Origin of the sequence: Micromonospora endolithica (assembly GCF_003626595.1) — a bacterium.
GTDB classification, from domain to species: Bacteria; Actinomycetota; Actinomycetes; order Mycobacteriales; family Micromonosporaceae; genus Micromonospora; species Micromonospora endolithica.
Window position 1 is genome coordinate 630,185 of sequence record NZ_RBAK01000001.1, and the last position, 115,343, is coordinate 745,527.

Consider the following 115,343-nt stretch of genomic DNA (forward strand, 5'->3'; position numbering starts at 1 on the left):
TCCCCTGACCGGTCCTTAGACCCGCACCCATCCAAAACGTGAGACAGTTTCGGCCCCACCGACAGCGGCCTTGACCAGCATGCGGTCAGTCCACCGCCGACGCGGGCGCCGACCACAGCGCCCCACCGCCGCCATCGTCGGTGGCCATCCACCAACGGTCACCCACCGCAACCATCGTCACGTCCCGATCCGGCCCCGCCGGCACCGCCGCCGGCAGCGCCACCTCCCGCCACGACCCACCCCGGTCGCCGGACACCCACAGCCGGTGCTGCCGCCCGTCGGAGACCGCCGCCAGCAACCGGCCCCCCGCACCGGCCAACCCGGCAACCGTCGGCACACCCTCCCCCGGCCGACCGAAACCACCCCCGGCGACCCACCCGCCCGACTCCTCCCGCCACGCGCCGAACGTCCGCCCGCGCAGCCCCACCGCCACCGCACCGCCCTCGACGGCCACGACCCGCTGCAACTCCTCGTACTCGGTCGTGCCCGGCAGCGTCGTCCGCCGCCAGGTCCGCCCGTCCGCGGACACCCAGGCCACCGGATCCCGGTCGATCCGCCCCTTGGCCAGCACCCCGCCCACCGCCAGCCAACCCCCGACCGTGCCGGTGCCGTCGAACGCCCAGGTCACCCCGCGCCCGTCCGAGGCCAACTCCGGCGCGCCCTCCAGCAGCGCGAACTCCGCCGCGTCCGGCGACACCCAGGCCGCCGCCCCGCTGGACCGGTTGCCCACGATCAACCACCCGCCCGGCCCGCCGGACATCCGGGACACGTTCACCGCCGTCGGGCCGCCGTACGTCTCGAACGACGCCGACACCTCCACCAGCGCGCCGTCCGCGCGCTGCCGCCAGGTGCTCACCCGGGGATAGCCGTGCGCGCCGCCGACCTTCGCGCCCACCATCGCCGGCACACCCTCGCGGCAGCCCACCGACAACAGGACGTTCTGCCGGCCGTAGAACGACTCCGCCACCACCGACAGCGACGACCACGCCGAACCGTCGGCACTCACCCAGGCCGCCGGCCGGGTGGCGCCCGCCGCGTCGGCGACACCGCCCACCACGAACCACCGGCCGGCGCACGCCACCGCGTCGCGCAGCAGCACCCGACCCTTCGGACCCGGCGGGTCGGGCAGCGTCAGCCGCTGCCAGGCCACCTCGGCCGGCGCGGGAACGTCACCGTCGACCCGGGGCGCGGAATCACAGCCGGACAGCAGCACGGCGGCCACGCCGAGCACCGCCCACCACCACCGCCTGCGCATGGATCCGATGCTATCGATCGGCGGGCCGCGGCGGTGACCCTCGGACGCGTACGACTCAGGTGGCCGGCCGGGCCACCTCGCCGCCGGCGGTCTCCGCGAGGATCCGCTCGGCGACCTCCTTCATGGTCATCCGGTGGTCCATCGCGGTGCGCTGGATCCACTTGAAGGCCTGCGGCTCGGTCATCCCGTAGGTCGTCATCAGCGCGCCCTTGGCGCGCTCCACCGTCTTGCGGATCTCCAGCCGGTCGGTCAGGCCGGCGACCTCCGCCTCCAGGGCGGAGATCTCCGAGTAGCGGGACAGCGCGATCTCCACCGCCGGGACCAGGTCGCTCTTCTGGAAGGGCTTCACCAGGTACGCCATCGCGCCGGCCGCCCGCGCCCGCTCCACCAGGTCACGCTGGCTGAACGCGGTCAGGATGATCACCGGGGCGATCCGCGCGCCGGCGATCCGCTCGGCGGCGGCCAACCCGTCCATGATCGGCATCTTGATGTCGAGGATGACCAGGTCCGGCTTGAGGTCCTCGGCCAGCCGGACGGCGGTCTCGCCGTCACCGGCCTCGCCGACGACCTCGTAACCCTCCTCGACCAGCATCTCGGCGAGGTCCAGCCGGATGAGCGCCTCGTCCTCGGCGATCAGTACGCGCCTGCGCTCGGCATCCGTCTGCGTCTCGGTCACGAGCCACTCCCACCAGTCTGTGCCCGACACCCGACCGGCCGGGTGCCACGACCCATAGCGTAGTAGGTAACCTGTTCATGCCGAGAGACCGAAGCCCCTGTAGTCCAATGGCAGAGACGATGCACTCAAACTGCATACAGTGTGGGTTCGAATCCCACCGGGGGCACCGAAGATGTCATACGTGTGTTCGAAGATGCTCGTGTGCATCCACCCGAGATCCGCGCGCAAGCTTTGGAGATCTTCCTGGCCGGCGCCACAGTGGCCGATACGGCCCGCGCTGTCGGGGTCTCCTATCCGACAGTACGACACTGGTGCAAGATTCGAGCCGAACCGAAGCTGGCGAGCACCGCACTGCGCTGCTTCCGATGCCGGCGGGACGCCGGCATCGGAAGCCACGCCCACTATGCCTACCTACTAGGCCTCTACCTGGGCGACGGCCATCTGACCACCTCTTCCCGGGTTCCGGTGCTCCGGATCTCGTGCAGCAATGCATGGCCCGGCCTGGTCAGCGCCTGTGACGACGCGATGCGGGCCGTACTGGCCCGTAACGTGCAACGGGTCCAGCAACCTGGCTGCGTCAGCGTCCAGAGCAGCGGCACCCACTGGCCGTGTCTGTTCCCGCAGCACGGGCCGGGAAAGAAGCACGAGCGGTCCATCGTCCTCGCCGACTGGCAGCGCGAGATCGTCGAGCGACACCCCGGTCATTTCCTGCGCGGCCTGTTCCACTCCGACGGCTGCCGGTTCAGCAACCGGGTCACCACCCGCGGCAAGGAGTACGTCTACCCCCGCTACATGTTCAGCAACGAGTCGGCCGACATCATGGCCCTGTGCAGGTGGGCGCTGGACCTGCTCGACATCGCCTGGCGGATGAACCGCCGCAACTGCCTGTCGGTGGCCCGCCGGGACGCGGTCGCCGCCCTCGACCGTCACGTCGGCCCGAAGTCCTGACGGCGGCACGCTCCCGGCCGGCCTCCGTCCGTCCGACCCGGCGAAGATCCCCTCGACTTCAGTGAAGTCGGGCTGACAGACCGACCCGGACACCCCGACATCAGTGAAGCCGAGTCGATCAGTGAACCGGCGGGGCGGTCGGGCCGTCCCGGGGGCCTTCAGGCGAGTCCGGCGAGCGCCTGCTTTAGGTCGGCGCGCAGGTCCTCCGGGTCCTCCAGCCCCACCGACAGGCGGAGCAGTCCGGCGGCCGGCTTCACCTCGCCCCGCACCGGCCGGTGGGTGAGCGACGCCGGGTGCTGGATGAGGGTGTCGACGCCGCCGAGGGAGACCGCGTGGGTGATCAGCCGGCAGCCGTCGGCGACGGTCGCCGCGGCGGGCGCGCCGCCGCGTACCTCGAAGGCGAGCAGGCTGCCCGGGCCGGAGAGCTGGCGGCCGACCAGCCCGGCCGGGTCGTGCAGCGACGGGTGGTGCACGCGCGCGACGGCCGGGTGGGTGGCGAGCCAGGCGGCGAGTTTCTCCGCGCCGGCCTGTTGGGCGCGGACCCGCAACGGGAGGGTTTGCAGGCCGCGGTGCAGCAGGTACCCGCCGAGCGGGTGCAGGACGGCGCCGGTGAGGGCGCGGACCTGGCGCAGCCGGGCGGCCCAGTCGGTGTCGCAGGCGACGACGCCGGCCAGGACGTCGCCGTGCCCGCCGATGCTCTTGGTGGCGCTGTGCAGGACGAGGGCGGCGCCGTGTCGGGCGGGTCGCTGGAGGACCGGGGTGGCGACGGTGTTGTCGACCAGCAGGGGCACGTCGCCGGCGGCGCGGGCGAGGGCGGCGATGTCGACCAGGTCGAGGGTGGGGTTGGCCGGGGTCTCGGCGACGACCAGAGCGGTGTCGGGGCCGACGGCGGTGGCGACCTCGTCGGGGCGGGCCCAGGTGACGGTGGTGCCGAGCAGGCCGGTGGCGAGCACGTGGTCGGTACCGCCGTAGAGGGGGCGGACGGCGACGACGTGTCGTTTCCCGTCGCGGGTGGCGGCGAGCAGGGTGGCGGTGAGGGCGGCCATCCCGCTGGCGAAGGCGACCGCTTCGGCGGTTTCCTCCAGGGCGGCCAGGGCGGTTTCGAAGCGGGCCACGGTGGGGTTCCAGAGCCGCTGGTAGACGGCGCCGCCGTCGGCCGGGAGGGTGCCTCCGGTGGCCAGGGTCTCGTAGGCGGCGCCGCCGGCGTCGACCGAGGGCAGCGGGTTGGTGGTGGAGAGGTCGATCGGCGGTACGTGGACGCCGAGGGCGGCGAGGTCGTCGCGGCCGGCGTGCACGGCTCGGGTGTCCACGGTCGTCATGCCGGAAGGATCGAACATCCGGTCGTCAGCAGGCAACAGATCAGAAGGAGATTCTGTTAAGGCCCTAGATCAGGTGGATTGTTCGGTGCAGGATGATCGCATGCCCCTCGCAGCGAATGATGTGCGGCCGTACGCGGCCCTGGACGACACCGACCGCGCGATCCTGGCCGAGTTGACCGCCGACGGTCGGCTACCGAACAACGCGCTCGCCGAACGGGTGGGGGTGGCGCCGTCGACGTGCCTGACGCGTACCCGGGCGCTGCGCGACTGCGGGGCGATCCGCGGGTTCCACGCCGAGGTGGATCCGGCGGCGTTGGGCCTGCCGTTGCAGGCGCTGGTGTCGGTGCGGTTGACCGCGCACGCGCGGGCGGCGGTGGACGCGTTCCGGGCCCGGTCGGTGCGCCTGCCGGGGGTGGTGTCGGTGTTCCATGTGGCGGGCGCGGAGGACTACGTGCTGCATGTGCGGGCGGCGTCGTCGGCGGCGCTGCGGGACTGGGTGCTGGACCACCTGGCGGTCGACCCGGCGGTGCAGCACACCCAGACCAGCCTGATCTTCGAGCAGGCCCGGGGCGTGGGCTGAGCGGCGGCTCCGGCGTGGGATGCGGCACGATCCGGAACAAACCCGGCGCGCGGTGGGTTGGTGTCCCATGTGATCGACGTACCCCTGTCTGTTCTTGACCTTGCGCCGGTGGCGGCCGGCGCCTCCGCCGGCGACGCCCTCCGGCACACCACCGAGCTGGCCCGGCGCACCGAGGAGCTGGGCTATCACCGGTTCTGGGTGGCCGAACACCACAACATGCCGGCGATCGCCTCGTCCGCGCCGGCGGTGCTGCTCGCGCACCTGGCCGCCAACACCGGCACCATCCGGTTGGGTTCCGGTGGCGTGATGCTGCCCAATCACGCCCCGCTGGTGGTGGCCGAGCAGTTCGGCACCCTGGAGGCGCTGCATCCGGGCCGCATCGACCTGGGCATCGGGCGGGCGCCCGGCACCGACCAGGTGACCGCGTTGGCGCTGCGCCGGACGATGGAGGGGTTGTCCGCGGAGGGGTTCCCCCGGGAGTTGGCGGACCTGATGAACTACTTCAGCGGTGACCAGCCGGGGCCGATCACGGCGACGCCCGGCCGGGGTCAGCAGCCGGCGGTATGGCTGCTCGGGTCCAGCGGTTTCAGTGCCCAGCTGGCCGGCCTGCTGGGGTTGCCGTTCTCGTTCGCGCACCACTTCAGCGCGCAGCACACGCTGCCCGCGCTGGCGCTGTACCGGCAGAGCTTCCGGCCGTCCCGGTGGCTGGAGAAGCCGTACGCGATGGTCGCGGTGAACGCGGTGTGCGCGGACACCGACGAGCGGGCCGAGTGGCTGGCCGGGCCGGCCGGGTTGTCGTTCCTGCGGCTGCGTTCGGGGCGTCCGGAGCCGTTGGCCACGCCGGAGGAGGCGGCGGCGTACCCGTACACCGACGTGGAGCGCGAGTTCATGGCGCAGCGCCGGGAGGGGCAGGCGACCGGGTCGCCGGAGACCGTCGCCCGGCAGCTCGGTGACCTGCTGGCCCGGACCGGGGCGGACGAGCTGATGCTCACCACGCTGGTGTACGACATCGGCGACCGGGTGCGCTCGTTCGAGCTGATCGCCGAGAAGGTGGCCGGTGGCCTGCGCCGGAAGGTCTGAAACACGATCTTCATGTCGGCGTCACCCGGCCGACCCGGATGGCGCATAGTTTTGTGTCCGGTGGTGGTACGGCATTCCCGGTCGGGACGGGTCGGGGATGCCGCGGTGTGGCGCACCGGGCCGGAGCTGAGCGGATTCCGCGGCTGCGGCCCGGTGCCTCACCGTAGGCGGTCCCGACGGGGAGCGCCAGGGTCGCCGCTCAGCGGAGGTGGATCCTCGGGGTGGGCGGGGCGGCCATGCCGTCGCCGATGAAGAACCCGGGGTGCGGGGGCTGGTTGTAGGCGGTGTTCTGCCAGGCGATGGCCACCCGATACTGCGGGTCGTGCATCAGGGTGTGGATCCGGGTGCTGGTCGGCGTCGGGGTGCTGTAGATCCGTAGGGCCCGGCTGTCGCTGGTGCGCCAGACGACCTCCTCCCGCCAGTCACCGAGGAGGTCCGCCGACAGTGCCGGGGTGGACTTGGTGCCGTTGTTGGCGGCCACGCCGCTGCCGGTGAGCAGCCGGGTGTCGCCGCCGGTGCCGTACTTGTCGATCCGGGTGGCGTCGAGCAGTTCGCGCACCGGGTCGCCGTCCCACCAGATGAGGAAGTTGGTGGACGACGGCTTGCGGCCGACGTTCTGCCCCCGCGTGTTGAGCAGGCCGGACACCGCCGACGACCAGGACTCGGCGCCGGGGCTGCCGGCCCAGATGTCGCCGGAGACGCCGCGGCCGTTGTCGCCGCCGGTCGCGGTGGACCAGAGGACCTGACCGGTGCGGGCGTCGGCGAACCAGGAGCTGGGCTTGCTGCCGTCCTCGCTGACCTTGAAGTACTCCAGGCCGGGGCGGGACGGGTCGAGGTCGCCGACGTGCCCGGCGTCGCCGTGGCCGTGGCCGGTGGACCAGAGCAGCCGGCCGTTGTCGTCGATGGTGGCCGCGCCGTACACGATCTCCTGCCGGCCGTCGGCGTCGACGTCGGCGACGGACAGGCTGTGGTTGCCCTGGCCGGCGGCGGCGGAGTTGCCGGAGGCGTTCGAGTCGAACGTCCACCGCCGGGTGAGGGTGCCGTCGCGGAAGTCCCAGGCGGCGATGACGGCCCGGGTGTAGTAGCCCCGGGCCATGATCAGCGAGGGTCGTTCGCCGTCCAGGTACGCGGTGCCGGCGAGGAACCGGTCGACCCGGTTGCCGTAGTTGTCGCCCCAGGAGGACACGGTGCCGCGCGGCGGGTCGTAGTTGACGGTGGACAGGGCGGCGCCGGTACGACCGTCGAACATGGTCAGGAACTCGGGTCCGGCCAGGACGTACCCGGAGGAGTTACGGTGGTCGGCGGAGGAGTTGCCGATCACCTGTCCGGTGCCGGACCGGGTGCCGTCGGCGGTCTTCATGGCCACCTCGGCGTCCCCGTCGCCGTCGTAGTCGTACACCTGGAACTGGGTGTAGTGCGCGCCGGCACGGATGTTGCGGCCCAGGTCGATCCGCCACAGCCGGGTGCCGGTCAGGGTGTACGCGTCGACGTACACGTTGCCGGTGTAGCCGCTCTGCGAGTTGTCCTTGGCGTTGGACGGGTCCCACTTGACGACGAACTCGTAGCGTCCGTCGCCGTCGAGGTCGCCGACGCTGGCGTCGTTGGCGGAGTAGGAGTACGACTCCCCGCCCGGCGTGCTGCCGCCGGCCGGCACCTGCAACGGCACGTCGAGGTAGCCGGCCGGGAACTGTGCCGCCGACGCGGAGGCCGGCTGTTCCGCGCCGTTCACCACGGCCCGCACGGTGTACGCGGCACCGGCCGGCGCGCCACCGTCGAGGTAGTTGGTGGCACCGGTGATCGGGCTGGCGTTGACCCGGGTGGCGCCCCGGTAGAGGTTGAAGGAGACGCCGCTGACCTCGGTGCCGAGCAGCCGCCACGAGACCAGGTTGTCGCTGCCGGACCGGACGCTCACCAGGCCCCGGTCGAGATCCTCCATCTGCACCCCTCCGCTGGTCGGCGGCGGCGTGGTGGGTGGCGGGGTGGTCGGTGGGGCGGTGGTGGGCGGCGGGGTCGTCGGCGGGGTGGTGGTGGGTGGCGCGGTCGTCGGCGGGGTGGTCGGCGCGCCGGTGCAGGTGGTGCCGTTGAGGGCGAAGGTGGCGGGCGCCGGGTTGCTGCCGCCGGTCCAGGACCCGTTGAAGCCGAACGTGGTGCTGCCGTTGGTGGGGATCGCGGCGTTGTAACCGGCGTCGCGCGCGTTCACCTGCGCGCCGGACTGGGTGACGGTCGCGTTCCACGCCTGGGTGACCTGCTGGCCGCCGGTGAAGGTCCAGGTCAGGGTCCAGCCGGCGACCGGGTCGCCGAGGTTGGTGACGGTGACGTTGGCGCCGAAGCCGCCCTGCCACTGGCTGCTGACCTGGTAGTCGACGCGGCAGCCGGCGGCGGCAGCCGAGGCGGCGACGGTGGCGACCGTGCCGGCGGTGAGGGTCGCCGCCGTCGCTGCGGCGAGCAGCGCGAGGCGACGGGGGGAGACGTGCATGGGTGTCCTCCGCGGGAGGTGGACGCGCGGCGACCCGGCGACCGGCCTGCCCGGGCCGGCGGAGGGAAGGCGCCGCGCTGGCGGCGTTGGTGGTCCGACGCGCGTGGTCAGCGTCGGCGAAGCGGCTCCGCGCACCTCGGATGCTAAGGCAAGCGCTTTCTCGCCACAATGCGCACCGGCCGCGCGGCCCCCTCACCCCTTGCCTCCGGAACCATTTGTTGATCGACTCGTGGGCGTGGCCGAGCACATGACACCCGAGGAGTTCCGCCGCGCCGGCTATGCCGTGGTGGACTGGATCGCGGACTACTGGACGACGCTCGGGCAGCGCCCGGTGACGTCGGCGGAGCCGCCCGGCGCGCTCGCCGCCGAGCTGCCCGACGGTCCGACCGCGCACGGCGAGCCGGTCGACGCGGTCCTGGCCGACCTGGACCGGCTGGTCGCGCCCCGGCTGACCCACTGGCAGCACCCGGGCTTCTTCGGCTACTTCCCGGCGAACACCTCCGGCCCCAGCGTGCTGGGCGACCTGGTCAGTTCCGGCCTCGGCGTGCAGGGCATGCTCTGGGCCACCGGCCCGGCCTGCACCGAACTGGAGACGGCGATGCTGGACTGGCTCGCCGACCTGATGGACCTGCCGGAACGGTTCCGCTCCACCGGCGCCGGCGGCGGCGTCATCCAGGACTCCGCCTCCTCGGCGACCCTGGTGGCCACCCTCGCGGCGTTGCACCGGGCCGGCGACGGGCGCTGGCGGGCGGCCGGCGTCGACCGCCGGTACCGGGCCTACACCTCCACCCACGGGCACTCCTCGATCGAGAAGGCCGCGCGGATCGCCGGCCTGGGCGGCGACGGCGTACGTCAGGTCGAGGTGGACCCGGCCACGCAGGCGCTGCGGCCGGAGGCGCTGCGCGCCGCCATCGAGGCCGACCGCGCCGCCGGAGACGTGCCGGCGATCGTCGTGGCGACCATCGGCACCACCTCCACCACCGCCGTCGACCCGCTGCCGGAGATCGGGCGGATCTGCGCGGAGTACGGGATCTGGCTGCACGTCGACGCCGCGTACGCCGGGTCCGCCGCGGTCTGCCCCGAGTTGCGCTGGTCGCACGCCGGGCTGGAGTACGCCGACTCGTACTGCTTCGACCCGCACAAGTGGCTGCTCACCGGCTTCGACTGCGACGCGTTCTGGGTGGCCGACTCCGGCGAGCTGATCGAGGCGCTGACGGTGCTGCCGGAGTACCTGCGCAACACCGCCACCGAGTCCGGCGCGGTGATCGACTACCGGGACTGGCAGGTGCCGCTGGGCCGCCGCTTCCGCGCGCTGAAGCTCTGGTTCGTGCTGCGCTGGTACGGCGTCGAGGGGCTGCGCGCACACATCCGCTCGGGCGTGGCGCTGGCCGCGCGGTTCGCCGACCGGGTACGCGCCGACGACCGCTTCGAGCTGGCCGCGCCGCACCCGTTCTCGCTGGTCTGCTTCCGGCTACTCGGCGACGACGCGGCCAACGCGGAGCTGCTCGCCCGGGTGAACGCCACCGGCCGGGTGCACCTGACCCACACCCGGGTCGACGGCCGGTACACCCTGCGACTCGCGGTCGGCTCTCCGCACACCACCGCCGCGCACGTCGACGAGGCGTGGGACCTGCTCGCCGGCACCGCCGCCCGGTAGCGCGCGGGTCACGGCCTCCCGGCCGGAGCGCCGGCCGGCACCGCCACGGTGGAACCCGTGGCGGTCGCGTCGGCCGCGGTCGCGTCGCCGACGGTCGCGTCGAGGGCCGTCGCGGCGAGGGCGCGGGACCGGCGGGCCCGGCGCAGGGCACGGACGGCGAAGGTCAGGGCGACGATCCAACCGATGGCCAGCAGCGCGTACACGACCGGCCGGGCGGCGCCACCGACCTCGGCGGAGCGCATCAGGGTGCGGGCGTTGGTCAGCACGATGACGCCGCCGATCGCGGCGCCGAGCAGTTGGGCGGGGACGATCCGGACCAGCCAGGCGGCCACCGGGGCGGCGATCAGGCCACCGATGAGCAGGGCGGCCACCATGGGCAGCAGGAAGCCCTCCGAGCCGAGACCGATGAGGAAACCCACGCTGGCGGCACCGGCCACCACGAACTCGGCGGTGTCCACCGAGCCGATCACGCGGCGCGGCTCCATCCGGCCGCTGACCAGCAGCGCCGGGGTGGCCACCGGGCCCCATCCCCCGCCGCCGGTGGCGTCGACGAAGCCGGCGACCAGGCCGAGCGGGCCGAGGAACCGCCCGCGCAGCCGGCCGCCGCGCCGGTCGGTGCGCAGCGGGCGGGAGAAGCGCACCAGCAGGTACGCCCCGAGGGTGAACAGGATGCCGGCCATCCAGGGTGCCGCGGACTCGGTGGAGATCGAGCTGAGGAACGTGGCCCCGGCGAAGGCGCCGAGCGCCCCGGGGATCGCGATGCGTCCGACCACCCGCCAGTCGACGTTGCCGAACCGCCAGTGCGCCACCCCGGCGGCGAGCGTGGTGCCCACCTCGGCCAGGTGGACCGATGCCGACGCGGCGGCCGGGGCGACTCCGACGAGCAGGAGCAGGGTGGACGACGTCAGCCCGTACGCCATGCCGAGCGCGCCGTCGACCAGCTGGGCGGCCAGGCCGACCAGTGCGAGTACCAAGAGCTTGCGCACGGCGCCTCCCGACTTTTCGGCATCTCCTATCGACTTGGTCGACAATGCGGGATACGGACGCCCCGGGTCAAGCCCCCGTTCGGTCAGTGAGACGACACCACAAGCCCGGTCCACGTCGATCCAGCCGACGCGCGCGGCGCGGAGGCGGGGGTAGGGATCAGGTCCAGGCGCGGGGGTCGGCGGCCAGCTCGGTGATCCGGTCGGGCAGCGTGCCCGTCGCCACGTCGGCGACGGTGACCAGTTCGAGGATCTCCCGTTCGCTGGCCCGCAGCGCGATCCAGACATCCTGCAGGGCCCGGGCCGCCCCGTGGTAGCCGAGCTGCTCCGGGCGCTGCCCGCGCACGTGGGCGAGCGGCCCGTCGATCACCCGGATCACCTCGGCGAGGGAGATCTCGTCCGCCGGCCGGGCCAGCCAGTAGCCACCCTCGGGGCCACGCTGGGCGTGCACGACGCCGCCACGGCGCAGTTGCAGCAGGATGCTCTCCAGGAACTTCGGCGGGATCTCCTGCGCCCGGGCGATCTGTTCGGCGGTCACCGGGCGGCTACGACCGGGCGCGGCGCCACCGGTCACCGAGGCCAGCTCGGCGACCGCTCGGAGGGCGTAGTCGACCCGGGCGGAGAGGCGCATGCCGCACAGGTTAGCCCCCGGTGGCCCCCGGCCGGACGATCACCCCTCGGCCGATCGGGCACGGGTGACGTGCGGGCGGTCAGGCGCCGACGCGGCGCAGCAGGCCCTCCTGGACGGCGCTGGCGATCTGCCGCCCGTCCTCGGTGAACATGCGACCACTGGCCAGGCCCCGCGCGCCCGACGCGGAGGGGCTCCAGCAGTCGTAGAGGAACCACTCGTCGGCCCGGAACGACCGGTGGAACCACAGGGCGTGGTCCAGGCTCGCACCGACCACCCCACCGGGTCCCCAGACCTCGCCGTGCACCGAGAGCACCGAGTCCAGCAGGGTCAGGTCGGAGGCGTACGCCAGGGCGCAGGCGTGCAGCAGCGGATCGTCGGGCAGCTTGCCGTCGATGCGCATCCAGACCCGCTGGTGCGGGTCGGCGGGGCGGTCGCCGGGGCGGACCCAGCCCGGCTCGCCCACGTAGCGGACGTCGATCGGGCGCGGGATCTGCCCCCACATGCCCAGCCGCTCCGGGTAGCGGGCCAGCCGCTCGGACATCGTCGGCACGTCGTCCGGCCCGGGCACGTCCGGCGGTGTCGGCGAGTGGTGGTCCAGGCCCTCCTCGGGGCGCTGGAAGGACGCCGACATGAAGAAGATCGGCTTGTCGTGCTGGAGCGCCACCGCCCGGCGGACCGAGAAGGAACGGCCGTCGCGGATGTTCTCCACCTCGTAGGCGATCGGTTCGGCCGGGTCACCGGCACGCACGAAGTAGCCGTGCAGGGAGTGCACCACGCGCTCCGGGTCGACGGTGCGGCCGGCGGCGACCAGGGCCTGTCCGGCGACCTGGCCGCCGTACACCCGCTGCGGGCCGACCGGCGGGCTGATGCCCCGGAAGGACATCTCCCCGGTCGGGGTCAGGTCGAGGACCTCCAGCAGCTGGTCGACCGCGGCCTGGCCCGTCGCGACCCGGCCGCCGTTCACTGCTGGGCCCGGGCGGCGGCCGCGTCGACCAGGGATCCGAGCTGGTGTACGCGCAGCGTGTTGGTGGAGCCGGGAGTGCCGGGCGGGCTGCCGGCCACGATCACCACGTAGTCGCCGGGGTTGGCGTGGTGCAGGCCGAGCAGCGCCTCGTCGACCTGCCGGAACATGTCGTCGGTGTGCTGCACGAACGGCATCAGGAAGGTCTCCACGCCCCAGGAGAGCGCGAGCTGGCTGCGCACCTCCGGCACCGGGGTGAAGGCCAGCAGCGGCAGGTCGCAGTGCAGCCGGGACAGCCGCTTGACGGTGTCGCCGGTCTGCGAGAAGGCGACCAGCGCCTTGGCGCCGATGGCACGGGCGATCGAGGAGGCGGCGACGGTCAGCGCGCCGCCGTGGGTGCGCGGGTCGTGCTGGAGCCGGGGCACCCCGATCGAACCGGACTCGGTGGTGGTGATGATCTTGGCCATGGTGCTGACCGTGAGCACCGGGTACTTGCCGACGCTGGTCTCGCCGGAGAGCATCACCGCGTCCGCGCCGTCGAGCACGGCGTTGGCGACGTCGGAGGCCTCGGCGCGGGTCGGCCGCGAGTTCTCGATCATCGAGTCGAGCATCTGGGTGGCCACGATGACCGGCTTGGCGTTCTCCCGGCACAGCTGCACGGCCCGCTTCTGCACCAGCGGCACCTGGTCCAGCGGAAGCTCCACGCCGAGGTCGCCGCGGGCGACCATGATCCCGTCGAAGGCGAGCACGATCGCCTCCAGGTGGTCCACCGCCTCGGGCTTCTCGACCTTGGCCAGCACCGGGCGGACCACGCCCTCCTCGGCCATGATCGAGTGGACGAGCTTGATGTCCTCGGCGGAGCGGACGAACGACAGCGCGACCAGGTCGACGCCGAGGCCGAGGGCGAACCGCAGGTCCTCGGCGTCCTTGTCGGACATCGCGGGGACGCTGACCGCCACGTTCGGCAGCGACACGCCCTTGTTGTTGGAGACCGGCCCGCCCTCGGTGACCAGGGCACGGATGTCGTTGCCGGTGACGTCGGTGACCTCCACGGCGACCCGACCGTCGTCGATCAGCAGGCGGTCGCCGGGCTTCACCTCCTGCGGCAGCTTGCGGTAGGTGCAGGAGACCCGGTCCCGGGTGCCGAGGACCTCGTCGCCGGTGATCACCACCGAGTCGCCGGTACGCCACTCGTGCGGACCGTCGGCGAACCGGCCGAGGCGGATCTTCGGACCCTGGAGGTCGGCCAGGACGGCCACCGGCCGACCGGCCGCCTCGGAAGCCTCGCGGACGAGCCGGTAGACGGACTCGTGGTCGGCGTGGTCGCCGTGACTGAAGTTGAGCCTCGCCACGTTCATGCCGGCCTCGACGAGGCCCCGGATGCGCTCCGGGGACGAGGTGGCGGGGCCGAGAGTGCAGACGATCTTCGCGCGGCGTGTCACGCCCATCAGGCTAGTCTCTCCTTCGGGCCGGACTGCGGGCCGACCCCTCGCGGACTGCGAACGATTGTCCAACGACACGCGCGAGCGCGTGACCGGCGGCGACGAATCCGCACGGGAACGTTGTGTCGGCGGGCATCGGCGACCGCGCGCCGGGAATCGTACCGTCCGGTGTCACCCGCCTCCCTCGGCCCGGTGTGCACGCCGGGTGGACGGCCGGTGAAATCCGCCGGGTCGGGTCAGGTCTGCCGCTGGGCGAGCGGGAACTCCAGCGAGCCGGCCGGGCAGAGGAACGTCATCACGTCGACCCGGTAGAGGCCGGCCTGCACCGCCGGGTCGGCCTCCATCACGCTGCGCACGTCGTCCACGGAGCCGGTCCGGGCCAGGCCGAACCCGAGCGGCGGGTCCGGCTCCCGGGCCGGGCCGTCCACCGCGCCGGAGATCAGGATGATCCCCCGCCGCTGGAGGGCCTGCATGTGCGCGATGTGCTCGGCCTGGAGCCGCTGGACGGTCTCCGCCGGCAGCGCCCGTCCGGACGCGCCGGGATAGAGCACGATGCACTCGTACGTGTCGAGCGCGAAGTCGACCTGCGGCAGTCCCGACATGGACGCTCCCTCCCGGCGGTTCGCGTCGCCGGGCGTCCGACCCTCGGGTGGACGCCGACCGGGCCGGGTGCTGGCCGGTGGCGAGCGGCACGGGCACAGCGTCGCACGGCCGGGGACCCCGGCACGGCCGCTCCGGCCAAGTCCGCCCGGCCGGGCGAGGTGGGACCGGCCGCCCGGCACGGGCCGGGAGCGCGGTCGGTCACGCGAGGTGCGCGCTGGTACTTTCCCCTCTGATGGCAATCGCGCGGTGCCGAGCGGAGGGCCCGAGGTGACCGACTCTCCGTCTCCGGCCACGCCGGCGGACGACGTCTGGCCCGGGCTGCTGGCCGCCGGTGGCGAGACCGGCGCGCGGATCGCCGCCCGCGACTGGTCGGGCACCCCGCTGGGTCCGCTGTCCCGGTGGCCGCAGAGTCTGCGTACGGCGGTGACGCTCTGCCTGCACTCCCCCGCGCCGATGCTGCTGTGGTGGGGCGCGCAGCGGGTGGTGCTGCACAACGACGCGTACCGTCCGTTGCTCGACGGCGCCGACGTCCTCGGCCGCCCCGGCGCGCAGGCGTGGCCGCAGCGGTGGGACGTCCTCGGTCCGCTTCTCGACGGCGTGCTGGCCGGGCGACCGGCCACCTGGACACCGGAGCAACCGGCCGGTCCCGGTGCGCCGGTCACCCTCGCGTACGGCCCGGTGGTGGACGAGTCGGGCCGGCCGGGCGGGGTGCTCACCACGGTGGTGCCGGGCGACCGGACCGACCGCACCGGCGGGTCGAGGGTCGTGGCGCCCGGCGAGCGGGCGGTCGGGCGCGCCGCCCAGGCCGAGCTGCGGCTGTTCCAGGCGCTGGTGGAACGCTCCGGCGACTTCATCGCGGTCGCCACCCCGGACGGCCGGGCGGTCTACCTGAACCCGGCCGGCCGGGAGCTGATCGGCCTGGCCGACGGCGCCTCGGTGGCGGACCTGCGGCTGGTCGACGGGGACTCGCCGCGGGTGCGCGACGTGTGGCGCCAGGAGCTGATCCCGGCGGCGTTGCGCGACGGGCAGCACCGGGCGGAGAGCCGCCTGGTCCGGCTGGACACCGGGGCACGGTTCGACGTCGACCACCAGACGTTCACCGTGTCGACGGGGGACGGGCCGGACTCCACCGCGTTCGTCGCCACGGTGGCGCGGGACGTCAGCGACCGGAAGCGGGCGCTTCGGCAGGCGGAGGCCCTGTCCCGGCTGGCCGGTGGGCTGAGCACGGCGCGGGACCGGACGGCGATCGTCGCGGCGGTGCTGCGTACCGTCCCGGCGGTCTTCGACGGCGCGACCGTGCGGATGGCCACCGCCGCGCCCGGCGGGCCGGCCCTGCGGGTCTGCGCCGGGACCGACACGACCGACCTGGACCTGGCCGCCGACCTGCCGCTGGCGCGGGCGGTACGGGAGAACCGGGTGGTCCGCGACGGCACCGCGGTGTGCGTGCCGCTGCGGTACGGCGACGGCGCGGCGTTCGGGGCGCTGGAGGTACGCCGGACGGAACCGGTGGCCGACTCCGACCACCCGCAGAGCCTGCTGGACGCGGTCGCCGGGCTGTGCGGCCAGGCGTTGCAGCGGGCCGAGCTGGTCGACTCGACGCAGGCGATGGCCGATTTCGCCGCCCGGCTGAGCGTGACCCGTTCGACGGCCGAGGCGATCGAGGTGATCCTCACCGCGGCGCCGATCGCGGTCGGCGCGGTGCTGCCCGGGCTGGCGATGCGGGAGGAGGGGCGGCGGGTGCGGCTGTGGTACGCCGGGGTGCCGTCCAGCCTCTCGGCCACCTTCCGCGACCTGACCATCGACGATCCACGGCCGATCGCCACCGCGCTGCGCACCGGCGAGCGGATCGTGCTCACCGACCGGGCGGAGTTCGCCCGGCGGTTCCCCGGCCTGCCCGACCCGGTCGGCGCACACGGGCTGGTGACCACGGTCGCGCTGCCGCTGCTGGACGCGCGGCGTCGGCCGATCGCCGCGCTGGGCTTCGGGTGGCGTCGGGAACGACCACTGCGGGCGGGCGACCTGGCGTTGCTGGACACGGTCGCCGACCTCTGTGAGCAGACCCTGGAGCGGGTCCGGCTGGCCGCCGCAGAGCACAACCTGGTGACCCGGCTGGCCGGGCGGCTGCGTACCTCGAACCGGACCACCCCGGCCGGGCTGCGGGTGGCCACCCGGTACACCCCGGCGATGAGCGGGTTGCACCTGGGCGGCGACTGGCACGACCTGGTCGATCTCGACGGTGACGGGCTGGCCGTGGTGGTCGGCGACGTGGTGGGACACCGGGTCGAGGCGGCCGCCGACATGGCCCAACTCCGCACGATGATCAACACGCTGATCCGGCTCGGCGTGCCGCTGGGTGAGGTGTTCCCCCGGCTGACCGACCTGCTCGGGGTGGGCTTCCTGGGCACCTGCCTGGCGATGACGGTGGACCCGGTGGCCGGACGGGTGCGGGTGGCCCGGGTCGGTCACCCGCACCCGGTGCTGGTGCGCCCCGGCCAGCCGCCACGGCGGGTGGACACCGCCTCGGCCCTGCCGCTGGGTCTGGTCCGCGAGGCGGTGCCGGTCACCACCCTGCCGTTCGGGCCGGGTGACCTGCTGGTGGCCTACACCGACGGGCTCGTCGAGCGGCGCAACCGGGCGTACGACGAGGGGGTGGCCGCGCTGCACGCGGTGGTCGACGCCTACCGGGACGCGCCGGTGGAGGCGATCGCCGACGCGGTGATGGCGGAGCTGGCCGGCTCCGAGGACGACCAGGCCCTGGTGGTCATCCGGCACGTGGGCTGATCGGCAGCCGGGCGTCGGGGGGTCGGGGTCACCCGCCGACGCCCGGGCCGCCGTGGTCAGGCCGAGTTGCCCCGGACCACCACGCCGTTGTGCCGGACGCCGCCGCGGTCCAACTGCGGCGGGTTGCGGTCGTTGCCGAAGAACTGGTTCCAGGAGATCTCCAGGTCGGTCAGCACCGAGTTGCTGTTGGCGTAGACGGAGATGCCGCTGTGGTGGCTGACCTGGTTGTCGAGGATCTTCACGCCGGTGAGCGTGTTCATCTCGATGCCGTGGGCGTCGCCGTTGACGCAGACGCCGCACGACGAGTTGGTGATCACGTTCTTGTAGAGGGTCAGCCAGCTCGCCCCCGGCGCGACGACGATCTGGCCGCCGTCGCAGATCCGGCCGCCGCAGGCGTAGATGCCGGCCCGGTGGTTGCGCTCGAAGTGGTTGTTCGCCACGCCGTTGTCCCAGTACCCGCCGGAGCCGCTGACCTGGAGCCAGAGCGCGTTGACGCGGATGTTGCGGAAGGTGTTCCACTCGATGCGGACGTGCCGGTTGTGCCGCACCGGCTCGTCGTAGCCCAGGTGCAGGCCCATCTCGCCGGCGTTCTCGATGGTGGAGCCCCACCAGTTGAGGTGCCAGGTGCCGAGCACCACGGCGGCGTCCGCCCGCGTGTTGCGGATGTGCACCCGGTCGAAGGTGACGTGCTGGCTGCTGCCGTTCTCGCCGAAGACGAACACCGGCGCACCACACCCGTCGGTGCAGCGGAAGGACTCGCTGCCGTCGAACGAGCCGGACAGGTTCAGGTTCTCCACCACCACGTGGTGCGAGTGGTAGATGCTGATGATCGAGGTGCTCTGCCGCCCCTGGTAGTGGAAGCCCACCCCGCCGCCGGCGCCACTGATCCGCTTGCCGGTCACACCGCTGATCGCGTAGCCACCGGCGTGACCGTCGGGCACCTGGATCATCGCGGTGATGACGATCTGGTCGTGGGCGTTGGCGTTCAGGCCGGCCACGCACTGCCCGTAGGCGCCGAGGTCACCGGCGTAGCAGACGCGGGCGTTCGCGCTGGCGGGCGCCGCGGCCAGGCCGCCGGCCACGACCGCCAGGGCGAGCGCGGAGAGTACGCCCAGCGCGCGCCGCGCCAGGGTCGTCCGTGCAGACATGTGCCACCTCCGTCGACACGGGCTCCGGCGCCGATGCCGGAGTCGCATAGACGCTTTACAATATTGCGCTTCCTGACAACCGGACAGGGGTGTCGCCACCGATCCGACACCCGCCGGATGTGGCCCGCCCACACGTCCGCACGACGTGTCGGCGCGCACATCTCCCCCGGGAAGTGGTCACCGCCGCGATCACCGGGAAAGGGACACCCATGGTGGCTAGATTGGCCCCTGAGGACGATCGACAGGAATGGGGACACCAGGCGATGGCAGTTGACGCCGGCAAGCAGCCCGCGAAGGCCTCCGGCACGTACCGGATCGGCGGCGACCTCCAGGTCGACCGGCTCGGCTACGGGGCCATGCAGATCACCGGCTCCGGGGTGTGGGGTGACCCCAAGGACCCGGCCGAGGCGGTCCGGGTGCTGCGCCGGGCGGTCGAGCTGGGGGTGACCTTCATCGACACCGCCGACTCGTACGGGCCGTTCGTCAGCGAGCTGCTGATCCGGGAGGCCCTGCACCCGTACGCCGACGACCTGGTCATCGCCACCAAGGCCGGGCTGACCCGCTCCGGTCCGGGCGACTGGCGGCCGGTGGGCCGCCCCGAATACCTGCGCCAGCAGTGTGAGCTGAGCCTTCGCCACCTCGGCCTGGAGACCATCGGGCTGTACCAGCTGCACCGGATCGACCCGAAGGTGCCGCTGGAGGACCAGCTCGGCGAGTTGGCGTTGCTGAAGCAGGAGGGCAAGATCCGGCACATCGGCCTGTCCGAGGTGACCGTGGAGCAGATCGAGGCGGCCCGGAAGATCACCCCGATCGTCTCCGTGCAGAACCTCTACAACCTGGCCGACCGCGGCGCCGAGGACGTCGTCGCGCACTGCGAGCGCAACGACCTCGCGTTCATCCCGTGGTTCCCGATCGCCACCGGCAACCTGGCCCGGCCGGGCGGTCCGCTGGACGCGATCAGCACCGAGCACGGCGCGACGCCCGCGCAGCTCGCCCTGGCGTGGCTGTTGCGCCGGTCGCCGGTGATGCTGCCGATCCCGGGTACGTCGTCGGTCGCGCACCTGGAGGAGAACGTCGCCGCCGCCGAGGTCGAGCTGACCGACTCGGAGTACGAGACGCTGTCCCAGACGACCTGATCGTCGTTCCGACACGGGTGGCCGGCACCACGAGGGTGCCGGCCACCGGTGGGTGTGGTGGCGGGTCCGGTCAGATGGCGAAGCAGTTCGGCCGGATGGCGGCGTCGGCGAGCGCCTGCCGGATCACGCTGTAGGTGGTGCCGTCGAGCACCAGCCCCAGGTGACCGACGATCCGCAGCGGGCACGCCGACTGGATCAGCACGTTGGTGGCCCCGTCGGCCAGCGACGCGTTGCCCACCGGCCGGACCAGCTCGTCCTGGAGGGTGCGCACGGCGGTGTACCGCACCGAACCCGGGGTGTCGTCGCCGGAGTTGAGATCGGCCAGGAAGGCCGAGCCGATCGTCATCTGCTGGCAGGCGACGATGCCCGCGCAGCTGCCCAGGCCGAGGAACGTGACGATGTTGGCCACGTAGGTGCCGTACTGCGGGGAGCCGAGACTGACGTACCGGCCGACGGCGCCGGTGCCGCCGAGCCGCTTGAGGTAGTACCGGGACACCAGGCCGCCCTCGGAGTGCGCGACCACGTCCACCGTCGAGCCGCCGGCGGCGGCGCGCACCTGGCCGACGTACGTGGCGAACGCGCGGGCGGAGGTCGGGATGTCGCCGAGGCCGAGGTTGGGCAGCTGGTAGATCCACACCCGGTAGCCGTCGGCGCGCAGCCGGGCGGCCAGCGGCTCGTAGACGGTGGCGATGCCGCTGAGCCCGCCGACCACGATGACCGGACGTCCGGCGGCGGCCTGCACGGTGCCGGCCTGCGCCGCGTCGGCCGGGCTGGCGCCGGACCGTGTGACGGCGGCCTGGGTGGCGGCGTTCTGCCTGGTCGCGGCGGCCAGCGCGGTGGCCGCCCGCTCGGTGGCGGTCCGCACGGCGGCGGCCGGGGGTTCGGCGGGTGCGGGTGCCGCGACGGCGGCCGAGGGGACGAGCAGGGTGGCGAGGGCCGCGAGGGTGGCGGCGAGGACGGGACCGATCTTTCGGAGCAGCATGGCTGCACCTCCCATGGAGGAACCCGGGGTTTCCGGGCGGGGCGGGGGTGTGGCCGATCGATCGTGGGAATGATGATGCCCGTCACAATCTGGAAACGTCAATGTAAAGTTACGCGTGAGTAACGCCAGGTTCCGCCGAGCGGTCCGGGCGTCGTGGACCGCCCCTCGCACGACGAACGCCGCGCGCGCCCGGTGGCGGGCACGCGCGGCGTCGGTGGTCGCCGGATCAGTCGGCGGGCTTCGCCGGCTCCGGCTCGGCCTGGCCGTTCTTGACGTACGTCGGGTGCAGGTGCACCGGCTTCGCCTCGGCGCGCTTGCGGCGGGCCCGCAGGTTGAGGAACTCCACGAAGACCGAGAAGGCGATCGGGCCGTACACGTAGCCCTTCGGGATGTGCTGGTCGAGGCCCTCGGCGATCAGGCTGGCTCCGATGAGCAGCAGGAACGACAGCGCCAGCATCTTGACCGTCGGGTGCTGGTTGACGAACGCGCTGATCGCACCGGCCGAGAGCAGCATGATGACCATCGCGACCACGACCGCCGCCACCATGATGAACAGCTGGTCGACCATGCCCACCGCGGTGATGACCGAGTCCAGCGAGAAGACGATGTCGAGGACGAGGATCTGGGCGATCACCGATCCGAACGAGGAGACCTTGCCCGACTTGGCGTGCTCCTCCCCCTCCAGGTGCTCGTGGATCTCATAGGTCGCCTTGCCGAGCAGGAACAGACCACCCAACAGCAGGATCAGGTCCCGTCCGGAGATTTCCTGACCGAGGACCGTGAACAGCGGCGCGGTCAACCCGATCACCCAGGACAGCGACGCCAGCAGGATCAGGCGGGTCACCAGGGCGAGCGAGAGCCCGATGGTGCGGGCCCGGGCCTGCTGGTGCTCGGGCAGACGCCCGGCCAGGATCGAGATGAACACGATGTTGTCGATGCCCAGCACGACTTCCAGCAGGAGCAGGGTCGCGAACGCGATCCACAACTCGGGACTGGCCAGAAACTCCATCTCACCCCTCGACTCTCGCGAAACCGCCGCCGGGTCGGCACCCGGAGCGTCGGCGGTCGACTCATGGGGGCACATCCTGCCCGGTCCCGCACCGTAGCTAACGTCGGCGGGGTGACTCTGCCGTGCCGGTGGGTGGCATGCTGTGGTCCGTGACCGCACCCCGGGACGAACCGCTCCGGGTGATGCCGTGGTGGCTGGTCCTGATCGGGCTGCTGCTGGCCGGCGCACTCGGCTGGTGGGTACTGGACTGGCTGCTCGGTGAGGCCGACCGGGCCGCCCAGCCGGACACCCGGGCTACCCTGCGCATCGACGCCATCCGCACCGGGCTGACCGTGGTCGCCGGCACCGGCGGCGGGCTGGCGCTGCTGCTCGCCGCCCGCCGGCAGTGGATCAGCGAACGGGCCCAGCGCCACCAGGAGGCCGTCGCCGCCCACGACCAGGCCCACCGGGAACGCGTCCAGGCGCACACCGAGGCGGTCGCCGAGGCCGGCCAGCGGCACCAGGAACGGCAGGCCACCGCCGCCGAGCACGACGCCGCCGAGCGCCGGCTGACCGAGCTGTACACCCGGGCCGTGGAGCTGCTCGGCAATGACAACGCCGCGGTGCGCCTGGGCGGCCTGCACGCCCTGGAGCGGCTGGGGCAGGACAACCCGGCGCAGCGTACGACGATCGGGGCGGTGCTCTGCGCGTACCTGCGGATGACGCCGCCGGAGGACGACGCGCGCGAGTCGGAGGTGCGCCGCACCGCGCAGCGGGTGCTGACCCGGCACCTGCGCGCGGACGGCGACCAGTGGTGGCCCGAGGTGACCCTGGACCTGACCGGGGCCCGGCTGGACGGCTTCGACGCCGGCGGCTGCACCCTGGTCGACGCCGACCTGACCGGCGCGGTCTGCACCGGTGTCACCCGCCTGACCGGCGCGACCGTACGCGGGACGCTGTCGCTGCGGGCGACCTTCGACGAGCTGCTCCTGGACGGCCTGGCCGGCGACGGCGAGGTCGTGCTCGACGGCGCCCGGACCGCCCACACCAGCCTCGACGGCGCGGACCTGGGCGGCGCGGTGTCCTGCCGCGGCGCCACCTTCGGCCGGCTGACCGGTCGGGGCGCGACGTTCCACCAGTCGGTCGCCTTCGACGCGGCCCGGGTCGAGGACAGTGCCACCTTCCGCGCGGCGACCTTCCTCGGCGGGCTGTCGATGGAGCACGTGGTGTTCGCGGGGTACGCCGGCTTCCGGCAGGCCCGCTTCGTCGACCTGGCGCTGTTCCGCTTCACCGAGTTCGGCGACATGGCGAAGTTCGAGCAGGCCCGGTTCGAGGGCGCGGCGAGCTTCGGGCGGGCCCGGTTCGGCGGACCGGTGCGGTTCGAGGGTGCGACGTTCCGCCGTACGCCGCTGGTCGACCAGGCCCGGGCCACGACATCGGCGCCGCACACCTGGCCCGACGGGGTGCGTCCGGCGCGGCTCGACGACGACTGGCTGCTGCTGACCGACCCGTGACGGTCGTGGCCTCACACCACGTCGGACACCCGGGTCAGGTTGGTCCGGTGCCATTCTCCGTCGCCCAGGGGACGGGACAGCAGCTGGATGTTGCCGTTCGCCGCCGTGTAGGCGATGTGCCGCTGGCCGTCGCTCAGCCACACCGACAGCAGGGTGCGACCCACCGGCGGCATGCCGTCGACCTGCACCTGGCGGACCTGCCAGGTGTCGCCGTCACCGTGCAGCTCCCACAGCCCGCCGGTGAAGTCGGCGAAGGCGACCAGCCAGGTGTCCCCGGCCGGGTCGTCGGGCAGTCGCTGCACGGCGGTCGCGCTGCACTCGGGCAGGCCGAGTTCCCCGGTCAGCGATCGGGTGTGCCAGGCGCCGTCGTCGCCGACGAAGTACATCCGGATGTCCTGCCGGTGGTCGATGCCGAACACCCGGTGCCGTTCCCCGGCCCGGTGCTCGCCCCACAACGGCATCATGGTCAGCGGCAGCGGGTTCTCCGCCTGGGTGGCCTCGGTGAGCGAGACCTGCCCCCAGCCGTCCGGGCCCTCCCACAGCATCCGCAGGTGCTCCCCGGCGTCCCGGTACACGATCACGTCGAGGCCGGTGACCCCGTCGACGTACGCGAACGGGCTGCCGTCGGGGGCGGCGGCGCCCGGCACCGACACGTCCTCCCAGACCCAGCCCTGGCCGGGCGCCTGGGACAGCCGCACCACCCGGCCGTCCGGGGTGCCGTGGACGACCCGCTGGATCTCGCCGTTGCGGTACGCGTGCGGGCTGTACCGGACGGCGGGCGCGCCACCGCTCTCGGTGGCCAGGTCGGCCCACCACCACTGGCCCTGGTCGTGCCAGATCTGGTGCGCCCGGTCGCCGGCGCCCGCGTAGACGTACGACGGGATGCCGTCGTGGGCGAAGAACGCCGACGCGGCGGTACCCCGGCTCATCCGCGGCGCTCCCACGTCGGCGGTGAGTCTGCGCCACGTCCAGCCGTCGTCCTGTGGCTGGTGCACCACGAGGTGTCGCTCGCAGTCGGAGTAGGCCACGTGGTTGACGCCCGGAAGCACCTCCAGGCCGACGCCGTCGGTGAACGGCAGCCGCCCGTACATGGCGAAGAAGCCGTTGCGGTCGTCGGACTTGGGCACCCGGTACCAGCTCGCGTTGCGGTGCATGACATTGCCGCTCTTGCCGTGGTCGAGGCCGAACGCGTGGCCGATCTCGTGGGTGGCGACGTGCCGGAAGTCGGGGCCGTGGCGATCGACCTCGAAGTACCCGGGCGCGTCCCAGTCGATCTTCCGGTTGAAGATGATCGGGAGTTGGCCACCCTCCTTCGGCCAGCCGGGCGCGGCGCCCCACTTGGCCACCGCGTAGACCGTCCGGAACCAGCCGGTGTCGTGGAAGACCGGGTCGTCGCCGACGGAGAAGACGATGTCCGCCGCGGCCGGGTCGGCGACCGGGGTGAACTCGAACGGTCCGTGGAAGTTCTCGCCGAGCACCGCCCGCCACTCGTCGAACGACACCTTGATCAGTTCGTGCTTCAACCCGTCGGTGAAGTCGTCCCGCGCGAACGGCATGTCCATCGCGCCGAGGTGGTACGTCAGGTTGGTGTGCTTGAAGTGCTTGCCCACCAGGACGAACTCCGCCGTGGTCGACCGGTCCGGATTGCCGCAGCCGGGCGCGGTCAGGTGCGCGGCGGTGACGGCGTCGGGCCGCCCGGTCACCGGCAACCCGTGGAACGTCTGGTAGGCCCGCAGCGCCGTACCCAGCCCGGCCGAGGTGTCGAAGCCCGCCTCGGTGAGCAGCGTGGCGACCGCATCCAGGGGCAGGTTGGCGACGTGCGGGCGGATCAGCGAGACCGTCCCGTCCTTGACGTCACCCACGTACGCCGTGCCGTCGGCGGTGACGGCCACCGCGTACGGGGCGTGACCGATGGCGAGGGGCTCCAGGGTCTTCGGCGCGTACGGATTGGTCGTGTCCAGGAACTGGACACCCTTGTCGGTCGCCAGCCAGGCCCGGGACAGTCCGGGGACGGCCGCCAGGTCGCGGACGCCGGCCGCGCTGGGCACCGCGCCGAGTCGCTGGCCGGTGGCCGGGTCGTGCACGCCCGCGAGCGGGTGCACCGTGCCGCCGCCGAGCGCGCCGACGTAGACCATGCCGTCGTGGGCGACGGCCAGCGAACCCGGTTGCAGGTGCGCCGGCTCGATCGGCGCCACGGTCAGCGTCCCGTCCGGGCGGAGCACGGCCAGCGCGTCGTCGGCCGGCACCAGGCCCTTGACGTACAGCGTCGCGTACACGGTGCCGTCGGGCGCCACCGCGAGGCGGATCGGCGACGACGGCAGCGGCACGAAGCGCCGCTTCGTCGGGTCCGCCAGGTCGATCACGTGCAGCCGCTTGTGTGCCCAGTCGGCCGTGTACAGCAGGTCGGCCACCGGGTCCACGGCGATCGCGATCAGCCCGAAGCCGATCGGGATGTCGGTCACCGTCCCGGTGCCCAGGTCGCAGCGGGAGACGCTGTAGCTCTGCACGCCACGATTCATCACGTACGCCTGGTTGCGGCCGGGGTGCCAGGCGACCGCGCGCGGCTCGTGACCGACCGGCAGCGACGGCCGGACCGGGGCGAGGGTACGCGGGTCGAGCAGATGGAGCCGACCCGCGCCGGAGGCCGGATAGTGGGCGACGAGCAGCGCCGTGCCGGTGTCCGTGATGGCGTGCACCGAACCGGGATCCTCGGCCGTGCCCAGGCCGACCTGGAGCTGTGGTGCTGGCGTGGGCGCCGTCATGACCGTCTCCCTTCGCTCCGCGCGGAGTCCCTTCGTGACAGACGGTAGGACAGCATCGGTGACCTGCGAATTCTTCGTCGTTGATCCGGCAGTGCGGGTCCGGGGTCGGGTGACATCCTCTTGACATGCATCGATGTGAGCGCTAACACTACTTGCGGGTCCAAGTAACACCGCCGCAACGCCGTGGTAACGCGTGCGGTGCCCGGTCCCCCCGCGCCGGCTCCCCACCCGCGGCGCACCGACTGCCTCGCCCGCTGACCGTTCCCAGTCCAGGAGGACGTCGTGACCCTCACCTTGCGGCGGCTGGCGCTGACCAGCCTGATCAGCGTGTTGCTGCTGGCCGTGATGGCGGTCCCCGGTCGGCCGGCGGCCGCGGCCGATCCGTACACCGGCTATCTGATGGCCCACTTCACCGGCGAGTCCGCCACCGGCCAGCAGATCCACCTCGCCCACAGCACCGACGGCCTGCGCTGGACGGATCTGCACAACGGTGCTCCCGTGCTGCGCACCACCGTCGGCACCGGCGGCGTACGGGATCCCGCCGTGGTCCGGTCCCCGGCCGGCGACCGCTACTGGATCGTGGCCACCGATCTGTGCATCGGGTGCGGCCAGAACTGGGACGCAGCCATCAACAACGGTAGTCGCAGCCTCGTCGTCTGGGAGTCCACCGACCTGGTCAACTGGTCGGCGCCGTGGCTGCTCGACGTCGCCGGTGGCATCCCCGGCGGACGCAACGCCTGGGCGCCGGAGGTCGTCTGGAACCCGGCGACCAACGACTACGTCCTCTACTGGGCCACGAACGTGCCGCAGAACGGTGTGACCAAGCACCGCATCTACGCCGCACGGACCACCAACTTCCGCAGCATCACCACGCCGCAGCCCTACATCGTGCGTCCCGGCACCCAGGAGATCATCGACACCCAGATCGTCGAACTGCCGCCCGGGGTCGGCAACTACCGATACGTCCGGGCCTCCCGCGACGGCCAGATCACCATCGAGGGCAGCAACACGATCCTCGGGACCTGGACGCCGCTGGGCAACCTGTCCGGGATCGGGCTGACCGGCGCGCAGGTCGAAGGTCCGATGTGGATGAGGTTCAACGACCGCCCCGAGTGGACGCTGTATCTCGACCAGTACGCGTCCGGACGTGGCTACCTGCCGGTGCTGACCAGCAACCCGTCGGACACCGCGACCTACCGGGTGCCGGCCGCCGGTTCGTACCAGCTGGGCGCCACCCGCAAGCGCCACGGCGCGATCCTCAACCTGACCGCCGCCGAGCAGTCCCGCGTGCTGGCCCGGTGGGGCAACAGCACACCGGTCAGCCGGCTCCAGTCGTACAACTTCGCCGACCGGTACGTGCGGCACGCCGACTACGACGCCCGGATCGACGCGAACGTCAGCCCGCTCGCGGACTCGCAGTGGCGCATCGTGCCCGGCCTGGCCGGTGACAGCGGGGGCAACGTGTCACTGGAGTCGGTGAACTACCCCGGCCACTTCCTGCGCCACTACAACTACGACTTCGTGCTGGCGGAGAACGACAACAGCGCCACCTTCCGGGCCGACGCGACATTCACCCGGGTGCCCGGTCTGGCCGACGCCTCGGCGGTGTCGTTCCGGTCCTACAACTTCCCCGACCGCTACCTGCGCCACTACGACTACCTGCTGCGGCTCGACCCGATCACCTCCGCCACCGGCCGCGCCGACGCCACCTTCCGGATCACCGGCTGAACCGCGCCCGTACCGATGTTGACGATCACATTGGAGCGCTACTCATGGTGTTTTCCGCCCGCATACGGAGATCCGTCGTCCTGCTGGGGCTCGTCGCCGCGCTCGTCGCCGCGCCGGCGATCTCCCGGCCGGCGGCGGCCCAACTCATCACCGTCAACAACCCGGTCATCTCGCAACGCGCCGACACCGCCATCTACAAGCACACCGACGGCTACTACTACATGACGGCCTCCGTGCCGGACTACAAGCGGGTCGAGGTGCGCCGGTCGACCACCCTGCAGGGACTCGGCTCCGCCGCGACGAGCAACGCGTTCGTCGCACCGTCGAGCGGCCCGCTGTCCGGATGGATCTGGGCACCGGACATCCGCTTCCACGACGGCGCCTGGTACATGTACTTCTCGGCGTCACCCGGCGAGGCGGTGTTCAACCAGCGGTTGTACTGGATCCGCAACACCTGCGCGAACCCGATGACCTGCTCGTGGAGCGCCCCGCAGCGCTTCGACACCGGGTGGGACTCCTTCCAGCTGGACCCGGCCTCCTTCGTCAACCGCGGAGTCCGCTACTTCGTGTGGGCTCAGGACAGCCCGTCGACGAACTACAACAGCCACCTGTACATCGCCCGGATGAACGGACCGACCGGCATCACCGGACCCACGGTGGAGATCGCCCGCCCGACGCACGGCTGGGAGATGGAGGGCGTGGCCGGCGTGGTGGAGGGACCGTCGCCGTTGGTGAAGAACGGTCGGGTGTACATCGCCTACTCGGCGTCCGCGACGGACTCCCGGTACAAGTTGGGGCTGCTCTCCTCCTGGGACGACGCCGACCTGCTGAACACCGCCTCCTGGTACAAGCACCCCGCCCCGGTCTTCCAGACCGCCAACGGCGTCTACGGACCCGGCCACGGCAGCTTCACCGTGGCGGAGGACGGTCAGACGGACCTGCTCGTCTACCATGCCCGCGACTACGCCACCCCCCGCCCGGACGCGTTGACCGACCCCAACCGGCACACCCGCATCCAGCAGCTCTACTGGCGGGAGAACGGTGACCCCTTCTTCGGCCAGCCGATCGCGAACACCGTCACGAACCCGGGGATCCGCGGCCGGCACAGCAACCGGTGCGTCGACAACTACGAGTTCAACCCCACTCCCGGTGCCCTCGTACGGCTCTGGGACTGCAACGGCAACGCGGCGCAGCAGTGGGAGTTCACCTACCGGGCCGGCAGCTACTACGAGATCCGCAACCGCAACACCGGAACCTGCCTGGACGACCTCAACGCCAACACCGCCCCCAACGCGGACGTCGGCCTGTACCCGTGCAACGGCTCGACCGCCCAGCGCTGGACCATCCAGGACCGGGGCAACGGCTGGTTCTCGCTGCGCAACGTGGCCGGCGACATGTGTCTGGACAACTACAACTGGGACCCGGCCAACGGTGCCCGCCTCTCGCTCTACCCGTGCAACGGCCTGGCCGCGCAACTCTGGCGCCGGGGCTAGTTCGCCCCGCGGACCGACCCGTGACGGTCGTACGACGTCGATCGGCGACTCACTGTCAACCCCCGCAGACACTGTCAGGTGTCACTGTCTTCCGCAGACTTGACCCGGCAGATCACCAGGCCACCTTCCCTGGCACGCCCCTTGCGGAGGGAGAACCCCTTTCTTGCACTTCTCACCACGCCGGCTGCGCGCAGCCCGCGCACCGGTCGCGAGCGCCGTCGCCGGCCTGCTGGCCGTGCTCCTGCTTCTGACGGTCGCCGCCTGGGGGCGCCGCGGGCCGAGGCGGTCACGGAGCCCGGCGCCGACGGCTCGACGATCTGCACCCGCCAGCTCGACTACCGCGGACTCCAGATCGAGTGGACCTTTGATTCCGGTCGACGCCAAGCACGTGTTCCAGCCGGCTCCCGCGCTGGGCACGGGCAAGATCCAGAAGACCATCCTGGGTGGCTGCCCGCACCCCAACGAGGCCGGACACACCGACCTGGCGAAGGAGTCGCGGAAGGCGCTGGGCTGAACGCGACGGCGGGGCCCTGGTTTACGGAGGGCCCCCGCCCTGCGGTCCGCCGGACGTGGCTTCCGGGATGCGGACCAGCCCGAACGTCTCCTGGTACGGCAGCCCGACGTGCTTGCGGTCGATGTCTACCCTGGCCCGGTGACCTTCCTGACGGTCGTCCTGGCAGTCGCCGGGTTCTTCGGATTCGCGATGCTGGTGCTGGCGCCGGTGCTGCTCGCCCTGGCCGTGTCGGACGGCCGCCAGCGCCGATGGGTCCGCCGGCACGCCGTGTCGCCCTGTGCCGCGCTACGCCCCGGCACCGGCCTGCCCCGCCGGTTCGCCGTATACGGCGAGACCGTGCCGGGCCCCGACGGACCGGTCGTCGCGCCGCTGTCCGGCGTCGAGGCGGTGTGGTTCCAGACGATCGTGTACTCCGACGACAGCGTCGGCGACCCGGGCCTCACCCGGACGGTCATCCTGCATGAACAGTCGGCCGGCGACCCCTTCGGGGTGGCCGACGGCACCGGCACGGTCGCCGTGACGGCGGACATCCTCCAGGCGTCCCGCGCCGACCCGCGCCCGTCGGTGTGGGCGCGCACCCGACTACCGGTGGCGGACGCCGGTCCCACGCCGGTACGGACCGTCGTCAACGAGGAGACCACGAGCCACCGCCGCAACGGCCGGTGGCTCCAGCAGCTCATCGATCGGGGAGCCGTCCGGCCGGACGCGGCGAGGCGCGTGGACCGGGTGCGGGTCGTCGAGCAGGTCGTGCCGCCCGGCGTCCCGCTGCACGTGATCGGTCAGCCCGTAATCCTCGACGGCGGGATCGCCGCGCTCACGCTGCCCCGAACCGGCCGCTACCTCGTGCTGAGCCGGGAGCCGTCGGCGACCGAGCGGGAACTCGCCGGCGGTCGCACCTACGGCACGGGGTGCGCGATCTGGGCCGCGGTGGCCGGCGCGGCCTGTTTCGCCGTGGTCTGGGGTATCAGCTTCGCGCTGGCCAGGTGACGGCAGCGGGGCACCGGAAGCCGGCAGGGACCGGTCGCCGCACCAGGGCATGGGGCCGTTCGGCGGTGCCGCAGCCGCGCCGTGACCTCAGGCTAGGACCCGACAACCTCGTCGGCGCGCTTGCGCAGCCGCTTCGCCAGGCTCGTCCCGGCCAGGTTGTAGCCCAGCGTGAACATGTCCGCCTGCCCGGACTGCGCCCGCACCTGGTCGGCCTGACCGCGCAGCTCAGCGGCGAACCGCTGCCGCCAGTGCAACTCGGCCGGCGTGATCCCGACCGCCGCCAACACCTCGGCCCGGCCGCGGCGCAGCTCGTGAGTCTCGGCTTCGAGCGCGGTCAGGCGCTCGTAGGCGTCGTCGAGGCCGTCGAGTTCCGGCCGGAGCGCGTCCAGCGCCGCCGCCGCGATCGGCCCTGATCCGGTACGCAGCCCGCTGTACGACCACCAACGCAGCAGCTCGCCCTCGATCAACCGCAACCAGTACGACTGCCGGTCCGGGGGCAGCTGGGACAGTGCTGCTCCCAGACCCTGGCGGGCCAGGGTCTGCGGCGGCTCCTCCTCCTCCTCGGGCGGGACTGCGGTGGCACCCGTGCCTGGTCCCGGTCGATGCGGCCCCGGATCGGTGGCCGCGAGGTGGGCCGCACGGCTCTCCAGGTTGCCGAGGAAGGCGTTACGGCCGGCGCGGAAACCCATGGCGTACATCTGCGGGGCGGTGTCCGGTCCTGCCCGCAGCTCGGCAGCCTCAAGGGCCAGCGCCCGGGCCACGGTGGTCCCGGGCGGTGGGAGCGCGACCGCGGCGAGGTCGCCGCCAGGTTGCCCGAGGCGGTCCCGTTCCTCCTCCAGCCGCGCGATCTCCCGGCGGGCGTCATCGAGCGCGAGGAGAGCTGGCATCAGGTCCAGGATTTCGCGCGCCATCGCCCGTGGCGTGTCCGGGTGCGCGGTCGGCATCAGACGCGCCAGCACGTCGGCGACCACGCCCTTGCGCACATCGGTCTGATCGAAGCCCACGACTGCAGTCTTCCACAATCGACACTCACACCGGTTCACGAGCAGTACGGATGCGGGAGCTGCGTCCGGGCCCGCCCGCGTCAGGCGCGCGCCGCGAGGGCGGCCGCGAGCCGGTCGAGGAACGCGCGGATGCTCTCCTCGGTGTGCGGCACCCGCATCTCGTCGTTGAGTGGCCCCTCGTACCGCAACGCCTGGGTGAGCGCATCCCGGACCTCGGCCGGCCGACCCGGGTAGAGCCCGCGCACGACGTGGTCGGCGACCCGGGTGACGGTCCCGTCGTCCAGCACCCGGTCGAACTGGATGCCGTAGAGGATGCCGTTGACACGGCCCTTCCACCGGTACGTGCCCATGCCTCGCTGGCCCTCCAGAAGTACGGCGTCCGAACCCGGATCGTCCTCCGCTGCCGGCGTCCGGGCGGACGGTGCCGGTGCCGGATCACGGCCGGTGCCGGTGATCCCGGCCGCCTGTTCGTGCGCCCGGTCGAGGATCGCCTCGGCCTCCCGCCGGGCGGCGCTCACCATCTCCTCGGCTTCGCGTCGCGCCTCGTCACGGTGGTCGTTGGCCTGTTCCTCGGCGAGCCTGAGGATCTGCTCCACCCGGGTGCCCAGTCCGCTGAGTCTCGGCGCCTGCCGGTCGCGTCGCCGTCGCTGCGCGACGACCGCCGGTCCGGTGCCGCTCGCGGAGTCGCCGGCCGCCTCGTCATCCTCCAGGTCGTCCCCGACGAGATCGGATTCGGCCGAGCCGATCAGGGAGAGACCGACACCGAGCACGGCGACGACGACGCCGGACCAGACGGCGGCCGGGCCGAGCGACGGACCGACCGCGACGCCGACGCCCAGCCCGAAGAGGACGGCAGCCGTCCCAGTCCGCTTTGGCATGACTCCTCCTCGACCGCGCTGGCCGCGTTCGTCCACGCCGGACGCGATCGACAGTAGCGCCGCTTCGTCGAGCACGTCCGCCGAGAACGAGCCCGCATCTGCAGCGGACGCCAGCATCGCTGGGGCCGCCCCCGAACCCAAGCCCCCTGATGCTCAGACCCGGTCAACGTTCATGGACCGCACATTTGGTCGCGTCTGACTTCCTGGCTCCCGGCGCCTCGGTGATGGCGGCGAACTCCCGCAGCGCCATCTCCAGATCCTCCACGGTCTCCTGGGCGATCACCTCCGGAGTTGGCGTCCTCGGCCCCTGGGCCAACAGAAACGTCAACTGCTCGACGTTGTCGATGGTGGAGACGCCATCGTCGCGCAGCACTGGGGGTGTGGTGGGTCCCGGATACTGTCGGGCCGCGTCTCGGGGGACGGTCAGGTCCGCTGTTTCACCGCATGCCGCTCCGAGCGGCGACCTAGGGAGTATCGATCGATGTTCGCCACGAATCGCCGGGCACCCCGGAGGGTGCGCTTTACGGCCCTGTCCATGGCACCGCTGCTCGCCGCCGGGCTGCTCACCGCGGCCGCGCCCGCGGCGCAGGCCGCCACTCTGGATGTGAACTACGCGTACGTGTACGCCGACAAGCCGTCCGAGCCGGTGGGCGTCTGGTACAGGCCACGTGAATCCCGCAACCACAACACGTCGGGATTGCCGAACAGCGTCCGCCGCGAGGGCGTCGGCGACTACTGGGTTCACCTGCCGGGTCTGGGTGATTCGGAGGCGAACCGTGGAGTCGCCCATGTCACGGCGTACGGCGACACGGCGTCGCACTGCTTGGTCGCGTACACGCACCAATCCCGGATCGTGGATCCGAAGACCGGCGAAATCCTCTCAACGGCCGTCGACCTGCGGGTGCGCTGTTTCGACACCTCCGGTGCTCGCCTCGACTCGGAGTTCACCGCGAGCTGGACGAGGGCGGCGGGGTGGGGTGGAGGACTCAGCGACTTCGCCTACCTGACGTCCAGCGACGATCACCAGAGCCATGAGCCGCCGGCAAACCAGCAGTTCAACTCGATGGGCTACACCAACAAGGTCAACTATCTGGGTACCGGTCGCTACAAGGTCGACTTGAGCGGCATGGGCAACAAAGGGCTCGACCCCAAGGCCGAGAAGGGCCACGTCCAGGTGACGGCCTACTTTGAGGAATCTCATCGGTGCAAGGTCGCGTACTTCCACACGTTCTCCGAGTCCACCCAGGTCGAGGTGAACTGCTACAACGCCGACGGTGTCCTGAGCGACTCCCGCTTCACCGTCACCTACGCCCGTGACGCCAACCTGGTGTGGAATCCCTGGGGCGCCTACACCTGGATTCAGGGCGGCGAGGTGCACCCGGACGAGCAGTGGACGTACCCCGACGACAGCCCCGGCACGACGGTGACGCGTGGCGTCGGGTCGGAGGAGGGCCGGTACTGGGTGAGCACGCCCATGAACGGCTTCATGGACAAAGGCAATGTCCATGTGACGGCAGAGGGGCCCGGCGCGCACCACTGCAAGGTGGCCGAGTGGAATCCGGACAAGGGCATCCGAGTGCGCTGCTTCACCGGCACCGGCGAGCCGGTCCGCAATCCCTTCCTCGTCTCGTTCGCGCTCTGAACAGCCGGCCGAGGGGTGAATCGTGCTGGCGACTCGGACGCCTCCCCCTCGGCCAGGACTCCGTCTCGGCCGCGAGGGACGGGCCGACCACAGCACCCGCGCCCAGCCCGGCGGAGGAGCGTGCGGTCTTGGCCGGCTTTCGCATGGTTTTTCCGGGTAGCGTTAGCCGTGCTCAGGCACCACGGCGGACGCGATCGACAGTAGCGCCGCACCGTCGAGCATCTCCGGCTCGACCAGCACGTTCACTCCCACCCCAGGCTCCACCAGCCAGAACGCCTGCGCATTGTCGTGCAGACCTGCGACCTCGCCGTGCACGAAGTCGTTCAGTAGCCAACCCTCAGGGGCACCCTCGTGGTACCCGGCGAGGAAGTCGCGCAGTGCCGCGAGGTCGGCGAGCCGCTCACCCCGGAGCACGTGAACCCGCAGGTCGACCCGGTAGCCGTCGGGAACCTGCCGCTCCCAGACCCGCGTCGCGAAACGCACCTCCTCCCATTCGCTGGCGAAGTCCGACACCTCCGCCCCGACGCCGTCGGGGAGGTAGCCGATCCGGAACCCGTCCAGCACGCCACCATCGGCGGTCATCCGGCCGCCTCGATCGCCGCCTCCACCTTGTCCAGATAGTTGAACCACCACTCGCCGCTCTCAGGACTCGCACTCGTCGCCAATAAGTTGGCCGCCACGATGAACGGCAGAACGACAGCACCCTCCCTACCAAGGGCTGCGGAGAGTGGTCGCCGCTCCGTAAGGGCGGCCAGGAAGCTGGCGGTCTCGCCTTGTCGCAGACCGATCCACGACTCTTGATCGGCAATGTCTTGGGCCAGTGCCTCCGCATCTGCCGCCGACGGCACTCCATCATGAATCTCAAAGAGAACGAATGCTGCTACCGCCGCGGCAAGCTCCACGCCAGCTTGTAGTTGCGCCCGATCTGAGAAAGCAGCCAAGGCGTCCTCGAAGCGTCCGGCGTCGCGATTGACCGCCGCGTCTAGAGCGCTGCGCACCAACGGCTCGACCCCGTCATCGATCTTCATCATCCATCCTCCGATCGCGGTGGTGCTCTTTCCATGCCTTGAAGGCCCCAGTCGCGCCCGCAACTCCCAGCACGGTACCCACGATGGTCTTGGGCAGAGCCGGCAGAAACTCCTGAAATGTCGCGTAACCAGCGGCGAACGCCGAGGTCCACCATCCGATGGCCGCTGAGCTGACGCGTTCCCGCTGCTCGACCGGAGGGTTTGCGTAATCGCGACGTTCACTGCGCCTACGCCGCGGTGCGGGCGGCACAGATGAACGCAATGCGGGTGGCTGGTGGGTTGTGCTACCACCACCCGAGGTCAGTTTCCCAGCGCACGGACCTTGGCGATCGTCTCCTGGACGTGCTGCTTCGCGGGCTCACCACCTTGTGCGGCCTGTGCCAGTGCCTGCCGGTAAGAGTCGATCATGCCGACCAGCGGGCCGGCCGCGACGCCCTGCAACGCGCCCGCGACGAGCGATCGCGCTTCGGCCGCGTCCTGCGCGGCGGCAGCCGTCTTGGCCTTCGCCTCGTCCAGCTTCTGCGACGCCGCCGCCAGTCTGGCGATCATCTCCGCTGCGCTCACGTGCCCTCCCCAAGGTCACCCGCACACTGTGGCCACGCCCCCGCACGGGCGGTAACCACACAGGAGAGTACGAGATCACCGCACCGGACGCGACCACCCCGACGACCACGATCCCCACAGCCGGACCTCCGCCGCTACCGGATAGATCTTGGTACGCGAGCCCCCGCGGAGGGCAGTTGCCGGACCCAGCCTCCAGATCTTGGACAGTTACCGTCAGCGCGGAACGGTAAGTGTCCAAGATCTGTGGTGAAGGAGGACTCGCGAGACATCTCACCGACTGAACTTGGCCGCGAACACCGAGGAAGTCGTGCCAAGAGCCGCATGCCGGCCCGACATCGTGTGACGCTTGAAGGGCGGGCCGGAGAGGCCGAAGGCTGCCGAGATCTGCGATCCGCGCGGGTCAGCGCTCGGCGACAAACACGCCGAGCCCGTGGACGCCCTGCACCCATCCTTGGGTCTGCAGGACGAGAATCGCCTGACGCACCACTGTCGTCGAGACGCCGTGCTGATCCTTGAGCTGCATGGTCGACGGCAGCTTGTCGCCCGGCCGGAGCTTGCCGGACTCGATTTGCTCCCGGATGTGGTCCGCGAGCTGTTCCCACTTCGGCTTGACGGGCATGTGTACTCCCAGGTCTGCCCCGCCATTCGATCACGCACGACTACTCGTGACAAGTAGGGTGATGCGACCCTTGCTTTCTGTGACTACATGTGTAAAGTTCGACCTGGCCGGCTCCCAGGTCTGCAAACCGGAGTTGGTCTGCCCACCGCACAGAGCGCCCGGTCGGTCGATCCCCCCGGTCGGCCGGGCGTGCCGTGGCCTGCCCGCACGCAGGTCACGACGCAGCCTCCGCACGTTGACCGACGGACGGGAGACGACCACGTGCCCCACGAATCCGACGACCATCAGCAGCCGCAGCCGACCGTAGGGAGCCACATGCTGGCGTCCACCGAGGACATGCGGGACGCCGATGACATCCTGTTCGCTCATCCGCCCCGGACGGTGACGCGCTGGCGATGTGGGTGCGGCGAGGACTACCCCTGTCCCGAGGTGCGTTTCGCCCAACTGGTGAAGCGGGCCACCGTGCGGTCCGAACGGTGAACCCGAGGGCCACCGGCGAGATCGTCGACGAGCTGCGCGAGGCGTGGCTGGCGACGATCGCCGCCGCCGACCGGGCCGGCGCGCACCTGCACGGCTCGGGGCCGCCGGGCCGGCGACTGCCGTGGCAGGACGCGGTAGCCGAGTGCTGGCGGGCGCTGGGCGAGGTCTACGCGGGGTTGAGCACGGCCGGTGACGGCGGGTCGGCGGGCGCGGTGGTGGTCGGGTTGCGGGCGGCACGCGCCGACGCGGATCGGGCCGCCGCGCTCGCCAGCCGGGTCCGGCGGCGCGTGAACGCTGCCGAGGACCGGCTCCGGCGTACCCGGGATGCGACGGACGCGGCCCGGCGGCTCGCGGCGGCGGCGGACCGGCTGGACCTGGTCGACGCCCGGCTGGCGGTCGGCGGACGCCGGATCGACCGGTCGATCGCGACCCTGGCCGGCGGGTTCGTGCAGACCACCGCACCGCCCGAGCGGGAAACCGGTGATCGGACCGCGACGCGGGTCACGACACGAACCGGCACCACGCCGACCGGCGAGATCGCCCGTGGCTGCCGCACGGCGAGCCGGCTGGTGGCCCGGCGGCGCGGACGAGGACGTACCGAGACGACGAGGGAGCGACGATGGTGACCGACCCGCACGCCGCGCTGCGCGGCCTGTTGACCGGCCGGCTGCGCGGGCACGAGCGGCGGATGCGCCGGTTCGCCGAGCCGGACTGGCGGCGCTACGCGGACCTGCTCGCCGGGGCGCTGCTGGTGGCGGTACGGCGACGGTTCGCCGCCGGGCAGGAGCGGGCGCCGGTGATCCGGTTCGTGGCGTCCGCCCGGGAACGGTACGACGTCACCGGGCACGACGTGGATCCCGCGCTGGCCGAGGCGCTGGTCTGGGCCGCGCTCGGCGAACGCGCGCCGGTGCCGGAGAGCGCGCCGGCCGTGGTGGCCCGTACCGTGCTGCTGCTCGGGCTGCTGGAGGACGAGGGGCTCTCCCCCGCCGAGCTGGACGAGGTCCTCGCCGCCGCCACCCGGGCCGCCGAGACGACGGCGGCAGCGGCAGCGCGGGCCGCCGAGACGACAGCGGCCGGGCCAGCGCAGACCGTAGACCGGACGACGGCGGCAGGCTCAGCGCAGCGAGCGGAACACCAGCACGTAGCCGCAGTACGCCAGCGGGACCATCGCGAAGCAGATCAGGATGCCGAGGTGGACGAAGCGCGGCGGGGTACCGGCGACGACCGCCGGCCGGCCCCACCGCCCGAGGATCAACCAGGCGGCGATCAGCGACACGGCGGGCAGTCCGGCGCACATCCACGCGTAAAGGGTGAACTGGTCGACCGCCCCCACTCCGGAGGCGACGACGAGGACCAGCATCAGCGCGATCCCGACCAGGGCGCAGCCGAGGTAGACGGCGACCGCCCGCGCCATCGCTGACCACGCCGGCAGCAGCGCCGGCCGCTGGGCCAGCAGGTCGGCGTGCTGTCCGTGCCGGTCGGCCTCGTCGGCGTAGCGCCGCGCCAACTCCAGCGCGGTGTCCACGTCGGGCTCCGCCGGGCGCTGGCCCGGTACCCCGGCCGCCGTCGGCAGCGCCAACCCCGACCCAACCCCCGGGGAGTACGCCCCGACCCCCGGCCGCCCCGGCGCGGCGGCTGCGCCGCCGGTCGTCCCCTCCCCCGTTCCGGGTCCGGTCGACGTCCCCACCATTCCGGGCTGGTACGTCACCCCGGGCGGCCCGGGCGGGCTGAACCCGCCGGACGCACCCGACACCGGAGCCGCCGGCGGCCAAGCCGGCGGGCCGGACACCGGAGCCGACGGCGGGCCCGGTGGTGGCGGCGGTGCCGCCCCGTCGGGCAGCGCGGACGGCGGAAGGCCGATGGCCCGGCCGAGCTGGTCGAGGCGGCGTCCCTGGGCGGTGAGCCGGTGCTGGAGGGAGTCGGCGGCGGCGTGCCGGTCACGGCGGCGTTCGGCCTCGGCGGCGGCGCCCCGCTCGCCGGCCCGGCGCTGGTCGGCGAGGTGCCGGGCCAGCGCGGCGTACTCGGAGAACGTGGACACCGCTCAGCCTTCCCCGTCGTCGTCGTGCCCGTCGCGGGCGAACGGCACGATCAGCCGGGTGCGGTGGTCGTGCCGGTCGACCAGCAGCGCCCGGTCCGGCCGGGGCGTGTACGCCAGGTCGTGCACGCCCAGGTGCAACCCAAGATCGGCACCGGGTACGTTCAGCGCGACCAGGCAGGCGACGTCGTCGCGGTTCTGCGTACCGCCGAGGTCGTCGCCGAGCCGGCGCAGCCCGCGCCACCACCCGAGCAGGTGCACACCGTGCGCGGGCCCGGCCCGCAGCAGGGCCCGCAGGTCGTCGTGGCCGGAGCGGAAGGTCTGCGGGTCGGCCGCCCCGAGCACCCCGCCGGCGGCGTCCACGCCGAACACCACCAGCCACGTCCGGCCGGTCGACCCGGACACCGGCCCCGCCGAGGCGGCACCGGCGGTCGACGGCGACGCGGAGCGGGCGGCCAGTTCGGCGATCCGCTCGCGCAGGCCGGTCGCGTCGAGCCGCTCGACCGGGTGCCCGGCGGCGGCCAGCGCGGCGGCGGTGTCCTCGGCGGCCGGGTCACCGGCGGCGACCAGCGGGGCGAGCAGGAACCGGGCGGTGCCGGGGGCGTGCTGCCGGGCCAGGCTGAGGGTCGCCGCGCGGAGCACCTCGGCACCGCTGGCGGAGGTGCCGACCACCGCGAGGTGCCGGCCGGGACTGCTGTCCATCAGGAACAGCGCGGAGGTGCCGTCCACGTCGACGGTCCGCCCGACCAGGGCCAGCGGCCGGCGGCCACCGGGGCGCAGGCCGGCGTACGTGGCGTCGTCCTCGACCCGCGCCGTCTCGTACCCCTTGAAGACCGACGGTGGACGCGCGCCCGGCGGCCGGGCCTGCCACAGTTCGTGGCGCAGCGCGGCCAGCTCACCGGCGGCGGCGTGCGCGTCGGGGAACCGCACCACGGTGTCGGCGCCGACCGCCCCGGCGGCGGTGTTCAACACCGCGGAGCCGACCGGCAGGGTGCCGGCCACGGTGTTCAGCGGGTCGAGCACCCCGCCGCCGCCGGGCAGGGCGACCCGCAGCGCGAACTGCCCGAAGATGGCGTCGGCGCGGCCGTACAGCGCCTCGATGCCGGTCATGCTCTGGCTGGCCAGGACCAGGTGTACGCCGTACGAGCGGCCCTTGCGGGCCAGTTCCTCCAGCAGGTCGACCGACTGCCGGGCCAGCGCGTCGTTGCCGGCGAGCAGCACGTGGAACTCGTCGATCACCGTCACGATCCGGGGCAGCGGTGTGTCCCGGGGCAGGTCGGCGAGCTTGGTGACGCCGTGCCGCTTGAGCGCGGTGGCCCGCCGTTGTAGTTCCCGGCGCAGCTCGCGGAGCACCGCGACGCCGTACTCCCGGTCGGACTCGATGCCGACCGCGCGGGCGTGCGGCAGCCAGGACGGGTCCCGGCCGGTGGGCACGAACTCGGTGAAGCTCACGCCCTCCTTGAAGTCGAGCAGGTAGAGCTGCAACTCCGCCGGCGAGTAGCGGGCGGCCAGCCCGTAGAGGACGTCCAGCAGGAAGACGGTCTTGCCGGCGCCGGTACGCCCGCCGACGAGCCAGTGCGGGGTGACGTCGTCGAAGGCGACGGTGACCGGCTCCCGGCCGGCCCGGCCGACCACGGTGCGCAGGCCGGTGACGGACGACTCGGCCCAGCGCCGTGCCGGCAGCAGGTCGGCGAACCCGACCGCCTGGCCCTGCCGGGTGGCCGCGCCGAGGTGGGTGCCGAGGGCGGCCACCGAGGCGGCCGGCGGGTCACCGTCGAGCAGCACCGGGGCGGCGAGGCCGGTGCCGTCGGAGCTGAACGGCGCGCCGGGCGGGTCGCCGACGTGCGCGTACCGCTCGGAGAGCCGGACCTGCGTGGTGCCGCCCAGTGGCGGCGGCGGGTCCGCCGACGCGGCCGGTGGGTGCCCGGCGAGCAGGACGCAGACGGCGGCGTCCGGCCCGGCGTGGGTGAGCGCGGCGAGCCGGGCCGCGGCCCTCGGTGACGGCGCGGAGGTCGCCACGACCAGCAGCAGGTCCTGGTCGTCGCGGCCGGCGTGCCGGGCTGCCCGGGCGTGCGTCTCGGCGGCGTCCAGCAGCGCGGACACCTCGTCCTCGGTGGTGGCCGGCGGGTCGAGCACGCCGGCGTCGACCAGCGGCCGCAGCGGACCGAAGGTGGCGCCGAGCGCGGCGGTGTCCAGCCCGGCGACCCGCACGCCGCCCGGCGGCGCGGTGGCCACCAGCCGCAGGACGACCGCGCGGAGCAGCCCGGCCACCCGGGTGTCCCGGGCGTCGGCGTCGACGGCGAGGTGGCAGCCACCACCGAGCGGTACGAGGACGGGGAAGCCACCGTCCGGGGTGGACGCCTCGCCGACGCGTACCGGCACCGGGGTGCGGGCGACCGGGGTCGCGCCGGGCGGCGGCGCGGCCAGGGCGGCGCCCAGCCGGGCCAGCCGACCCACCACGTCGGCGGCACCGTCGGACGCGGCCGGGGTCGGGGCCACGCCGAGCGTGCGGCGGGCGGTGTCGAGGTGGGTACGTGCCGCCCGGTGAGCCGCCACCGCCTGCCCGTACGCCGACGCGAGCCTGCCCACTCTGCGCGCTCCTGTCCGCCTCGCCCCGCCTGGTCCCGGGAAACCCTAGCGGACCCCGTCGACCGCCGGACAGTCCGAAACGGACCGGGTGTGCGTCAACGGGTCGTGGCGACGGCGACGCAGGTGGCCGGTTCGGGCCGGTCGGCGGTGCCGCAGTGGTACACCTCGACCGGATCGGTCGCCACGTCGGGCACCCGCTCGACGCGCAGCAGCGCCAGCCGCTTGTCCACCGGCTCGCCGGAGTCCGGCGGGTAGCGGATCAGGCCGGCGACACCGGGGTAGCCCTGGCCGGCGTTCTGGCGGAGCACCTCGGCGTGCACACCGACCGGGTTGACCGAGTTCGGTTCCCACCGCTGGCGCGGGCCGGCGTGGTGCAGCCGGGCGGCCAGGCTCTCCAACGCCCGGACCACCATCATCGACGCGTCGTAGGCGAGGCTGACCCGCTCGCCCACCGGGTGCGGGCGGTCCGGCCGGCAGCGGGGCGGGTCCAGCAGGTTGTCGGCCTGGATCCAGGTGAGGAAGCTGGCCCGGGCCTCGTCCCGCCGCGCCTCGGCGGCGCGCAGCGCGGCACAGGTGCCGAGTGCCGCCTTGGACACGTAGGTGACCGGCACGTTGCCCGGTGCGGCGGCCCGCAGCCCGGGGTTGGCCATGTATCGGTTGACCGAGTCGTCGGCGACCAGGTGTTTCGGCGGGTTGTCGCCGCACTCGCGCAGGGCCCGCAGGAACCCGTCGAACTCCGACCAGCGTCCGGCGTAGAAGAGCAGCCCGCCGAAGCCGCACTCGGCGGTCAGCCGCCGGCCGGTGTGCCACTCCTCCAGGCGGGTGATCCGGGTCCCGAACCGTTGTCTGAGCCCGTCGACGAGCGTGCCGACGTAAAGGTCCTCGGTCAGCGAGCTGTCCTCGCCGGTGGTCCAGTAGACGTGCGCCTCGCCCACCTTCAGCACCTGCCGGGCGTACGACTCGACCATCGCCACCTGGTCGGTGTTCGGCGCGGACACCTGGAGGTAGAGCCGCGAGTTGGCGTCGATCCGGTCGGCCGACAGGGTGGGCGCGAGCACCGGCAGCCCGACCCGGTTGAGTTCGCGCAGTGCCCGCGCGGTGCTGAGCCGGCTCTCCACCAGGCCGACCACGCCGAGCACGGTCGGATCGTCGCGGGCCAGGTCGGCGAGCATCGCCACGGCCCGGTCGGCGTGCCGCATCTGCCGCCCGCCGTTGGCGACCACGATCCGCAGCAGCGCGGCGCCGTCCGCGCCGGCCGACTCCTGGAGCAGCGCGTACTGCGCGGTGGCCATCCCCTCCAGTTCCTCCCGCTCGGACACGTAGGACTCCTCGTCGGCCCGGGTCCGGTTGCCGGTGAGGGTGCCGAGGTAGACCAGGGTCAGGTAGGGCCCGCGGTGGTCGCTGCGCTCCCACACCTCCTCGGCGGCGCGGTTCTGGGCGAAGATCCGCTCCTGTACGGTGCGCAGCGCCTCCTGCCCCGGGTCGTTGTTGAAGATCTGCGTGGCGCGGTCGCTGTAGCCGACGCACTCCCCCTCGACGACCTGTACCGACACCCGGCCGCCGGTAGGTGAGGGGTGGCAGCCCGGCGCCCAGCGGCTGCCCGCCCAGGCGCCGCCGGCGACGACGAGCGTCAGGGCCACCGCCGCCGGCAGGAACCGGCGCGACCACCACGGCGGCTCCGGCGCGCTGAACGGGCGCAGGCCGCCGCGCGGCGGGGGCCCGGTCTCGGCGGCGTCGGGTCGCAGCACGACCAACCAGGCCGCCGCGCGCCGCAGCCGGCGCATCTCCGCCAGGGCCTCCGACCATTCCTGGTACGCCTCGTCGGCGTCGGCGAGCGGGTGCGGCACGGGAAGTTCCGGCGGGGGTACGTCCGCGGCGGCGACGACGAGCAGCGGGTCGTTGCGGCCGGTCTCGGTGCGTACGTCGCCGAGCAGGCGGACCAGCACGTGCCCGAGACTGCCGGGGGCCACGTTGTCCAGCAGCAGCACCGGGTAGGCGGTGCGCCGCCAGTCCGACGGTCGCCACGGTCGTCGCCGGTACGCCTGCCGCAGGTCCTCCAGGAACGCGTGCAGCAGCAGCTTGGCGACCTGGTCGGGTTGCTCGCCGTCCCGCCAGCCGGCGGTCAGCCGCTCGGCGAAGCCGAGGAAGGTGACCGACTGCCGGGGCGCGAGGTACTGCTGACGCATGAACCACCGGTAGTGCCGACCGATCCCCGGTACCCGCCCGGAGACGGCCACCCGGAACACCACCCCGGGCACCGCGCGGCGGACCAGCCAGAGCACCACCTGGGACAGGATCGACACCGCGTCCCCACCGGCGGGGACGGCGTCGGTCGCCCCGCGCGGTCCCCGCCGGTCGCGCAGCCGGCGGACCAGCGCCGACCGGCCGTCGTCGGCGCTGAGGCCCAGGCTCTGGTGCATCAGCCAGTCGGCGAGCGGGTAGTGCACGAACCGTAGCCGCGCCGAGCCGAACGCCTCCAGCGACAGCTGCCGGTGCAGGTCCCGCAGCAGGGCGGGCACGTCGGTGCCGGGCGGCTGCGCGGCGACGTCCAGCACGGCGTGCGGCACCCGGCGACGCTGTCCCTGCCCGAGGAAGCGGCGCAGCAGCGCCATCAGGTCGGTGCCCGTGGCCGGCTCGGGGCCGCCGTCGGGACTTGCGCCGGCGCCGGTCTCCGGGTGCCCGGCGGGAACCGCCACCGGCGCCGCGGCGGGAACCGCCACCGGTGCCGCGGCGGGTTCGCCCGCCGGGACCGGGGCGGGACGGACCAGCCAGAGCAGCGGTAGTCGCCGGTCGCCCCGGCGCGGGCGGCGCAGCAGCCGGGTCAACAGGGCGAGGAGTTCGGTGCCGCCCACCGGAACCCGCTCGCGCTGCGACGGCCGCGGTCGGGATGTGGTGACGTCCCGCATGAACACCCCCGGTCCGGTGGCGCGGTGTACGCGTACGACTCCTCCCAGTGTGCCCTGCGTCGGCAAGGACGGTCGGCGGTCCTTTTCGGACCACCGACCGTCGCTGCGGTGCGGGACGGGTCAGCCGGTGACCGCGTTCAGCGCCGGCAGGTAGCCGTAGCGGTAGCCGGCGGAGTTCGGGTGGTAGGCCTCGATGATCCCGGAGACGTCGCGGATCCACGGGCTGCTGGCGCAGACGCCGTGCCCGGCGAAGGTAGGACGGGTGTCGGCGAAGGTGGCGCCGGCCGCGGCGGCCCGGGCGGAGATGACGGTGGCCAGCACGTCGGCGGCCTCGTTGAGGATGGTGCGCTTGTAGGTGCTCATCGCCAGCAGGCCGCAGTAGTTCGTCTCGAACAGTCGCGGGTAGCCGAGCACGATCAGCCGGGCGTTGGGTGCGCGGTTGCGGATCGCGGCGTACGTGGCGTCGAGGCGGCCCGGCAGCGTGCTGGTGGCGAAGGCCTTCGACTCGTTGACCGCGTTGGTGCAACTGCTGGTGCTGCCGAACCGGCAACTGGTGATCACGTCGGCGAAGCCGGCGTCGTTGCCACCGATCGTGATGGTGACCAGGGTGGTGCTCGTGCTCAGCGAGTTGACCTGGCTGTTGATGACGTCGCTGGTGACGGCGCCGCCGCAGGCGGGAAACTTGAAGCTGGCCACCGCGTTGGCCGCGGCCCACAACGGGGCGTACGACTTCTGGCTGCGCAGGCACCCGGAGAGGTCGTACGGGCCGGCACCCACCCCGGAGGAGTAGGAGTCGCCGAGCGCGACGTAGTTGACGGCGGCGGCCTGTGCGGTGGCTGCCTGCGCGGTGGCGGGCACGAGCACGGCGCCGACGGCGGCGGCGGTGAGGACGGCGACCAGCGCGCGGAGGGCGCGGGCCAGCGGGCGGTGGGGCATGGGGGACCTCCACGGGACAGGGGTGGTGGGGCCCGATGACCGCGCGCGTGGCCAGGGGTTACAACGGTTGTTACTAGTCGGTAATGCTATCGAAACATGTAGATGGAGGGAAGGGGCACGCAGCCGCTGGACCTCCGGAGCACTGGTCGGCCGGAGCCCTTTCGAGCTGATGTCGTGGATGCATCAGCGGTCCCAGCCCGCTCGCGGTGACCGGGCCGCTCGGGCCGCTCGCAGTGACCGGGCCGCTCGCGCCGCTCGCAGTGACCGGGCCGCTCGGGCCGCTCGCAGTGACCGGGCCGCTCGCGGCGACCGGGCCGCCGGCGCCAACGGAAGGTCCCACTCTCCGGCGGCGCGGCGCGGCGCGATCCATCCACGACATCAGCTCGAAAGCGCCGTCATAACCACCTGCCGGCCCCACCGCCCGGCCCCACCGCCGTCCCACGGCCGGCCCACCGCCGTCCCACCGCCGTCCCACGGCCGGCCCACCGCCGTCCCACCGCCGTCCCACGGCCGGCCCCGCGGCCGCCCACGGCCGGCCCGCCCGCCGGTCCACCACTGGCCCGCCCGCCCGTTCACCATCGGCCCACCACCGGCTACGGGCCGGCCCACCACCGGCCTACGGGCCGGTCCACGGCCGACCCACCCGTCAGCGCGCGCCCGACCCACCCGTCAGCGCACCGCCCGATCCACCCGGTCGGGCACCGCCCGACCCACCCGTCAGCGCACGGCCGGCCCACCGGGCCGGTCCACCCGCCGGAGCCCGCTGTCGGCGCACCGGCCGGAGTCACCCGCCGGGCCCACCGGCCGGCCCACGCCGGACCCGGACCGGGTCAGGCGGGTGGCGGAAGGGGGCCGGCGGAGGGGGTCAGCGGGCGGCGAGCGGTTGGGCGGCCGGGCTCACCGGGGCGGGAAGCTGCCCCAGCCCACCCAGGTAGGTGTGGATGGCGGCGGCGGCGGCCCGGCCCTCGGCGATGGCCCAGACGATCAGCGACGCGCCCCGGTGCATGTCACCGGCGACGAACACCCCGTCGGCGTCGGTCTGCCAGTCCGGCCGTGCGTCCACCGCGCCGCGCCGGTTGCGGGGCACCCCGAACTGGTCGAGCAGCGGCTGTTCCTCGGTGCCCTCGAAGCCGATCGCCAGCAGCACCAGGTCGGCCGGCAGGTCCCGCTCGGAGCCGGGCAGCGCGGTGACGATCCGGCGACCGTCCTTCTTCTCCACCGTCACCTCGGCGATCCGGACCGCCCGGACCTGACCGTGACCGTCGTCCACGAACTCCTGCACGGCGACGGCGAACACCCGCTGGCCGCCCTCCTCGTGGGCCGGGTAGTTGCGCAGCACCCACGGCCAGGTCGGCCACGGGTCGCGGGCCTCGTCGCGGGCGTGCGGCGGCTCCGGGTACAGGTCCAACTGGTGTACGCCGGCAGCGCCCTGCCGGTGGGCCACGCCGAGGCAGTCCGCCCCGGTGTCGCCACCGCCGATGATGACGATGTGCTTGCCGGCGGCGTCGATCGGCGTACCGTCGGGCAGCACCGCGAGCGCCGGCCGGCCCTCGCCCGCCGCGGCCACCACCCGGTTCGCGGCGACCAGGTGGTCCATCGCCTGGTGCACCCCGCGCAGGTGCCGTCCCGGGGTCTGCGGGGTGTCCCGGCCCTGCAACGCGCCGCAGGCGAGCAGCACCGCGTCGTGCTCGGCGCGCAACTGCTCGGCGGTGACGTCGACGCCCACGTTCACGCCGGTCCGGAAGCGCACCCCCTCGGCGGAGAGCTGCGCCAACCGCTGGTCGATGTGTCGCTTCTCCAGCTTGAAGTCGGGAATGCCGTACCGGAGCAGGCCGCCGATCGCGTCGTCGCGCTCGTACACCGTCACGGCGTGACCGGCGCGGACCAGTTGTTGCGCGGCGGCGAGCCCGGCGGGCCCGGAACCGACCACGGCCACCGACCGCCCGGACGGCGTCGCCACCTGGCGGGGTCGCAGCCCGCTGCGGGCCGCCGCGTCGGCGATCTCCACCTCGACCTGCTTGATGGTGACCGGCGCGCCGCCGGAGATGCCCAGTACGCAGGCCGCCTCGCACGGCGCCGGGCAGAGCCGGCCGGTGAACTCGGGGAAGTTGTTGGTCGCGTGCAGCGACTCCACCGCGGCGTCCCACTTGCCGGTGCGGACCAGGTCGTTCCAGTCCGGGATGCGGTTGCCCAGCGGGCAGCCGTCGTGGCAGAACGGGATGCCGCAGTCCATGCACCGGGTGGCCTGCTCGCGCACGAGGTTCTCGCCGGCGGGCGGGTAGACCTCGCGCCAGTCGCTGATCCGCACCGGGACCGGGCGACGGTCGGGCAGCCGCCGGTCGTAGCGCAGGAAACCGTTGGGGTCAGGCACGAGCCACCTCCTGTGCGGCCGCCCGCGGGGCGGGCGGCTGCGGCACCGGCGACGGTGCCGGCGCGGCCAGTTCAGTCATCACCGCGTCGTCCACGTCACGGCCGGCGGCTTCGGCGGCCCGCATGATCTCCAGCACCCGGCGGTAGTCCCGGGGCACCACGGCGGTGAACTCCTCCACCGCCTCCGGCCAGCGCTTGAGCAGCGACTCGGCCACCGCCGAGTCGGTCTCGGCGAAGTGCCGCTGCACCAGCTCGTGCAGCAGCGACCGTTCCTCCTCGCCCAGCGGGGCCAGGTCGACCAACTCGGTGTTGACCCGGCGGCGGTCCAGGTGCCAGACGAAGGCGGTGCCGCCGGACATGCCGGCCGCGAAGTTGCGCCCGGTCCCGCCGAGCACCACCACCGTGCCGCCGGTCATGTACTCGCAGCCGTGGTCGCCGACGCCTTCGACGACCGCCACCGCGCCGGAGTTGCGCACCGCGAACCGCTCCCCCACCCGGCCGCGCAGGAACACCTCACCGGCGGTGGCGCCGTACAGGATGGTGTTGCCGGCGATGATCTGGTCCTCGGCCCGCTCCCCCGGCGCCGCGTCGCCGTCCAGGAAGGGCGCGGCGTCGTGCGGGCGGACGACCAGCCGCCCACCGGAGAGGCCCTTGCCGACGTAGTCGTTGGCGTCGCCGTGCAGGCGCAGGGTGACCCCGCGCGGCAGGAACGCGCCGAACGACTGGCCGGCCGTGCCGCGCAGGTCGAACTCCACGGTGTCGGTGGGCAGGCCGCTGCCGCCGAAGCGGCGGGTGACCTCACCACCGAGCATCGCGCCGACGCTGCGGTGCTCGTTGCGCACCGCGACCTCGACCCGGACCGGGGTGCCGTCGGCCAGCGCGGGCGCGGCGAGCGCGATCAACTCGTTGTCCAGCGCCAGCTCCAGGCCATGGTCCTGGGCGCGTACGCCCCGGCGGGCGGCACCGGCCGGGATCTCCGGCTGGTGCAGGACCGGGCCCAGGTCGAGACCGCCGGCCTTCCAGTGCGTGACGGCCGGGGTGAGGTCGAGCAGTTCGGTCTGCCCGATCGCCTCCTCGATCGAGCGCAGGCCCAGCTCGGCCAGGTAGCCGCGGACTTCCTCGGCGAGGAAGAGGAAGAAGTTCTCCACGAACTCCGGTCGGCCGGTGAAGCGCTCGCGCAGCACCGGGTTCTGGGTGGCGATGCCGACCGGACAGGTGTCCAGGTGACAGACGCGCATCATCACGCAGCCCTCGACGATGAGCGGCGCGGTGGCGAAGCCGAACTCCTCGGCGCCGAGCAGCGCCGCGACCAGCACGTCCCGGCCGGTCTTGAGCTGCCCGTCGACCTGCACGGTGACCCGGTCGCGCAGCTTGTTGAGCAGGAGCGTCTGCTGCGCCTCGGCCAGGCCCAGCTCCCACGGGGTGCCGGCGTGCTTGAGCGAGTTGAGGGGGGACGCGCCGGTGCCGCCGTCGTGGCCGGAGATGAGGATGACGTCGGCCTTGAGCTTCGCCACACCGGCGGCCACGGTGCCCACGCCGACCTCGCTGACCAGCTTGACGTGCACCCGGGCGGCCGGGTTGACGCACTTCAGGTCGTGCACCAGCTGCGCGAGGTCCTCGATGGAGTAGATGTCGTGGTGCGGCGGCGGCGAGATCAGGCCGACGCCCGGGGTGGCGTGCCGGGTCCGGGCGATCCACGGCCAGACCTTGTTGCCGGGCAGCTGGCCGCCCTCGCCCGGTTTCGCGCCCTGGGCCATCTTGATCTGGATGTCGTCGGCGTTGACCAGGTATTCGCTGGTCACCCCGAACCGGCCGCTGGCGATCTGCTTGACCGCGGAGCGGCGGGCCGGGTCGTGCAGCCGCTCGACGTCCTCGCCGCCCTCGCCGGTGTTGGACTTGCCGCCGAGGCGGTTCATCGCGATCGCCAGGGTCTCGTGCGCCTCGGCCGAGATCGACCCGTACGACATGGCGCCGGTGGCGAACCGCTTGACGATCTCGGTGGCCGGCTCGACCTCCTCGATCGGCACCGGCGGTCGCACGCCGGTGCGCAGGGTGAACAGGCCGCGCAGCGAACCGGCCTTCGCGGCCAGCTCGTCGACCTTCGCGGTGTACTGCCGGAAGACGTCGTACTGGCGGCTGCGGGTGGCGTGCTGGAGCAGGAAGACCGTCTCCGGGTTGAACAGGTGCAGCTCGCCCTCGCGGCGCCACTGGTATTCGCCGCCGACCTCCAGCCGGTCGGACGCCTCGGTGCCGGGGACCGGCCAGGCGCGGGCGTGCCGGGCCGCGACCTCGGCGTGGATCTCGTGCAGCCCGATGCCGCTGATCTTGCTCGGGGTGCCCCGGAAGTAGCGGTCGACCAGGCGGGTGTCCAGGCCGACCGCCTCGAAGACCTGCGCGCCGCAGTACGAGGACACCGTCGAGATGCCCATCTTGGACATGATCTTCAGGACGCCCTTGCCGAGGCCCTTGACGTAGTTGCGAACCGCCTTGGTGGCGTCGGTGCCGACCAGCGCACCGGTGGCGATCATGTCCTCGACCGACTCGAAGGCCAGGTAGGGGTTGACCGCCGCGGCGCCGTAGCCGATGAGCACGGCGGCGTGGTGCACCTCGCGGCAGTCGCCGGACTCGACGATCAGCGCCACCTGGGTCCGCGTCTGCTCGCGTACCAGGTGCTGGTGCACGGCCGCGGTGAGCAGCAGCGACGGGATCGGGGCGAGGTCGGCGTTGGAGTCCCGGTCGGAGAGCACCAGGATGCGGACGCCGTCCTCGATCGCCTCGGAGACGTGCCGGCAGATCTCGGTCAACCGGGCCTTGATGCCCGTACCGCCCTCCCGGATCCGGTAGAGCCCGGACACCCGGACCGCCTTGAAGCCGGGCAGGTCGCCGTCCTCGTCGATGGAGAGGATCTTGGCCAGCTCGTCGTTGTCGATCACCGGGTACGGCAGGACGATCTGCCGGCAGCTCGCCGGGCCCGGGTCGAGCAGGTTGCCCTCCGCGCCGATGGTCGACGCCAGGCTGGTCACCAGCTCCTCCCGGATGGCGTCCAGCGGTGGGTTGGTGACCTGGGCGAACAGTTGGTGGAAGTAGTCGTAGAGCAGCCTCGGCCGGGTCGACAGCGGCGAGATCGGGGTGTCGGTGCCCATCGAGCCGAGTGGCTCGGCCCCGGACCGCGCCATCGGCGCGAGCAGGATCTTCAGCTCCTCCTCGGTGTAGCCGAAGGTCTGCTGGCGGCGGCGTACCGAGTCGTGGGTGTAGACGGTGTGCTCGCGCGGCGGCAGCTCGTCCAGCTCGATCAGGCCGGCGTGCAGCCAGTCGTCGTACGGCAGCGCGGCGGCCAGCTCGGTCTTGATCTCGTCGTCCTGCACGATCCGGCCGGCGACGGTGTCGACCAGGAACATCTTGCCGGGCTGGAGGCGGCCCTTGGCGATCACCCGGGCCGGGTCGAGGTCGAGCACGCCCGCCTCGCTGCCCAGCACCACCAGGCCGTCGTCGGTACGCCACCAGCGGCCCGGCCGCAGGCCGTTGCGGTCGAGCACCGCGCCGACGATCTCGCCGTCGGTGAACGCCACCGACGCCGGCCCGTCCCACGGCTCCATCAGGCTGGCGTGGAAGCGGTAGAACGCCCGCTTGTCGCCGCGCATGTCCGGGTCGTTCTCCCACGCCTCGGGGATCATCATCAGCACCGCGTGGGGCAGGCTCCGCCCGGACAGGTGCAGCAGCTCCAGCACCTCGTCGAAGTTCGCCGAGTCGGACGCCGCCGGGGTGCACACCGGGAAGATCCGGCGGATGTTGCCGGGCAGGTGCGGGGTGCGCAGGAGCGCCTCCCGGGCCTGCATCCAGTTGCGGTTGCCGCGGATCGTGTTGATCTCTCCGTTGTGGGCGATGAAGCGGTACGGGTGCGCCAGCGGCCACGACGGGAACGTGTTGGTGGAGAACCGCGAGTGCACCAGCGCGATCGCGCTGTCCACCCGCTCGTCGGTCAGCTCCGGGTAGTACGCCGGCAACTGGTCCGGGGTGAGCATGCCCTTCCACACCATGGTCCGCCCGGACAGCGACGGGAAGTAGACCGGCACGCCCCGCTCCGCGGACTCCCGCTCGGCCTGCTTGCGGACGCAGAACGCCACCCGCTCCAGGTCCAGGCCCTCCAGCGGGGAACCGGCCGGACCGGCGGGCGAGTCGGTGAGCCGGTGCGCGGCCAGGAAGAGCTGCCGGACCCGGGGCATCGCGGCCAGGGCGGTCTCGCCGAGACCGCTCGGGTCCACCGGGACGTCCCGCCAGCCCAGCACCTCGGCGCCCTCGACCAGCGCGTACTTCTCCACCACCTGACGGGCGCGGGCCTCGCCGGCGTCGTCGTCGGGGAGGAACGCCAGGCCGGTGGCGTACTGCCCGGCCGGCGGCAGTGCGAAGCCGGCCACCGCACGCAGGAACGCGTCCGGCACCTGGATCATGATGCCCGCGCCGTCACCGGTGTTGTGCTCCGCGCCCCGGGCGCCCCGGTGGTCCAGTCTGCAGAGCGCACCGAGACCGTTGGCCACGACGCCGTGCGAGCGACGGCCGTGCAGGTCGGCCACGAAGGCCACGCCGCAGGCGTCGTGCTCGAAGGCGGGGTCGTACAACCCGGCTGCGGCGGCGTCGCGACCCACCGGGGGCTGCGGGGCCGGTTGCGGCGTGTGCGGGTACGGAAAGGCCACCGGGCCTCCTGTCGTCACTCAGGGTGGATCTGGGTGGGGACGACGTCGGCCCTCAGCGGTCTATTGAGTCTACGTTAGGGGGGTCGGCACAAGGCCAGTGCAGATTGATCACACCTTCCAGAGTCTGGGACGTGTAGTCTCGCGCGGTGGATCCCGCGCACACGGACCTGTTCGACCGGTTGGAACGTTTCTACGACGCGGTGCCCCGGGATGCCGCCCGAGGCGAGGAACACGGCCCCCTGGTGCTGTTCGTCCGGGAGGGTGCGGGGTGGCCGTTCTACGCCCGGCCCCGGCTGCACGCCACCGACGCCCCGTCGCTGGCCGACATCTCGGCGGTCCGGGAGCGGCAACGGGAACTGGGCCTGCCCGAGGCGTTCGAGTGGGTGCACGAGACCACCCCGGCGCTGCTCCCGGTGGCCCGCTCGGCCGGCCTGTCCGTGCTGGAGGCGCCGCTGATGGTGCTCGACCCGGCCGCGCTGCCGGACCCGGCGACCCTCACCGACGTACCGCTGCGGTCGCTCGACCCCGACGCGCCCGGCTTCGCCGCCGACGTGGCGGCGCGGCGGGCGGTGGCCGCGGTCGGCTTCGCCGTTCCCGGTACCGCGCGCGGCGACGCCGGCCCGGCCCAGCGGGACGCGGCGGTCACCGAACTGGAGGTGGCCGCGCTGGACGAGGAACGCGCCCGGATCGCCGACGGACGGCGGCTGTCGGCGCTGGCCGGCACGCCCGAGGACGGCGCGCTGGCCAGCGGGATGGCCATGCGGGTCGGTGAGGTGGCCGAGATCGCCGGGGTCGCCACCCTGCCGGTGGCCCGCCGGCGGGGCCTCGGCGCGGCGGTGACCGCCCTGCTGGCCCGGGAACTGCTCGCCGCCGGCACCGACGTGGTGTTCCTCTCCGCCGGGAGCGAGGACATCGCCCGGGTCTACCTGCGGGTCGGCTTCCGCCGGGTGGGCACCGCCTGCATCGCCGAACCCGCCGCCCTGCTCAGCTGAACGTCGCGCCCGGCGCCGGGGGTCAGGCCGGCGGGCGCCACTGGGCGGCGGAGGCGGCGGCGCTGCCTAGCAGGCGGGAGTTGATCGTGCCCAGGGCCGCGTCGCGGGCGCGCAGCGCGAGCCGGCCGCGGGCCTGCAGGACCGCCGACATGCGACGGGTCTGCCGGACCACCGCCGCCGCGCGCGGCCGGCGCACCCGGTCGTACGCGGACACGGCGTCCGGCAGCCGCGACTCGCGCAGCAACGAGGCGAGCGTGGCGGCGTCCTCGAAGGCGAGGCAGGCGCCCTGCCCGAGGTGCGGCGGCATCGCGTGCGCGGCGTCGCCGAGCAGCACCGCCCCGCCCGGGCCGGCCGGGAAGCCGTACGACCGGGGCAGCGGGCGCAGCTCGCGGATCTCCTGCTGGACGAGGTCGGCCGGGTCGGTGGCGTCGAGAAGGTCGGCGATCGGCGCGGGCCAGCCGGCGTACCAGCGCTTGAGCAGGGCCAACTGCGTCTCCGACGGCTCCGGCCGGGGCGCGCCGGCCGCGGTGGCCACCCAGTAGATGCCGCCTCGGGTGGACCCGCCGGACGAGCCGCGCTCGCCCAGCGACGCCGCGACGAAGCGGTATCCGGCGCCGAGGACCTCGCCGACCGGCGGCGCGTCGCCGGGCAGCCTGGGTGCCTGGTACCAAGGGATCACCGCCCGCCAGGCGGCCGAGCCGGAACTGACCACGGCGGCCTCCGGCGCGAGTTGCCGGCGTACCTCGCTGTCGGTGCCGTCCGCCCCGACGACCAGGTCGGCTTCGAGGGTGTGCCGGCCGTCGCCCACCGAGGGGCGCTGCCCCGGCTCGGCGCGAACCGTCCGGACGGTCACCCCGGTGCGCAACTCGACCCCGTCGCCGAGGCCGGCGATCAACGCGTCGTGCAGGTCCTCCCGGTGCACCACGACGGGCATCCGGTCGGCCGGGGTGGGCCGGGGCTGCACCAGCCAGTGGCCGTCCGGCCGGCGTATCCCGCCGTCGCGCAACGGGGTGGCGATCGCCTCCAGCCCGGCGCCGAGGCCGAGCGCGCGCAGCGCCCGTACGCCGTTGGGCCAGAGCACCACCGCCGTCGGCTCGGGGCGTACCCGGTCGGCCCGCTCCAGGAGGGTGACCCGCCAGCCGGACCGGGCCAGCGCGCCGGCGACGGCGAGACCGCCGATCCCCGCGCCCACCACCACCGCGCTGCGCATGTGGGTCCCCCTCGCTTCAGCTGTCGCGGTCGGCCGGTCGGGAGCCGGCGGGCTCGTCGGCCCGGGTGTGCTCCTCGGCCCCGGTCGGCCCGCCGTCGGGCGCGGGGCCGTCGGAGCGGGGGACCTCGGTCTGCCGGTCGCCGTCCGGGTCGGCGGGTTCGGGCAGCTCGCCGGTGTCCCGCCAGCGGCGGAACTCCTCCTCGCCGACCACCCGGTAGCCCTCCGGCGCCTCCGTGCCGGCACCGGCCTCCCGTGCCGACAGGTCGACCTGCGAGACGTCGCCGCCGGTCGGCACCGGCGTGGCCGCCGCGCCGAGCGGGATCAGGTATTCCCGGGGGCCGCGGACCCGGACGAAGTAGATCAGCGCGCCGAGGAAGACCAGCGCGGACGTCCACACGTTCAGGCGTACGCCGAGGATGGTGTTCGCCTCGTCGGTACGCATCAACTCGATCCAGAAGCGGCCGGCGGTGTAGCCCATCACGTACAACGCGAACGCCCGTCCCCGGCCGAGCCGCAGTCGCCGGTCGAGCACCAGGACCAGGGCCGCCACGCCCACGTTCCACAGCGCCTCGTAGGCGAAGGTCGGATGGTAGAGGCCGGGTTCGAGGATCGGCTGCCCGGCGTCGTCGCGCAGCGCCTGCCCCGGGTTGTCGGGATCCATCCGGTGGATCTCCAGCCCCCAGGGCAGGGTGGTCGTACCGCCGTACAGCTCGTTGTTGAACCAGTTGCCCAGTCGGCCGACGGCCTGGGCCAGCGGCAGGCCCGGCGCGAGCGCGTCGGCCACCACGGCGAAGGGGATGCCGAGCTGCCGGGCGGCGATCCAGGCGCCGACCGCGCCACCGGCGACCGCACCCCAGATGCCGAGACCGCCCTCCCAGATGTAGAGCGCCTTGAGCGGTTCGCCGCCGGTGCCGAAGTATTTCTCCGGCGAGGTGATCACGTGGTAGATCCGCGCCCCGATGATGCCGGCCGGCACCGCCCACACGGCGATGTCGAGCACCGCGCCCGGGGCCACCCCGCGCTGGCGCAGCCGCCGCTCGGCGAGCCAGCAGGCCAGCACGATGCCGAGGATGATGCAGAGCGCGTACGCCCGGATCGGCACCGGTCCGAGCTGCCACACCGCGGTGCTGGGACTGGGCAGGGCCGCCTGGGGGGTCAGCGAGGCGAGGGTCACGGGTGCACACGCTACCGCCGTGGGGCCGGTACGTGGCACCCCGGGCGGCCGGTTCAGTGGCTTCCATGACTTCCGGTGGCCCCCGCCGTAGGCTCGACGGCGATGAGCGCGCTCACCTGGGCGGTCGCCGCGGTGGTCACCGACGACACCGGGCGGGTGCTGCTCTGCCGGCAGGGCCCGGGCGAGCGGCGGTACGCGCTGCCCGGTGGCCGGTCCCGCCCCGCCGAGAGCCCGGTCGACGCGGTGACCCGCGACATCCGCGCGGAGACCGGCTGGGAGATCGACGTGATCGACCTGGTCGGCGTCTACCACGTCGTGGCGGCCACCCCGGCGACGCCGGGACCGTGCGGCCCCTGGCCCGACGTGATCGTGCACGTCTTCCGCGCCCGTCCCCGGGGCACCACCCCGACCGGCGACCCGGCCGGCGGCTGCCGGCTGTCCTGGCACCGGCCCGACGGGCTACCGGAGGCCCTCACCCCGACCACGCGGGCGGCCCTCACCGACGCCCTGGCCGGCCGCTCCGGCGTCGTGTCCACCCCGACCGTCCCCCGCCCCCCGACCCAACGCCCCGCCGAACCAGCCCACCCCCACTAGTCCCCGCCCCCGCCGGCCGGGCCCCGGCCCGCCTGGCGCGGCGATCTTGCACTTTCTGTCGCCGCGTTCCGGACATGGCACGCGAAACGACGACCGAAAGTGCAAGATCGCGGTGGGGGCGGGGCGGGGTGGGGGTTAGGGGGTTAGGGGGTGCGGACGCCTTCGGCCAGGTCGGCGCTGAGGGTGCGCAGGGCGGTCAGGCCGGCGGCCTGGTCCGGGGCGTCGAGCACGCAGCGGACGAGCGCGCTGCCGACGATGACGCCGTCGGCGTATCCGGCGACCGTGCCGGCCTGCGCCCCGGTGCTCACGCCCAGGCCGACCCCGACCGGCAGGTCGGTGACCGCCCGGACCCGGGAGACCAGCAGCGGCGCGGCGTCGGAGGTCTGCGTGCGGGCGCCGGTGACCCCCATGAGCGCGGTGGCGTACACGAAGCCCCGGCAGTGGGACACGGTCATCGCCAGCCGCGCGTCGGTGGACGACGGGGAGACCAGGAACGTCCGGTCCAGGCCGTACGCGTCGGAGGCGGCCAACCACTCGTCGGCCTCTTCCGGAATCAGGTCCGGGGTGATCAGCCCGGTGCCACCGGCCGAGGCGAGGTCCCGGGCGAACGCGTCGACGCCGTACTGCTCGATGGGGTTCCAGTAGGTCATGGTGACCACCGGCGCGCCGGTCGCGGCGACCGCCTCGATGATCCGCAGCGTGTCGGCGGTGCGTACGCCGCCGGCCAGGGCGATGTCGCTGGCCCGCTGGATGACCGGACCGTCCATCACCGGGTCCGAGTACGGGATCTCGACCTCGACGACGTCCACGCCCGCCTCGACCATGGCGGTCATCGCGGCGATGCTGCCCTCGACGGTCGGGAAACCGGCCGGCATGCAGCCCACCAGCACGGCCCGCCCGTCGGCGCGGGCCTTGTCGAACGCGACACCGATCCGGCTCATCGTGCCGACTCCTTGTCCAGGATGCCGAAGTAGTCACCGGCGGGGTGGACGTCCTTGTCCCCCCGACCGGAGAGGTTGACCACGATCACCGGCTCGCGGCCCAACTCGGCGGCGAGCTTCGGGGCGATCGCGACGGTGCCGGCCAGCGCGTGCGCGCTCTCGATCGCCGGGATGACGCCCTCGGTACGGCAGAGCAGCTCGAACGCGGCCATCGCCTCGTCGTCGGTCACCGGCAGGTAGGTGGCCCGGCCGGTCTCGTGCAGCCAGGCGTGCTCCGGGCCCACCCCCGGGTAGTCCAGGCCGGCGGAGATCGAGTGCGACTCCACGGTCTGCCCGTCGGCGTTCTGCAACACGAACGTCCGGGTGCCGTGCAGCACGCCGGACCTGCCGCCGGTGATGCTGGCCGCGTGCCGGTCGGTGTCGACGCCGGCGCCGCCGGCCTCGAAGCCGTACAGCCGCACGCCCGGGTCACCGACGAAGGCGTGGAAGATGCCCAGCGCGTTGGAGCCGCCGCCGACGCAGGCGGTGACCGCGTCCGGCAGCGCGCCGGTCAGGTCCAGGCACTGCTGGCGGGCCTCGTCGCCGATGCCCCGGACGAAGTCGCGGACCATCGCCGGGAACGGGTGCGGCCCGGCGGCGGTGCCGATCAGGTAGTGCGTCTTGTCGACGTTGGCGACCCAGTCGCGCATCGCCTCGTTCATCGCGTCCTTGAGGGTGCGTGAACCGGCGGTGACCGGGACGACGGTGGCGCCGAGCATCCGCATCCGGGCGACGTTCAGCGCCTGCCGCTCGATGTCCACCGCGCCCATGTAGACCACGCACTCGAGGTCGAACAAAGCGGCGGCGGTGGCGGTGGCCACGCCGTGCTGACCGGCGCCGGTCTCCGCGATGACCCGGGTCTTGCCCATCCGCTTGGTCAGCAGGGCCTGGCCCAGGACGTTGCGCACCTTGTGCGCGCCGGTGTGGTTGAGGTCCTCCCGCTTGAGCAGGACCCGCGCGCCGATCCGGGCGGAGAACCGCCGCGCGGAGTAGAGCAGCGACGGCGTGCCGGCGTAGTCACGCAGCAGCGCGCCGAACTCGGCCTGGAACGACTCGTCGGTCATCGCGGTGCGCCACGCCCCGTCCAGCTCGTCGAGGGCGGCCACCAGGGCCTCCGGGACGAACCGGCCACCGAAGCGGCCGAAGTGGCCGGCGGTATCGGGGAACTGACCGGCCGGGGTGGCCAGTGCGTCGGCGCTCATCGCGGGTTCCTCTCGCTGCGGACTCTCCCCGGGCGCGCGGTTCAGCGCGCCGGGCGGGGCGTCGCCGGGTGGTTGCCGGCGTTGACCAGTTCGGCCACCGCCTCCCGGGGACTCTTCTGGGTGACCAGACCCTCACCCACCAGGACGGCGTCGGCGCCGGCCGAGGCGTACCGGATGAGGTCGTGCGGGCCACGCACGCCGGACTCGGCGATCTTGACGACGTGGCTGGGCAGGCCGGGCGCGATCCGCTCGAAGACCGAACGGTCGACCTCCAGCGTACGCAGGTTGCGGGCGTTGACGCCGATCACCTGCGCGCCCGCCTCCAGGGCCCGGTCGGCCTCCTCCTCGTCGTGCACCTCGACCAGCGCGGTCATGCCGAGCGACTCGATCCGCTCCAGCAGGCCGACCAGCGCGTTCTGCTCCAGGGCGGCGACGATCAGCAACACCAGGTCGGCACCGTGCGCCCGCGCCTCGTGCACCTGGTAGCTGGAGACGACGAAGTCCTTGCGCAGGACCGGGACGCTCACCGCCGCGCGTACGGCGGCCAGGTCGTCCAGCGAGCCGCCGAACCAGCGGCCCTCGGTCAGCACGCTGATCGCCCGCGCCCCACCGGCGGCGTAGTCGCCCGCCAGGTCGGCCGGGTCGGCGATCTCGGCCAGCTTCCCCTTCGACGGGGAGGAGCGCTTCACCTCGGCGATCACCGCCACGCCCGGCTTGCGCAGGGCCGCGTACGCGTCCAGCGGCGGCGGCGCGGCGGCGGCCAGCTCGCGGATCCGCTCCAGCGGAATCTGCTCCTGCCGCCGGGCGACGTCCTCACGCACGCCGGCCAGGATCTCGTCGAGCACGCTTACGGACGCTGCCGTACCGGCGTCGTCCCCCTCCGCGTGCGCATGCTCAGCAGTCACCAACGGACTCCCCTCTCCGGGCGTCATGGGCCGATGCTAGGGGGCGCCACCTGGACCGGGGTGCCGGGGGTATGGCGCTCCTCACGAGATGGGCTGGGGCATAATGCCCGACTTCCCGTGAAGGCCGGATCACGCAGCGCCATTACCTCCATCGATAGGCGTCACCCTGCCGAGTCCGTCCATCATCCGGGCTGCCGGACGGATCCGCAGCCCGGACGCCCGCCGGACGCGGTCGATGCTGTGACCTACCTCAAGGCCGTACGGCCCTTTCCCAGCTCAGCGGCCAGGCGGGAGAGTTGACGCGACGGTCACCACACCGAAACGTGAGCCGCCGAGCATCTTCCTCGGGCAGACTCAATGAGGCGTCTGCCCCACCGTCTCCGACGATCTCCAGCGGGGTGATCATGACTAGTCCCGGCCCGCACCAGACCATCGGGCTCACCACCCTCTCCCGTACCGTCGCGTCGCTCGCCGTCGGCGTCGTACACACTCTCGAACGTGCCGTCGTCGGCGAGGCCCGGATGCGGACCGCGCGCGGCAACGCCTGGGAGGCCGTGTGCGCCGACCGGGCCCGGGCGGACCAGCGGGCCGAACTGGACCGCCTGGTCGCCGAACTGGCCGCGGCCCGCGCCGCCGCCCGGGACCGCCAGCCCGTCGCCTGACGTCCCCACGGCAGGTCCGACCGGCGATCGACCGTTCGATCCACTCTCCTGCACGGATCTCGGGGTGTCCGAGGGTCAGGAAGACCCCGACATCAGCGAACCCGAGTGCACCTTGGCCGAGCAGCGCGGGCGCCGGGGCCGGAACGCCGGAGCGTCCCGGGCCGACGGTCAGCGCACCGTCGGGTCCTCGCCCCGGTCCAGGGCGTCCCACGCCTGCGTCGTCCCCCGGCCGACCACTGGTCCGGCGGCCGCACCGTCGCCGGGCCGCTGGGCCGCACCGGCCGTCCGGCGGGCCGGTCGCTCGTACCGGGCGCCCATCGCCGGCCACCGGTGTCCCCGCCGGGCGGTCAACAGGCCGCCCGCCACCGCGAGCACCCCACCGACCAGGCACAGTGCCGGCCACTGCCGGCTCACCTCGCCGTCGAACCCCGCCACCAGGCCGTAGCCGCCACCGCCCGCCACCGTCAGGCCGAGCAGCGTGATCAGCACCCCGAGCGCCCGACGCAGCCGGCCCCGGGTGGCCAGCACCGCGCCCCCGCCGGCCAGCGCCACCAAAGCGAGCGCCGGCAGCCACGGCAGCAGGCCCGCGCCACTGGCGGGCTCGCGCACCGGCGGCAGCGGCGTCGGGCGAGGGGTCAACTCCACCGCCCAGGTACGCGTCGCCGCCCACGACGCCAAACCCGCGCCGGCCACGCAGAGCAGCACCGCGTACGCCATCTCGCGCCGCACCGGCACCGACCGCGCGCCCGCCCCGGTGGCATCGCCCGACGCGGCCGGGGCAGGCCCGTCCCCGGCCGATCCCGCACTCCTCGCGCTCACCGGGCCGGCCTTCCGCTCGCGACTGCGGGGCTCCGCTGCGCTGCACTCCTCGCGCTCACCGGGCCGGCCTCAGGGTTTCCGCCGCGGCGATGGCCGCCAGCACGGCGGCGGCCTTGCTGCGGGTCTCCTGGTCCTCGGCGGCCGGGTCGGAGTCGGCCACCACGCCCGCGCCGGCCTGCACGTACGCGCGGCCGGCACGCATCAGGGCGGTCCGGATGGCGATGGCCATGTCCAGGTCGCCGCCGAAGCCGAAGTAGCCGACCGTGCCGCCGTAGAGGCCGCGGCGGACCGGCTCCAACTCCTCGATGATCTCCATGGCCCGGACCTTGGGCGCCCCGGAGAGGGTGCCGGCGGGGAAGGTCGCGGCGAGCGCGTCGAAGGCGGTCCGGTCCGGGCGCAACGTGCCGACCACGGTGGAGACGATGTGCATGACGTGGCTGTAGCGCTCGATGGTGGCGAACTCCGGCACCTCGACGGTGCCCGGCCGGCACACCCGACCCAGGTCGTTGCGACCCAGGTCGACGAGCATCACGTGCTCGGCGCGTTCCTTGGGGTCGGTGAGCAGTTCGGCGGCGAGCCGGGCGTCGGCCTCCGGGGTGCCGCCGCGCGGGCGGGTGCCGGCGATCGGATGCAGCAGCGCGCGGCGCTGCCCGTCGGCGTCGGTGGTCACCTTCAGGTGCGCCTCCGGGGACGACCCGACGATGTCGAAGCCGTCGAAGCGCAGCAGGTACATGTACGGGCTGGGGTTGGTGGTACGCAGCACCCGGTAGACGTCCAGCGGGTCCGCGTGGGTCTCCCGCTCGAAACGCTGCGCGAGGACGATCTGGAAGCACTCGCCGGCCCGGATCGCCTCCTTGGCCGCCTCCACCGCCTTCGGGTAACCCCCCTCGGGGGTACGGCAGCGCACCTCACCGGCGGGCGGCCGGTCGACCGTGGAGATCATCGGCGGGATGGGCCGGGACAGTGCGGTGGTCATCGCGTCCAGCCGGCCGACCGCGTGGTGGTACGCGGCGGCGACCAGGGCCTCCCGGTCGGGCTGGTCCGGCGGCGGGAGGACCGCGTTGGCGACCAGGATCGCCGAACCGTCGTAGTGGTCCAGCACCACCAGGTCGGTGGCGAGCATCATGCCCAGCTCGGGTACGCCGAGGTCGTCCTCGGTCAGCTCGGGCAACCGCTCGAAGCGCCGGACGAGGTCGTAGCCCAGGTAGCCGACCATGCCGCCGGTCAGCGGCGGCAGGCCCCCGGTCGGATCGGACGGCGGACCGGCCAGCGCGGCCACGGTGGCCCGCAGCACCTCGACCGGGTCGCCGGTGGTGGGCAGCCCGGCCGGCGGCTGCCCGGTCCAGGCCGCCACCCCGTCCGTCGCGGTCAGGGTGGCGCTGCTGCGCACGCCGATGAACGAGTACCGGGACCAGGCCAGGCCGGCCGAGCCGACGCCCTGCTCGGCGGACTCCAGCAGGAATGTGCCGGGTCCGCCGGCGAGCTTGCGGTAGACACCCACCGGCGTCTCCGCGTCGGCGAGCAGCCGGCGGGTGACCGGGACGACCCGCCAGTCGGCCGCCCGGGCGGTGAAGCTGGCCAGGTCGGGGCTGACCGTACCGTCGGTCATGACGGGACCTGCCCGGTGACCGGCAACGCGGTGAAGAAGCAGGTGCGGTGCCCGGTGTGGCAGGCCGCGCCGACCTGGTCGACGCTGACCAGCAGGGCGTCACCGTCGCAGTCCAGGGCGACCGAGCGGACGTACTGGTGGTGGCCGGAGGTGGCGCCCTTCACCCAGTACTCCGCGCGGCTGCGCGACCAGTAGGTGGCCCGGCCGGTGGTGAGGGTGCGGTGCAGGGCCTCGTCGTCCATCCAGGCGACCATCAGCACCTCGCCGGAGTCGTGCTGGCGCACCACCGCGGCGACCAGGCCGTCCGGGGTGCGACGCAGCCGGGCGGCGATGGCCGGGTCGAGCCGGGACGGCCGGTCCGGGCCGGCCGCCGGGGGCTGCGGGCTGGGGTGGGCGCCGGTGGCCGGCGCGTCAGGTACGGGCACAGTGACCCATTGTCCCGCACGCGGCGCGGGTACCGGCGTGGGCTCCCGCCGGGGCCGGGGCGGGTGGGTCGCCGGACGGGTCAGCTGGGCCAGATAGCGGTCCAGCCGCCCGTCGCGCAGGGCCTCGGCGAGGTCCGGGCCGGCCACCTCGGCGACCTCGGCGACGTACGGGCGGACCAGCGGCAGCGTGCCGGTGACCAGGCGGGCGGCGGCGGCCCGGACCTGCCCGGTGGAGCCGGGACGCAGCCCGAGGCAGAGCAGCATGTCCTCCCGGTAGCCGGGCGGCGCGACCGGCAGGTGCAGGGCGGCGGTGAACGCGGTCCGCCGGGAGACGACCCGGACCGAGGGGTTGGCCAGCCGGAGCACCGACGGGCAGAGCCGGGCGAGGTCGGCCGCGGCGAGCCGGACCCCGGTGTGGTCGCCGGCCTCCCCGGCGCCGGAAACCTTACCCAGGGTGGCGATCATCTCCTCGAGTCGCGGCTCGCCGGCGGGCTGGACCAACACCGGCAGGTCGATCCGGGGCCGCCAGGCCGGGGCCGCCCAGAGCAGCCGCGCCGGCGCGGCGGCCGGCAGCCCGAACGCCCAGTCGGCCGGCTCACCGAGCCTCCTCAGCCACGAGCGGACGTCCCGCACGGCCACCGACACGTGCGTCAGCCTGGTCGCGTCCTCGGCGAGGTAGGCCCGATGGGCGGCGTACGGGTCGCCGTCGACGAGCACGTCGATGTCGACGTCGCTGTGTGCGGTCGCGGCCCGGCGGGCGTGGCTGCCCCGGAGCAGGATCCCCACGACGGGGCGCTCGGCGGCGGTGCGGAGCCGGGCGGTCCATTCGTCGAGGAAACCCTGATCCGGTGACGCAGCGTGACCCACCGCGCCATCGTGCCGTACGTCCCTTCGGCGCGCAATGCCCGATGCCGGACCGGCTGTCCGGTTGAGAAGGCTGGTGCCCGAGGAATCTGATTGCTGCCCGAGAGCACCTTTCGCCGGCCCTCGCCCTCCCCGACAGTCGCCGCCGTTGCGCGGGGACGTATTCATCTACCGTTGAGTTCAACAGACGATGAATTAGGGGGGAGGGGCCATGGAGGACGCGATCGCCGTCCGGGACCTGGTCGTGGACCGGGGCGGACGGCGGGTGCTGCACGGGCTCAGCGCGGTGGTGCCCCGCGGGGCGGTCACCGGGCTGCTCGGGCCCAGCGGCAGCGGCAAGACCACCCTCATGCGCGCGGTGGTCGGGGTGCAGGTGGTCACCGCCGGCACGGTCACCGTGCTGGGCCGGCCGGCCGGGTCGCCGGAGCTGCGTCACCGGGTCGGCTACCTGACCCAGGCGCCGAGCGTCTACGCCGACCTGACCGTCCGGGAGAACGCCCGCTACTTCGCCGCCCTGCACGGGCGGGGCCGGGCCGACGCCGACCGGGCGGTGGCCGACGTGGGCCTGGCCCGCGCCGCCGGCCAACTGGTCGGCACCCTCTCCGGGGGCCAGCGCAGCCGGGCGTCGCTGGCCTGCGCGCTGGTCGCCGAACCGGAGCTGGTGGTGCTGGACGAACCGACCGTGGGCCAGGACCCGGTGCTGCGGGCCGACCTGTGGGCGCAGTTCCACGCGATGGCGGCGCGCGGCACCACGCTGCTGGTCTCCAGTCACGTGATGGACGAGGCGGCCCGCTGCGACCGGCTGCTGCTGATCCGCGAGGGCCGGCTGATCGCCGACGACAGCCCCGCCGCGGTCCGGGCCGCCGCCGGGGTGGACGACCTCGACGAGGCCTTCCTGCGGTTGATCCGCGCCCACCAGGCCGACCAGGAGGACCCGTCATGAGCCCCCGCATCCTGGCCGCCACCACCGGGCGCATCCTGCGTCAGCTGCGGCACGACCGGCGGACCCTGGCGCTGCTCGCGGTGGTGCCGTCCGCGCTGCTCACCCTGGTCTACTTCATGTACGTCGACCAGCCCACCCCACCCGGCCAGACCTCCACGTTCGACCGGGTCGCGCTGATCATGCTGGGCTTCTTCCCATTCGTGATCATGTTCCTGGTGACCAGCATCGCGATGCTCCGGGAACGCACCACCGGCACCCTGGAACGGCTGCTCACCACCCCGCTGGGCAAGCTCGACCTGCTGTTCGGCTACGGCCTGGCGTTCGGTGCGGCCGCCGCCGTCCAGGCGGCGATCGCCTCGGCCGTGGCGTACTGGGTGTTCGGCCTGGACACCGCCGGCGACGGCCTCCTGGTGCTGCTGATCGCCGCGCTCAACGCGGTGCTCGCCGTCGCCCTCGGCCTGTTCTGCAGCGCCTTCGCCCGCACCGAGTTCCAGGCCGTACAGTTCATGCCGGTCGTGGTGGTGCCCCAACTCCTGCTCTGCGGGCTCTTCGTGCCCCGGGGCGAGATGGCCGGCTGGTTGCAGGCGGTCAGTGACGTGCTGCCCCTGTCGTACGCCGTGGAGGCCTTGCAGGAGGTCGGCGCGAACGCCGAACCGACCGGCACGATGTGGCGTGACCTGGCGGTCGTCGCCGGGTCCGCGCTGCTGGCCCTGGTGCTCGCCGCGGCGACGCTGCGCCGGCGCAGCGGCTGAGGCGGCGGGCACCGGCGCCACCGGACAGGAAGGGAACGAAAGGCGGCGATGGCGCGGCGGACCGGACGGCGACCCGGCAACCCGGACACCCGGGAGGCCATCCTGCGGGCGGCCCGGGAGGCGTTCGCGGAACGGGGCTACGACGCCGCCTCGATCCGGGCCATCGCCGCCGCCGCCGGGGTGGACCCGGCGCTGGTGCACCACTACTTCGGCAACAAGGACCAGCTCTTCCTGGCCGCGATGGACGCGCCGCTCAACCCGGCGGAGCTGCTGCCGAAGGTGCTCGCCGGGGACCGGGCCGGCCTCGGCGAGCGGCTGGCCCGGATGTTCCTCGGCGTCTGGGACTCCCCCGCCGGGGCCGCCGGCGTGGCCCTGCTGCGCTCGGCGCTGAGCAACGAGTGGACCGCCCGCCTGCTGCGCGAGTTCATCACCACCCAGATCCTGCGCCGGGTCCTGGAGCACCTCGACGTCGACCCGGCGGAGCTGCCGCTGCGCGGCTCACTGGTGGCCAGCCAACTCGTCGGTCTGGTGATGGTGCGGCACGTGGTCCGGTTGGAACCGGCCGCCTCCGCCGACCCGGAGATCCTCGTCGCCGCCGTCGCGCCGACCCTCCAGCGCTACCTCACCGCCCCGCTCAAGGTGTAAGGAAGGGCCCCCGCTTAACGCCTGGCGTTGTGGAAGGGTCCCTTCCTAACCAGCGGGCGGGCGGCGCGCCGGCCCGGGGTACCAGCGCCGGGCGCAGCAGCCGGGTCAGGTCCGCCGGCTCGGTGAGGGGGCGGGGGAACGTCAGCCGCGCCCGCCGGCGGGCGCCGGGCCGGCCGTACGCGACGAGCATCCCGTACCGGTCCAGCCGGACCACCCGGGGCGCGGCGTCCGGGCCGCCGTCGGCCAGGCCGAGCTGCCGGCGCAGGTAACCGACCATCCGGTCGGCGTGCTGGTCGGCCAGGTGCGCCAGGAGTCCGCCCTCGGCCGCGTGCAGCGGATCCGGTTCGGCCTCGGCGTACGCCCCGGGGTCGATCCGGCGCACCGAGCCGGCGCGTTCCCAGCGGGCCTCGACCACCTCGAACCGGAACAGCCGGAAGCGGGTGCCGACGTCGAGCAGGTCACCGGTCGGCTCCACGGCGGCGAAGTCCAGCGCGGCGGCGCGCGCCTCGTCGCCGTGCAGCGGCGCGGCCCAACCGGAGACCCAGGCCCGACCCAGCGACGGCGCGCCGGCGGCCGGGGGCAGGTCCAGCACGTCCAGGACCGCCGGTACGTCGGAGCCACCGCGCACCGGGCGCAGCGCGGCGGCGAGGTCGCTGACCACACCGACGAGCAGCAGCACCCGCCCGTCCGGGTCGGTGACGTGGCGGGCGTGGTGCGGGCCGGGCCGGTGCGCCACGTGGACGAGACCGGGCAGCCGGCCGGCCACGAGGGTACGGACGATCTCGGCGGGGCTGGGTCGCACGGCACGACCTCCTCAGAAGGGTAGGCTTACCTAATTCGGAGGGTAGAGCACCGCGACCGCCGCGTCTACCTGGTCTGCTCCAGCCAGGAGGCGTAGAGCTGGCCGTAGATCGACTCCGGGTCGCGGACGAGGTCGTCGTGCGGGCCACGCTGCACGATCCGCCCCCGGTCCACCACGATCACCTCGTCGGCGCCCTGCGCGGTGGACAGCCGGTGCGCGATGGCGAGGGTGGTCCGCCCCCGGGTCACCGCGTCCAGGGTGCGCTGCAACCGCACCTCGGTGGCCGGGTCGACGGCGCTGGTCGCCTCGTCCAGGACCAGCAGGTCCGGATCGGCCACGTACGCCCGCGCCAGCGCGACCAACTGCCGCTCCCCCACGCTCAGCGCCTCGCCCCGCTCCCCCACCGGCGTGTGCAGGCCCGACGGCAGGCTCTCCAACCAGTCGGCCAGGCCCAGCTCGGTGAACGCCGTGGTGAGCTGCGCGTCGGTCAGGTCCGGACGGGCGAAGCGGACGTTCTCCGCCACCGTCGCGTCGAACAGGAACCCGTCCTGCGGCACCATCACCACCCGCGAGCGCAGCGAGGCGAACCGCACCCGGTCCAGCGGCACCCCGGACAGCAGCACCGCGCCCTCGGTGGGATCCATCAGCCGGGTGACCAGCTTCGCGAAGGTGGTCTTGCCGCTGCCGGTCTCGCCCACGATCGCCACCCGGCTCTTCGCCGGGATCTCCACCTCGACGTCGTGCAGCACCGGCGGACCGCCCGGATAGGCGAACCGCACCCCGGCGAACCGGATGTCCAGCGGGCCGGACGGCAGGTCCCGCCCCTGGACGCCCGGGTCGGCCACATCCGGCTCGACGTCCAGCACGTCCAGCACCCGCCGCCAGCCGGCGATCGCGTTCTGCGCCTCGTTGAGCACCTCGGTGGCGATCTGCACCGGCTGGATGAACAGCGTCACCAGGAACAGGAACGCGGTCACCTCACCGATGCTCAGGCTCCGGTCGGCACCCAGGACCACCCCGAGCACCACCACCCCGGCCAGCGCCACCCCGGCCGCCAGCTCGCCCACCGAACTGCCCAGGATGCTGATCCGGATCGCCTTCTGCTGCGCCTGCCGCTGGTTGTCGATCGCCTCGTCGAGCCGCCGGGAGGTGCGCCCCGCGATGCCGTACGCCCGGATCACCGGCGCGCCGACCACACTCTCCGCGACCGTCCCCAGCAGGGTGCCGGTCCGCTGCCGGACCACCCCGTACGCCGCGGCCAGCCGCCGCTGCAACGCCCGGATCACGAACACCGCCGGCAGGAACGCGGCGATCACCACCAGGGTCAACTGCCAGGAGTACGCGAACATCACCAGCGTCGTCACCACCAGCTGGCCCAGGTTGACCAGCAGGATCACACCACCCCACTGGAGGAACTGGGTGATCTGGTCGACGTCGCTGGTCACCCGGCTGACCAACGACCCCCGCCGCTCGGACTGCTGGTGCAGCATCGACAGGTCGTGCACGTGCCGGAACGCGCGGACCCGCACGTTGGCCAACGCCGTCTCGCTGACCGTGAACAGCCGGCGCGTCATCAGGTAACCGCAGAGCGTGGTCACCACCAGCACCGCGGCGGTCACCGTGACCACCGTCCACACCACGGTCAGGTCGAGCCCGCCCACGATGCCGTTGTCGATGCCCTGCTGCACGGCCACCGGCACCGCCGCCCGGCCCACCATGTAGACCAGCGCCAGCCCCAACGTGCCGGCCAAGCCCACCCGCAGCTCCGGGGAGAGCGCCAACCCGCGGCGAAGTGTCCGCCAGGTCGTCTCCTCCGGCTCCGCCGGCTCCTGCACCGCCGTGGTCGTGCTACTCGCGCTCACCGGTCAACCTCGATTTCCAGGCCCGACGCCAGCGGCGGCGTGACCTCCTCGTCGTCGTACGGGCGCTGCTCGGTCTGCTCCACCTCGGCCTGCTCGTAGGCGGTGACCAGGTCGGCGTAGCCGGGCACGGTGGCCAGCAGCCGGACGTGCGTGCCCCGGGCGACCACCCGTCCCTGCTCCAGATAGATCACCTCGTCGGCGAGGGCGATGGTCGCCCGCCGGTACGCCACCACCAGGATGGACGCCGCCGATCCGCTCCCTTCCCCGGCGGAGGAGCGCAGCCCGGCCAGGATCGCCGCCTCCACCCGTGGGTCGACGGCACTGGTCGCGTCGTCGAGCACCAGCAGCCGGGGGCGGCCGGCGAGCGCCCGGGCCAGGGTGAGCCGCTGCCGCTGACCGCCGGAGAGCGAGGTGCCGCGCTCGCCGACCCGGGTGTCCAGCCCGTCGGGCAGGGCCGCCACGAAACCGTCCGCCTCGGCCAGCCGCAGCGCCGCCCAGACGTCGTCGTCGCCGATGCCCGGCCGGTCCAGGGTGATGTTGGCGCGGACGGTGTCGTCGAAGACGAACGGGACCTGGGCGACCAGCGCGGCGGCGCCGGCCAGCGACGCGGCGGTGAGCCGGCGGACGTCGACGCCGTCCACGCCGACCGTGCCGGAGTCCGGGTCGACCAGGCGGACGGCGAGCGAGGCGATGGTGGACTTGCCGGCGCCGGTCGGCCCGACCAGGGCGACCGTCCGACCCGCCGGGACGGCGAAGGTGACCTCGCCGAGCACCTCGGTGCCGGGGAGGTGCGCCTCGGCCGGCTCGTAGGAGAAGTGCACGTCGGAGAAGTCGAGCGTGGCCGGGCCCCCGGCCGGGTCGAGCACGGCGTCGCCGTACGGCATCTCGCCGGTCGCGTCGAGCACCCGGCGCACCCGGTCCCAGCCGGCGACGCTGCGCGGCAGTTCGGCGAGCACCCAGCCGATCGCCCGCACCGGAAAGGCCAGCACGGTGAACAGGAACGCCACGCTGACCAGTTCGGCGACGCTGATCGCGCCCTGGCGCAACCGGAACGCGCCGACCACCAGCACGGCCAGGGTGCCGAGGCTGGGCAGGGCCTCCAGCATCGGGTCGAAGACGCCCCGGAGCCGGCCCACCGAGACCAGGGCCTCGCGCAACTCCCCGGCGCGGGCGGCGAACCGGTCGGTCTCCTGGGCCTCCCGGCCCATCGTCTTGACCACCAGCGCGCCGTCGAAGCTCTCGTGGGCGATGCCGCTGACCTCGGCCCGCAGCCGCTGCGCCCGGGCCTGCCGGGGAGCCATCCGGCGGCTGTAGACCACGTTGAGCGCGAACAGCGCCGGGAAGACCCCGAGCCCGACCAGGGCCAGGGCCCAGTCGGTGACGAACAGCGAGACCACCGCGCCGACCAGCATCACCAACGTGCCGACGGCGAACGGCAACGGGGCGATCGGGTACCAGGCCGCCTCCACGTCGGAGTTGGCGTTCGACAGCAGGGTGCCGGTGGCGTTGCGGTGGTGCCAGGACAGCGGCAACTCCAGGTAACGACGGGTGACCCGGCGCCGGTAGGCGGCCTGGAGGCGGTACTGCATGTAACCCGCGCCGAGCCGTCGGCCGAAGATGCCGACCACCCGCAGCACGCTGATCCCGAACAGCGTCACCGCGGCCAGGGCCAGGAGGCCGGTCTGGACCGAGCCGCTCTCGACCGCCGGCACCACCACGTCGCCGACCACGGCGCCGACCACGAACGCGCTGCCGATCACCATCAGGCCGAACAGCACACTGCCGCTCACCGCGACCGCGAAGATCCTCGGCTGTTCCCGGATCGCCCGCCCGAGGACCACCATTCCCCGGACGAGCACGTCCCGACTTGTCCTGGTCGCCACACTCTCCCCCGCCGTAAGCCGCAATTATCTCTCTCATCCTTACCGCTGTGGGACCGCTCCGCAGACCCTGGCGGGGTATGTCCACCGTCACGTACCCACGGCCGGCCGCTCCCGACGCCGGAGGGTCGGGCCGCCGCGACCGCCGCGCCGGCCACGTCCGGGAGGCGGCGCGGGTCCGCCCGCCCTAGGATCGCTGTCATGCCGCGGTACGCCCGATCGGAGCGCGAGGCGCTCGCCGATCTCTTCGGAACGCTGGGACCGGACGCGCCGACGGTCAACGACGGGTGGAGCACCCGGGACCTGGCCGCACACCTGGTGCTGCGGGAACGCCGGCCGGACGCCGCCGGCGGCATCCTGCTCCCCCCGCTGCGCCGCTACTCCGAGGGGGTCCGCCGGCGTCTCGCCGCGGGCCCCTGGGACCGGCTGGTCGACCAGGTCCGCCGGCCGCCGTTCTGGAGCCCGGTCAGCAATCCGCTGACCGACGAGCTGGCCAACACGATGGAGTTCTTCATCCACCACGAGGACGTCCGCCGGGCCCGCGCGGGCTGGCATCCGCGGGACCTGCCCGCCGGGCTGCACCGGGCGCTGTGGAAGCGGGCGGCGCCGCTGGCCCGGCTCGGGCTGCGCCGGTTCCCGGCCGACGTCTTCGTGCAGGCGCCCGGGTACGGCGAGCTGTCGGTGGGGCGGGGCGGCGAACGGGTCCGGGTGGTGGGCGCGCCCGGCGAGCTGGTGCTCTTCCTCTCCGGCCGGCAACGCGTGGCACGGGTCCAGATCTCCGGGCCGGCGGCGACCGCCGAGCGCCTGCGCGGAGCCGGCCTGGGCATGTGACGGGCTGTGCGTAATCGGTCACCACGATACCGGTGATGCACCGTACCCACTGATCGCCGCCGATCCGATGTCCCGTACGCTGTGCCGCGCCGTCCCGACCCGGGCGGCGCGACAGGGGGCGACCATGCGAGGTTTCGCGGTCTCGGCGCTGCACGAACCCCCCTTCCCCGCTCGCCGGCACGAGGCGACGGATCAGGTCACCGAGGAGACCCTGACCTGGGCGCGGCAGCGCGGCATGATCGTTGACAGCCACCGACTGCGCCGGGCCGATCCGGCCGGCCTGGCCGGGCGGGCCTGCCCGGACGGGCCGGTCGCGTCCCTGCGCCTGCTGACCGACCTGATCTGCTGGTTGTTCGTGATGGACGACGCCTGCGACGAGGACGGCCTGGGCGACGCGCCCACCCGGCTGGCGCCGACCGTCGCCGCGCTGCTCGACGTGCTGGACCGGCACGGTGACCCGGCGGCGCCACTGCCCACGGCGGCCGGCCCGCTCGGCGACGCGTTGGACGACCTGTGCCGCCGGGTCCGACAGGTGGGACACGCCGGCATGCTGCTGCGCTTCACCAGTCAGGTCCGGGAGTACCTGCTGGCCCTGCTCTGGGAGGCGGCCAACCGGGAGCACTCCCGCACCCCCGGACTCCAGGAGTACGTGCAGATGCGTCGCCACACCGGCGGGGTGCACCCGACGCTGACGCTGACCGACCTGGCCACCGGGGGGCTGACCGGCCCGGCCACGCGGACCCATCCGGCGCTGGTGGCGCTCGACCTGCTCACCGCGGACCTGGTCTGCTGGTGCAACGACGTCTTCTCCTACGACAAGGAGCGCCGTACCGGCCCGGACGCGCACAATCTGGTCAGCGTCCTCGCCGCGGAGAACGGGGGCGACGGACCCGCGGCGCTGCGCGCGGCCGCCGACCGGTTCAACCAGGCGCTGACCGCGTACGTGCGGACGGAGGAGACCCTCCTGTCGACCGCGGACAGCGAGGTGCGACCGGTGCTGCGGGGGCGCCGGCACTGGATCCGCGCCACCTACGACTGGTCCCGTACGGCCGCCCGATACGCCTGACCGCGGCGTTCCATCTCGCGGGACGAGGGCAGCGCGGGATCACCCGGGCTAGCCGATGCCCGGGTGCAGGCAATACTCTTCGGTAACCCACACTGGCGTGACGGTGGTCACGTCACCACCCCCGAAGGCGGCTACAGCGATGGCTCTCGATGTACCGTACCGCTCCATCCCTGACATGTTCCTGAAGCGCGTCGCGGCGACCCCCGACCGTGACGCTTTCGCCCACCCGGCCCCCGACGACTCCGGGCCGGTCTGGTCGACCTGGGAGCAGGTGTCCCACCGCGCCAAGGCGATCGCCGCCGGGCTGCACGGTCTGGGCGTCGGTCAGGAGGATCCGGTCGCGATCCTGGCGAACACCCGGCTCGACTGGGTGCTCGCCGACCTCGGCATCATGTGTGCCGGCGGCGCCACGACGACGGTCTACCCGACCACCGAGCCGGACGACGCGATCTACATCATCGCCGACTCCGGCTCCCGGGTGCTGTTCGCCGAGAACCCGGCCCAGGCCGCGAAGATCGCCGGCGCGGACCTGCCCCGGCTCACCCACGTGGTGCTGTTCGACGGCGCGGCCGACCCGACCGCGGCGGTCCCCCAGCTCACCCTCACCGAGCTGGAGGAGCAGGGCACCCGGGCCCTCGCGGCCGAGCCCGACCTGATCGACCGGCTGGTCGCCGGCATCGGCCCGGACCACCTGGCCACCCTGATCTACACCTCGGGCACCACCGGTCGCCCCAAGGGCGTCGAGCTGCTGCACGGCGGCTGGTGCTGGGAGGGGGTGGCCCAGTCCGAGGTCGGGCTGCTCCGCGACGACGACCTCCAGTACCTGTGGCTCCCGCTGTCCCACTCGTTCGGCAAGACGCTGCTCTGCGGTGCGATCCACGTCGGCCTGCCGACGTACGTCGACGGCCGGGTGGACCGGCTCGTCGACCTGCTCTCGGTGGTCAAGCCGACGCTCATGTGCGGTGCGCCGCGGGTGTTCGAGAAGGTCTACAACCGGGCGGTCACCACCGCGCGGGACGCCGGCGGCGCGAAGGCCAAGATCTTCGCCTGGGCTGTCTCCGTGGGCAAGGAGAAGGTCGGCCTGGAGCAGGCCGGCAAGCCGGTGCCCGGCGGGCTGAAGCTGAAGTACGCGGTGGCCGAGAAGCTGGTGTTCAGCAAGCTCCAGGCCCGGCTCGGCGGCCGGATCCGGGTGCTCGTCTCCGGCGCCGCGCCGCTCAGCCCGGAGATCGCCACCTTCTTCGCCGCCGCGAACCTGCCGATCTCCGAGGGCTACGGCCTCACCGAGACCAGCGCCGGCAACTTCGTCAACCCGCCCGACGGGCTGCGCATCGGCACGGTCGGCCGCGCGATGGGCGACCTGGAGTGCCGGATCGACACCGACGGCGAGATCCTGCTCAAGGGCCGGCCGGTGATGCGCGGCTACCACAACCTGCCCGAGGAGACCGCCGCCGCGTTCACCGAGGACGGCTACTTCCGCACCGGCGACATCGGCAGCCTGGAGAACGGCTACCTGCGGATCACCGACCGCAAGAAGGACCTGGTCAAGACCTCCGGCGGCAAGTACATCGCCCCGTCGCACATCGAGGGCATGTTCAAGGCGACCTGCCCGTACACCTCGCAGGCGGTGGTCATCGGCCAGGCCCGCAACTTCTGCACGATGCTGGTCACCCTCGACCCGGACGCCATCAAGGGCTGGGCCGCCGGGACGCCGCTGGAGGGCCGCAGCTACGCCGAGATCGTCTCCTCACCCGAGGCGCAGGCCATGGTCGACGAGTACGTGGCGCAGCTCAACGCCAAGCTCAACCGGTGGGAGACGATCAAGAAGGTGACCATCCTGCCGCGCGACCTGACCATCGAGGACGGCGAGATCACCCCCTCGTTGAAGATCAAGCGGCGGGGCGTGGAGAGCAACTTCGCCGACGAGATCGACAAGATGTACGCCGGCACGCTCGCCGAGCTCTGACTCCGATCGTGGTGGCCCCGCCCGTCGGGCGGGGCCACCGCGCGTCATAGGTGTTCCCCGCGCCACCGGGTCTGGTCGACCTCACCCGCGAGCTGCTCCTCCAGCGCCACCTGCCGAACCTGCCGCCGACGGGGCGTGTCGACGACCGTCTGCGCCGCCGCCGCTGCCACCACCGAGACCGCGAGCACCCCGAGGGCGATCAGCTCCGGCAGCTGTCTGGCGACCGGCGCCAGCAGGACCACCGCCGCCACCGCCGCCACGGACGGCCAACGGACGGTCCGCAGCACCCGCCAGCCGAGGATTACCAGCGTGGCCAGGTAGACGGCCGCGCCGCCGTAGAGGACGAGGACCTCGAGGGTCTCGATCCGCTCACCCCACCGGGGGGTGAGCGGGTCGGCCGCCTCGGCCAGCTGGCCCTTGAGGCCGAGCGCGAACAGGATGACCCCGACGATCAGCGGCAGGTGCAGGTAGGTGTAGGCGTCGCGCGCCAGCCGGAGCCGGGCCGCCCGCTCCCGGGTACGGTGCAACGTCTGCTCCATGGCCAGGGCCAGCGTGTCGAAGTACGACCACCAGAACGCGGCGACCACCACGATGCCCAGCGTCCCGGCGAGGATCACCGGCCAGCTGAGCGGCAGGCCGGTGACGAATCCGGAGCCGGTGCCGAGGGCGATGATCGACTCGCCCAACGCGACGAGGATGATCAGGGCGTGCCGCTCGGCCAGGTGCCCGGCCGAGACCACCACCCAGCCGGTGCCCCACAACAGCAGGCCGACGCCGTACTCGACGGCCAGCGCCGCGATCCACAGCCCGAGCCGGACACCGATCTCCACCTGCCCGCCGGCGAACCGCTGCGGCGCCAGCGCGGCGGTGACGAGCAGCACGGTCGCCACCACGGGCGGCAACGCCAGCAGCAGCCAGCGGCGGCGCAGCCGCGGGTCGGCGCGCACCACCCACCCGAGGACGCCCACCTGGGCGGCGCGGACGACGAGGTAGCACGCGGCGAAGACCAGCGGGCCGGGGAGCCCGCCGGGCTGGTCGACGAAGGCCTGCGGCATGCCGACCGCCAGGACGAAGAGGGCGGCCGTGGTGAGGAACGCGACCAGCGGCAGCACGCCCTGGTCGGTGCGGACGACGTTGCCGAGCGCGGCGAACCCCGTCCAGCACCACCAGAGCAGGGCGAGCACCAGCAGACCCTGGACCAGGCCCCGGACGGTGGAGTTGTTGGCGGTCAGCGTGGTGACGGTGAGGAACGCGAAGACGAAGACCAGGTCGAAGTACAGTTCGAGCCGCGTCGTGCGGGATCCCGGCGCGCTCGGTCGGATCCGACGCGACCACCGTAGGTCCCCGGGGCCCTCCACCCCGGCAGTCTCCCAGGCCGCACCGCGCCGGCAGGTGGATTCACAGGTGCCGCCGCCGCCACCGGTTCGCCTCGGCCTCCAACGACTCCTGCTCCGACAGGGCCTTCTCGCGCACCCGAGCACGCATGTGCCGGGTCGACCGGAGCCGGACCAGCACCACCAGCCCCACCAGGCCGGTGAGCAGGCCCAGCGCGGTCAGGGTCGGCAGCAGGTACGCCAGCGGCGTACCTGCTGCCAGGAGAGCCGCGCCGCCCAGCGAGAGACCGTCGAGCCGCCGGAAGGTCCGCCACTCGATCGCCACCAGGGCCAGCAGGAAGACCACCACGCCGCCGTAGAGCACGAGCGGGTCCAGCCCGTCCAGGGTCTCCCGCGCGGCCCTGCCCGGGGTGGCGATCACCCCGGTGAGCAGCCGCTTCAGCCCCAGCGCCACCAGGATGACCCCGATGATGAGGGGAAGGTGCAGGTAGGTGTAGATGTCCCGGGCCAGCGGGATCCGCTCCGGCCCCCGCGTGCCGTGCAGCGCCTGCTCGACGGCGAACGCCAGCACGTCGAAGTAGAGCCACCAGAGCGTCGCGATGACCGCGATACCGAGCACCGCGGCGGCGATGACGGACACCGTGATCGGACGCCCGGCCCGGGTGGTCGTGCCGATGCCCAGGGCGATCACCGACTCGCCGAGGGCCACCAGCACGATCAGGGCGTGCCGCTCCGCCCAGTGACCCACCGAGCGCAGCCGCCAGCCGATGCGCCCGAGCAGCAGACCGAACCCGTACTCCAGCAGCAGAGCCACCGCCCAGAGCGCGAGTCGCACGTCCCGCTCGTGCTCGGGAACGAGGCGCTGCGGCAGGGTCGCCGCGGCCAGGATGATCAGCGCGCCACTCATGGTGGGAATGGTGAGCAGCACCGAACGCCGCACCGCCCCGCGTTCGGGCAGCGTGGTGCTCCAGAGGGCGGCCACCTTGACCACCCAGGTGACCAGGTAGGCGCACGCGAAGACGAGCGGCCCGGGCAGACCGCCGGGCTCGTCGTAGAACGCCACCGCCGTGGTGAGGGCGAGCACGAAGACCGCCGCCATGATCAGGAAGCCGATCACCGGCATGATCCCCTGGTCGGCCCGGACCACGTTGCCGACCGCGACGAAGCCGGTCCAGCACCACCAGAGCAGGGCCACCACCGCCAGCGACTCCAGCAGCGTACGGACGGTCAGGTTGGCCGCGGCCAGCGTGGTGACGTTGAAGAACGCGAAGACGAAGACGAGGTCGTAGAAGAGCTCCAGGCGGGTGACCCGGGTGCCCGGCCCGCCCCAGCTGATCAGTCGTGTCCTGGCGTCCCCTCCCACCTGGGCAGTGTCCCAGCCCGGACCCGGTCGCCCGGCGGCTTTCGGCACACCCCGGATCAGGCGATGACGGCCGGTTCCCGCCACCGGGGCCGGGCCGCCCGGTCCAGGTCGTAGCGGACCGCGGCGATCCGGCCGACCGCCTCCACCAGGTCGGCGGCGGGCAGCGTGAACGGCAGCCGCAGGAATCGCTCCAGGGTCCCGTCCAGGCCGAACCGGGGACCGGGCGCCAGGCGTACGCCGACCTCCTCGGCGGCGCGGGCGAGCGCGCTGGAGATCGGGCCGTCCAACTCCGCCCAGAGGGTCACGCCGCCGTGCGGCACCGCGACCCGCCAGTCCGGCAGGCGCTCGGCGAGCGCCGCGAGCAGCGCGTCCCGCTGCGCCGCGAGCTGGGTCCGCCGGGCCGCCACGATGGCCGGGGCGTCGGCCAGCAGGTGTACGGCGACGAGCTGGTCGAGCACCGGGCTGGACATGTCGACACCGACCCGGACGGCGGCGAGCCGTTGCACCTGCGGGGCGGAGGCCCGGATCCACCCGATCCGCAGCCCGCCCCAGAAGGGTTTGCTCATCCCGCCCACGGTGACCACCCGGGAGTGCCGGTCGAAGCCGGCGGTGGGCGGTGGCACCAGGGTGCCGTCCAGCGGCAGGTCCACGAACGACTCGTCGACGATCAGGTCGGTGCCGACCGCGTGGGCGGTGGCGACCACCCGTTCGCGCAGCTCGGCCGGCATCAGGTGGCCGGTCGGGTTCTGGAAGTCGGGGATCAGGTAGGCCAGCTTGGGGCGTACCTGGCGGAGACTTCCGAGCAGCAGGTCGGCGTCCCAGCCGGGCTCGGCGAGCGCCAGGCCGTGGGTGGTGATCCGGGCCCGCCGGGCGGCGAGGGCGGCCAGCGCGTTCGGATAGCTGGGCGCCTCCACCAGCACCGTCCCGCCGGGGCTGTGGGCCAGTCGCAGCACCAGGTCGAGGGCGTGCTGGGTGCCGTTGGTGACCATGATCTGCTCCGGCGAGGTGGGCAGACCCCGGTCGGCGTACGTCCGGGCCACCGCCTCCCGCAGCTCCAGGATCCCGGTCGGGTGGTAGCCGGCGCCGCCGAGGTAGCGCGGCAGGTCCTCGGCGGCGGCGCGGGCCGCGGGCAGCAGTTGCGCCGGGGCGGCGAGCGCGGCGACGCCGAGGTCGATCATGTCCCGGTCGTCGGAGGGGGTCCACAGGCCGGAGGTGGCCACCCGGTGGGTGCCGGGCAGCATCGTCCAGCTGCCCGCGCCCCGGCGGCTGGCCAGGTGGCCGCTCTCGCGCAGCTCCCGGTAGGCGGCGGTGACGGTGGTCCGGCTGATCGCGAGCGCCTCCGCCAGCTCGCGTTCGGCCGGCAGGCGTACGCCCAGGGGCAGCCGGCCGTCGGCGAGCAGGCCGCGGACGGCGCCGGCGAGCGCGGCGTAGTCCGGGCTGCGGCGGCGGCCCGGAAGGGCATGCCACTGCCCGAGCAGCCGGGCCAATTGCCCTCCGCGCACCTGGCTGGTCATGCCACTCCCCTGATATTGGCTCTCCCATCCCACCAATTGGTCCCTAGAGTGGCACGCGTGGCAGCAATTGGCAATCTCCGAAACCGGCCGGTCCGGCGGCTGACGCAGCTCTACGCCGGGCTGCTCCTCTACGGCGTCAGCATGGCCCTCATGATCCGTTCCGGCCTGGGCCTGAACCCGTGGGACGTCTTCCACGAGGGGGTGTCCGAGCGGACCGGCCTCTCCTTCGGCACGGTGACCATCGCCACCGGCGTCGCGGTGCTGCTGCTCTGGATACCGCTGCGGCAGCGGCCCGGCCTCGGCACGGTCAGCAACGTGGTGGTGATCGGGCTGGTGGTGGACGCCGCCCTGGCGCTGCTGCCCCCGGGGCTGCCGCTCGGTGTCCGGATCGCGCTGCTGGTCGCCGGGATCGTCGGCAACGGCGCGGCCACCGGGCTCTACCTCGGCGCGCGGCTCGGGCCGGGACCCCGCGACGGCCTGATGACCGGGTACGTGGCCCGCCGTCCCGGCCGCTCGATCCGGCTGGTCCGCACCGTCATCGAGATCGTCGTCCTGGTTCTCGGCGTGCTCCTCGGCGGAACCCTGGGCCTCGGAACCGTGGCCTACGCGCTGGCCATCGGGCCGCTGACGCATTTCTTCCTGCCCTTGTTCACCGTCCCGGCGCCGGCCACCCGCGCCGCCGTACGCCCCCGGCCGGTCGTCGCGGGCTGAGCGGCCGGGCGGGCCGCGGGGCGGTCCGGCCGCGGCCGGTCGCAAGAGGACGGACGGTACGCGGACCGTGGGCGGTGGGTGGCGACGGAGGCTCGGGTGTTCCCTTCCATCGCGGCGCCCGGCAGAATCGGCGCATGGGGGAGAACGGATGGCGGTGGACCGACGCCTGGATCTTCGTGTCGCTGGTGATCGCGAGCGGCGCCGGACGCCACCGCCGGGCCGCGTCCAGCCGGCGGCCCGAGGGCGTACGCCTCACCGACGTACTCTCCACCGCCGACCACCTCAACCAGGCGATCCCGGAGCGGCACGAGGTGGAGGTGGCGGTACGCCGGCTGGTCGGCGCCGGGCTGGTCAGCGTCTCCGACGGCTGGTTCCGGATCACCCCGGACGGTGAGCGGCTCTGGCGCACCCGCCCGAACGCCGGCCTGGCCACCACCGTGGACACCGTGCAGAGCGCGCTGACCCGCCGGCACACGCCGGGCAGCGCGGAGTGGCACCTCGACGAGGCCGACCACGCGGCGGCCGTCCAGGAGTACGCGGTGCGCTCGATCCCGACCCCCCGGCGCTCACCGGAGAACGGCCCGCGCACGGCCTGAGCCGCGTGCCCGGACCCGCTCGTCCGGCCGGGGATGCGACTGGCCGGACGGCGACGTGGCCCGGACGGAACACGGCCCAGACCGCGACCGGGCCAGATCGGGACGCAGCCCGGACAGAATGCGGCCCAGACCGCGACGTGGCGCTGGCGGCGGCGTCGGTCAGCGGACCGGGTGGCCCGCTCCGCGCAGCGCGTCCTTGACGTCGGCGACGGACAGCTCACCGAAGTGGAAGACGCTCGCCGCGAGCACCGCGTCCGCACCGGCGGCGATCGCCGGCGGGAAGTGGGCGACCTCCCCGGCGCCGCCGCTGGCCACCACCGGGACGTCCACCACCCGGCGCACCGCGCCGATCAGGTCGAGGTCGAAGCCGGCCTTGGTGCCGTCGGCGTCCATCGAGTTCAGCAGGATCTCCCCGGCGCCCAGTTCCGCGCCGCGTCGCGCCCATTCGACCGCGTCCAGGCCGGTGCCGCGCCGGCCACCGTGGGTGGTCACCTCGAAACCGCTTCCGGTGGTCCCGGCGGGCGCCCGGCGGACGTCCAGCGAGAGCACCAGCACCTGCCGGCCGAACCGGTCGGCGATCTCCGCGATCAGCTCGGGCCGGGCGATCGCCGCGGTGTTCACGCCGACCTTGTCGGCGCCGGCCCGCAGCAGGGTGTCGACGTCGGCGACCTGCCGGACGCCCCCGCCCACGGTCAGCGGGATGAAGACCGACTCGGCGGTACGGCGGACCACGTCGAGCATGGTCCCCCGGTCGCTGGAGGAGGCGGTCACGTCGAGGAAGGTCAGCTCGTCCGCGCCCGCCCGGTCGTACGCCGCGGCCAGCTCCACCGGGTCACCGGCGTCGCGCAGGTCGAGGAAGTTGACCCCCTTGACCACCCGCCCGGCGTCCACGTCCAGACACGGGATCACCCGTACCGCCACCGTCATGTCGTGAGCCTATCCAATCCCGGGACGACGGCCGCCGTCGCGCTGTCGTCGCTGTCGTCGTGTTAGGAAGGGGCCCTTCCTCTACCTGAGGCGTTAAGAAGGTGCCCTTCCTTACACTCGGACGAGCATCTTGCCGAGGTTCTCACCGCGCAGCAGGCCGAGGAACGCCTCGGGGGCGTTCTCGATGCCGTCGACGATCGTCTCGTCGTAGGAGACGCTGCCGTCGCGCAGCCAGCCCGCCATCTCCCGGACGAACGTCTGACGCAGCCCACCGTGGTCGTTGACCAGGAAGCCGCGCAGGGTCAGCCGCTTGCCGATGACCATCGCCAGGTTGCGTGGGGCGGCCGCCGGCTCGGTGTCGTTGTACTGGGCGATCATGCCGCAGATCGCGGCCCGGCCGTGCGGGCGCATCGACGAGATCGCCGCCTCCAGGTGGTCACCGCCGACGTTGTCGAAGTACACGTCGATCCCGTCCGGGGCGGCGGTCTTCAGCGACTGCCGGACCGGACCGTCGTGGTAGTCGAACGCGGCGTCGAAGCCCAGCGCCGTGAGCCGCTCGACCTTGGCCGCCGAGCCGGCGCTGCCGACCACGTGCGCGGCGCCCTTGAGCTTGGCGATCTGCCCGACCAGGCTGCCCACCGCCCCGGCGGCGGCGGAGACGAAGACGGTCTCCCCCGGCTTCATGCCGGCCACGTCGAGCAGCCCGGCGTACGCGGTGAGCCCGGTCATGCCCAGCACGCTCAGGTACGCGGTGACCGGTGCCAGCGTCGGGTCGACCTTGCGGGCGCCCTTCGCGTCGAGCAGCGCGTACTCCCGCCAGCCGAGGGCGTGCAGCACGATGTCCCCGGGGGCGAAGCCGTCGGCCTCGCTCGCCACCACCTCGCCGAGCGCGCCGCCGTCGAGCGGGGCGTCGAGGGCGAACGGCGGGGTGTACGACTTCACGTCGTTCATCCGGCCGCGCATGTACGGGTCGACCGACATGTACTGGTTGCGGACCACGAGCTGGCCCGGTCCGGGGGTCGGCACCGGCGTCTCGACGAGCCGGAAGTTGTCGGTGGTCGGCCAGCCCTGCGGGCGGGCGGCCAGGTGGATCTCACGGTTGACGCTCACGCTGATCGTCCTTTCGTCGCGGTCCGGGAGGGGTGGGGTCGCGGCGGTCAGGCCGCGAGTGCCTCGCGGACGGTCAGGACGACCTCGACGTTGCCCCGGGTGGCGTTGGAGTAGGGGCACACCTGGTGGGCCTGCTCGACGAGCTGCGTGGCGGCCGTGCGGGGCACCGCGGGCAGGTCGACCACGAGCGTCACGGCCAGCCCGAAGCCGCCGCTGCCGTTCGGGCCGATGCCCACCTCGGCCTCGACGACCGAACCGCTCACGTCGGCCTTGAGCTTGCGGCCGACGAGCCGCAGCGCCGAGTGGAAGCAGGCCGCGTAGCCGGCGGCGAAGAGCTGCTCCGGGTTGGCCGCGTCGCCGGCGCCACCCATCTCCTTCGGCACGGCCAGGTCGAGGTCGACGGTGCCGTCCGAGGTGCGGACGTGGCCGTCGCGGCCGTCGCCGGTGGCCCGGGCGGAGGCGGTGTAGAGCACCTGCATGGTCACTGCTCCTTCTGTCGGTGGATCGTGTCGGTGACCCGGGTCAGGGTGTCGCGCAGGGCGAACAGTTCGTCGGCGGTCAGCCCGGTCGCCCGGGCCACGCACGCCGGCACGTCGTCCATCCGCTCCCGCAGTTCCCGCCCCTGGGCGGTGAGGCCGATCTCCACCCGCCGCTCGTCGCGCGTGGAGCGCCGCCGGACCACCAGGCCCGCCGCCTCCAGCCGCTTGAGCAGCGGGGAGAGCGTGCCGGAGTCCAGCCGCAGCGCCGCGCCGAGCTCGGAGACGGTGGGACCGGCGTCGGCGTCCGGCGTCGACTCGGGTCCGGTGTCGCGCTGCCAGAGCACGAGCAGCACCAGGTACTGCGGGTAGGTCAGCCCGAACCCGTCGAGGATGGGCCGGTACACGTCGGTGAGGGCGCGCGACGCCGCGTAGAGCGCGAAGCACACCTGCCGGCGCAGCACCAGATCATCGGTCACCTCGGAACCGTAGCCCGCAATCAAGTTGTGCACAACTTATCCGTCCGGGCCGCACCGGCGACCCCGGCCCACCCGCGCCGCCTCAGTCGGTACCGAGATGGGCTTCCAGCTCGATCTCGACCAGGTGGTCGGGGTGCAGCAGGGCGGCCACCACCACCATGGTGGCCGCCGGACGGACCGCGCCGAGCACCGCGTTGTGCGCCCGGCCGACCTCGTCGGCGTAGGTGCGGTCGGTCACGTACATCCGGGTCCGGATCACGTCCCCGGGTGCCGCGCCGACCTCGGCCAGGGCGTCCAGGGCGATCCGCAACGCCTGGGCGGTCTGCGCCGCCGCGTCACCGACGTGGGTGACCACCCCGTCGACCGTGGACGTGCAGCCGGCCGTGACCACCCGGTCGCCGGCCCGGACCACCCGGGCGTAGCCGTACGCCGACTCCCAGGGCCCGCCGGAGCCGAGGCGCGTGACGGTCACGCGGCGGCCAGGACTTCCAGCGCCTGGGCGACGGTGAACGCGCCGGCGTAGAGCGCCTTGCCGGCGATCACACCCTCGACACCCGCCGACTCCAGCGACGACAGGGCCCGCAGGTCGTCCAGCGTGGACACGCCGCCGGAGGCGATCACCGGTGCGTCGGTCCGGGCGCAGACCTCACGCAGCAGATCCAGGTTCGGCCCGCGCATGGTGCCGTCCTTGGTGATGTCGGTGACCACGTACCGTGCCGCGCCGGCCTTGTCCAGCCGCTCCAGCACCTCCCACAGGTCCCCGCCGTCGCGGGTCCAGCCCCGCGCGGAGAGGGTACGACCGCGCACGTCCAGCCCGATCGCGACGCGGTCGCCGTACTCGCCGCAGATCCGGTCACACCAGACCGGGTCCTCCAGCGCGGCGGTGCCGATGTTCACCCGGGCGGCACCGGTGCCGAGGGCGGCGTGCAGCGACTCGTCGTCGCGGATGCCACCGGACAGCTCCACCTTGACGTCGAGTTGCCGCACCACCTCGGCGAGCAGGTGCGCGTTGGTGCCCCGACCGAAGGCCGCGTCCAGGTCGACCAGGTGGATCCACTCGGCGCCGTCCCGCTGCCAGGCCAGGGCGGCCTCCAGCGGGTCGCCGTAGGTGGTCTCGCTGCCGGCAGCACCCTGGACGAGGCGGACGGCCTGCCCGTCGGCGACGTCCACAGCGGGCAACAGGGTCAGCGTCACGTGTCTTCTCCTCGGTTCAACGTCGGTCCAGGGCGATCACGACGATCGCCGGCAGTACGAGCAGCAGCAACGCGATCAGGCCGATCCGCAGCCCCAGGTCGGGCACCAGCGACCAGATCAGGAACACCGCCACCAGGGTCAGCAGCACGATCACGGCGCGCTCGCCGCGACTGTGCCGGTACAGCCGGCCGGTCCGACCGCGCCGCAGGTTCGGCGTCAGCCGGCGGACCAGCGACCGGCGGCGGGCCCGACGGGCCACCTGCCGGTCACGCACCACCCGCTCCCGGGCCGCCTCGGCCTGTCGCGCCGCCCGCCGGCGGGCCCGCTCCTTGCTCACCGCGCCCCTCCGGAGGGTACGCGGGCGCCGACGCGCTCAGTCACCGGTCGGCAGGGTGGCCAGCCAGTTGCCCAGCAACGCGGCACCGGTGTCGGCGGACTTCTCCGGGTGGAACTGCGCGGCCGACAGCGATCCCCGCTCCACGGCGGCGACGAAGTCGGCCCCGTGGTGGGCCACGGTCACCCGGGCGCCGGCGGCGCTCAGCCCGGCCACGTCGTTGACCGCGTACGAGTGCACGAAGTAGAAGCGGCTGTCGGCGGGCAGGCCGGCGAACAGCACCGACCCCGGCGCCGTGCGCACGGTGTTCCAGCCCATGTGCGGCAGCCGCTCGGCGGGCAGCTTCGTCACCCCGCCGGGCAGCAGCCCGAGCCCCTTCGTCACCACGCCGTGCTCGTCGCCGTGCTCGAAGAGCACCTGCATGCCCACGCAGATGCCGAGCACCGGGCGACCGGCGGCGACCCGCTCGGCGATGACCGGGCCGGCGCCGAGCGCCTCGATGCCGGCCATGCACGCGGCGTACGCCCCGACGCCCGGCACCACCAGGCCGTCGGCGTCCGCGGCGGCGGCCAGGTCGTCGGTGACCGTCACATCGGCCCCGGCGGCCTCCAGCGCCCGCTCCGCCGAGCGCAGGTTGCCCGACCCGTAGTCCAGCACCACCACCCGACTCATGACCCCTCCCCCGGGAACAACCACAACAGGCCGCCGACCGTGGCCAGCGCGGCGAGCAGCCCGGTCACCACCACCGCGCCGCGCGGGGCGCCCTGGCGGTGCAGCGACCAGGCACCGCCGACCAGGACGCCGGCCAGGATCAGCAGCAGCGTCGGCAGCGCCGCGCCCATCAGAGGGCGCCCTTCGTGCTGGGCACCACGCCCGCGTTGCGCTCGTCCAGGGCGGTCGCCTCGCGCAGCGCCCGGGAGACCGCCTTGAACTGGGCCTCCACCACGTGGTGCGCGTCCGGGTGGCCGCCGGGCCGGGCCGCCCGCAGCACGTCCACGTGCAGGGTGATCCGGGCCGACTGGCCGAACGACTCCCAGATGTGCCGGGTCATGCTGGTCGGGTAGACCGGCCCGATGTACGGGGCGAGCACCGGCTCGTCGTGCACCACGTACGGGCGGCCGGACAGGTCGACCGCGGCCCGGACCAGCACCTCGTCCATCGGGACGGTCGCCGAGCCGTACCGCCGGATGCCGGCCTTGTCCCCCAGCGCCTGGTCGAACGCGGCGCCCAGGGCGAGCGCGGTGTCCTCCATCGTGTGGTGGGCGTCGATCTCCAGGTCACCCTCGGTGCGGACGGTCAGGTCGAAGCCGCCGTGCCGGGCGATCTGGTGCAGCATGTGGTCGTAGAAACCGACCCCGGTGCTGATCTCGGCGGCGCCGGTACCGTCCAGGTCGATCTCGACCAGGACGCTGGTCTCCTTGGTGATCCGCTCGATCCGGCCGGTGCGGCTCATGAAACTCTCTCCATCGCGGTCAGGAAGGCGTCGGTCTCGGTGGGGGTGCCGGCGGTGACCCGCAACCAGCCGGGCAGTCCGACGTCACGGACCAGCACCCCGGCCTCCAGCAGAGTGCGCCAGGCGGCGGCCTGGTCGACGGCTCCGGGGCTCGGCGCGGCGTCGGACGCGCCGACGGCGAACAGCACGAAGTTGGCGTCGCTGTCGGCCACCCGGTGCCCCCGGGCGCGCAGCTCGGCGACGATCCGGTCCCGCTGCTCCATGATCGCCGTCACGGTGCCGAGCAGGGCGTCGCGGTGCGCGAGCGCCGCGCGGGCGGCGGCCTGGGTGAGCGCCGAGAGGTGGTACGGCAGGCGGACGAGCTGCACCGCCGCCACCACCGCCGGGTCGGCGGCCAGGTAGCCGAGCCGGCCGCCGGCGAAGCCGAACGCCTTGCTCATGGTGCGGGTGACCACCAGCCGCGGGTGGCCGGGCAGCACCGCCAGGGCGCTGACCGTGCCGGGCCGGGCGAACTCGGCGTACGCCTCGTCGACGACCACCATGCCGGGCGCGGCGTCCAGCACCGCGGCGACCACCGCCGGGTCCAGCGCGGTGCCGGTGGGGTTGTTCGGCGAGCAGAGGAACACCACGTCCGGCCGGTGCTCGCGGACCTGCGCCACCGCCTCGTCGGCGGTCAGCCCGAAGTCCACCCCGCGCGCCGCCGGGATCCACCGGGTGCCGGTGCCGAGGGCGAGCAGCGGGTGCATCGAGTACGCCGGCACGAAGCCCAGCGCCGAGCGGCCCGGCCCACCGAAGGCCTGGAGCAGCTGCTGCTGGATCTCGTTGGAGCCGTTGGCCGCCCAGACGTGGTCGACGGTCAGTCCGTGGCCGAGGTAGCCGGCCAGGTCGGCGCGCAGCGCCACGGCGTCCCGGTCCGGGTAGCGGTTCAGGTCGCGCAGCTCGGCCGCGAGCGCCTTGCCGATCGCCTCGACCACCGGCTCCGGCACCGGGTAGGAGTTCTCGTTGGTGTTCAGCCGCACCGGCACGTCCAGCTGCGGCGCGCCGTACGGCGTGCGGCCGCGCAGGTCGTCGCGGATCGGCAGGTCGTCCAGCGTCGTCACGACACGCCACCGGGGAAGCGGACGCTGACCGCCTGACCGTGCGCCGGCAGGTCCTCCACCCCGGCCAGGGTCACCACGTGCGGCGCGACGTCGCGCAGCGCCTCCCGCGTGTATTCCACCAGGTGCACCCCGCGCAGGAAGGACTGCACGGACAGCCCCGAGGAGTGCCGGGCGCAGCCGCCGGTGGGCAGCACGTGGTTGGAGCCGGCGCAGTAGTCGCCGAGCGACACCGGCGACCAGGCGCCCACGAAGATCGCCCCGGCGTTGCGCACCCGCAGGGCCCACTCGCGGGCGTTCTCGGTCTGGATCTCCAGGTGCTCGGCCGCGTACGCGTCGACCACCCGCAGGCCGTCGGTCAGGTCGTCGACGAGCACCGCGCCGCTCTGCTCGCCGGTGAGCGCGGTGGTCACCCGCTGGACGTGCTTGGTGGCCGGCACCTGCCGGGCGAGTTCCCGCTCGACGGCGTCGACCAGCTCCACCGACGGGGTGACCAGCACGCTGGCGGCCAGCGGATCGTGCTCGGCCTGACTGATCAGGTCGGCCGCCACGTGCGCCGGGTCGGCGGTCGCGTCGGCCAGGATGGCGATCTCGGTCGGGCCGGCCTCGGCGTCGATGCCCACCACACCGCGCAGCAGTCGCTTGGCGGCGGTCACCCAGATGTTGCCCGGGCCGGTGATCATGTCGACCGGCTCGCAGTGCGCGGTGCCCTCGGCGTCCACCGCCGCGCCGTACGCCAGCATCGCCACCGCCTGGGCGCCGCCGACGGCGTAGACCTCGTCGACGCCGAGCAGCGCGCACGCGGCGAGGACCCGGGCGTCGGGCAGGCCGCCGTTGTCCTGCTGCGGCGGGCTGGCCACGACCAGCGAGCGCACCCCGGCCGCCTGGGCGGGCACCACGTTCATCACCACGGTCGACGGGTACATCGCCAGGCCGCCGGGCACGTAGAGGCCGACCCGGTCGACCGGCACCCAACGCTCGGTGACCGTGCCGCCGGGGACGACCGTGGTGGTGTGGTCGGTGCGCCGCTGGTCGTCGTGCACCCGGCGGGCCCGGGCGATCGACTCCAGCAACGCGGCGCGCACGTCCTCGTCGAGGGTGCCCTCCGCCTCGGCGATCGCCTCCGCGGGCACCCGCAGCACCGCCGGGGAGATGCCGTCGAACCGCTCGCTCGCCTCGCGGATCGCCGGGTAGCCATGCTCCCGCACCGCCTCGACGAGCGGGCGGATGCGCTCGACCGCCACGGAGACGTCGAGTTGGGCACGGGGCAGCAGGCGGCGCGGGTCACGGACACCACCGCGCAGGTCGATCCGATTCAACACTCTTGCGAGTCTAGGCGGCCGGTCCGGGCCGGCCCGGGCCGCCCGCCCGCCGGGACGGGTGAGCCGGGACACGCCACCGTTCGGGGATCGGACTAGGCTCGGCGGTGTGACTGCGCGGCTGCCGGTGTTTCCGCTCGGGACGGTGCTCTTCCCCGGCCTGGTGTTGCCGCTGCACATCTTCGAGGAGCGCTACCGCGCGCTGGTGCGGCACCTGGTCGACCTGCCCGCCGGCCGCCCCCGCGAGTTCGGCGTGGTGGCGATCCGGGCCGGTTGGGAGGTCGCCACGACCGCCCCGGACGGGCGTCCGGTGCCCGGCGGCGGGGACGTCGCCCTGCACGAGGTGGGCTGCACCGCCGAGCTGCGGCAGGTGACCGAGCTGGCCGACGGGGGCTACGACATCGTCACGGTGGGACGGCGGCGCTTCCGGGTCACCGACGTCGACGCCGACGCCGCGCCCTACCTGACCGCCGACGTGCAGTGGCTGCCGGAGCCGACCGCGCCGGACGAGGCCACCGACCTGCTGGCCGCCCGGGTGATCTCGGTCTTCCGGCAATACCTGGGCCTGATCCGCGCCGACGAGGAGCAGCTCTCCGAGCAACTGCCGGAGGACCCGACGGTGCTGTCCCACCTGGTCGCCGCCACGGCGGCGCTGACCGTGGCCGACCGGCAACGCCTGCTGACCATCGACGACACCGCCGCCCGGCTGCGGGCCGAGCTGCGGCTGCTCAACCGCGAGTCGACCCTGCTGCGCCAGGTGCGGGCGGTTCCGGTGCCGCTGGCGGAGCTGGCGTCGCCGCCGACCCCCAACTGAGGGCGCCGGGCTCCGGCTCCGGCCGCAGCGACGGCCAGCGGGACCAGCCGGCCAGCAGGGTGTAGGTGACGGCCGCGCCGAACGCGGGCAGCAGCAGGTTGCCGTGCGGCACCGGCAGGACGCCGAGCACCAGGTCGACACCGCCGGCACGCAGGTCCACCGGCTTGCCGAAGGCCTGCCCGTCCGGGGCGGTCGCCAGCAGCCGCTGGTAGGTGTCCAGCCCGATCCGGCGGCCCACCTGCCAGGCGACCACCGCCGCCCCGAACGCCCCGAGCGCGGCGGCGGCCAGCCCGACCGGCCCGCGCAGGCGACGCAGCGCGAACCACAACCCGAGCGCGACGAGCACGCCGAAGCCCAGGCCGAGCAGGCTGAACCACCCGTCGGCGGCGATCGGCTGCTCCGGCTGCGGCTCGGCGTAGACGGCACCCTCGGCGACCTTGCGTACCGGCGTGTCCGGTGCCAGTGCCGTCCAGAGCAGCCCGAGCGGCACCCCCAGCACCGTCACCACCAGCGCCGCGAGCGCCGCTCGCCGCAGCGCCCGGCCCCGGGGCAGCTCCGGCTCGACGGGGACCGGCGGGCCCGGGTCGTACCACGTCCCGGGGAAGGACTCCGGGTGGGCCGCGCCCGGTTCCGCGGCGACCGGCGGGGTCGGGGCCTGCCGGTCGCCGACGGGACGGTCGCGGTCGGGTTCAGGGGTGTCCGGGCTCACCCGGTGATCCTCTCAGGCCGCCCGGGTGTCCGGGTGTCCGAGGGCGACGCTTCCGCTCACCGGGCGAACGGCTCCAGCATGACCGCCGCCGCCTTCAGCCACGCCTGCCGGGTCTCCGCCTGCAACTGCGGGTACTCGATCGACGAGCCGGTCTCCAGCGCCGGGTCGTACGGCACCACGGCGACCGCCCGGGTACGCGTGGCGAAGTGCCGCTCCAGGTCGTCCTGCAACGACGACCGACCCGGCGTGGGGCAGGAGATCAGGGTGACCGCGTTGTCGGCCAGCTCACCCATCCCCACCTCGTGCAGCAGGTCCAGCATCCAGTCCGCGCTGAACGCGGCGTCCTCCCGGGGCACGGTGGTGACCACCAGTTGGTCGGCGGCCTGCATCACGGTCCGCCAGTTGGCGCTCTCCACGTTGTTGCCGGTGTCCACGCAGACCACGTCGTGGGTGCGCCGCAGCAGCTCCAGCACCCGGCGGACGGTGAACTGGTCCAGCCGCTGGGCGAAGCGGGGGCTCTCCTCGCCGGCCAGCACGTCGTACGAGCCGTCGGAGGCGTGCCGGAGGTAGTCGTCGAGGTGCTCCAGCAGCTCGGCACCCTCCTTGATCTCGATGTGCGCGAGGTCGCTGATCAGGTGCCGGATGGTGCGGGCGTGCCGGGCGCTGCCGGCGCGCAGCCCCAGCGTGCCGCGCAACTCGTTGTCGTCCCAGGCCAGCACGCCCCGCCCACGAACACTGCCCACGGTCGCCGCGGCCAGCACCGTGGCGGTGGTCTTGTGCACCCCGCCCTTGGGGTTGGCGAAGGCGAGCACCCGGGGGGTGCCCAGGTCACGCCGGAGCACGCCGGTGGCCCGTTCCAGCTCCGGGTCGACCGCCGGTGGCCGCCACTCGACCCGCGCCCGGTAACCGCGCTCGGGCAGCGCCGGCGGCGCGACCGGCGGGGCGACCGGCGGGACCGGTGCCGGTCGGGCCGGCGGGGCGTACGCCTGCTCGGCCCGGTAGCCGCCGTCCAGCAGGTGACGCGACTCGGCCGGGTTCGGCGAGGCGTGCCGGTAGCCGTTGTCGAGCAGCGCGTAGCGGGACTCCACCGGCGGCGGCTCCGGCTCGGGATACGTCGGTGCCGGGCGGTAGTCACCGGGCGAGCGGTAGGCCGGCTCGACCGCCGGATCGGCCCGGTACGCCGGCTCGACCCGGTAGGTCCCCTCGGCCCGGTAGGCCGCGTCGGCGCGCCGGCCGAACTCCGCCCCGTACGACGACGGCGCGGGGTCGGCGTACGACGGTGGGGGTGGCTCGTGGCCCTGCGACCGGGCCCGCCGGCCGTAGGTCGGCTCGGCCGGGTCCGCGCCGTACGACAGCTCGGCCGGATGGCCGACCGCCGGCGCCCGCCCGGCGTAGCCGTTGCCCGACCCACGCCGGGGCAGCGGGTCCGGTGGCGCCTGCTCGGTCCGTCGGTCGTCCTCCGCCTGCTCTGCGGAGCGACCGCCGAGCCGGGCCCGGTCGAGCAGCGCCCGCCACCGCGGTGCTGGTTCGGCCGGCCGCCCCCAGCCGGTCTCGCTGCCGTCCACGGCTCGCCTCCCCAGCGCTCGCCCGTCTCCGCTGACAGGCTACGAACGAAAACCCGTTCGGACCACACCGGCCCGCCCACTTATCCTGCGGGCCGCCGTCAGCCGGTCGCCTCCGGTGAGCCCGTCGGAGGCACGTCCGCCGAGGTCGGCGGGGTGCTGGGCGGTGTTTCGGCGGGTGTCGGAGGGTGCGGATCCGGTGAGGAATCCGTCACCTCCGGTGCCGCCGTCGCCGTCGGCGCGGCCGACGCGGACACCGAAGCCTCCGACGGCTCCGGCGCGCGGTCCTCCACGCCAGGGGTCGGCTCCTCGTCGGCCAGACCGGCGTCGGCGGGCGGGCTGGCCACCTCCTCCTGCTCGGGCAGGGGCGGCGTGAAGACCGTACGTTCCAGCCGGCGGACCTCGGGCGCCGGGTCGACCGCCCGCACCCCGGGGCGGTACGCGAGCCGGCGCAGCGTGCCCGGCTCGGCCCGGATCACCGCGGCGTAGACGCAGGCGCATCCGGAGCGGTAGGCCGCCGCCTCCGCCGTGGCCACCTGCGCGCCGCTGACGTACAACTGGCGCAGCTCCCGCTCGGCGGGGTCGCCACCGCCCAGCGCGGCGGCCCGGCTCCGGTAGTCCGCGGCCTCCCGGTCCTTGCGGGCGGCCAGGGCCGCCATGCCGGTGACCACGTCGTCGGGCAGCCGCTGCGCGGCGATGCGGACGATCTCGGTCTGCCGGTCGGGCAGCGGCACCCGGCCGAAGACGGCGGCGACCGGCACGTCGCCGAAGACCACCGCCGCGCGCTGCGCGGTCAGATAGGCGTTGAACGACACGAGCGCGTACGTCCCGTCGCCGGTGGCCGGATCGACGGCCGGCAGCGCGGCCAGGTCGGCGGCGGCGGTGCGCAGGTAACCGGGGATGGAGTCGCCGGCCGCGACGCCGACCCGGGTGACGTCGCCCACCGTCCGGTCGGAGACGGCGCGCTCACCGCCGGCCCACACGGCGGTGGCCAGCACCGCGAGGCAGGACAGCACCGCGGCGGCGGGCAGCACCCGCGGTCGGGCCGGCCCCAGGCGTTGCCGTGTCGCGGCGCCGGCCAGGCGGGTCAGCAGCCGCTGGTCCAGCTGCCGCAGCAGGTCACCGGCGCGCACGGTGGAGGTCCCCTCGTTCGGATCTTCTCGGGCGGGTCGCCGCCGTCAGTCCCGCAGGAGTTGCAGCGCGCGCTCCAGATCGTCAGGGTAGTCGCTCACGAAGCGCACCTCGTCCCCCGTTCGGGGGTGCAGGAAACTCAACTCGCGTGCGTGCAGCCACTGTCTGGTCAGTCCGAGTCGGGCGGCCAGGGTGGGGTCGGCGCCGTACGTCAGGTCGCCCACACACGGATGCCGCATGGTGGAGAAGTGCACCCGGATCTGGTGCGTCCGGCCGGTCTCCAACTGCACGTCGACGAGGCTCGCCGCCGGGAACGCCTCCAGCGTGTCGTAGTGGGTGATGCTCGGCTTGCCGCCGGACACGACCGCCCACCGGTAGTCGTGGGTGGGGTGCCGGTCGATCGGCGCGTCCACGGTGCCGCGCAGCGGGTCCAGGTGGCCCTGCACGACGGCGTGGTACCGCTTCTCCACCTCGCGGTACTTGAAGGCCCGCTTCAGCGCGGTGTACGCCTGCTCGCTCTTGGCCACCACCATGATCCCGGTCGTGCCCACGTCGAGCCGGTGCACCACGCCCTGTCGTTCGGCCGCGCCGCTGGTGGAGATGCGGTGACCGATCGCGGCCAGCGCGCCGATCACGGTCGGACCGGTCCAGCCGGGGCTGGGGTGGGCGGCGACACCGACCGGTTTGTCCACCGCGACGATGTCGTCGTCGGCGTACACGACCCGCAGGCCGGGCACCGCCTGGGGCACCACGGTGACCGGCGCGGCCGGGGCCGGCAGGGTCACCTCCAGCCAGGAACCCGCCTTGACCTTGTGCGAGTTGGCCCGCGCCACGCCGTCGACCAGCGCGTCGCCGGCGTCGACCAGGGCCGCGGCGGCCGTCCGGGACAGCCCGAACAGGCGGGCGACGGCCTGGTCCAGCCGCATGCCGTCGAGCCCGTCCGGGACCGGAAGGGATCGGTGGTCGCCGCCGGCGGCGAAGGCCGAGGTCATGCCCGCTCCCGCTGCTCGGCGGTGGATCCGGCCGACGTGCCCTCGCCCGGCTCCAGCGGGCGCCCGTCGCGGCCGATCCGCCCGCCGTCGCGCTGGCGGCCGGTGAGTTCCAGTCCGACGGCGAGTACGACGCCGCAGACCAGCGAGCTGTCGGCCAGGTTGAACACCGGGAAGTACTCGCCGTACGGCCCGAAGACGCTGATCATGTCGACCACGTGGCCGACGAAGTGACCGGGCGCCCGGAAGAGCCGGTCCATCAGGTTGCCGAGCGCCCCGCCCAGCACCAGCCCGAGCGAGATCGCCCAGGGCGTCGACCGCAGTCGCAGCGCCATCCAGACGATCCAGCCGACCACGCCGATGGTGATCAACGGGAACACCCAGGTGTAGTCGGAGCCCATCCCCCAGGCCGCGCCGCTGTTGCGGATGAGGCTGAGGTAGACCGCCCCGCCGAGCAGCCGGACCGGCTCGCGGTCGGGGAGTTCGGCCAGGGCCAGGTGCTTGGTGAGCAGGTCGGCCAGGAGCGCGAACAGCGCGACGCCGGCCAGGAGGCCGACGGTCCGCGGCCGGGGCCTACGGTCGCCGGGCTCCGGCCGGTCGGATCCGGCGGGCGGTGCTGCGGTCATCTGCTCCCCATCGACGCTCGCGGCGACGCGGGCGCGCCACCTCCTCGGGCGGCCGGGGAGCGGGCGTCAGCGCCGCTCCTCCAGCTGCTTGCACGTCACGCAGAGGGTGGCCGAGGGGAACGCCGCGAGCCGCTCCACGGGGATCGGGTTACCGCACCGCTCGCACCAGCCGTAACCACCCTCGTCGAGGCGCTCCAGGGCGCGCTCGACCTGCGTGATCCGTTCCCGGATGCTGTTGGCGAGGGAGATCTCCTGCTCCCGCTCGAACGTCTTGGTGCCCGTGTCGGCCTGGTCGTCCCCGGCCGAGTCGGTCAGCCGGTCGCGCTGCAGCTCGGTGATCTCGCTCAGCGTCTGATCGTACTCGGCGCGCAACTCGTCCCGCCGCGCCGCCAGGGCCGCCCGGATCTTCTCGGTCTCCGCGACGCTGCGGGTGGCCTTGGCCGCCGGCTTGCGGCCGGCGGTCCTGGTGTCGGCTGGCTTGGCCATCGTCGCTCCCTCGCGCCGCGGAACCGCGGCGGTCCGCGGCACCTGGACAGGGGTCGCCGGCATCGACGCCCCCAGGTACGAAACGGGCGCACGGCGACAAGGCCGAGCACTCCGGAGGTTGGCAAGGATACGGAACGTACAGGCGTCCGACAACGTGCCGCACCGACGCCCCGTCGTTCGGCCCTGAGTTATGCCGTATCAGGGCAAAAGGAACGCTAGCAGATCAACCATCGCGATCCTCGCCGTACTCGCCAAACCAGCGAGCCAGCCGACCCCGCCGGCTGACCGCCCGCAGCCGCCGCTCCGTCTCGTCCCGCGCACCGTCGGTGGCCACGATCAACAGGCTGTCACCGGTCTTGAACCGGAAGTCCGGGCCGGGCACCACGCCCACCCCGTCCCGCAGGACCAGCGTCACCGCCGCACCCGGCGGCAACCGCAACTCGTCGACGTGCACCCCGGCCAGCCGCGAGCCCGGCGGCACCTCCAACTGGAGCAGCCCCGCCCGCATCCGTTCCAGCGGCGCGGTCTCCACCATGATCTCGGTGGCCTCGGACGGCGCGGTCACGCCCAGCCGGCGGGCGGCCGGACCGAGCGTGCCGGCCTGCAACAGGGTGAAGATCACCACCAGCACGAAGACCGCGTCGAAGAGCCGCTCCGCCCCCGGCACCCGCTCGGACAACGGGATGGTCGCCAGCACGATCGGCACCGCGCCGCGCAGGCCGGCCCAGGACAGGAACGCCTGCTCCCGCAGGCCCACCCGGAACGGCAGCGCGGACACCGCCACCGACAGCGGACGGGCCAGCAGCAGCAGCGCCAGGCCGGTCACCACCGCCGGCAGCACCGCCGAGGAGAGCCGGCTCGGCGACACCAACAGTCCCAGCAGCACGAACAACCCGATCTGGGCCAACCAGGCCAGGCCGTCGGCGAAGCCGAGGATCGCCTGCCGGTGCGGCAACCGGGCGTTGCCCAGCACCACGCCGGCCACGTAGACGGCGAGGAAACCCGACGCGTGCAGCACCGACCCGGCCGCGTACGCGAGGACGGTCAGGCCGACCGCCGCGATCGGGTACAGGCCCGCCGAGGGCAGGGCGCCCCGGCCCAGTGCCCACCGGCCACCGACACCGGCGGCGGCCCCGATCAGGGCTCCCGCCCCCAACTCGTAGGTGACCAGTCCGACCTCGTACCACCACGGGTGGGACATCGACTCCCGGGACAGCAGCACCACCAGCAGCACCACCGGCGCGTCGTTCATGCCGGACTCGGCCTCCAGGGTGGCGACCAGCCGGGGCGGCAGCCGCAGCCGGCGCAGGGTGGCGAAGACCGCCGCCGCGTCGGTCGAGGACAGCACCGCGCCGTAGAGCAGTGCCAGTTGCCAGTCCAGCCCGAGCAGCAGGTGCAGGGCGAGCCCGACGACCACGATGCTCACCAGGACACCGACGGTGGACAGCGCGGACGCCAGTCCGAGCACCGGGCGCAGGGTGCTCCACCGGGCGGTCAGACCACCCTCGGCGATGATCACCACGAGGGCGCAGAAGCCGAGGGTACGGGTCAGCTCGACGTCGTCGAAGTTGATGCCCAGCCCGGACTCACCGATCGCCACCCCGAGGGCGAGATAGACCAGGAGGCTCGGCACACCGAGGCGGGTGGACAGGCGCACCGCGCCGACCGCCACCAGCAGGACGGCCGCGCCGACCAGCAGCGCGATGTCCAGCCCGGGCGTCACGGTTGCCGGCCCCGGGCACGCCTCACCCGGCGGATCCGTCCCGCAGCCGGCGGAGCGTACCGGCCAGGTCCTCCGTCGCCGGATCGACCTGGAAGAGCTTGTCCCGGCTGACCGCCCCGGTGCGCAGCGACACGGTGCCGGGCCGGACCCCCAGGGCGTCGGCCAGCGCGCGGCGGGCCGCCTCGGTGGCCCGCCCGTCCACGGCGGGCGCGTTGACCGCGATCACCAGCGCCGGACCGTGCGGACCGGCGAAGCAGCCACCGACCCGGTTGCGGGAGGCACCCGGCTTGACCCGGACGGCGACGGTGAGTGTGCCGGTACCGGTGGGTCCGCCCTGCCCGGCGGCCCGTTCCGGCCGACCCTCAGGCACCGGCGCCGCCGCTGGGGATCCGGCGGGCGAGCAGGGTGGTGGCCGGGGTGCAGTGGGCGCACGAGGTGAATCCCAGGTCGACCGCCTCGGCGACCGGCAGCGGCTCGTGCTCACGGCCGACCAGATGCGGACAGTCGGCCAGGTGGTAGCGGGGACGGCCGTCGACGACCCGCACCTCGGCGGTGAGACCCGCGAGGCGGGCCACCTCGGCGGTGCCGACGTCCTGCGCTGCCGGTTCGTCGTCGTGGGCCGCGCCCACGTCCCGCGGACCGGGGTCGACCGGCGACCCGGGCGGTTGCCGCCACCCGGTGCCGCCGGTGTCGACCGTCGGCGGAACGTGCTGGACCGGAACCCCCGAAGCCGCCACCGGGCTGTAGGGCTCCCCCACCGGGCTGTACGGCCCGGCCGCCGGGCGGAAGGACTCCTCCACCGGGCTGTACGCCTCGGCCGGGGGCCGGGGCGCGTAGGGCGGGGAGGTCGGTGCGGCGGGTCGGGTCGGTCGACCGGCGGTCGCCCGGTCGACGGCGGCCTGGCGGGCGCCCACGACCAGTGCGACCGCGGCCAACAGACTGGCCGCGATGGAGACGATCAACAGCAGGCTCGACCCACTGGCCAGGCCCACCACCAGCAGCACGACCGCGAGGAGGATGAGCAGGAGACTGGCGGCTATCACGGCTCACCCCCGTCGCGTCGTACCGATTGAGGCGAGGTCGGCGGCCGTCACGGAGGCGACGGCCGCCGACCGGCGATCAGCGACCGGCTTCCAGGGCGCCGGAGCGACCGCCGCCGTAGGAACCGGCGAGACCCGCGGTGGCCAGCCCGTTGCCGCCGACGGCACGGCCGCCCTCGGAACGGGTCATCTCGGCCTCCAGGCCCTGGCCGCGACCGTCGAGGTCACGCAGCTGGCTCTCCAGGTAGGCCTTCAGGCGGGTCCGGTACTCCCGCTCGAACTGCTTCAGCTCCTCGATGTGCTTCTGCAACGCGGTGCGCTTGGCGTCCAGGCCGCCCATGGCCTCCTGGTGCCGCTGGCGGGCGTCGCGCTCCAGGGCGTCGGCCTTGGCGCGCGCCTCGCGGGTGACCTCCTCGGCCTTGGAACGGGCCTCGGAGAGCAGCTGGTCGGCCTCGCGGCGAGCGTCCGACACGTGGTCGTCGGCGGTCCGCTGGGCCATCATCAGCACCCGCAGCGCCTGCTGCTCGCCGTCGCCGCCGACCGCCGGGCCACCGGTGGTGCGGACCTGCTCCAGCTCGGCCTGCATGGCACGGGCGGCCTGCTCGGCCGCGGCCTTGTCCCGCTGCACCCGGTCGAGCTGCGCCTTGACGTCGTTGAGCTCGGCGGCGAGGCGAACGTCGCCACCGGGGCCGGCGGGGGCACCGCCACGGCCGCCGCGCTCCACCTGGGCGCGCAGCTCGTTGTTCTCCTCGATGAGACGGGCGAGCTCGCGCTCGACCTCGTCCAGGAAGGCGTCGACCTCCTCCTCGTCATACCCCCGCTTGCCGATCGGCGGCTTTTTGAAGGCGACGTTGTGGACGTCGGCCGGGGTCAGCGGCATCGAAACTCCTCGGGTCAGTTGCGGCCGCGAAAGCGCGTCGGTCATCAGGACACCCTGACGATCGACGGCCCTAACACGAACTCCATCAGCACGAACAGGATAACCAGGAGCACAAGGGAGGCCAGGTCGATGCTCACGGTACCAATTCGCAGCGGAGGGATCACACGCCTCAACGCGTGGAGAGGGGGATCAGTGACGCTCCACACGGATTCCAGTCCCGCCGACGCTCCGCGGCCCGGCTGCCAGCGTCGCCCGTACTGAAGGACGGCACTCAACACGAATCGGGACAGAAGCAGGATCAGGAAGACATAGAGGATCAGGTAGAGAACCTGGAGCAGGATCGACAACACGGCAGGCGATGTCCCTCGGGTCGGGCGGGGTCAACTCAGACTGAAAAAGCCGCCCTCAGCGATCTTGGCCTTGTCCTCCGCGGTGACCTGGACGTTGGCCGGTGAGAGCAGGAACACCCGATTGGTCACGCGCTCGATCGTACCGCGCAGCCCGAACGCCAGCCCGGCGGCGAAGTCCACCAGACGGCGGGCGTCCGCCTCGTCCATCTCGGTGAGGTTGATGATCACCGGGACGCCGTCCCGGAAGTGCTCACCGATGGTGCGCGCCTCCCGGTAGGTGGTCGGGTGCAGGGTGGTGATCTGGTAACGCTGCTCCTCCTGCTCGACCACGACGGCCCGCTCGCGGGGCGCCGACTGCGGCGCCAGCGCGAGGTTGTCCCTGGTGTGGTACGTCAGGGCGCCGGAACTCTCCCCGGACCGGGTGATGGAACGGACGCTGGACCGGTCGACCCGCTCCGGACGCTCGGTGTCCGCGCGGTCGCCGTCGATCCCCCGGCCGCTGGCGCGGTCGGAGAGCCGACCCCGGTCCCCCAGGCGGGTCCGCGGCGCCGGCGGCTCGTCGGAGTCGTCCTCCTCGTCGTCGGCGAACTCCTCCGCGTACCGGCTCGACCGGTACCGGGACTCGCGGTAGCCACCCTTGTCGTAACCACCGTCGTCGTAGCCGCGCTCGTCGTCCTCTTCCACCAGACCGAGCCAGACCCCCGCCTTGCGCAGTGCACCCATCCCGCGCCCTTCTCCTCCGCCGTACGGCACGCGCCCCCGTGCCGTTTCGCCTGTCGCGAGTGGATCATCTCTGCCCACCGGACCGGATCGGCAATCCCCTGGCGCGCGATTCGCGTCCCGCGCCACGACCCCCGCCGACGGGTTGCCGCTCCCACAAACAACACCGATGTAATTCGTATCTCCGGGCTCAGGCTACCGCAGCGTGGGACGCATTCCGAGCAACGCGCTTCCGACGCGGACATGTGTCGCGCCGTAACGGATCGCAGTTTCCAGGTCGCCACTCATTCCGGCGGAGAGCGCGGTCGCCCCCGGATGGACGGCGCGAAACGCCTCGGCCACCTCGGCGAGCCGGGCGAAGGCCCGGTCCGGCTCCCACCCCAGCGGCGCCACCGCCATCAGGCCGGCCAGCCGCAGCCCGTCCCCACCGGCCACCGCCTCGGCCACCGCGGCCAGGCCGGCGTCCGGGTCGGCCGTGTCCGGCAGCGCGCCGCCCCGGGCGGCGTCGGCGTCGATGCTCACCTGGACCAGCACGTCCAGCGGCCGGTCCCGGCCGGACACCGAGGCGGCGTCCAGCGCCCGGGCCAGCCGGACGCTGTCCACCGAGTGCACCACGTCGGCGTAGCGGACCACCGACTTCGCCTTGTTCCGCTGGAGCTGGCCGACGAAGTGCCAGCACGGGTCCGCCCCGGCCGCGGCCACCTCGGCGGCCTTCGGCGCCGCCTCCTGGTCGCGGTTCTCGCCCACGTCGGTGACGCCGAGGGCGGCCAGCGCCACCACGTCACCGGCCGGGTAGGTCTTGGTGACCGCGATCAGGGTCACCTCGGCGGGGTCCCGACCGGCGGCGGCGCAGGCGTCGGCGATCCGGGAGCGTACGCCGGCCAGGCCGGCCGCGATCTCGGCGCGCCGGTCGGGGCGTACCGGTGCTGGGCTGTCGGTCATCGGGGTGACTCAGGAACCGTTCTTGAGAAAGTCGGGCACGTCCACGTCGTCGAAGAGCACCCGGCGGGGCGACTGCTGCGGCGGCGGCACGGTGCTCGGCGGCGTGATCGGCGCGCTCGGCTGGGTGGGCTGGTTCTGGTTGCTCTTGCGGGTCGGCTCCGCCGCCTTGTAGGCCGGGGTACCCCCGTCGAAGCCCGCCGCGATGACGGTGACCCGCACCTCGTCGCCGAGGGCGTCGTCGATGACCGCCCCGAAGATGATGTTCGCGTCCGGGTGGGCCGCGTCGGTGACCAGTTGGGCCGCGTCGTTGATCTCGAAGAGTCCCAGGTCGGAGCCGCCGGCGATGGAGAGCAGCACGCCCCGGGCGCCGTCCATGCTCTGCTCCAGCAGCGGGCTGGAGATGGCCGCCTCGGCCGCCTCCACGGCCCGGTTCTCACCCCGGGCGCTGCCGATGCCCATCAGCGCGCTGCCCGCCCCGCTCATCACGCTCTTGACGTCGGCGAAGTCCAGGTTGATCAGACCGGGGGTGGTGATCAGGTCGGTGATGCCCTGGACACCGGAGAGCAGAACCTGGTCGGCGGTGCGGAAGGCGTCCATCATGGAGATGTTGCGGTCGCCCAGCGCGAGCAGCCGGTCGTTGGGGATGACGATCAGCGTGTCGCACTGGTTGCGCAGTTCGTCTATTCCGGCCTCGGCCTGCACCTGCCGGCGCTTGCCCTCGAAGGAGAACGGCCGGGTGACCACGCCGATCGTCAACGCCCCCAGCTTGCGCGCGATGTTGGCCACCACGGGCGCGCCGCCGGTGCCGGTGCCGCCGCCCTCGCCGCAGGTCACGAAGACCATGTCGGCGCCCTTGAGCACTTCCTCGATCTCGTCGCGGTGGTCCTCGGCGGCGTTCTTGCCGACGTCCGGGTTGGCGCCCGCGCCCAGGCCACGGGTCAGTTCCCGGCCGACGTCGAGCTTCACGTCGGCGTCGCTCATCAGCAGCGCCTGCGCGTCGGTGTTGATCGCGATGAACTCGACGCCCTTGAGCCCAACCTCGATCATCCGGTTGACGGCGTTGACGCCGCCGCCCCCGATGCCGACGACCTTGATGACCGCCAGGTAGTTGTGCGGAGGTGTCATCTCCGGTCCTTTCCCTTCGAGATTGGCATGGGCCGACCCCACACGGCTTGGCCGGGATCGGTGGTCGACATGGACGGTCACCAGCGAGACCGAGGGAGAACCCTCACCCTCTACTAGAGGCTTACAGTTATGTCAACCACTGATCCTCTTCGGGGCAACGTAAGCGCCGCCGCCCGATGAGCCAAGGATCGCCCCCGGCGTGTCGCCGCCGGAGCGGGACACCTCACGCCCGGGCGGCGCGGACGAATCACCGGAGGGTCACCACGTCGGGCACGCTGACGTCGATCCGGTCGGCGTCCCGGTCCAGCAGGGCGGTCGCCACCCGCGCCTTGTCCGCGCTCCGCGTCGCGTCGCCCCACACCACCTCCCGGCCACCACGCAACCGCAGCGTGATCCGGGCCAGCCCCTCCACCGTGACGTCCGCCAGCTCGTCGCGCAGCCGGGGGGTGAGGGCGGCGAGCACCTCCAGCGCGGCGCGGGTGTCCTGGTCGTCCGGCCCGGGCCGGGCGACGCGCACCACCGGCAGGCCGGCCGGTTGCTCCGGCAGGGTCCGGAAGACCACCCCGGCCGCGTCGACCACCACGAACTGCCCGTCGCGCGGGACGGTCGCCGCCGGCGTCCGCTCGGTCACGGTCACCACCAGGGCGTCCGGCCAGTCCCGGGTCACCGTGGCCCGCTGGACCGCGGGCAGCGCGCCGATCCGCCCTGCCGCGGCGGCCAGGTCGACCCGGGCCAGCGGGGTGCCGTCGGGCACCGCCGCCGCGTCCCGTACCTGCACCGGGGTGACCAGCTCGGCGCCGGCGACCCGGACCTCACGGACACCGAACAGGCCGGTGCCGAGCAGCGTCCAGGCGACCAGGCCGGCCAGCGCCAGCACACCGGCGGCGACCGCCCAGGGCAGCGCCGCGCGTACCCGCCGCTGCCGCGCCCGGGCCATGAAACGGCGGGTCGAGGCGGGCACCGCGTCGCTGCCGGCGCGTACCAGCTGCCACCGGCGGGCCGGACCACGCCGGCCGCCGCCGTCGCCGGAGGTGCGCCCGCCGCCGCCGGAGCCGCGCCCACGGGCCGGCCCGGCGCCGGTACGGCGACCGGTGCCGCCGTCCGCGCCGGTGGTACGCCCCCGCGCCGGTCCCGGACTCATCCGGCCGCGGGCGCCGTGCCGTTCCCGACCGGGCCGACACCCGGCACGGTCCCACCGATGGTGGTCGCCCCGCCGGCCACGCCGCCGGGTACCGTGCCGGCCGGCGCCGCCGGATCCGCGGTGCGGGCCGAGAGGGCGTCGAGCAACTGGTCACCCATCAGCGAGATGGGCGGCGCGCCCATGGTGACCACCACGTCGCCCGGCCGGGCCCGGTGGGCCACCTCGGCCGGCACCGCCTCCCAGGAGTCGACGAAGACCTTCCGCTCGGCCGGCAGGCCGATCGCCTCGACCAGCGCGGCCGACCCCTCCCCCGGGGCGCGCAGCTCGCCGGGGCCGAAGACCTCCAGCAGCACCACCTCGTCGGCGATCGCCAGGGCTTCGGCGATCTCGGTCTGCAGGTCCCGGGTGCGGTAGAGCCGGTAGGGCTGGAACACCACGATCAGCCGGCCGTCCCCGGCCACCTCACGCAACGTCTGCAAGGCCAGCGTCATCGACGTCGGGTGGTAGGCGTACTCGTCGTAGACCAGCACGTCGTCCGCGACACCCTTGCGCTCGAAACGCCGCCGCACGCCGGGGAACGCCGCGAGCGCGGCCTCCGCCGCCTCCAGCGGCAGGTTCAGCAGGTACGTGGCCAGCACCGCCGACGCGCTGTTGAGCCCCATGTGCCGCCCCGGCACCGGCAGCCGGAACTCGCCGAGCGACCGGCCGTCGATCCGGGCCAGGTAACGCACACCCCGGGCCGAGGAGGCGATCTCGGACAGCCGCAGGTCGGCGTCGGCCGCCTCGCCGTAGGTGTGCACCCGGCGTCCCTCGGCGCGCAGCGTCTCGGCCAGCCGGCGGCCCCCCGCGTCGTCGGCGCAGGTGATGATGAAGCCGTCCGGGTCGGTCAGCCGGGCGAACTCGGCGAACGTGGCCTCCAGGTTGGCCAGGTCGCCGTAGGTGTTGAGGTGGTCGGCCTCCACGTTGGTGATGATCGAGACGTACGGGCGGTAGATGAGGAAGGAACGGTCGCTCTCGTCCGCCTCGACCACGAAGTACTCGCCGGTGCCGTGGTGTGCGCCCGAGCCCACCTCGGAGATCTCCCCGCCGATCACGAAGGACGGGTCCACGCCGGCCTGCTGGAGCACCATGGTGACCATCGAGGTGGTGGTGGTCTTGCCGTGGGTGCCGGCGACGGCGACCGTCCGCCGACCGGTCATCGCCGCGGCGAGGGCCTCGGAGCGGTGCAGCACCCGCAGGCCGCGCCGGCGCGCCTCGACCATCTCCAGGTGGTCCTGCGGGATCGCCGAGGAGTAGACCACGGTGTCCACGCCGTCGAGGTTGGACGCCTCGTGGCTCATGTGGATCGTCCCGCCGAGCGCCCGCATGCCGGCCAGCGACGGCCACTCCCGCAGCTCGCTGCCGGAGACCCGGATGCCCCGGGTGAGGAAGAGCCGGGCCAGGCCGCTCATGCCGACCCCGCCGACGCCGATGAGGTGGATGGTGCCAAGATCCTCGGCGGTGAGCGTGCCGGCCGGGGTGAACTGCGCGGTGTTCATGGATCAGGACCTTCCAGTCGCGGCGGACCGACCCGCCCGGTGGGTGGGCGACGCGGTCATCGGGCCACCGCCTCGTAGACGTAGTTGAGCAGTGCCTCGTCGCCGTCGCGGCGGCCGTACGAGGCCGCGGCGGCACCCATCGCGTGCAGCCGGTGCGGGTCGCGGATCAGCGGGATGACGTTCCGCTCCACCCAGTCCGGGGTCACCTCGGCGTCGTCGACCAGCAGTCCGCCACCGGCCTCCACCACCGGCAGCGCGTTGCGCTTCTGCTCCTGGTTGCTGTGCGGGTACGGCACGTAGACCGTGGGCAGCCCGATCGCGGCCACCTCGGCGCAGGTCATCGCGCCACCCCGGCCGAGCATCAGGTCGGCCGCCGCGTAGCCCAGCTCCATCTCGGACAGGTAGGGCAGCGTCACGTACGGCACCGGCAGGTCGGTGGGCACCGGCACCGGCTCGTTGCGGGCGCCGATCACGTGCAGTACCTGCACGCCGTTGCGGGCCAGTTCCTTGGCCGCCCCGGCGACCGCCAGGTTGATCGACCGGGCCCCCTGCGAGCCGCCGGCGACGAAGAGCACCGGCAGGTCGGGGCGGAGTCCGAAGTGGGCGCGGGCGGCGTTGCGCGCCGCGTACCGGTCCAGGCCGGCGATGCCGCGCCGCAGCGGCACGCCGACCACCCGGGCCTCGCGCAGCGACTCGGCCTGGGCGGGCTGGTGCGGGAAGCCGACCGCGACGTGCTTGGTGAACTTCATGCCGAGCCGGTTGGCCACGCCCGGGGGCACGTTCACCTCGTGGATGACGATCGGCAGCTCGCGCCGCCACGCGGCCAGGTAGGCCGGCACCGAGACGTACCCGCCGAAGCCGACGACCACGTCGGCGCGTACCTCGTCGATGACCCTGCCCGCCGCGCGGGCCGCGGTCCACATCCGGCCCGGCGTGCGCACCAGGTTCATGTTGACCGAGCGGGGCAGCTGGTAGGCCGGGATGGTCCGCAGGTCGTAGCCCTGCGGTGGGATCAGCTCGTTCTCCAGGCCCCGGGGTGTGCCCAGGCAGGTGATCCGGACGCCGGGGTCGTGCCGGCGCAGGCAGTCGGCGAAGGCGAGCAGCGGGTAGATGTGCCCTCCCGTGCCACCTCCCGCGAGCACCACCGAACGCAGCGGACCCATCAACGTCTCCTCTCGTCCGCCGCCCCGCGTCGGCTCCGGTCACCCGGGACACCGCGCGGCACGGCCTGGTCGTCTCCGCGCCGCTCCCGTGCCCGGGGCACCGGCCCTCGGCCGGCGGGCGGCGTCGCCGGTCGGCGGCGCCGGCCGGGAAGCGGCGGCAACGGGGCCCACACTAGTCGGACCCACCGGGCCGGCGGACGGGCATGCAGGGCTCTGGCCGCATCGGGTTCGGCGCGGGCGAACGAGGCGAGCATGCCGACCGCGGCGAGCGTGACGACCAGGGCACTTCCGCCGTCGGAGATGAACGGCAGTGGCACGCCGGTCAGCGGCAGCAGCCCGATCACCCCACCGATGTTGATCACCGCCTGGCCGACCAGCCAGGCGGTCGCCGCGGCGGCGGCCAGCCGCCGGAACGGGTCGGCGACGCGGCGGGCGATGCGCAGACCGGTGTACGCGAGCACGGCGAACAGCGCGACCACCACGACGCACCCGACCAGGCCCAGTTCCTCGGCGATCACCGCGAAGATGAAGTCGTTCTCCGCCGCCGGCAACCGGCCCCACTTGAGGCTGCTCTTGCCCAGGCCGGTGCCGAACCAGCCGCCGTTCTCGATCGCGTACCGCGCCTGGGCCATCTGGTAGCACTGCCGGTCCCCGCACTCGTCCAGCGGAGGCGGGTCGACGAACATGGTCAACCGTTCCAACCGGTAGTTGTCCGCGCCCCGCTCGCCCGACCCGGCCCCGAGCGAGGCGACCGCCACCAACAGGCCGACGCCGATCAGACCGATCACGATCAGCGTGGCGAACACCCGCAGCCGCACCCCGGCCGCCCAGAGCAGGCCGACGACCAGCGCCAGCAGGCAGAGCATGGTGCCGAGGTCGTTGTAGCCGACCAGCACGAACAGCAGCCCGACCACCGGGAACAGCGGGGTGGCCAGCTCCCGCCACCAGCCCAGCTTGACGCCCTTGCGGGCGATCACGTCGGCGCCCCAGAGCACCAGGGCGAACTTGGCCAGCTCCGACGGTTGCATCTGGATCGGGCCCAGGTGCAGCCAGAGCTGTTCGGCGTAGAGCGGTCCGACCCCGTCGACGTCGGCGATCGACTGCACCGCGACCAGGGCGTTGAGCAGCAGCAGCAGCGCCACCGACACGCCGAGGGCCGGCCAGCCGACCACCCGGAACGTGCGGGCGGGCAGCCGCTGGCAGGCCCAGAACGCGACGATGCCGATCACCGCGAAGATCGTCTGCTTGGTCAGCGAGGTGGTGGCGCTGCCCCCCTGGGCGTAGTCCCGCACGCTGGTCACCGAGAAGACCATGGTCAGGCCGATCAGCAGCAGCAGACCGGCGCTGGCGAGCAGCAGGTAGTAGGAGGCCAGCGGACGGTCCAGCAACCCCCGCAGGGCGGCCAGCCCGCCCGCGGTGTCCAGGCCGCGCAGCGGCGCCGCGCCGCCGGGCTCCTCCGGCGCCCGCGCCGTTCCGGGTGACTCTCTGACCTCGATGCCGCGTTCCTCCCCCACACCGACATCATGGCCGCTGGCCGGCTCGCCCACCCCCGCAACGCCGTCCTCGGCGTGTCGTGCGGTGCAAGGAAGGGCCCCCTGTTAACGCCTGCGGTAGAGGAAGGGCCCCCTGTTAACAGCCGGCGGCGGCACCACCGGCGCGGCGGCGGCACCACCGACGCGGAAGTACGGCACCGCCCACGCGAGGCACGGCGGCGGGTGGGACCGCGCCGCCGTGCTCCGGGACGTAGACCGCTCAGCCGACGTTGGCGAGGAACTCGCTGTAGAACAGGCCCAGCGCGATGGCCACGCCGATGCCGGCGATGATCCAGAACCGCACCACGATGTTGACCTCGCTCCACCCGGCGAGTTCGAAGTGGTGCTGCAACGGGGACATCCGGAACACCCGCTTGCCGGTGGTCTTGAACGAGATGATCTGGATGACCACGGACATCGTGATGATCACGAAGAGGCCGCCGATGATCGGCAGCAGCATGATCGTCCGGGTGGACATCGCCATACCGGCGATCAGGCCGCCCAGGCCCAGCGCGCCGGTGTCGCCCATGAAGATCCGGGCCGGCGAGGTGTTCCACCAGAGGAACCCGACGCAGGCGCCGGCCGCCGCCCCGGCGATCAACGCGATCTCCAACGGGTCCCGCACCGTGTAGCAGTACGCCTCGGTGTAGTTCGGGTCTGCGCACCAGTGCCGGTACTGCCAGAAGGCGATCAGCGCGTACGCCGCCAGCACCATCACCGAGGCGCCGGTGGCCAGGCCGTCCAGGCCGTCGGTGAGGTTGACGCCGTTCGTCGCGGCCATCACCACGAAGATGAAGACGATCACCGCGCCGACCTTGGTCAGCTCCAGTGCCGGGATGTCCCGGATGAAGCTCAGCGTGGTGCTGCCCACCGTCTCGGTGTTGGTCGCCTGCCCGTCGGCGTCGGTCATGCTGCTCGGGAAGTAGAGCGCCACCACGCCGAAGACCGCGCCGACCAGGATCTGGCCGAGCAGCTTGGCCCGCGCGCTCAGGCCGCCGCTGTGCCGCTTGCGGACCTTCAGGAAGTCGTCGATGAAGCCGACCGCGCCGGAGAAGACCATCAGGCCCAGCAGCACCAACGCCGTGATGGTCGGCTCGACCTGGGCGATCTGCGCGTCCGGCAGGGTGGTCAGCGCGAGGTGACCGGCGACGTACGCGATGACGGTGGCCAGGATGAAGACCACCCCGCCCATCGTCGGCGTGCCCTTCTTGCCCATGTGCATCTGCGGGCCGTCGGTTCGGATCGGCTGACCGGCCTTGAGCCGGGTGAACACCTTGATCGCGATCGGGGTGCAGAACAGCGAGACCAGGAAGGCGACCCCGACGGCGACGATGACCGCCCTCACGCGACGTCCCCTCCGGTCACGACCGCGGTCTCCCCGGCACCCGCGGGCCCGACGGCGGCGTCGGCGCGCAGCGCGTCGGCCACCTCCCAGGTGCGGTACCGGGAGCCCTTCACCAGGACGACGTCGCCCGGCCGTAGCTCGTCCCGCAGCACCTCGACGGCCGCCGCCTGATCGGTGAGCAGCACCGACTCTCCTCCCCAGTCACCTACCGATGTCGCGCCCTCGTGGATCGGCGCCGCCGGTTCGCCCACCACGAGCAGCCGGTCGACACCCAGCTCGGCCACCAGCCGGCCGACCTCCACGTGCCCCTCGTGCTCGTACGGGCCCAGCTCGGCCATGTAGCCGAGCACCGCGACGGTACGCCGGTCCCGCCCGATGCCGGCCAGCGCCCGCAGCGCCACGGCCGTCGAGGCGGGGTTGGCGTTGTACGAGTCGTCGATCACGGTCACCCCGTCGACGCGTTCGAACACGTCCATCCGCCGGGTGGAGACCAGCCCCAACGCGCCCAGCGCGATCGCCAGCTCGGCCAGCGGCATGCCCAGTTCGCGGGCCACCGCCGCGGCGGCGAGGGTGTTGGAGACCTGGTGCCGCCCGGTCAGCCCGAGCCGCACCGGCGCGGTCCCCTCCGGCGTCACCAGCGTGTACGACGGCCGGCCCCGCTCGTCCAGCGTCACGTCCTCGGCGCGGATGTCGGCGTCGGCGGCCTCGCCGTACCGGACGATCCGGGCCCGGGTGCGGGTGGCCATCGCGGCGACCAGCGGGTCGTCGGCGTTGAGCACCGCCAGCCCGTCGGCCGGCAGGGCCTCGACCAGCTCGCCCTTGGCCAGCGCGATGCTCTCCCGGGACCCGAACTCGCCGATGTGCGCGACCCCGACGTTGAGCACCACCGAGATCCGGGGCGGCACCACGTCGCAGAGGTACCGCACGTGGCCGACCCCCCGGGCGCCCTTCTCCATGACCAGGTAGCGGGTCTCCGGTCCGGCCCGCAGGGCCGTCCACGGGTGCCCCAGCTCGTTGTTGAACGACCCGGGCGGCGCGACGGTCGGGCCGAGCCGGGCGGCGAGCTGGGCGATCAGGTCCTTGGTGGTGGTCTTGCCGGACGAGCCGGTCAGCCCGATCACGGTCAGCTCGGGCAGCCGGTCCACCACCGCCCGGGCCAGCCGGCCCATCGCGGCGAGCGCGTCGGCGACCAGCACCATCGGCACCCCGGGCACCTCGCGGGTGCCCAGCACGGCCACCGCGCCGGCGGACACCGACGCGGCGGCGTAGTCGTGGCCGTCGGCCTTCTCGCCGGCGAACGCCACGAACAGCGCCCCCGCGCCGACCTTCCGGGAGTCGAACTCGACCGTTCCGGTGACCCGCGCGTCCGGATCGGCGGCCACCAGCCGCCCGTCCACCGCGGCGGCCACCTCGGCCAGGGTCAGCGGGATCACCGGGCACCCGCCGGGTCGCCGAAGCGGGCCCGCAGGGCGCCGGCCAGCTCGGCGCGGTCGTCGAACGGGTGCACCTGGCCGGCGACCTCCTGGCCCTGCTCGTGGCCCTTGCCGAGGACCGCGACGACGTCTCCGGGGGCGGCCAGCCGGACGGCCTCGGCGATCGCGGCCCGGCGCCCGTCCACCTCGACGATCCGGGTGTCCGCGTCGGCGCCGTACGCACCGGCGAGCACCTCGGCGCGGATCGCCGCCGGGTCCTCGGTGCGCGGGTTGTCGTCGGTCACCAGCACCACGTCCGCTCCCTCCGCCGCCGCCGCGCCCATCAGCGGCCGCTTGCCCCGGTCCCGGTCACCGCCGGCGCCGATCACGCAGATCACCCGGCCCGGGCTGAACTCGCGCAGCGCGGCCAGCACGGCCACCACCGCGTCGGTCTTGTGCGCGTAGTCCACGACACCGCGGACCGGGCCGGGGGCGTCGACGAGTTCCAGCCGGCCGGGCACCCCGCCGCAGGCGGCCACCCCGGCCACCGCGGTCTTCGGGTCCACCCCGGCGCCGGTCAGCAGGGCCACCGCGAGCAGCGCGTTGGCCACGTTGTGCCGGCCGGGCAGCGCCACGCCGGCGGGCAGGGTCAGCCCGTCCGGGCCGTGCAGGGTGAAGCGCTGGGCGTACCCCTCGCCGTCGATCTCGTCGGCCCACCAGGTGGCAGCCGGATCGCCGGCCGCCGAGTAGGTCACTGTCGCGGGCCGGCGCAGCGGCACCAGCGCCGGGTCGTCGTGGTTGAGCACCTCCACGGCGCAGCGCCCGTCGAACAGCTTCGCCTTCGCGGCGAAGTAGTCGGCCGAGTCGGCGTGGAAGTCGAGGTGGTCGGAGCCGAAGTTGGTGTAGCCGCCGACGGCGAACCGGACGCCGCCGACCCGCCCCATCGCCAGGGCGTGGCTGGACACCTCCATGACCACCGCGTCCACGCCCCGCTCCCGGGCGGCGGCGAGCATCGCGTGCAGGTCGGTGGCCTCCGGGGTGGTGCGGACGCTGTCCACCACCAGGTCGCCGAGGCGGGTCTCGACGGTGCCGATCAGGCCGGTGGTGTGGCCGGCCGCGCGCAGGCCGGACTCGACCAGGTAGGCGGTGGACGTCTTGCCCGCGGTGCCGGTCACCCCGATCACCGTCAGGTCCGCCGTGGGGTCGCCGTAGACGGCGGAGGCGAGGTCGCCGAGGACCGCGCGCGGGTCGTCCACCACCAGGGCGGGCAGGCCGGCCTCGGCCACCGCCGGGGCGCCGGCCGGGTCGGTCAGGGCGGCCACCGCGCCGGCCCGTGCCGCGCCGGCGGCGAACTCCGCGCCGTGCCGGCGGGCGCCGGGCAGCGCCGCGTACAGGTCGCCGTGGCGGACCTCCTGGCTGGCGTGGGTCACCCCGGTCACCACCGGTCCGACGGCGTCCGCCGGGGGTGGCACGGCGAGCCGGGCGGCGAGGTCGCCGAGCCGGATGCCGATCGCGGTACGGGGACGAGGATTGCCGGGCACGGCGTCAGACCCTACCCGGTCGTCCGGTTCGCGCCGCACAGCCGCCCCGGTGGTTCGTCCGCACTCACCGATCATGTCGCGCCGGCCCGGCTCAGCGCGCGAAGACCTCGAACTTCGGCGCGGCGGCACTCGACGGAGGCACCTGGTTCTTCCGCAGGGTGAACTGCATCATGTCCCGGAAGGCGGGCGCCGCGATGTCCCCGCCCCCGCCAGCGGGGGTGTGTGCGAAGACCGCGACGACGTACCGGGGCTTCTCCGCCGGGGCCATGCCGATGAACGACGCCACCTGACCGGGCTGCTTCTGCCCGTCGACCAGCCGCCAGCCGGTGCCGGTCTTGCCGGCCACCCGGTAGCCGGGGATCGCCGCGGCGAGGCCGGTGGCGTGCTCGACGGTGGTCACCGCCTCCAGGACGGTGCGCAGGTCGGCGGCGGTGTCCGGGCTGAGCACCGAGCGGGTCTCCGGCGACTCCGGCTTGGTGCGCCGTCCGTCCGGCCCGATGATCTCCTGGATCAGGTGCGGCTGCACGTACTTCCCGTCGTTGGCGATGGTGGCGTACGCCGCGGCCATCTGCAGGGGCGTGGCGTCCACGCTGTGCCCGATCGGCACCGACCCGTACGCCGAGTCGCTCCACTCCTCGGCGGGCAGCAGCCGGCCGCTGGCCTCGCCGGGCATGCCGACCCCGGTGGGTTCGCCGAGCCCGAACCGCTTCTGGTAGTCGATCAGCCGCTCCTTGCCGAGCCGCTCGGCGATGGCGATCGTGCCCACGTTCGACGAGTACGCCATCATCCCGGGCAGGGTCATCCGCCTGCCGTCGGCCGGGTGCGTGTCGGAGAACTCGTAGCCGCCCCTGACCACCACGTTCGGCACCGGGATCGTGGTGTCCTTGGTGATCACGCCCTCCTGGAGGGCGGCGCCGAAGGTGATCGCCTTGTGCACCGAGCCGGGGTCGACGACGAAGCTGGTGGCGGCGTCCTCCCGGTCGGTGGGGTCGCTCGGCAGCGGGTTGGCCGCGTTGTAGGTGGGGTGGCTGGCCTGGGCGAGGACCTCCCCGGTGGCGACGTCGATCGCGATGGCCGCTCCGGTGCTCCCCTTCACCTCCGACATCCGCCGGGCCAGCATCACCTGGAACATGTACTGCAGGTCGCGGTCGATGGTCAGTTGCAGGGAGCTGCCCGGCTTGGCCTTCGTGGTCTCGCTCCAGCCGCCCGGGATCGGCGCGGCCAGATCGCCCAGGCCGACCTCGTACCGGCGTTGGCCGTCCTCGCCGGCCAGCAGGTCGTCGTAGCGGGCCTCCAGCCCCTCCAGCCCGTTCATCTCCTGGCTGGTGAAACCGATCAGGTTCGCGGCCAGGTCGTGACCGGGCACCTCGCGCCGCTCGTCGCGGTGGGTGTTGATGCCGGGCAGTTCCAGGGCCATCACCTTGCGGGCCTGGGTGATGTCGACCCCCCGGGCCAGGTACTCGAACTCGGAGTCGTTGCCGTTGGGACGCTTGCGCGGCTGCATCCGCTCGGCCAGCTCCGACTCGGGGACGCCGAGCAGCGGGGACAGCGCCTTCGCGGTGGCCGGCACGTCGGTGATCTGGGTCGGGTCGGCGTAGACGTACCGCGCCTCGACGCTGTGCGCCAGCGGCGCGCCGGACCGGTCGTAGATCGCCCCGCGTGGCGCCGGCAGGGTCACCGTGCGCAGCCGGTCGGCGAGGCCCGCGTCGGCGTACGCCGGTGCCTCCACGGCCTGCAGGGCGACCAGCCGGATGCCGATCACGGCGAACAGCGCCAGGGTCAGCATCGTCCCCAGCCGCAGCCGGCGACGCGGGTCGGCCAGCCGCGGCGGCTTCGGCGGCTTGCGCGACGGTCGCCGCGCGGCCGGCCGCTCCGGGCGGCGTGCGGCCGGGCGCCGTCGGGGCGGTGGCGGGTCGCCGGTGCCCGGGGTGCGGGCCTGGACGGTACGCACGACGCCGCCCCGGGCCGGCGCGCCGTCGCGCCGGCCGGCCCGGCTGCCGGCGCGACCGCCGTCGAGCACCTGGAGCGCCGGCCGGAACGGGTCGCCGGAACGGGTGCTGCGGGGGGTACGCCGCTGCTCGCCCCGGGCCGCCGGCTCCTCCCGTCCGCCACCCTCGCGGATGCTGCGTCCCCGGGGGGTGTAGGCGCGGGCGTCGGAGATGCCGCCGACGCCCGGCTCACCGGAGCGCGGTTCACCGCTCCGGCCACCGGTGGCCCGGGACGAGCCGCGCCGGGAGCCCGTCGGGTCCCGGCGCGGTTCCTCCGATCTCGGCGGCACCGGCTCAGCCTCCCGCGCCCTGCTGGCTGGTCACCGACGGCTGGCCGGTGGCCGGCCGCGGCACCCCGATCGTCTTGCCGTCCGGCAGCCGGATGTAGGCCGGGTCGCCGGACTCGACCAGACCCAGCTTGCGCGCCTCGGCGATCAGGTTGCCCGGCGCCTTGGCCTCCTCGACCTCCTTGTTCAGCTGCTGCTGCTCCAGGTCCAGCTTGGCCTGCTGCTGCTGGAGCCGCTCCAGCCGGAAGGCGTTCTCGTTGATCTTCGTGTTGACCAGCAGGATGCCCAGCACCCCCCCGACCACGAGCGTCACGATCAGCGCGGCGAACGGCGCCCGGGGCACCGACACCGGCGCCGGCGGGGCGACCCGCAGCCGCGGCCGGCGGGCCGGCGCGGCGGTCGCGGCGACCCGCTCGGCCGGCCGCAGCGCGGCGCTGCCCTGGGTCGGAAACTCGCGCGCCCCCCGGCCGCGAGTGTCCCCCGTCCGGTCCGCCCGTGACGTTCCCGTGCCGATGCGCGTGGCCCGCTCTGCCGCGATCCGGCCCCCCGATCGCGGTGCGCGCTGCCCGCCGCCGGTCACGTCCCGGCGGTCGCGCTTGTCAATAGTCATGTCCCTCCCCCTCTTCGTCCGTCCCTGTCCCATCCCCCGGTGTCGGGTGTGGATCTTTACCAGTCCCCCCCGACACCGTCCCCGGTTGGTGCATCGCCCTGACCCGTCGGCGGTACCGTTCGCGGTCGGTACGCCCCTGTTCCGGTGCGTCCGGGTCAAGCCGGACCGCTGCCCGCAGCCGGACCGAGGCGGCCCGCGGGTTCGCCGCGACCTCCGCCTCCCCGGGCAGCTCGGCGCCCCGACTGAGCAGCCGGAACGTCGGGCCGGACCCGGGCAGCTCGACCGGGAGGTCGACCGGGCCCTTGCTGCGGACCCGGTCGGCCAGGGCGGCCTTGGTGAGCCTGTCCTCCAGCGAGTGGTAGGACAGGACCACCATGCGGCCCCCCACGGCGAGCGCGTCCAGCGCGGCCGGCAGCGCCGTCTCCAGCGCTGCCAGTTCTCTGTTTACCTCGATCCGTAAAGCCTGAAACGTTCTCTTTGCCGGGTGCCCCCCGGTTCGTCGGGCCGGCGCCGGAATCGACTCCCGGACCAGCTCCGCGAGCCGCGCCGAGGACGTGATCCGCCCCCGCTCGCGCTCCCGGATGATCGCCGAGGCGATCCGGCCGGCGAACTTCTCCTCGCCGTAGACCCGCAGCAACCGGGCCAGGTCCGGATGCGGATAGGTGTTGACCACCTCCTCGGCGGTCACCCCCCGGGTCTGGTCCATCCGCATGTCCAGCGGGGCGTCCTGCGCGTAGGCGAACCCGCGGTCGGGTGCGTCGAGCTGGAGCGAGGAGACGCCCAGGTCGAACAGGATCCCGTCGATGCCCGGGTAACCGAGCCGGTCGAGCACCTCCGGGAGCTCGTCGTAGACGGCGTGCTCCAGGTGGATCCGGTCCGCGAACGGCGCCAACCGGGCCCGCGCGTGGGCCAGCGCCTCGGTGTCGCGGTCGAGCCCGATCAGCACGGTGTGCGGGTGGGCCCGCAGCACCGCCTCGGCGTGCCCGCCCAGGCCCAGCGTCGCGTCGACGTGCACCGTCCGGCCGCCCCGGTCCAGCGCGGGGGCCAGCAGCTCGAGACACCGCTCGAGCAGCACCGGCACGTGCGTGCCGCGTAGCTCCCCCATGTCGACCCCCACCGTTGAATCCCTGTTTTCTCTGTCGCGCCTGTCGATCGGACGACGCCGTGCCGTCGTACCGCCAGATCCCCATCCGCTCCCCGCCCGGTCCCCCGGCCA

The 115,343-nt window shown here is 73.6% G+C and carries 103 protein-coding genes, 1 tRNA gene and 2 pseudogenes; 28 read left to right on the plus strand and 78 right to left on the minus strand.

Annotation, left to right across the window (positions count from 1 at the left end):
* Positions 1-85 precede the first annotated feature (85 nt).
* On the minus strand, positions 86-1,255 hold the full coding sequence (locus tag D7223_RS02785; RefSeq protein ID WP_147252437.1) for a hypothetical protein: 1,170 nt from the start codon (positions 1,253-1,255) through the stop codon (positions 86-88).
* A gap of 55 nt (positions 1,256-1,310) precedes the next feature.
* Positions 1,311-1,931: an ANTAR domain-containing response regulator gene (locus D7223_RS02790; protein WP_120724434.1), complete on the minus strand. Its 621-nt coding sequence runs from the start codon at positions 1,929-1,931 to the stop codon at positions 1,311-1,313.
* Between the two features lie 93 nt (positions 1,932-2,024).
* Between D7223_RS02790 and D7223_RS02795 the strand changes: the two genes are divergently transcribed.
* From D7223_RS02795 to D7223_RS33335, 3 genes and pseudogenes are all read left to right on the plus strand, one after another.
* Positions 2,025-2,097, plus strand: a tRNA-Leu gene (locus tag D7223_RS02795).
* Positions 2,098-2,132: 35 nt separating this feature from the next.
* Positions 2,133-2,231, plus strand: a pseudogene (locus tag D7223_RS33900) (helix-turn-helix domain-containing protein); the annotation flags it as partial.
* Positions 2,232-2,396: 165 nt separating this feature from the next.
* Entirely contained in the window at positions 2,397-2,879 is a 483-nt protein-coding gene (locus D7223_RS33335; RefSeq protein ID WP_238161641.1) for a hypothetical protein, read from the plus strand.
* A 158-nt stretch (positions 2,880-3,037) separates the two neighbouring features.
* On the opposite strand, the gene D7223_RS02805 is transcribed toward D7223_RS33335, so the two are convergent.
* Positions 3,038-4,216: a trans-sulfuration enzyme family protein gene (locus tag D7223_RS02805; protein ID WP_120724438.1), complete on the minus strand. Its 1,179-nt coding sequence runs from the start codon at positions 4,214-4,216 to the stop codon at positions 3,038-3,040.
* Between the two features lie 82 nt (positions 4,217-4,298).
* On the opposite strand from D7223_RS02805, the gene D7223_RS02810 reads away from it, so the two are divergent.
* Together D7223_RS02810 and D7223_RS02815 are read left to right on the plus strand one after the other, a co-directional pair.
* Entirely contained in the window at positions 4,299-4,778 is a 480-nt protein-coding gene (locus D7223_RS02810) for an Lrp/AsnC family transcriptional regulator (protein WP_120724440.1), read from the plus strand.
* Positions 4,779-4,847: 69 nt separating this feature from the next.
* A complete protein-coding gene (locus D7223_RS02815) occupies positions 4,848-5,858 on the plus strand; it encodes an LLM class flavin-dependent oxidoreductase (protein WP_186832368.1) in 1,011 nt (336 codons plus the stop codon).
* A gap of 199 nt (positions 5,859-6,057) precedes the next feature.
* On the opposite strand, the gene D7223_RS02820 is transcribed toward D7223_RS02815, so the two are convergent.
* On the minus strand, positions 6,058-8,334 hold the full coding sequence (locus D7223_RS02820) for a rhamnogalacturonan lyase family protein (RefSeq protein ID WP_120724444.1): 2,277 nt from the start codon (positions 8,332-8,334) through the stop codon (positions 6,058-6,060).
* Positions 8,335-8,569: 235 nt separating this feature from the next.
* Between D7223_RS02820 and D7223_RS02825 the strand changes: the two genes are divergently transcribed.
* Positions 8,570-9,991, plus strand: a complete 1,422-nt coding sequence (locus tag D7223_RS02825) for a pyridoxal phosphate-dependent decarboxylase family protein (RefSeq protein ID WP_238161511.1) — start codon at positions 8,570-8,572, stop codon at positions 9,989-9,991.
* An 8-nt stretch (positions 9,992-9,999) separates the two neighbouring features.
* Here D7223_RS02825 and D7223_RS02830 read toward each other — a convergent pair whose 3' ends face one another.
* The 5 genes from D7223_RS02830 to D7223_RS02850 form a co-directional block, all read right to left on the minus strand.
* Positions 10,000-10,977, minus strand: coding sequence for a sulfite exporter TauE/SafE family protein (locus D7223_RS02830; protein ID WP_238161513.1), 978 nt, complete (start codon positions 10,975-10,977; stop codon positions 10,000-10,002).
* Positions 10,978-11,134: 157 nt separating this feature from the next.
* Complete coding sequence (locus D7223_RS02835; protein WP_120724446.1) at positions 11,135-11,605, minus strand: RrF2 family transcriptional regulator; 471 nt, start codon at positions 11,603-11,605, stop codon at positions 11,135-11,137.
* 79 nt (positions 11,606-11,684) lie between these two features.
* Positions 11,685-12,569, minus strand: coding sequence for an acyl-CoA thioesterase (locus D7223_RS02840; RefSeq protein WP_120724449.1), 885 nt, complete (start codon positions 12,567-12,569; stop codon positions 11,685-11,687).
* Positions 12,566-14,014 carry a pyruvate kinase gene (gene pyk / locus D7223_RS02845; RefSeq protein WP_120724451.1) on the minus strand — a complete coding sequence of 483 codons (1,449 nt, stop codon included), beginning with the start codon at positions 14,012-14,014 and terminating at the stop codon, positions 12,566-12,568. Before pyk ends, D7223_RS02840 begins: the two co-directional genes overlap by 4 nt.
* A 230-nt stretch (positions 14,015-14,244) precedes the next feature.
* Positions 14,245-14,610 carry a YciI family protein gene (locus tag D7223_RS02850; protein ID WP_120725678.1) on the minus strand — a complete coding sequence of 122 codons (366 nt, stop codon included), beginning with the start codon at positions 14,608-14,610 and terminating at the stop codon, positions 14,245-14,247.
* 268 nt (positions 14,611-14,878) lie between these two features.
* On the opposite strand from D7223_RS02850, the gene D7223_RS02855 reads away from it, so the two are divergent.
* Positions 14,879-17,392 carry a SpoIIE family protein phosphatase gene (locus D7223_RS02855; protein WP_158610811.1) on the plus strand — a complete coding sequence of 838 codons (2,514 nt, stop codon included), beginning with the start codon at positions 14,879-14,881 and terminating at the stop codon, positions 17,390-17,392.
* Positions 17,393-17,448: 56 nt separating this feature from the next.
* On the opposite strand, the gene D7223_RS02860 is transcribed toward D7223_RS02855, so the two are convergent.
* Positions 17,449-18,540 (minus strand): right-handed parallel beta-helix repeat-containing protein, encoded by a 1,092-nt coding sequence (locus D7223_RS02860; protein ID WP_120724455.1) that lies wholly within the window; start codon positions 18,538-18,540, stop codon positions 17,449-17,451.
* A 263-nt stretch (positions 18,541-18,803) separates the two neighbouring features.
* On the opposite strand from D7223_RS02860, the gene D7223_RS02865 reads away from it, so the two are divergent.
* Entirely contained in the window at positions 18,804-19,676 is an 873-nt protein-coding gene (locus D7223_RS02865; protein WP_120724457.1) for an aldo/keto reductase, read from the plus strand.
* A 70-nt stretch (positions 19,677-19,746) separates the two neighbouring features.
* Here D7223_RS02865 and D7223_RS02870 read toward each other — a convergent pair whose 3' ends face one another.
* Complete coding sequence (locus tag D7223_RS02870; protein WP_120724459.1) at positions 19,747-20,658, minus strand: esterase/lipase family protein; 912 nt, start codon at positions 20,656-20,658, stop codon at positions 19,747-19,749.
* A gap of 226 nt (positions 20,659-20,884) precedes the next feature.
* The gene (locus tag D7223_RS02875; protein WP_120724461.1) at positions 20,885-21,667 is read right to left on the minus strand and encodes a TerC family protein; all 783 of its coding nucleotides are present in this window, start codon (positions 21,665-21,667) and stop codon (positions 20,885-20,887) included.
* Positions 21,668-21,816: 149 nt separating this feature from the next.
* On the opposite strand from D7223_RS02875, the gene D7223_RS02880 reads away from it, so the two are divergent.
* Positions 21,817-23,160 (plus strand): pentapeptide repeat-containing protein, encoded by a 1,344-nt coding sequence (locus D7223_RS02880; protein WP_147252436.1) that lies wholly within the window; start codon positions 21,817-21,819, stop codon positions 23,158-23,160.
* 11 nt (positions 23,161-23,171) lie between these two features.
* On the opposite strand, the gene D7223_RS02885 is transcribed toward D7223_RS02880, so the two are convergent.
* Positions 23,172-25,922 carry a matrixin family metalloprotease gene (locus D7223_RS02885; RefSeq protein WP_120724465.1) on the minus strand — a complete coding sequence of 917 codons (2,751 nt, stop codon included), beginning with the start codon at positions 25,920-25,922 and terminating at the stop codon, positions 23,172-23,174.
* Positions 25,923-26,204: 282 nt separating this feature from the next.
* On the opposite strand from D7223_RS02885, the gene D7223_RS02890 reads away from it, so the two are divergent.
* The 4 genes from D7223_RS02890 (at position 26,205) to D7223_RS02900 (ending at position 30,644) form a co-directional block, all read left to right on the plus strand.
* The gene (locus D7223_RS02890) at positions 26,205-27,650 is read left to right on the plus strand and encodes a glycoside hydrolase family 43 protein (RefSeq protein WP_238161515.1); all 1,446 of its coding nucleotides are present in this window, start codon (positions 26,205-26,207) and stop codon (positions 27,648-27,650) included.
* A 44-nt stretch (positions 27,651-27,694) separates the two neighbouring features.
* Positions 27,695-29,143 carry a family 43 glycosylhydrolase gene (locus D7223_RS02895; protein ID WP_120724467.1) on the plus strand — a complete coding sequence of 483 codons (1,449 nt, stop codon included), beginning with the start codon at positions 27,695-27,697 and terminating at the stop codon, positions 29,141-29,143.
* 364 nt (positions 29,144-29,507) lie between these two features.
* Complete coding sequence (locus D7223_RS32665) at positions 29,508-29,657, plus strand: hypothetical protein (protein WP_158610812.1); 150 nt, start codon at positions 29,508-29,510, stop codon at positions 29,655-29,657.
* A gap of 138 nt (positions 29,658-29,795) precedes the next feature.
* Positions 29,796-30,644, plus strand: a complete 849-nt coding sequence (locus D7223_RS02900) for a hypothetical protein (RefSeq protein WP_120724469.1) — start codon at positions 29,796-29,798, stop codon at positions 30,642-30,644.
* Between the two features lie 92 nt (positions 30,645-30,736).
* Here the strand turns inward: D7223_RS02900 and D7223_RS02905 are convergent, their stop codons facing one another.
* The 3 genes from D7223_RS02905 to D7223_RS02915 all read right to left on the minus strand — a co-directional run bounded on the left by D7223_RS02905 (position 30,737) and on the right by D7223_RS02915 (position 32,899).
* Positions 30,737-31,648 carry a hypothetical protein gene (locus D7223_RS02905; protein WP_120724471.1) on the minus strand — a complete coding sequence of 304 codons (912 nt, stop codon included), beginning with the start codon at positions 31,646-31,648 and terminating at the stop codon, positions 30,737-30,739.
* A gap of 80 nt (positions 31,649-31,728) precedes the next feature.
* Positions 31,729-32,526, minus strand: a complete 798-nt coding sequence (locus D7223_RS34215; protein WP_420330288.1) for a DivIVA domain-containing protein — start codon at positions 32,524-32,526, stop codon at positions 31,729-31,731.
* Positions 32,527-32,689: 163 nt separating this feature from the next.
* Positions 32,690-32,899: a hypothetical protein gene (locus tag D7223_RS02915; RefSeq protein ID WP_120724473.1), complete on the minus strand. Its 210-nt coding sequence runs from the start codon at positions 32,897-32,899 to the stop codon at positions 32,690-32,692.
* A 162-nt stretch (positions 32,900-33,061) separates the two neighbouring features.
* Here D7223_RS02915 and D7223_RS02920 point away from each other — a divergent pair, with 162 nt between their 5' ends.
* Positions 33,062-34,168, plus strand: coding sequence for a hypothetical protein (locus D7223_RS02920; RefSeq protein WP_120724475.1), 1,107 nt, complete (start codon positions 33,062-33,064; stop codon positions 34,166-34,168).
* Between the two features lie 162 nt (positions 34,169-34,330).
* On the opposite strand, the gene D7223_RS02925 is transcribed toward D7223_RS02920, so the two are convergent.
* The 4 genes from D7223_RS02925 to D7223_RS02940 all read right to left on the minus strand — a co-directional run bounded on the left by D7223_RS02925 (position 34,331) and on the right by D7223_RS02940 (position 36,379).
* Positions 34,331-34,750, minus strand: a complete 420-nt coding sequence (locus D7223_RS02925) for a hypothetical protein (protein ID WP_120724477.1) — start codon at positions 34,748-34,750, stop codon at positions 34,331-34,333.
* On the minus strand, positions 34,747-35,196 hold the full coding sequence (locus D7223_RS02930; protein WP_147252435.1) for a hypothetical protein: 450 nt from the start codon (positions 35,194-35,196) through the stop codon (positions 34,747-34,749). Before D7223_RS02930 ends, D7223_RS02925 begins: the two co-directional genes overlap by 4 nt.
* A gap of 300 nt (positions 35,197-35,496) precedes the next feature.
* Positions 35,497-35,760 carry a DUF6244 family protein gene (locus D7223_RS02935; protein ID WP_120724481.1) on the minus strand — a complete coding sequence of 88 codons (264 nt, stop codon included), beginning with the start codon at positions 35,758-35,760 and terminating at the stop codon, positions 35,497-35,499.
* A 400-nt stretch (positions 35,761-36,160) separates the two neighbouring features.
* The gene (locus D7223_RS02940; protein ID WP_120724483.1) at positions 36,161-36,379 is read right to left on the minus strand and encodes a winged helix-turn-helix domain-containing protein; all 219 of its coding nucleotides are present in this window, start codon (positions 36,377-36,379) and stop codon (positions 36,161-36,163) included.
* Positions 36,380-36,694: 315 nt separating this feature from the next.
* On the opposite strand from D7223_RS02940, the gene D7223_RS32670 reads away from it, so the two are divergent.
* Together D7223_RS32670 and D7223_RS02950 are read left to right on the plus strand one after the other, a co-directional pair.
* Positions 36,695-36,859: a hypothetical protein gene (locus D7223_RS32670; RefSeq protein WP_158610813.1), complete on the plus strand. Its 165-nt coding sequence runs from the start codon at positions 36,695-36,697 to the stop codon at positions 36,857-36,859.
* Entirely contained in the window at positions 36,856-37,485 is a 630-nt protein-coding gene (locus D7223_RS02950) for a hypothetical protein (protein WP_120724487.1), read from the plus strand. The genes D7223_RS32670 and D7223_RS02950 overlap by 4 nt, the downstream gene beginning before the upstream one ends.
* A gap of 94 nt (positions 37,486-37,579) precedes the next feature.
* Here D7223_RS02950 and D7223_RS32415 read toward each other — a convergent pair whose 3' ends face one another.
* From D7223_RS32415 to gltB, 7 genes are all read right to left on the minus strand, one after another.
* Positions 37,580-37,876, minus strand: a complete 297-nt coding sequence (locus tag D7223_RS32415; RefSeq protein WP_147252434.1) for a hypothetical protein — start codon at positions 37,874-37,876, stop codon at positions 37,580-37,582.
* Positions 37,877-37,973: 97 nt separating this feature from the next.
* Positions 37,974-38,897: a hypothetical protein gene (locus tag D7223_RS02955; protein ID WP_120724490.1), complete on the minus strand. Its 924-nt coding sequence runs from the start codon at positions 38,895-38,897 to the stop codon at positions 37,974-37,976.
* Between the two features lie 3 nt (positions 38,898-38,900).
* On the minus strand, positions 38,901-41,483 hold the full coding sequence (locus D7223_RS02960; protein ID WP_120724492.1) for an FtsK/SpoIIIE domain-containing protein: 2,583 nt from the start codon (positions 41,481-41,483) through the stop codon (positions 38,901-38,903).
* Between the two features lie 95 nt (positions 41,484-41,578).
* Positions 41,579-44,389 (minus strand): type 1 periplasmic-binding domain-containing protein, encoded by a 2,811-nt coding sequence (locus D7223_RS02965; RefSeq protein WP_238161517.1) that lies wholly within the window; start codon positions 44,387-44,389, stop codon positions 41,579-41,581.
* A gap of 120 nt (positions 44,390-44,509) precedes the next feature.
* Positions 44,510-45,325, minus strand: a complete 816-nt coding sequence (locus D7223_RS02970) for an SGNH/GDSL hydrolase family protein (protein WP_120724494.1) — start codon at positions 45,323-45,325, stop codon at positions 44,510-44,512.
* A gap of 865 nt (positions 45,326-46,190) precedes the next feature.
* Positions 46,191-47,696 carry a glutamate synthase subunit beta gene (locus D7223_RS02975; RefSeq protein ID WP_120724496.1) on the minus strand — a complete coding sequence of 502 codons (1,506 nt, stop codon included), beginning with the start codon at positions 47,694-47,696 and terminating at the stop codon, positions 46,191-46,193.
* On the minus strand, positions 47,689-52,386 hold the full coding sequence (gene gltB / locus D7223_RS02980; protein ID WP_186832183.1) for a glutamate synthase large subunit: 4,698 nt from the start codon (positions 52,384-52,386) through the stop codon (positions 47,689-47,691). The genes D7223_RS02975 and gltB overlap by 8 nt, the downstream gene beginning before the upstream one ends.
* 146 nt (positions 52,387-52,532) lie before the next feature.
* Here gltB and D7223_RS02985 point away from each other — a divergent pair, with 146 nt between their 5' ends.
* Entirely contained in the window at positions 52,533-53,378 is an 846-nt protein-coding gene (locus D7223_RS02985; protein WP_120724498.1) for a GNAT family N-acetyltransferase, read from the plus strand.
* A 22-nt stretch (positions 53,379-53,400) separates the two neighbouring features.
* Here D7223_RS02985 and D7223_RS02990 read toward each other — a convergent pair whose 3' ends face one another.
* Together D7223_RS02990 and lgt are read right to left on the minus strand one after the other, a co-directional pair.
* A complete protein-coding gene (locus D7223_RS02990; RefSeq protein WP_120724500.1) occupies positions 53,401-54,588 on the minus strand; it encodes an FAD-dependent oxidoreductase in 1,188 nt (395 codons plus the stop codon).
* Between the two features lie 16 nt (positions 54,589-54,604).
* Entirely contained in the window at positions 54,605-55,762 is a 1,158-nt protein-coding gene (gene lgt, locus D7223_RS02995) for a prolipoprotein diacylglyceryl transferase (RefSeq protein ID WP_120724502.1), read from the minus strand.
* A gap of 102 nt (positions 55,763-55,864) precedes the next feature.
* Between lgt and D7223_RS33905 the strand changes: the two genes are divergently transcribed.
* On the plus strand, positions 55,865-56,356 hold the full coding sequence (locus D7223_RS33905; protein ID WP_120724504.1) for an NUDIX hydrolase: 492 nt from the start codon (positions 55,865-55,867) through the stop codon (positions 56,354-56,356).
* A gap of 143 nt (positions 56,357-56,499) precedes the next feature.
* On the opposite strand, the gene trpA is transcribed toward D7223_RS33905, so the two are convergent.
* The 3 genes from trpA to trpC are packed head-to-tail and all read right to left on the minus strand — an operon-like array spanning position 56,500 to position 59,383.
* On the minus strand, positions 56,500-57,297 hold the full coding sequence (gene trpA / locus D7223_RS03005) for a tryptophan synthase subunit alpha (RefSeq protein WP_120724506.1): 798 nt from the start codon (positions 57,295-57,297) through the stop codon (positions 56,500-56,502).
* Positions 57,294-58,538, minus strand: coding sequence for a tryptophan synthase subunit beta (gene trpB, locus D7223_RS03010; protein WP_120724508.1), 1,245 nt, complete (start codon positions 58,536-58,538; stop codon positions 57,294-57,296). Before trpB ends, trpA begins: the two co-directional genes overlap by 4 nt.
* Before the next feature lie 41 nt (positions 58,539-58,579).
* Entirely contained in the window at positions 58,580-59,383 is an 804-nt protein-coding gene (gene trpC / locus D7223_RS03015; RefSeq protein ID WP_186832367.1) for an indole-3-glycerol phosphate synthase TrpC, read from the minus strand.
* 464 nt (positions 59,384-59,847) lie between these two features.
* Here trpC and D7223_RS03020 point away from each other — a divergent pair, with 464 nt between their 5' ends.
* Positions 59,848-60,105: a hypothetical protein gene (locus D7223_RS03020; RefSeq protein ID WP_120725688.1), complete on the plus strand. Its 258-nt coding sequence runs from the start codon at positions 59,848-59,850 to the stop codon at positions 60,103-60,105.
* Positions 60,106-60,273: 168 nt separating this feature from the next.
* Here the strand turns inward: D7223_RS03020 and D7223_RS03025 are convergent, their stop codons facing one another.
* From D7223_RS03025 to D7223_RS34095, 4 genes and pseudogenes are all read right to left on the minus strand, one after another.
* The gene (locus D7223_RS03025) at positions 60,274-60,822 is read right to left on the minus strand and encodes a Trp biosynthesis-associated membrane protein (protein WP_120725691.1); all 549 of its coding nucleotides are present in this window, start codon (positions 60,820-60,822) and stop codon (positions 60,274-60,276) included.
* 157 nt (positions 60,823-60,979) lie between these two features.
* Positions 60,980-62,533: an anthranilate synthase component I gene (locus tag D7223_RS03030; protein ID WP_120724512.1), complete on the minus strand. Its 1,554-nt coding sequence runs from the start codon at positions 62,531-62,533 to the stop codon at positions 60,980-60,982.
* Positions 62,530-62,958, minus strand: a complete 429-nt coding sequence (hisI, locus tag D7223_RS33350; protein WP_120725693.1) for a phosphoribosyl-AMP cyclohydrolase — start codon at positions 62,956-62,958, stop codon at positions 62,530-62,532. The genes D7223_RS03030 and hisI overlap by 4 nt, the downstream gene beginning before the upstream one ends.
* 189 nt (positions 62,959-63,147) lie before the next feature.
* Positions 63,148-63,990, minus strand: a pseudogene (locus D7223_RS34095) (hypothetical protein); the annotation flags it as partial.
* Positions 63,991-64,033: 43 nt separating this feature from the next.
* Between D7223_RS34095 and D7223_RS03040 the strand changes: the two are divergent.
* The 3 genes from D7223_RS03040 to D7223_RS03050 are packed head-to-tail and all read left to right on the plus strand — an operon-like array spanning position 64,034 to position 66,162.
* On the plus strand, positions 64,034-64,765 hold the full coding sequence (locus D7223_RS03040) for an ABC transporter ATP-binding protein (RefSeq protein WP_120724514.1): 732 nt from the start codon (positions 64,034-64,036) through the stop codon (positions 64,763-64,765).
* On the plus strand, positions 64,762-65,517 hold the full coding sequence (locus tag D7223_RS03045) for an ABC transporter permease (protein ID WP_120724516.1): 756 nt from the start codon (positions 64,762-64,764) through the stop codon (positions 65,515-65,517). Before D7223_RS03040 ends, D7223_RS03045 begins: the two co-directional genes overlap by 4 nt.
* A gap of 48 nt (positions 65,518-65,565) precedes the next feature.
* Positions 65,566-66,162, plus strand: coding sequence for a TetR/AcrR family transcriptional regulator (locus tag D7223_RS03050; protein WP_120724518.1), 597 nt, complete (start codon positions 65,566-65,568; stop codon positions 66,160-66,162).
* Here D7223_RS03050 and D7223_RS03055 read toward each other — a convergent pair.
* From D7223_RS03055 to D7223_RS03065, 3 genes are all read right to left on the minus strand, one after another.
* A complete protein-coding gene (locus tag D7223_RS03055; protein ID WP_120724520.1) occupies positions 66,152-66,964 on the minus strand; it encodes a DUF2470 domain-containing protein in 813 nt (270 codons plus the stop codon). The genes D7223_RS03050 and D7223_RS03055 overlap by 11 nt on opposite strands.
* 65 nt (positions 66,965-67,029) lie before the next feature.
* Entirely contained in the window at positions 67,030-68,799 is a 1,770-nt protein-coding gene (locus D7223_RS03060) for an ABC transporter ATP-binding protein (protein ID WP_120725696.1), read from the minus strand.
* Positions 68,800-68,822: 23 nt separating this feature from the next.
* The gene (locus D7223_RS03065) at positions 68,823-70,709 is read right to left on the minus strand and encodes an ABC transporter ATP-binding protein (protein WP_238161518.1); all 1,887 of its coding nucleotides are present in this window, start codon (positions 70,707-70,709) and stop codon (positions 68,823-68,825) included.
* A 198-nt stretch (positions 70,710-70,907) separates the two neighbouring features.
* On the opposite strand from D7223_RS03065, the gene D7223_RS03070 reads away from it, so the two are divergent.
* The 3 genes from D7223_RS03070 (at position 70,908) to D7223_RS03080 (ending at position 74,566) form a co-directional block, all read left to right on the plus strand.
* Positions 70,908-71,537 carry a TIGR03085 family metal-binding protein gene (locus tag D7223_RS03070; protein WP_120724524.1) on the plus strand — a complete coding sequence of 210 codons (630 nt, stop codon included), beginning with the start codon at positions 70,908-70,910 and terminating at the stop codon, positions 71,535-71,537.
* Positions 71,538-71,661: 124 nt separating this feature from the next.
* Positions 71,662-72,603: a terpene synthase family protein gene (locus D7223_RS03075; protein ID WP_120725698.1), complete on the plus strand. Its 942-nt coding sequence runs from the start codon at positions 71,662-71,664 to the stop codon at positions 72,601-72,603.
* A gap of 139 nt (positions 72,604-72,742) precedes the next feature.
* Positions 72,743-74,566, plus strand: coding sequence for an AMP-dependent synthetase/ligase (locus tag D7223_RS03080; protein ID WP_120724527.1), 1,824 nt, complete (start codon positions 72,743-72,745; stop codon positions 74,564-74,566).
* 44 nt (positions 74,567-74,610) lie between these two features.
* Here the strand turns inward: D7223_RS03080 and D7223_RS03085 are convergent, their stop codons facing one another.
* From D7223_RS03085 to yczR, 3 genes are read right to left on the minus strand one after another with little or no spacing between them, the layout of a single operon-like run.
* A complete protein-coding gene (locus tag D7223_RS03085) occupies positions 74,611-75,924 on the minus strand; it encodes a low temperature requirement protein A (protein ID WP_238161519.1) in 1,314 nt (437 codons plus the stop codon).
* Between the two features lie 40 nt (positions 75,925-75,964).
* A complete protein-coding gene (locus tag D7223_RS03090) occupies positions 75,965-77,263 on the minus strand; it encodes a low temperature requirement protein A (RefSeq protein ID WP_238161520.1) in 1,299 nt (432 codons plus the stop codon).
* Positions 77,264-77,319: 56 nt separating this feature from the next.
* Positions 77,320-78,777 carry a MocR-like transcription factor YczR gene (yczR, locus tag D7223_RS03095; RefSeq protein ID WP_120724529.1) on the minus strand — a complete coding sequence of 486 codons (1,458 nt, stop codon included), beginning with the start codon at positions 78,775-78,777 and terminating at the stop codon, positions 77,320-77,322.
* 57 nt (positions 78,778-78,834) lie between these two features.
* Here yczR and yczE point away from each other — a divergent pair, with 57 nt between their 5' ends.
* On the plus strand, positions 78,835-79,488 hold the full coding sequence (gene yczE / locus D7223_RS03100) for a membrane protein YczE (RefSeq protein WP_120725704.1): 654 nt from the start codon (positions 78,835-78,837) through the stop codon (positions 79,486-79,488).
* A gap of 134 nt (positions 79,489-79,622) precedes the next feature.
* Positions 79,623-80,084, plus strand: a complete 462-nt coding sequence (locus tag D7223_RS03105) for a hypothetical protein (protein ID WP_120724531.1) — start codon at positions 79,623-79,625, stop codon at positions 80,082-80,084.
* Between the two features lie 159 nt (positions 80,085-80,243).
* On the opposite strand, the gene hisF is transcribed toward D7223_RS03105, so the two are convergent.
* The 12 genes from hisF to hisD form a co-directional block, all read right to left on the minus strand.
* A complete protein-coding gene (gene hisF, locus D7223_RS03110) occupies positions 80,244-81,011 on the minus strand; it encodes an imidazole glycerol phosphate synthase subunit HisF (RefSeq protein ID WP_120724533.1) in 768 nt (255 codons plus the stop codon).
* A 111-nt stretch (positions 81,012-81,122) separates the two neighbouring features.
* Positions 81,123-82,127: an NADP-dependent oxidoreductase gene (locus D7223_RS03115; RefSeq protein ID WP_120725706.1), complete on the minus strand. Its 1,005-nt coding sequence runs from the start codon at positions 82,125-82,127 to the stop codon at positions 81,123-81,125.
* 41 nt (positions 82,128-82,168) lie between these two features.
* The gene (locus tag D7223_RS03120; protein WP_120724535.1) at positions 82,169-82,600 is read right to left on the minus strand and encodes an organic hydroperoxide resistance protein; all 432 of its coding nucleotides are present in this window, start codon (positions 82,598-82,600) and stop codon (positions 82,169-82,171) included.
* Positions 82,601-82,602: 2 nt separating this feature from the next.
* A complete protein-coding gene (locus D7223_RS03125) occupies positions 82,603-83,076 on the minus strand; it encodes a MarR family winged helix-turn-helix transcriptional regulator (RefSeq protein WP_120725708.1) in 474 nt (157 codons plus the stop codon).
* 82 nt (positions 83,077-83,158) lie between these two features.
* Positions 83,159-83,548 carry a RidA family protein gene (locus D7223_RS03130; RefSeq protein ID WP_120724537.1) on the minus strand — a complete coding sequence of 130 codons (390 nt, stop codon included), beginning with the start codon at positions 83,546-83,548 and terminating at the stop codon, positions 83,159-83,161.
* Positions 83,545-84,270, minus strand: a complete 726-nt coding sequence (gene priA, locus D7223_RS03135; protein WP_120724539.1) for a bifunctional 1-(5-phosphoribosyl)-5-((5-phosphoribosylamino)methylideneamino)imidazole-4-carboxamide isomerase/phosphoribosylanthranilate isomerase PriA — start codon at positions 84,268-84,270, stop codon at positions 83,545-83,547. The genes D7223_RS03130 and priA overlap by 4 nt, the downstream gene beginning before the upstream one ends.
* A 16-nt stretch (positions 84,271-84,286) precedes the next feature.
* A complete protein-coding gene (locus D7223_RS03140; protein ID WP_120724541.1) occupies positions 84,287-84,607 on the minus strand; it encodes a hypothetical protein in 321 nt (106 codons plus the stop codon).
* Between the two features lie 36 nt (positions 84,608-84,643).
* Positions 84,644-85,276, minus strand: a complete 633-nt coding sequence (gene hisH / locus D7223_RS03145; protein WP_120724543.1) for an imidazole glycerol phosphate synthase subunit HisH — start codon at positions 85,274-85,276, stop codon at positions 84,644-84,646.
* Positions 85,273-85,446 carry a hypothetical protein gene (locus tag D7223_RS32955; RefSeq protein WP_186832182.1) on the minus strand — a complete coding sequence of 58 codons (174 nt, stop codon included), beginning with the start codon at positions 85,444-85,446 and terminating at the stop codon, positions 85,273-85,275. Before D7223_RS32955 ends, hisH begins: the two co-directional genes overlap by 4 nt.
* The gene (gene hisB, locus D7223_RS03150; protein WP_120724545.1) at positions 85,446-86,057 is read right to left on the minus strand and encodes an imidazoleglycerol-phosphate dehydratase HisB; all 612 of its coding nucleotides are present in this window, start codon (positions 86,055-86,057) and stop codon (positions 85,446-85,448) included. Before hisB ends, D7223_RS32955 begins: the two co-directional genes overlap by 1 nt.
* A complete protein-coding gene (locus D7223_RS03155; RefSeq protein WP_120724547.1) occupies positions 86,054-87,157 on the minus strand; it encodes a histidinol-phosphate transaminase in 1,104 nt (367 codons plus the stop codon). The genes hisB and D7223_RS03155 overlap by 4 nt, the downstream gene beginning before the upstream one ends.
* Positions 87,154-88,476: a histidinol dehydrogenase gene (hisD, locus tag D7223_RS03160; protein ID WP_120724549.1), complete on the minus strand. Its 1,323-nt coding sequence runs from the start codon at positions 88,474-88,476 to the stop codon at positions 87,154-87,156. The genes D7223_RS03155 and hisD overlap by 4 nt, the downstream gene beginning before the upstream one ends.
* Before the next feature lie 106 nt (positions 88,477-88,582).
* Between hisD and D7223_RS03165 the strand changes: the two genes are divergently transcribed.
* Complete coding sequence (locus tag D7223_RS03165) at positions 88,583-89,287, plus strand: LON peptidase substrate-binding domain-containing protein (RefSeq protein WP_120724551.1); 705 nt, start codon at positions 88,583-88,585, stop codon at positions 89,285-89,287.
* Here the strand turns inward: D7223_RS03165 and D7223_RS03170 are convergent.
* From D7223_RS03170 to rsmH, 24 genes are all read right to left on the minus strand, one after another.
* Positions 89,202-89,996 carry a DUF2567 domain-containing protein gene (locus D7223_RS03170; protein ID WP_120724553.1) on the minus strand — a complete coding sequence of 265 codons (795 nt, stop codon included), beginning with the start codon at positions 89,994-89,996 and terminating at the stop codon, positions 89,202-89,204. The genes D7223_RS03165 and D7223_RS03170 overlap by 86 nt on opposite strands.
* Before the next feature lie 56 nt (positions 89,997-90,052).
* Entirely contained in the window at positions 90,053-91,561 is a 1,509-nt protein-coding gene (locus D7223_RS03175; protein ID WP_120724555.1) for a MinD/ParA family ATP-binding protein, read from the minus strand.
* A gap of 98 nt (positions 91,562-91,659) precedes the next feature.
* Positions 91,660-92,691: a hypothetical protein gene (locus D7223_RS03180; RefSeq protein ID WP_120724557.1), complete on the minus strand. Its 1,032-nt coding sequence runs from the start codon at positions 92,689-92,691 to the stop codon at positions 91,660-91,662.
* Between the two features lie 45 nt (positions 92,692-92,736).
* Complete coding sequence (locus D7223_RS03185; RefSeq protein WP_120724560.1) at positions 92,737-93,681, minus strand: RluA family pseudouridine synthase; 945 nt, start codon at positions 93,679-93,681, stop codon at positions 92,737-92,739.
* The gene (gene lspA, locus D7223_RS03190) at positions 93,678-94,304 is read right to left on the minus strand and encodes a signal peptidase II (protein ID WP_120724562.1); all 627 of its coding nucleotides are present in this window, start codon (positions 94,302-94,304) and stop codon (positions 93,678-93,680) included. The genes D7223_RS03185 and lspA overlap by 4 nt, the downstream gene beginning before the upstream one ends.
* A gap of 66 nt (positions 94,305-94,370) precedes the next feature.
* Positions 94,371-94,790 carry a TraR/DksA family transcriptional regulator gene (locus D7223_RS03195; RefSeq protein ID WP_120724565.1) on the minus strand — a complete coding sequence of 140 codons (420 nt, stop codon included), beginning with the start codon at positions 94,788-94,790 and terminating at the stop codon, positions 94,371-94,373.
* Positions 94,791-95,013: 223 nt separating this feature from the next.
* Positions 95,014-96,513, minus strand: a complete 1,500-nt coding sequence (locus D7223_RS03200) for a potassium/proton antiporter (RefSeq protein ID WP_120724568.1) — start codon at positions 96,511-96,513, stop codon at positions 95,014-95,016.
* A gap of 22 nt (positions 96,514-96,535) precedes the next feature.
* On the minus strand, positions 96,536-96,883 hold the full coding sequence (locus D7223_RS03205; RefSeq protein ID WP_120724570.1) for a DUF167 domain-containing protein: 348 nt from the start codon (positions 96,881-96,883) through the stop codon (positions 96,536-96,538).
* Entirely contained in the window at positions 96,876-97,556 is a 681-nt protein-coding gene (locus D7223_RS03210) for a hypothetical protein (protein WP_120724572.1), read from the minus strand. The genes D7223_RS03205 and D7223_RS03210 overlap by 8 nt, the downstream gene beginning before the upstream one ends.
* A 76-nt stretch (positions 97,557-97,632) precedes the next feature.
* Positions 97,633-98,433 (minus strand): DivIVA domain-containing protein, encoded by an 801-nt coding sequence (locus D7223_RS03215; protein ID WP_120724574.1) that lies wholly within the window; start codon positions 98,431-98,433, stop codon positions 97,633-97,635.
* 44 nt (positions 98,434-98,477) lie between these two features.
* Entirely contained in the window at positions 98,478-98,783 is a 306-nt protein-coding gene (locus tag D7223_RS03220; RefSeq protein ID WP_120724576.1) for a YggT family protein, read from the minus strand.
* Between the two features lie 30 nt (positions 98,784-98,813).
* On the minus strand, positions 98,814-99,506 hold the full coding sequence (locus tag D7223_RS03225; protein ID WP_120724578.1) for a cell division protein SepF: 693 nt from the start codon (positions 99,504-99,506) through the stop codon (positions 98,814-98,816).
* Between the two features lie 192 nt (positions 99,507-99,698).
* Entirely contained in the window at positions 99,699-100,445 is a 747-nt protein-coding gene (locus D7223_RS03230; protein ID WP_120724580.1) for a YggS family pyridoxal phosphate-dependent enzyme, read from the minus strand.
* A 9-nt stretch (positions 100,446-100,454) separates the two neighbouring features.
* Positions 100,455-101,570: a cell division protein FtsZ gene (ftsZ, locus tag D7223_RS03235; protein WP_120724582.1), complete on the minus strand. Its 1,116-nt coding sequence runs from the start codon at positions 101,568-101,570 to the stop codon at positions 100,455-100,457.
* Between the two features lie 247 nt (positions 101,571-101,817).
* Complete coding sequence (locus tag D7223_RS03240; RefSeq protein WP_120724584.1) at positions 101,818-102,711, minus strand: cell division protein FtsQ/DivIB; 894 nt, start codon at positions 102,709-102,711, stop codon at positions 101,818-101,820.
* Positions 102,708-104,249, minus strand: coding sequence for a UDP-N-acetylmuramate--L-alanine ligase (gene murC / locus D7223_RS03245; RefSeq protein WP_120724586.1), 1,542 nt, complete (start codon positions 104,247-104,249; stop codon positions 102,708-102,710). Before murC ends, D7223_RS03240 begins: the two co-directional genes overlap by 4 nt.
* Positions 104,250-104,305: 56 nt before the next feature.
* Positions 104,306-105,412 carry an undecaprenyldiphospho-muramoylpentapeptide beta-N-acetylglucosaminyltransferase gene (gene murG, locus D7223_RS03250; protein WP_120724588.1) on the minus strand — a complete coding sequence of 369 codons (1,107 nt, stop codon included), beginning with the start codon at positions 105,410-105,412 and terminating at the stop codon, positions 104,306-104,308.
* The gene (locus D7223_RS03255; protein ID WP_420330292.1) at positions 105,412-106,836 is read right to left on the minus strand and encodes an FtsW/RodA/SpoVE family cell cycle protein; all 1,425 of its coding nucleotides are present in this window, start codon (positions 106,834-106,836) and stop codon (positions 105,412-105,414) included. Before D7223_RS03255 ends, murG begins: the two co-directional genes overlap by 1 nt.
* Positions 106,837-107,164: 328 nt before the next feature.
* A complete protein-coding gene (mraY, locus tag D7223_RS03260; protein ID WP_120724590.1) occupies positions 107,165-108,289 on the minus strand; it encodes a phospho-N-acetylmuramoyl-pentapeptide-transferase in 1,125 nt (374 codons plus the stop codon).
* Positions 108,286-109,722, minus strand: coding sequence for a UDP-N-acetylmuramoyl-tripeptide--D-alanyl-D-alanine ligase (locus D7223_RS03265; protein ID WP_120724592.1), 1,437 nt, complete (start codon positions 109,720-109,722; stop codon positions 108,286-108,288). Before D7223_RS03265 ends, mraY begins: the two co-directional genes overlap by 4 nt.
* Positions 109,719-111,281 (minus strand): UDP-N-acetylmuramoyl-L-alanyl-D-glutamate--2,6-diaminopimelate ligase, encoded by a 1,563-nt coding sequence (locus tag D7223_RS03270; protein WP_238161523.1) that lies wholly within the window; start codon positions 111,279-111,281, stop codon positions 109,719-109,721. Before D7223_RS03270 ends, D7223_RS03265 begins: the two co-directional genes overlap by 4 nt.
* Positions 111,282-111,333: 52 nt before the next feature.
* Positions 111,334-113,520 (minus strand): peptidoglycan D,D-transpeptidase FtsI family protein, encoded by a 2,187-nt coding sequence (locus tag D7223_RS03275; protein WP_120724596.1) that lies wholly within the window; start codon positions 113,518-113,520, stop codon positions 111,334-111,336.
* Positions 113,521-113,524: 4 nt separating this feature from the next.
* Positions 113,525-114,127 carry a cell division protein FtsL gene (gene ftsL / locus D7223_RS03280; protein ID WP_120724598.1) on the minus strand — a complete coding sequence of 201 codons (603 nt, stop codon included), beginning with the start codon at positions 114,125-114,127 and terminating at the stop codon, positions 113,525-113,527.
* Entirely contained in the window at positions 114,117-115,232 is a 1,116-nt protein-coding gene (gene rsmH, locus D7223_RS03285; protein ID WP_120725712.1) for a 16S rRNA (cytosine(1402)-N(4))-methyltransferase RsmH, read from the minus strand. Before rsmH ends, ftsL begins: the two co-directional genes overlap by 11 nt.
* Positions 115,233-115,343: the final 111 nt, after the last annotated feature.

Bases quoted from the DNA above. Each gene is read 5' to 3' on its own strand.
- D7223_RS03185 (WP_120724560.1), bottom strand. From the start codon at position 93,681: ATGACCTCGGCCTTCGCCGCCGGCGGCGACCACCGATCCCTTCCGGTC.
- D7223_RS02990 (WP_120724500.1), bottom strand. From the start codon at position 54,588: ATGCGCAGCGCGGTGGTGGTGGGCGCGGGGATCGGCGGTCTCGCCGTC.
- murG (WP_120724588.1), bottom strand. From the start codon at position 105,412: ATGGGTCCGCTGCGTTCGGTGGTGCTCGCGGGAGGTGGCACGGGAGGG.
- D7223_RS02930 (WP_147252435.1), bottom strand. From the start codon at position 35,196: ATGAAGATCGATGACGGGGTCGAGCCGTTGGTGCGCAGCGCTCTAGAC.
- D7223_RS03045 (WP_120724516.1), top strand. From the start codon at position 64,762: ATGAGCCCCCGCATCCTGGCCGCCACCACCGGGCGCATCCTGCGTCAG.
- D7223_RS02860 (WP_120724455.1), bottom strand. From the start codon at position 18,540: ATGTCTGCACGGACGACCCTGGCGCGGCGCGCGCTGGGCGTACTCTCC.
- D7223_RS02785 (WP_147252437.1), bottom strand. From the start codon at position 1,255: ATGCGCAGGCGGTGGTGGTGGGCGGTGCTCGGCGTGGCCGCCGTGCTG.
- D7223_RS32955 (WP_186832182.1), bottom strand. From the start codon at position 85,446: ATGGGCGCGGCGCTGCCGACGCTGCTGCTGATCCTGGCCGGCGTCCTG.
- D7223_RS03040 (WP_120724514.1), top strand. From the start codon at position 64,034: ATGGAGGACGCGATCGCCGTCCGGGACCTGGTCGTGGACCGGGGCGGA.
- D7223_RS03105 (WP_120724531.1), top strand. From the start codon at position 79,623: ATGGGGGAGAACGGATGGCGGTGGACCGACGCCTGGATCTTCGTGTCG.
- D7223_RS03120 (WP_120724535.1), bottom strand. From the start codon at position 82,600: ATGCAGGTGCTCTACACCGCCTCCGCCCGGGCCACCGGCGACGGCCGC.
- D7223_RS02805 (WP_120724438.1), bottom strand. From the start codon at position 4,216: ATGTTCGATCCTTCCGGCATGACGACCGTGGACACCCGAGCCGTGCAC.
- D7223_RS02965 (WP_238161517.1), bottom strand. From the start codon at position 44,389: ATGCGGGACGTCACCACATCCCGACCGCGGCCGTCGCAGCGCGAGCGG.
- D7223_RS03230 (WP_120724580.1), bottom strand. From the start codon at position 100,445: ATGACCGACAGCCCAGCACCGGTACGCCCCGACCGGCGCGCCGAGATC.
- D7223_RS03080 (WP_120724527.1), top strand. From the start codon at position 72,743: ATGGCTCTCGATGTACCGTACCGCTCCATCCCTGACATGTTCCTGAAG.
- hisH (WP_120724543.1), bottom strand. From the start codon at position 85,276: ATGAGTCGGGTGGTGGTGCTGGACTACGGGTCGGGCAACCTGCGCTCG.
- D7223_RS02895 (WP_120724467.1), top strand. From the start codon at position 27,695: ATGGTGTTTTCCGCCCGCATACGGAGATCCGTCGTCCTGCTGGGGCTC.
- hisF (WP_120724533.1), bottom strand. From the start codon at position 81,011: ATGACGGTGGCGGTACGGGTGATCCCGTGTCTGGACGTGGACGCCGGG.
- D7223_RS02925 (WP_120724477.1), bottom strand. From the start codon at position 34,750: ATGACCGCCGATGGTGGCGTGCTGGACGGGTTCCGGATCGGCTACCTC.
- D7223_RS03195 (WP_120724565.1), bottom strand. From the start codon at position 94,790: ATGGCCAAGCCAGCCGACACCAGGACCGCCGGCCGCAAGCCGGCGGCC.
- hisB (WP_120724545.1), bottom strand. From the start codon at position 86,057: ATGAGCCGCACCGGCCGGATCGAGCGGATCACCAAGGAGACCAGCGTC.
- D7223_RS02850 (WP_120725678.1), bottom strand. From the start codon at position 14,610: ATGTCGGGACTGCCGCAGGTCGACTTCGCGCTCGACACGTACGAGTGC.
- D7223_RS34215 (WP_420330288.1), bottom strand. From the start codon at position 32,526: ATGCCAAAGCGGACTGGGACGGCTGCCGTCCTCTTCGGGCTGGGCGTC.
- lspA (WP_120724562.1), bottom strand. From the start codon at position 94,304: ATGACCGCAGCACCGCCCGCCGGATCCGACCGGCCGGAGCCCGGCGAC.
- D7223_RS03215 (WP_120724574.1), bottom strand. From the start codon at position 98,433: ATGCCGCTGACCCCGGCCGACGTCCACAACGTCGCCTTCAAAAAGCCG.
- pyk (WP_120724451.1), bottom strand. From the start codon at position 14,014: ATGGGCGTGACACGCCGCGCGAAGATCGTCTGCACTCTCGGCCCCGCC.
- D7223_RS03075 (WP_120725698.1), top strand. From the start codon at position 71,662: ATGCGAGGTTTCGCGGTCTCGGCGCTGCACGAACCCCCCTTCCCCGCT.
- D7223_RS33905 (WP_120724504.1), top strand. From the start codon at position 55,865: ATGAGCGCGCTCACCTGGGCGGTCGCCGCGGTGGTCACCGACGACACC.
- D7223_RS32670 (WP_158610813.1), top strand. From the start codon at position 36,695: ATGCTGGCGTCCACCGAGGACATGCGGGACGCCGATGACATCCTGTTC.
- ftsL (WP_120724598.1), bottom strand. From the start codon at position 114,127: ATGACTATTGACAAGCGCGACCGCCGGGACGTGACCGGCGGCGGGCAG.
- D7223_RS02810 (WP_120724440.1), top strand. From the start codon at position 4,299: ATGCCCCTCGCAGCGAATGATGTGCGGCCGTACGCGGCCCTGGACGAC.
- D7223_RS03025 (WP_120725691.1), bottom strand. From the start codon at position 60,822: ATGGCGTACGCGGTGCTGCTCTGCGTGGCCGGCGCGGGTTTGGCGTCG.
- D7223_RS02870 (WP_120724459.1), bottom strand. From the start codon at position 20,658: ATGCTGCTCCGAAAGATCGGTCCCGTCCTCGCCGCCACCCTCGCGGCC.
- D7223_RS02970 (WP_120724494.1), bottom strand. From the start codon at position 45,325: ATGCCCCACCGCCCGCTGGCCCGCGCCCTCCGCGCGCTGGTCGCCGTC.
- D7223_RS02835 (WP_120724446.1), bottom strand. From the start codon at position 11,605: ATGCGCCTCTCCGCCCGGGTCGACTACGCCCTCCGAGCGGTCGCCGAG.
- D7223_RS03225 (WP_120724578.1), bottom strand. From the start codon at position 99,506: ATGGGTGCACTGCGCAAGGCGGGGGTCTGGCTCGGTCTGGTGGAAGAG.
- ftsZ (WP_120724582.1), bottom strand. From the start codon at position 101,570: ATGACACCTCCGCACAACTACCTGGCGGTCATCAAGGTCGTCGGCATC.
- D7223_RS02940 (WP_120724483.1), bottom strand. From the start codon at position 36,379: ATGCCCGTCAAGCCGAAGTGGGAACAGCTCGCGGACCACATCCGGGAG.
- D7223_RS03050 (WP_120724518.1), top strand. From the start codon at position 65,566: ATGGCGCGGCGGACCGGACGGCGACCCGGCAACCCGGACACCCGGGAG.
- D7223_RS03020 (WP_120725688.1), top strand. From the start codon at position 59,848: ATGACTAGTCCCGGCCCGCACCAGACCATCGGGCTCACCACCCTCTCC.
- trpA (WP_120724506.1), bottom strand. From the start codon at position 57,297: ATGAGCCGGATCGGTGTCGCGTTCGACAAGGCCCGCGCCGACGGGCGG.
- rsmH (WP_120725712.1), bottom strand. From the start codon at position 115,232: ATGGGGGAGCTACGCGGCACGCACGTGCCGGTGCTGCTCGAGCGGTGT.
- murC (WP_120724586.1), bottom strand. From the start codon at position 104,249: ATGAACACCGCGCAGTTCACCCCGGCCGGCACGCTCACCGCCGAGGAT.
- D7223_RS02820 (WP_120724444.1), bottom strand. From the start codon at position 8,334: ATGCACGTCTCCCCCCGTCGCCTCGCGCTGCTCGCCGCAGCGACGGCG.
- D7223_RS03240 (WP_120724584.1), bottom strand. From the start codon at position 102,711: ATGAGTCCGGGACCGGCGCGGGGGCGTACCACCGGCGCGGACGGCGGC.
- D7223_RS02885 (WP_120724465.1), bottom strand. From the start codon at position 25,922: ATGACGGCGCCCACGCCAGCACCACAGCTCCAGGTCGGCCTGGGCACG.
- trpB (WP_120724508.1), bottom strand. From the start codon at position 58,538: ATGAGCGCCGACGCACTGGCCACCCCGGCCGGTCAGTTCCCCGATACC.
- D7223_RS03070 (WP_120724524.1), top strand. From the start codon at position 70,908: ATGCCGCGGTACGCCCGATCGGAGCGCGAGGCGCTCGCCGATCTCTTC.
- D7223_RS02865 (WP_120724457.1), top strand. From the start codon at position 18,804: ATGGCAGTTGACGCCGGCAAGCAGCCCGCGAAGGCCTCCGGCACGTAC.
- yczR (WP_120724529.1), bottom strand. From the start codon at position 78,777: ATGACCAGCCAGGTGCGCGGAGGGCAATTGGCCCGGCTGCTCGGGCAG.
- D7223_RS02920 (WP_120724475.1), top strand. From the start codon at position 33,062: ATGGCACCGCTGCTCGCCGCCGGGCTGCTCACCGCGGCCGCGCCCGCG.
- D7223_RS03030 (WP_120724512.1), bottom strand. From the start codon at position 62,533: ATGACCGACGGTACGGTCAGCCCCGACCTGGCCAGCTTCACCGCCCGG.
- D7223_RS02875 (WP_120724461.1), bottom strand. From the start codon at position 21,667: ATGGAGTTTCTGGCCAGTCCCGAGTTGTGGATCGCGTTCGCGACCCTG.